Genomic DNA, 115343 nt, shown 5'->3' on the forward strand with positions numbered 1-115343 from the left:
CGGTCCAACCCATCAGCCGCTGCGCGATCAGCTTGCTGTCGACGGCGGCGATCGATGCCAGCGCCCGCGTCACCAGCAGTTTTGAGACGCCCACGCGAAAGCCGCCGCCGATCAGCTTGATCAACAGGAAGCGTTCGCGCGTTTCCAGCTCGTCCCAGTACCCCAGCAGGGCGGCGCGGATGGCGTCCGGCGGCGCGCCGCGCAACGGTGCGATGCGCTGCTCGACCCACTCGGCCAGGCCGATGTCGCTGTGGCGGGTGGGCGCGGGCAGGATCAGGGCGATGGTTTCAGCCAGGTCGCCGACGGCGTGATAGGCCTCGTCGAACAGCCAGGCGTCGAGGCCGGCCCGTTCGGTCGCATAGTCGCGCAGCGGCCTGGTGGGCACGGCCTGGCGCGGCTTGCCGCCGGCCAGGAAATACACGGCCCAGGCCGCATCGTGCGGCTTGGCGCGCTGGAAATACGCTTGCAGGGCCGCCAGCTTGCGGCTGGTGGCGGTGGTCTCGTCGAGTTCCGCGTACAGCCGGGCAAATTCACGCATGCGCAACGTCCTCCGCCGCCGTGGGAGCACCAGGCGCACCGTCATCGGCCTCGTCATCGCCATATTCCGTCTCGAAGCCGCCCGCCTGCCAGCCGTTCTGCCGCAGCCAGCGCACCATCACGGGGATGGCGCCGTGCGTGACGATGATGCGTCCGGCCTGCGTGGCCGTGATGGCCTGCATCAGGCCGGGCCAGTCGGCGTGGTCGGACAACACGAAACCCCGGTCCACGCCGCGCCGCCGGCGCGCGCCGCGCAGCAGCATCCAGCCGCTGGCGAACGCATCGCTGTAGTCGCCGAAACGCTTCATCCACGGCGAACCGGCTGCCGATGGGGGCGCGATCACCATGGCCGTCTTCAGGGCCGCCTTGTCCGTCACCTCGCCCACCATGACAGTGGCCGGCAAGGCCACGCCCGACTCGCGGTAGACCTGCGTCAATGCCTGCGCCGCGCCATGGCAGATAATGGGGCCGATGGTAGCGTCCAGGCCCGCCAGGATGCGCTGCGCCTTGCCGAAGGCATAGCAGAACAGCACGCTGGTGCGCCCCTCGGCTGCATTGCCGCGCCACCACTGGTTGATGTCGTCGTATATTTCCTGCGGCGCCTGCCAGCGGTAGATGGGTAGGCCGAAGGTCGATTCCGTGATGAAGGTATCGCAGCGCACGGGCTCGAACGGCGCGCAGGTGGGGTCCGGCTGCAGCTTGTAGTCGCCCGACGCCACCCATACCTTGCCGCCGTGCGCCATGCGCACCTGGGCCGAACCGAGCACGTGGCCGGCCGGGTGCAGCGACACCTGCACGCCGTGGTGTTCGATGGTCTCGCCATACGCGAGGCCCTGGATGGAAACGGTGCCCAGCTGCGCGCGCAGCACCTGCGCACCGTCGGCCGCGCACAGGTAATGCCGGTGGCCGGCCCGCGCATGGTCGGCATGCGCATGCGTGATGATGGCGCGCTCGACGGGACGCCACGGGTCGATATAAAACTGTCCCGGCACGCAATACAGGCCTTCCTTGCGCACCACTACCATGTCCGCCATGCCCAGCTCCTACGTTAACACGCGTTGGAATGGGCTGATTCTAGCGCTCTTGCGCCAGATCATCTGTCGGGCAGCGCACACTGGCTTCACGCGGGGGCGACGAATTCCGCCATGAAGGTGCGCGTGGTGTTTTCCGGAAACGCGATGGTGACCTGGTCGCCGGCCACCGACAGCACGGTGCCGATGTCGAAGCGGGGCACGCGCACCCGGCTGCCCACGGCGATCGACGGTGCCGATGGCGCGGCGGGCAGCGGCGGCACGGGGGCGTCGTCGAGCAGCATGGGCGTCGTCAGCGCCGGCGGCGACTGGCAATTGTCGCAGGTGCAGCAGCGCTCGAAATCCCCCGCATCGCCGAAATACTCGAGCAGCAGCTTCCAGCGGCAAAAACCGCTCTGCGCATACGCCACCATCTGCTCGAGCGCCTGCTTGTCGCGCTCCTGCTTGTCGACATAGACCTGCGCCAGCTGCGCGTACGTGGGCGAGCTGGCCGAGGGCGCTTTCAGGGTGTAGCCCAGCTGGCGGTCCTGGCGCAGCAGCTTGCCGTCTTTCAACAGTTTCAGGCACACCTTCAGGTGACCGTCGGAAAAATCGGGCAGGCTGGACGCCAGCGCAGCGAACGCGAACGTGGCCGGCAGTTCTTGCGCTGCCGCCACGATGGCGGCCAGCTCGTCAGCCGTTGGGTAGTGTTTCGCCAGGAAAAACTGCTGTACCCGCTTGTCTTCCTGGAAATACAGCAAGGTGCAGTCGGCGGGCATGCCGTCGCGCCCGGCCCGGCCCGATTCCTGGTAGTACGCTTCCAGGTTGGCCGGCACCTGCAGGTGGATGACGAAGCGCGTGTCGGGCTTGTCGATGCCCATGCCGAAGGCGTTGGTGGCCACCATGATGCGGCGTTCGCCGCCCATGAACAGGTCCTGGTTGTGCTTGCGCTCGCGCGCCGCCAGCTTGCCGTGGTAGCAGGTGACGCTTGCGCCCAGCTCCGCCAGCCGCGTCGCCAGCTCTTCGACGGTTTTCACCGTGGCCGCGTAGACGATGCCCGCGCCTCGCGTCTCGCGCAGCAGGCGCAGGACTGCATCGTGTTTTTCGCCGGCATTGGTGACCTGGACCACGCCATAGCGCAGGTTGGCGCGGTAAATGCCCGTATTGACGACGCGCAACTGCGGCGCGGCAAGCTGGGCGCGGATGTCGGCCACCACGTCTTCCGTGGCCGTGGCCGTCAAGGCCAGCACGGGCGGGCGGCCCAGGGCGCGCAGGGCGGCGGCGATGTCCAGGTAGGCGGGACGGAAATCGTGACCCCACTGGGAGATGCAATGGGCTTCGTCGATGACCACCAGCGCCGGCGGTGCGGCGGCCAGCAGGGCCAGGAATCCGGCCGTCGCCAGGCGTTCCGGCGTGCAAAAAATGATGCGCTTGCCACCCTGGGCGATGCGGGCGATGGCATCGTCTTCCTCGGCGCGCGACAGGCTGCTGTTGAGCTGCACGGCCGTGATGCCCAGTGCATGCAATTTTTCCAGCTGGTCGTGCATCAGCGAGATCAGCGGTGACACGACGAGCGTGGCGCCCGGCAACAGCGCGGCCGGCAGCTGGTAGCACAGCGACTTGCCGCTGCCCGTGGGCATGATGGCCAGGGTATCGCGCCCGGCCAGCACGCTGTCGATGACTTCCTGCTGGCCCGCGCGCAGGCGCGCGATGCCGAATACCGAGCGCAGCAGGCGCTGGATCTTGCGCTGGGGCACGCGGCCCAGGTCTTGCACTGCAGAAATAGTAGTCGCCATCGCGGTCTGGTTCCTCGCATGCCGGCGCCAGTCGCCAGCTCGCCGCTACTTTACGGCCGGGCCTGTCGACAGGCCATAGGACGGCCGCTACAGCCCGCGTAGGAATTCAGGAAGCGAACAGGATGGCCCAGTAAAGCATCAGCAGGCCGGCAACCGACACGCACCACACCAGCGTGCGCACGACGGGGATGCCGAACGCGTACAGGGGCAGGTAGAGCACGCGCGCGGCCAGGTACAGGGCCGCGCCGTACAGGGTCAGCGCGCTTTCCTGCGCCGTCACGTGGACGATCAGCACGGCGGTGGCGAACAGGGGCAGGGTTTCGAACAGGTTGGCCTGGGCCCGCTGCAAGCGGCCCGTGACCTTGCCCACGGGCGGCCCCGCGCTGTCGCGCGCCCCCATATTGTATTGAGGACCCGTTTCCAGCGTGCGCAACAGCGCAGGCAGGAGGATTTGCAGCAGGGCCAGCACGAGGGTACACGCGAGCATCGTCAGTTCAGGGGTCATGCTTGCCTCTGCAGGGTAAGACGGGCGGGCCGATGGCGCGCGCCCGTCAGGATTGGTCGAGTGCCGCTTGCAGCTCCATCAAATCATACGGTTTGCGCAGGACGCTGGCGGAAAAGCCCAGCTCATCCATCGATTCCTTGCCGTATCCGGTGGAAAAGATGATGCGCATGTCAGGTTTTTCGCGCAGCACCATGCGCGCCAGCGCGATGCCGGACATGCCGGGCAGGCTGACATCGGTAAACAGGATATCGAAGTCTTGTTCGCTTAGCAATTGCCACGCGGACTCGCCATCGGACACGCCGCTCACCGTATGCCCGAGCATGCCCACCAGCTCGCACACCATCAGCTGCGAATCGAGGTTGTCTTCCACCACGAGTATTTTCATCGATGTCGGCATGTCTCCCTGCGGCGCCGGCGCATGGCCCGTCAAATCCAGCCCCGGCGTGCCGGCGCCCAGTGCGCTGGCCGCCAGGCCGCCGGACACCGGTGCGCCGGACCGTTCAAACTGGCGCGCGCGCATTTGCTGCTGGCGGTTGGCCAGCACATGGCGCAGCTTGCGCGCCAGCTCTTCGCGCCGGTACGGCTTGCTGAGCAATTCTACTCCTGCGTCGAGCCGCCCTTCGTGCACGATGACGTCTTGCGCATAGCCGGACGTAAACAGCACGGCGATATCGGGCTGCAGCTCGCGCGCCTGGCGCGCCATGTCCGTGCTGCTGACGGGACCGGGCATGATCACGTCCGTAAACAACAGATCGATCTGCGCGCCGCTGTGCAGCACGGCCAGCGCGCTTTCGCCATCCTCGGCCTTGAGCACCGTATAGCCGAGCGCGCCCAGCATGTCGACCACCGTGGTGCGCACGCCCACGTCGTCTTCCACCACCAGCACGGTTTCCGTGCCGCCCGTGACGACGCCGCTCAATTCCACTTCCTCGTCCGCCTCGGCCATCAGGGAGCGGGGCAGATAGATTTTGACTCCCGTTCCCACGCCAGGTTCACTGTAGATGCGGATATGGCCGCGGCTCTGCGTGACGAAGCCGTAGGCCATCGACAGGCCCAGGCCCGTGCCCGCCCCTTCCGGCTTGGTGGTGAAGAACGGCTCGAACGCGCGCTGCAGCACGGGCCCGCTCATGCCGCGCCCCGTGTCCGTCACCGACAGCATCACGTACTGTCCGGCCGGCACGTCGACCAGGTTGTGCACATAATGCTCGTCGAGCACGACATTGCCCAGCTCGATGGTCAGCTTGCCCGCGCCATCCATGGCGTCGCGCGCATTGATGGCCAGGTTGAGGATGACGTTTTCGATCTGGCTGCGGTCGACCAGGGTGTTCCACAGGCCGCCGCCGCCCACCAGCACGATGTCGATGGCCTCGCCCAAGGCGCGCCGCAGCAGCGCATCCATATTGCGCACCACGCGGGCCAGGTCCGCCACCACGGGTTTGAGCGGTTGACGCCGCGCAAACGCCAGCAGGTGCGAGGACAGCTTGGCGCCCCGCTCGACGGCGGCAATGGCCGTGTCGAGCCGCTGGCGCATGAGGCCATCCGTGCCCGCCAGGTGCTGCAGCAGATGCAAATTGCCGGAAATAATCTGCAGCACATTGTTGAAGTCATGCGCGATGCCGCCTGTCAGCTGGCCCACGGCTTCCATTTTTTGCGCCTGGCGCAAGGCGTCTTCGGCCTTGGTGCGCTCGCTCACTTCCTGTTCGACCCGGTGCTCGAGCGTTTCGTTCAATTCATGCAGCGCTTTTTCCACGCGGCGCCGGTCCGTGATATCCGTCTTGACGGCGATCAAGGAACGCGTGTGTCCCTGTTCATCGACGAGGCGGCTGACATTGCTCGACACCCACACTTGCGAACCATCGGGTTTCAGGTAGCGCTTTTCCAGCGAAAACGACTCGCCCGTCTCCACCAGGCGGCGGAACAGCACATTGTTGCCCGGCACGTCGTCGGGATGCAGGATATCGTTCATGTTCAGGCTCAGCAGCTCTTCGGCCGACCGCCCCAGCATGCAGCACAGCGCGCCGTTGACTCGCTGGAAACGGCCATCGAGGCCCAGTTCGGACAAGCCGACGGATGCCTGGCCGAAAATGGCCGCCATGCGCTCCTGGCTGGCCATCAGTTCCTCCTCGATCTGGCGCCGTTCCGTGACGTCGAAGGACACGCCCACATAGCGGCGCTGGCCCGGCAAGCGGCCGGCAATGACCTCGCCCTGGCGCGCGATCCAGCGCACCGCGCCATCGGCGGGGCGGCGGATGCGGTATTCCACGTATTCGAGCGGATTGGGCGCCAGCTCAAGCTTGCTGGGCCCGACCTTTTGCTGGTCGCGCGCATCGACCAGGCTCACCAGCAGTTGCTGCGTGACTTCCTCATCATCGGCGATGCCCCACTGGCGGCGGAACGTGGGCGACACGAGCATCGCGCCCGTCTCGGGGAACCATTCGAAGGTGCCGATGCCGCCCGCCTGCTGCGCCAGGCGCAGGCGCTCCTCGCCTTCCATGCGCTCGGTGACGTCGATGCCTTCGACGAGGATGCCCGTCACCGCGCCGTCCGCATCCTTGATGGGCTGGTACACGAAATCGACATGGCGCTCGCCCGTCTGCCCGTCCGCCGTCTGCAAGTCCACCCTGACCTGGCGTCCCTCGTAGGCAACGCCGGAACGGTAGACCTGGTCGAGCAGGTCGATGAAGCCCTGCGCCTTGACTTCCGGCAAGGCCACTTCCACGGGCTGGCCCAGCAGGTCGTCGCGTCCCACGAGGCGCAGATAGTGTTCATTGGCCAGCTCGAACACATGCTGCGGCCCGCGCAGCAGGGCCATGAAGCTGGGCGCCTGCTGGAACAGGGCGCGCAGCAGGGCGCGGTCCTCGTCCAGGCGGCGGTTCGCGGCCCGTACCGCCTCGCTCTCGGCCTGCAAGGTGGCGTTCAGCTTGCCCAGCTCGGCCGTGGCCAGCTTCAGCTGGCGCCCTTCTTCCATGCGCGCCGTCAATTCCACGGCCGTGCACAGCACGCCGTCGACCTGGCCATCGGCGCCATGCACGGGGGTGTAGAACAGGTCGAAGCAGACGTCCGTCGGCTGCCCGTCGCGCAACAGCGGCAGGCAGCGCTCGCGGTGCACCTGCGTCTCGCCGCGCAAGCCCGCCTCCAGGATGCGCGCGTTCCAGTCCCAGATCTCGGGCCAGACGGCCGGCACCGTGCCGCCCAGCGCGGCCGGATGACGCGGGCCGGCGATATTGATGTACTCGTCGTTATAGACCATCACGTGCTGCGGCCCCCACATCAGCACCATCGCCATCGGCGAATGGAGCACGATGTCGACGCTGGTGCGCAAATGGGCGGGCCAGGCGTCGAGCGCGCCGAGGCTGCTCGCCGACCAGTCGAACTGGCGCACCAGCTCGCCCATGCTGCCGCCGCCGCGCGGCCAGGTAGGCTTGCTCATGGCGCCGCCACGTCGGGCTGCACGCACACATGGCAATGGCGCGGAATGCGCACCGTCGCCACCGTGCCCTGCGTCGCCGACGAGCTGAGCTCGACCGTGCCGCCATGGGCCTTGACGAACATGTTCACGGTGTACAGGCCCAGGCCCAGTCCCTGCCCCGTCCTGCGTTTCTCGCGCGCCTGCTGGAACGGCTCAAACAGGGTCGGCAGCAGGGCGGCAGGGATCACGCCGCGATTGATCACGCGCAACTCGATGCAGTCGGCAGCCCGCCCGTCGAGCGCCAGCTGCACGGGTGCGCCCGCCTCGCCATGCGTGATGGCGTTGCTTAAGAGATTAGAAATGACTTGCGACAGCAAGCCCGCATCGCACTGCCCATGCAGCTCGCCGACGCTGCTCAGTTCGATGGATGCGGCCTGTCCCGCCGTTTCGAATTCCTCGACGATGGCGCGCGCCAGCGCCAGGTAGTCGTGCATGCTGCTGCGCAACTCCATCGTGCCCGAGCGGATGCGCGCCAGGTCCAGCAACTGGTCGACCATGCGCGCCATGCGCTTGGCGCTGCTTTCGATGCGCTGCGCCGTGACGACCACTTTCGGGTGGTCGCTCATCATCGGCAGCAGCATGGCGCCGTTCATCACCACCGACAGCGGCGTGCGCAAGTCGTGGCCCAGCACGGCCGTAAATAATTCGTTGAGGTGCAGGGCGTGCTTGAGCTCGTCGAGCTGGGCAGACAGTTCGCGTTTCTGCTGGTACAACTGCACCAGCACCGCCACCTTGCTCTGCAAGGCTTTCACGTCGATGGGCTTGTACAGGAAATCGACGGCGCCCGCCTCGTAGCCACGGAAACTGTAGCTCGGTTCGCGCGAGGCGGCCGTGAGGAAAATCAAGGGAATGCTGCGCGTGCGTTCGCTGCCGCGTATCAGCTCGGCCAGCTCGAAGCCGTCCATCTGCGGCATCTGCACGTCGATCAGGGCCAGCGCGACCTCGTGCGTCAACAGCAATTCCAGCGCTTCCGCGCCCGATGATGCTTTCAGGACAACAATACCGGGCCGCGCCAGCACAGCTTCGGCGGCGATCAGGTTTTGCGCGATGTCGTCAACGACGAGGATATGAATAGGTGCAGTCACGGATCAGTCTTCAGGCGTCGCCATGGCGGCATGCCGGCATGTTGCGATATTTAAAATTAGTATTATTTCTGTATTCACATCAGTGGTCATATATTACACGCACTCCCCGCAGCGATCCATTTGTCCGTTCATGCACCGAGCAACGCCAGGCTGGCGGCCATTTGCGGCAAATCGAGCACGCGGTCGGCGCCGGCACGCTTGAGCGCAGCGGCCGGCATGACGGCGCAACTGGCCCGTGCCGGGTCCTGCACCCAGGCGCCGCCGCCCAGCTGCCGCACGCGCGCCAGCCCCGCCGCGCCGTCGGCCGAGGCGCCCGTCAGGATGATGGCCAGCATGGCGCGCCGGTAGGCATACGCCGCCGTTTCCAGCAGGACATCGATGGACGGGCGCGAAAAATTCACGGGTTCTTCCTGCGACAGCGAAAAACAGCCTTCGGGTTCGATTTGCAGGTGATAGTCGGGCGGCGCGAAATACACGACGCCGGCCTGCAGCGGCTCCTTGTCCTGCGCTTCGCGCAGGGGCAGCTGGCAGCGCTGCGCATACAGCTGCGGCAACTGGCTGGAGCGGCCCGGCGCCAGGTGCAGCACCACCACGACGGCCGCGCGGCAGCGGGCCGGCAAGGCGCGCAGCACGATGCCCAGCGCTTCCACGCCGCCGGCCGAAGCGCCGATGGCGATCAGGCGCAGGCCCGGTGGCGGCGGCGCCACGTCGCAGGTGGGCAGCATGTCAGGCCCGCTGGAAGATGCGCTCGGCCGGGCTCAGCTCGTTGAAGCTGTCCGCATGGCGGCTGAAATGCAGGCTTTCCTTCATGCCCAGGCCCAGGAAGCCCCGGTTCACCAGCGCTTCGTGGAACAGGCCCAGGCTGCGGTCCTGCAAATCTTTATTGAAATAAATCATCACGTTACGGCAGGAAACCATGTGCACCTCCGAAAACACGCTGTCCGTCGCCAGGCTGTGGTCGGCGAAGACGAACTGGCGCCGCAGACGCCGGTCGAAGATGGCGCCCTTGTAGGCCGCCGTGTAATAGTCGGACAGCGAGCGCTTGCCGCCCGCCAGCTGATAATTCTCGCTGAACTGGGCAATGCGCTCGACGGCGTATATGCCCGCTTCGGCGGCCGCCAGCGCCTCGACATTGATGTCCGTCGCATAAATCATGCTGCGTTCGAGCAAGCCTTCCTCGTCCAGCAGGATGGCCAGCGACCACACCTCTTCGCCGCTGCTGCAGCCGGCCACCCAGATCTTGATCGATGGATAAGTGTGCAGGATGGGCACGACTTTTTCGCGCAGGGCGCGGAAATACGCGGGATCGCGGAACATCTCGCTCACCTGCACGGTGAAAAACTGCAGCATCTGCGCGAACACGGCAGGTTCGTGCAGTATGCGGTCCTGCAACTGCGACAGGCTGGCGCAGCCGAAGCGCTCCATGGCCTGGCGCATGCGGCGGCGCAGCGACGCCACGGAATAATCGCGGAAATCGTGCTGATATCTCAACAAGATTCCCTCAAGCAATAATTTCAGTTCTATATCGAAAATATCGTCATCTAACAACATCCACCTCATCGGATACCTGACTGTTGAACACGGTGCAACGCGCACCGAGCAGTCACTGCCAAATGCTAGCAGATCGTCGGGGATTGTCCCGCAGGAAAAGCTTCAGTTAGGTACGCTGGCGTACACTCGCGCGCCTTTTTTCACGCATCCACGCCCTTCATGCCTTCGTCCGTGTAGCGCGCGCCCGCCGCCATGCCCAAAGGAAAGGCGGCGCTGATCGCCGCCAGTTCCGCGGCATCGAGCCGCACGTCCAGCGCGCCGAGATTGTCGTGCAGGTAGGCGATGCGCTTGGTGCCGGGGATGGGAATGATGTCGTCGCCCTGCGCCAGCAGCCAGGCCAGCGCCAGCTGGGCCGGCGTGCAGCCTTTGGCGCGCGCGAGGTCCTGGACCAGCGCCACGATGGCCTGGTTGCGCGCCAGGTTTCCGGCCGCGAAACGGGGATTGAAATGGCGGAAGTCGCCCGCGTCGAGACTGTCCGCGCCGACGATCGTTCCCGTCAGGAAACCGCGTCCCAGCGGGCTGTAGGCAAAGAAACTGGCGCCCACGTCGCGGCAGGCGGCCAGCACGCCCTGCTCCGGCTCGCGCGTCCACAGCGAGTATTCGCTCTGCACGGCCGCCACGGGGCAGAGCGCCGCCGCGCGCCGCAAAGTGGCGGCGCTCACTTCGCACAGGCCCACGGCGCGAATTTTTCCTTCTTGCATCAGCTGCGCCAGCGCCCCCATCGATTCTTCCAGCGGCGTGTCCAGGTTCAGGCGGTGCAGGTAGAACAGGTCGATGGTCTCCACGCCCAGGCGCGCCAGCGACGCCTCGCAGGCATGGCGGATGGTGGCGGGAGCATTGTCGACGCGGCGCGCATAGCTGCCCGCCTCGCGCGCCAGGCCGCACTTGGTGGCGACCAGCGCCTGCCCGCGATGCTTGCTCAGAAAACGGCCCAGCAATTGCTCGTTGTGGCCGAAACCGTAGGCGTCGGCCGTGTCGAACAGGGTCACGCCCGCCGCCAGGGCCGCTTCCAGCGTGGCCAAGGATTGCGCCTCGTCCGTGGCGCCATAGAATTCCGACATGCCCATGCAGCCCAGGCCCAGTGCCGAACTGGTCAAGCCGCTATGGCCGATGCGTCGTTGTTGCAGTTGCATGTTGATCTCCCTCAAGTGTCAATGCGGCCAGTCTAGACCGCGCCGGCTGGCGGGGGAATGCGCGATTTCGTGATACCTTTCTGGTATGAGAGCCCTTGACACCCATGCCCTGACCCTGTTTTGCGCCGTCGCCCGCTGCCTGAACTTCCGCCAGGCGGCCGAGCAATTGCATATGACCCAGCCGCCCCTGTCGCGCGCCATCAAGACGCTGGAAGACAAGCTGGGCGCCCGATTGTTCGAGCGCGACACGCAGGGCGTGGCCCTGACGCAGGCGGGCCGCACCCTGCTGCCGCAGGCGCTGCACATCCTCGACTTGCTGGATGCGGCGCAAACCTCGCTGCAGCGCGATGCGGCCCCGGCGCGCCTGCGCCTGGGCCTGACCAGTTCCGTGGAAGCGGGCCTGTTCCGTCCGCTGCTGGCGGTGCTGGAAGGGCAGCTGGAGGCGCAACTGGGCAATGTCCGGCTGGAGCTGACGGCGGCGCCGTCGCCGCGCCTGGTGGCCTCCGTGCGCAAGGGCCAGCTCGACGCCGCCCTGCTCGCCCTGCCCAGCGCCACGTTCGAGCTGGCCGTGCAGCCGCTGGCGCGCCAGCCCATGATGCTGGCCCTGCCCGCCGGGCACCGCCTGGCGAAGAAGCGCAAGCTGGGCCTGTCTGATATCGCGCAGGAATCGATCTACTGGTTCGAACGGGCGCGCCAGCCCGCCTTTTTCGACCATTGCCAGGCCATTTTCCGCCGCCACGGCTTCGCCCCCGCCTTCCTGCGCGAAGCGCCCGACCACCACGTGCTGCTCGGCGACGTCGCGGCCGGCAAGGGCATGGCGCTGCTGGCCGACTCGTTCCGCGCGCTGCGCCTCGCTGGCGTGGCCTACCGGCCATTGGCAGAGGGCGAGGAACTGGCGGCCGGCATCGGCCTGGCCTGGCGGGAAGAACACGGGCATGCTGCCCTGCCCCTGCTGCGCCGGCTGGCGCAAGAACATCTGCAAAAGTGAGGGCCGCGCGCGGACGCGCCAGACGCGCTACCATGGCGCCTTCCCCATTTTGCGCCCCGCCACGACCATGACGTTTACCCTCAGCGACACCGCCTACGCCACCGATACCCCCGAAGCCAAGCAAGCCATGTATGCGGATCTGCGTTCGCAGCTGCAAGGCTTGCTGTCGGGCGAAACCGACTTCATCGCCAATACGGCCAACTTCAGTTCGCTGGTCTTCCACGCCATGCCGGGCCTGAACTGGGCCGGTTTCTACTTTCTGAAAGGCGAGGAACTGGTGCTGGGGCCGTTCCAGGGCAAGCCGGCCTGCATCCGCATCAAGAAAGGACGCGGCGTGTGCGGCACCACGGTGGTCGAAGGCAAGTCCATCGTCGTGCAGGACGTGCATGCGTTTCCCGGCCACATCGCCTGCGACGTCAATTCGCGTTCGGAACTGGTGGTGCCCGTGTTTGCGCAAGGTCACATCATCGGCGTGTTCGACCTCGACAGCCCATTGACCGGCCGCTTCGACGAGGTCGACGCCCGAGGCGTCGAATCGCTGGTGCGCGTGCTGGAAGCGGCCATCGTCGCCGAGTAAGCGTTAGTTGCCCGCCTTGACGGCGATGAATTCGCCCTTGCCGACCGTGGCCAGGCACGTCGTGTAGCGGCTGTCGGCGCGGATGGCGTCAAGAAACTGCGCCATGTCCGCGTAGTGCGAGCTGGCGTTGTCGACCACCAGCACGCCGCCGGCCGCCAGCACGCGGTCCAGCTGCGGCCACCATTGTTCGTATTGCTGGCGCGCGGAATCGAGGAAGATGAAATCGTAGGCGCCGTCCGCCGCATCGCGCAGCACGTCGCCGGCGTCGGCCAGCAGCTGACCGATCACGCCTTGCAATTGCGCGCGCACAAAGTTGGCGTGCGCCATGTCGAACTTGTCCTGCGCCTTTTCCACCGTCACCACGCTGCCGCCCAGCGCCTGCACGGCGCGCGCCAGCCACAGCGTCGAGTAACCGTTCGAGGTGCCGATTTCCAGCACCCGGCGCGCGCCGCGCGCGTGCACGAGCACGGCCAGCAATTCGCCCGTGTCGCGCGTGATGTTGAGCATGCGGCTGGCGCGCTCCGCGTGCGCCGCATCGTTGCTGCTGCCGAAGGCTTCGAGTTCGCTCAACAGGGTATCAATGTCCGGCATGATGGCTCCTTGCGAAAAACATCAGCATAGCAAAAATACTACGCCTGTGCGCGCCTCAATGGACGTTTCAGGGTCTGCACCATCAGCACGCCCAGCAGGGTCACGCCGCCGCCGATCAGGTCGTAGCCATGCAAGGTTTCACCCAGGAACAGCATGGCGATGATCACCGTGAACACGGGAAGCAGATTCATCAATGTCGTGGCGCGGCTGGGCCCCAGCCTGGCCAGGCCGTGCATCCACAAGAACGGCGCGATGATGGAAGCGGGAATGCCGGCAAACAGTACCAGCGGCAAGCCGGCGCCGGTGACGGGCGGCGCGGACTGGCTCAGGTAATACACGAACAGCACGGGCACGGCGCACCAGACCTGGATCAGCAAGGAGTGCCAGTTATTCAGGGGAATCTTCCACCGCTTGAGCAGCACGCCGTAGCCCGCATACGACAGGCAGGCCAGCAGCATCAGGGCGTCGCCCACGGCCGCGCCATGAGCGACCAGCGCGGCCGGGTCGCCATGGCTGAGCAGGTAGCCGAGTCCCAGCAAGGACACGATGCCGCCGAACACGCCGCCCACGGTGGGCGCCTCTTTCAACACCAGCACGGACAGGCCCACGGCCAGCAGCGGCATCATCGACGCCAGTATGCCCATGTTGGTGGCCGTCGTCGTCTGCGCGGCGATATACGCGAGGCACTGGTACATGACCATGCCCAACATGCCCAGCACAAACAGTTTGCCCAGATACGGTTTCACCACGGAGCGCTGCTTCCACACGGGACGGGCAAACACGAGCGCCAGCAGCACGCCGGCCAGCAGCCAGCGGTAGAACGAGATGGCGGCCGGGTCGATCACGCCCACGGCCAGCTTGCTGACGATGGTATTGATGGCCCAGATCAGCACGGCGATCACGGGAAACAGATAATGCTTGGCTTGCATGCGGCGGACTCCAGATGTTAATACCGCCATTTTCGCATGGTCCGATTCCATGGATATAATGAAAACCGGACAAACGATGCGAAGAACAGGACAAAACAGGAGATACCATGGCCAGCAACCAGCATTTCCCCGCCGTTTCCGACGCCCTGCCCTACCCCGTGTACTTTCGCCTCGACGACTATCACGCGCACCAGCAATTCGATTACCAGAGCCATCCGTGGGGCCAGCTCACGTATTGCTCCACGGGCGTGATGGAAATCATGGTGGCGGGCCAGCGCTATCTGTCGCCGCCCCAGTACGCCGTGTGGATACCGCCCGAGACCTTGCACGACGGCTATATCCGCCAGGACGTCGTATTTCACTCGGCCTACATCGATACCGGCCTGTGCGCGCAGCTGCCGGCGCAGCCGTGCGCGCTGGTGCTCAGTCCCTTGCTCAAAGCCATACTCGGCGACTTCGCCGAAAGGGGCGTCACCACGCCCGCCACCGAAGCCGACCAGCGCCTGGCGCAGGTGCTGGTCGACCAGCTGCAGCTGGCGCCGTGCAGCCGCAACTATCTGCCCGGCAGCGACGAACCCGTCATCGCGGCGCTGCTGGCCGCCCTGCAGGCGGAGCCGGGAAGTAAGCACTCGCTGGCCGAGTGGGCCGCGCAATTGCACGTCACCGAGCGCACGCTGGCGCGCCGCTGTCAGCGCGAGCTGGGCATGCCCTTCGGCGAATGGCGCCAGCGCCAGCGCTTCCTGGCGGCCCTGCCGATGCTGGAACAGGGAGATACCGTGCAGGCGATCGCGCTGGAACTGGGCTACAGCACGGCCTCGGCCTTCATCGCCATGTTTCGCCGCCAGAGCGGCGGCACGCCCGACCAGTTCCGCCGCGGCCTGCGCTGAAAAACGTGGACTAAACTGCATGCTTTCCAGGCATGGATGCTAAAATTCAAACATCTTTCCAGAGAGCAAAAGGACGCGCATGAACTCCAGCACCGAGACGGCCCATGAAACCCCAGGCAGCGAGGTTGCGCCGCAGGTGACAGAGACGGCCGCGACGGCGCCAGCGCCCCTCAAGCTCGGCAAAGAGGACATCCCCACCGTATTGGGCAAGCTGCGCACCCTGGTGCAGGACAAGACGCGTTTCGAGCCGCAGGACATCACGCCGCTGGGCGAGGAAGACGTGCTGCAGGATTTTTCGCTGCAGGCGAATTACGCGCTCGAGGCGCGCTTCGAGCAGCGCGTCATCAATGGCTATTTTGCGCCGGCGGGAAATGACTGCCGCTGTGGCTCCCACGAGGTGGGAGCGCTCGCTCACGCGCAGGAGAAGGAAAGGCTGCGCCGCGCGGCAGGCAAGCTTGACGCCGCCCTGCGCCAGCCGGCCCAGGCCTACAACGGCATCGAGGCGGGCATCTACCTGCCGCACGCCGTCAAGTACTGGCACCTCGATACCTGCAGCGCCTGTTCCGGCAAAGGCCGCATCGGCTGCCATACCTGCCACGGCTTGACCACGGAAACGTGCTGGACCTGCCACGGCGGGCGCACCGTCAGCTGCGACGCCTACGGCTGCTACGGCAGCGGCAAGGTCTCGTGCTCGTATTGCAACGGCAACGGCACGGTGGCCGAACAAGTCACCGACTACGTGACGGTGCAAGTACCCACTACCACCTACAGCAACGGCAGCTCGCACACCAGCTACCACAGCGAAACGCGCACGCAGTACCGCACCGAGCACCGCAATTGCTACCATTGCAGCTTCGGCAAGGTCACGTGCAACACCTGCCACGGTTCCGGCAACATCAATTGCGCCACCTGCCGCGCCAGCGGCAAGGTCACCTGCCGCACCTGCAGCGGCGCGGGCGACCTGCGCTGCAACCCGTGCGACGGTTCCGGCAAGGTGGGCAAGGCGGCCTGGATCGACGTGCACGTGGCGCCCGGCTACAGCGTCAGCCTGCCCAAGCAGGCGCCAGACGACGCGCGCCGCATCCGCGACAAGGAGAGCGTGCACTCACTGGCAGCCATCGCCAGCAGCCTGGCCCTGGCGAAAGTGAGCATCTACAATGAAGACCAGCCGCAGGAAGTCGACGCCCTGTACGGGGGCAAGCTGCGCATCGTGCGCCTGGACGCCGCCTGCAACGGGGAAAAGCACCACCTGGTGGCGTACGGCACGGACTTGCGCTGGCTGACCCTGGACGACATCGTGGAAAAGCTGCTGCGCGGCGACCTCAAGGCGCTCAGCGACGCGCTGGCCGGCAGCGCCGACGACGGCCTGTTCTCGGCCCACGTCCAGGGCTTATTGACGCCGCTGCGCGACGTGGCCGCATCGGAATTGAATGCGGACGTGATCGAGTCTGTCCTCAGCGGCGACGCGGACCACGCCCACGTCGATGTCGTCTCCGCCGAGTATGCCAACAATGTGCGCACCTGCGTGCTCGGTGCCTTGCGCCAGGTCTACACGCGGCTGGCCAAGCAGTTCTGGTGGAAAAGCGCGCTGGCCGCCCTGGCCGCCGCCATCGCCGCCTGGTTCTTCGCAGGGCGCGGTGCGGCCGCCGCCGCCGGCCTGTTCGTCGCGGGCGCCGGCTACTGGCTGTTCAACCGCAAGGTCAAGAACGTGCTGAGCGAGGCGCTGGGCGGCCAGCAGCAGGCCGCACGGGCCATGGGCATCGCCGGCAAGGGCCGCCGCAACCAGCTGGCCCACGTGCTGATCCTGGCGCCCGCCAGCGTCGCCGTGCTGGCCGCCAGCTATGGCTTGCCCGCGCGCGTGCGTCCCGCTTCTGCGCCACCGCAAACGGCCATGGCCTCGGCGCCCGTCGCGCCCCATGCACCGGCCACCGTGCCGCCGGACGCAAGCAGCGCCAGGGCCGTCAAACTGTATGAAAATGGCGACAAGACGCAGGCGCTGGCCATGCTGGAAAGCCTGGTCGGCAAGGGCGACGCGGGCGCGTATGGCCTGTATGGCTGGATGCTGCTGATGGGCGAAGGCCAGAACGGCCCCGTCACGGCGCCGACGGCGCGCCAGCGCGAGGCGCGCCAGGTGGCCGCCAAGCCCCTGGTCGGCAAGGGCCTGGTGAAGAACGACAGCTACGCGCTGACGGCAAAGGGCGTGATGCTGGCCGAAGGCTGGCAGGAGCCGCGCAATATGGCGCGCGGCCTGGACCTGCTGAAGCAGGCGGCCAACAAGGGCAATGCGCAAGCCATGCATTTGCTGGGCCTGTACCACGTGCGCGGCTACCAGATTCCCGTCAACCACAAGGAAGCGCGCAAATGGTTCACCCTGGCCGCTGACAAGGGCAGCGCGGGCGACATCTACAACCTGGGCCTGATGGACTGGGAAGGCGCCGGCTTGAAGCGCCCGGACCGCGACAGCGCCATGCAGCGCTGGAAGATCGCTGCCGCCATGGGAGAGGAGCGCGCGATTAAGGCCGTCGCGCAAGGCAAACCTTAAGGAGCACCTGAGAAAAAGCCCATGGCGTTGTTGCCTTGCCTGGCCGTACGTTCGTACTGCCTGCGGCAACGCGCCTAGCCCTGAGCATTTTTCAGGCGCTCCAGCAGAGCGGCGACAAAAGACCTGAGAAAAAGCCCATGGCGTTGTTGCCTTGCCTGGCCGTACGTTCGTACTGCCTGCGGCAACGCGCCTAGCCCGGAGCATTTTTCAGGCGCTCCAGCAGAGCGGCGGCAAAAGTCGCCGCTTTTTGATTTTTACACCGCCGCCAGCGCCTGCAAGGCCATCGGATTCGGCGTCGGCTCGCCGATTTTCGTCAGCAGGTTGCGGTCCGTGTGGTGGAACGGTTCATCCTTGCCGCGAATGAGCATGACCGTGTCTTCGTCATAGCCCCAGCTGCCGTCGGCGTGGATGTCGACCTTGATGCGGTATTCGACGGTGGTAAACGCGTGTTCAAGGAAGGGATTCGAGCAGATGCCGTAGGCCGTCGAATCACGTTTGGCCACCAGTTCGAAACTGGTGGCGTCCGCCGTCGTCGTGCCCGACGCCATGGCGATCTGGCCGCGCGGGATGGCCAGGGTCTGGATCACGGCGCCCGTGGCCGGCTCCCACAGCCAGTAACCGACTTGCTCATGGTAGGTTTTGACCTGGTCCGGCTTGGTGATGTGGATGTAGTAGCGCAAGCCGTAGAACAGTTGCGGGCCGTTGGTGACGGGGTCGATAGGCTGCAGCTCGATGCGCTCGACGAAGGCCTGCTTGCGCGGGCCGTCGGCTTTCGGCTTGACGTCCAGGCCGCGCGTGCCCGTCCAGATGCCGGCCATGCCGGTCAATGGGCCCAGGTTGTTCAGCGTGTGCACGTCGACGGACGGCTCGGTGTAGATATCTTCGGGAAAATCGCTCATGTGGAGTCTTCAAAATGGGGCAACAGTGCTTGCCTCCATTGTAAGACCTGCCACGCCGGCGGCAAAGCGCCCGCCGTCAGGGAAACTGCGTCATGTGGCGTTCGATGTACGCCAGCGCGGCCTGCGCCAGTGCGGGGCGCTGCGCCTCGAACGCGCATTCGTCGCGCGCCTGCAGCAGGTTGGCCGCCACCCCGGGCAGGTCCAATTCGCCGTCGATGAACGCGGCCACCGCGTCGATATTCGCGTACAGCGCGCTGTCGAAGCCTTCCCATTCCACATAGGCCAGCCACTCGGCCAGCAGCACCACGCCGGCGACGGGCGGCGCCAGGGCCGCGATGCGTTCAGAACGCAGCACGCGGTCGTCGCGGATGCCTTCCTGCTGCAGCACGGCCAGCGCTACCTGCTGCAGCGCGTCTTGCGGGTCGCGCCGGTACTTGTTCAGCAGGCGCTGCGTCAGCGTGTAGCGCTCGGCGTCAATGCCGCGCAGGGCGGCGGCCACGTCGTCATCATGCTGCGCCAGGTGGCGCGCCGCGCAGGCCGCATCCACGCCGGCTTTCGCGGCGACGATCTCGGTAAGCTGCTGCCGGCGCGCGTCATCCATGCTTACGCCAGCGGATCGGACAAGCCGGTCAGGGTGAAGATTTCAAAACCCGTTTCCGTCACGGCCAGCGAATGCTCGAACTGCGCCGACAGCGAACGGTCTTTCGTCACCGTCGTCCATTTGTCGGGCAAGACCTTGACCTGGTAGCTGCCCACGTTGAGCATCGGCTCGATGGTAAAAATCATGCCCGGTTCCAGCACGATGCCCGTGCCGGCGCGGCCATAGTGCAGCACTTGCGGCGTGTCGTGGAAGACCTGGCCCACGCCATGGCCGCAGAAATCGCGCACGGAGGAAAAGCCCTGCGCCTTGGCCACCGCCTCGATGGCGGCGCCCACGTCGCCCAGGGTCGCGCCCGGGCGCACGGTGTGGATGCCGGCCATCATGGCTTCATACGCCGTGTTGACGAGGCGGTTGGCCAGGATGGACACGGCGCCCACCTTGAAGGTGCGGCTGGTGTCGCCGAACCAACCCTGGAACTTCGGCGTCACGTCGATGTTCAGGATATCGCCCACTTTCAGTATCTTCGTCTCGGACGGGATGCCGTGCGTGACCACGTGATTGACGGAGATGCAGCTGGCGTGCTTGTAGCCGTGGTAGTCGATGGTGCCGGGGATGGCGCCGGCGGCGCGCATGAATTCCTCGCACAGGGCGTCAAGCTTGGCCGTCGATACGCCCGGCTTCACGAAGGGCGTGATGTAGTCGAGCGTATCGGCGGCGATGCGGCCGGCCGCGCGCATGCCGATGAAACCTTCTTCGTCGTGCAGGGGGATTTTCTTGCCGTGTTCAAGCTGGGAGGAATAGCGCATGGAGATTCTTTTCTTTGTCAGTGTGTGATGGTTTGGGTCGCCCAGCCGCGCACGGCGTCGTGCGCGGCGCGCAGCATGGCATCGACGCTGGCCGGTATCGGCCGCTCCTGCGCCAGGTAAGGCTTGACGACGGCCACGGGGGCGTCGATCAGCACGAATTTGAGCAGCATGTGATCCAGATCAAGCTCCTTGCTGGCGGGCATGGCTTCGGCGCAGCGCTCAAAGCAGGCGTCGAGCGCCGCCTGCTCCTCTTCGACGGCGGCCAGCAATTCCTCGCTGAGACCACCGCTGAAATCGGGATTGTCCTCGCATTGCAGCAGGAAGCGCGCGTACACGGGCTTGCGCCGGCACCAGTCCAGCAAGCCGTGCACGCCGGCCCAGGTGTCGCCGCCGAGCCAGCGGCTGGCCACTTCCTCGCGGAAGTCGCTTTTCACGCGCAGCCAGGCGCGCGCCAGGATGGCGTTGCGCGAATCGAAGCGGTGATACACGGAGCCGATGGGCGCACCGGCCTTGACGGCGATGGCGGCCATCGAGACGGCGCCCACGCCGCACTGGGCGGCGACGGCGATCGCGCTGTCGATGAAGTTGTTTTCGTTGAATTTGGCTAGTCTGACCATTCAAATAGAATACCGATTCTATTTGAATCCGTCAAGCGCCCCAGACGGCCAGGCAACGCGGCCAACACGACTTGCCTTGCTGCCTTACAATGATATGCACGAACCGCCACAAGGAGAATCCGCTTGCTTACGCCCCCCTTCATCGCCTCCGCCCGCTTCGACGATCCACGCCAGGCGCTGGCGCAGGTGCAAGCCATTTACCGCAGCAGCATCGAACACTTGCGCGATGCGCTGCAGCGCTTTGTCGCTGGCGAAGACATGCACGAACGGGTGCGCGCCTGCTACCCCTTCGTACGCATCCAGACCGAGACCGTGGCGCGCGCCGACTCGCCGCTGGCCTACGGCTTTGTCGCCGGCCCCGGCGTGTTTGAAACCACGCTGACCCGCCCCGACCTGTTTGGCGACTATTACCTCGACCAGTTCACCCTGCTGCTGAAAAACCATAACGGTGGCCAGAAGGTGCTGCTGGAAGTGGGCGTCAGCGCCCAGCCCATCCCCGTGCACTTCTCGTTCGCCGAGCACGACCACATCGAAGGCAATATGGATGCGGGCCGCCGCATGGCCATGCGCGACCTGTTCGACTTGCCGGACCTGTCGGCCATGGACGACGGCATCGCCAACGGCACGCACGAGACGGCGCACGGCGAAGCGCAGCCGCTGTCGCTGTTTACGGGACCGCGCGTGGACTATTCGCTGCAGCGCCTGCGCCACTACAGCGGCACCTCGCCGCAGCACTTCCAGAACTTCGTCCTGTTTACCAATTACCAGTTCTACATCGATGAATTCATCCGCCTGGGACAAGCCTTGATGCAGCGCGCGCCCGACGCCGCCGCACCGTCGGACGACGATGGCTACATCGCCTTTGTCGAACCGGGCAACGTCGTCACGCGCCGCGTCGGCCATGCCGGCGAAAGCGACGACGCGCTGGGCGCGGCCCCGCCGCGTTTGCCGCAGATGCCCGCCTACCATTTGCTGCGCGCGGACGGCAGCGGCATCACCATGGTCAATATCGGCGTGGGGCCGGCCAACGCGAAGACCATCACCGACCATATCGCCGTGCTGCGCCCGCACGCCTGGCTGATGCTGGGCCACTGCGCGGGCCTGCGCACCACGCAAAGCCTGGGCGACTACGTGCTGGCGCATGCGTATGTGCGCGAAGACCACGTGCTCGACGAAGACTTGCCGCTGTGGGTGCCGATCCCGCCGCTGGCGGAAATCCAGCAGGCGCTGCAAACGGCGGTGGCAGAAATCACCCAGCTGACGGGGCATGATTTAAAGCACATCATGCGCACGGGCACAGTCGCCAGCACGGACAACCGCAACTGGGAACTGCTGCCGCAGCGCACGCCGGAGCGCCGCTTCAGCCAGAGCCGCGCCATCGCGCTGGACATGGAAAGCGCGACGATCGCCGCCAACGGCTTCCGCTTCCGCGTCCCGTACGGCACCCTGCTGTGCGTGAGCGACAAGCCGCTGCACGGCGAAATCAAGCTGCCCGGCATGGCCAACCACTTCTACCGCGAGCGCGTCGACCAGCACCTGCGCATCGGCATCCGCGCCGTGGAACTGCTGCGCCGCCAGGGCGTGGACCGCCTGCACAGCCGCAAATTGCGCAGTTTTGCCGAGGTGGCGTTTCAGTAATCGCGCTCCCCCGTCATGCCAGCCGCCCTCCACGGGCGGCTTTTTTTTGCCCGTAGCGCTGCCGCAATGCGGCGGGCAATCGTCGCAACGACGATATAAAACGTCACAAAAAAACAACAGATGTCTAGATTGGCATTGCAAAAAAACAAAACTATCCACGCTTTTTTTGCCAATTGGAAAATTAAATTTATTTAACAATTGAAATTTCATGATTTCCTGCCATACACAAATCAAATTCATCCAGCGTCATTCTTCGAATAAAGAATCCATACGCAAAAAGCAGAGGCGTCTTGACAGCCGAAGGCGAAAAATGGTCTGATGAATTGTAAATTTAAGCTGCTAAATTTATAAACATGGTAATTTTGAAAATACTTTCAAATAGCTAAATAAAAACCTAAGGAAACTTAAGTTTCCTAGTTGGAGGATGGACAATGATTGAAAAGAAATTAAGCAAATCCTTGCGCATGATGTTTGCCGGCACTTTGGTCATGAGCGCAGGCTTCATGCACCAGGCGGCTCAAGCGCAGGAAGCCAAGGCTGACGAGAAATTGCAGCGCGTGGTCGTGACGGGTTCCGCCATCAAACGCGTGGATGCCGAGACAGCCGCACCGGTGGAGATTTACAGCAAGAAAGATATCGAGCGCACTGGCGCCACCAGCGTCGCCGAACTGGTGCGCAACCTGGCCTCCATCGACATCAATGACCAGGGCGAACTGAGCGCCAGCTCCCCTTCCGGTTCCGGCACCACCAACATCAAGATGCGCGGCCTGAGCGAACGCAACGTGCTGATCCTGTTGAACGGCCGCCGCCTGCCGACCAATGCGCTGGCTGACGGTTCGGGGGCGGGCGCAGCGGTCGACGTCAACGCCATCCCGCTGAGCGCGCTGGAACGCATTGAAATCCTGAAAGACGGAGGCTCCGCCATTTATGGCGCCGATGCAGTCGCCGGCGTGATGAACTTCATCACCAAAAAGAACTACCAGGGCCTGGAAGCGAAAACCAGCTACGGCCAAAGCTCGCGCTCGGACGCCAAGGAAAAGACGGCCAACCTCGTGTACGGCTATGGCGACTATGACACCCAGGGCTTCAACGTGCTGGCCACAGTCGACATCTTCAAGCGCGACCCGATCTACCGCAAGGACCGCGACCTGACCAGTTCGGCAGACTTCCGCCGCTTTGGCGGCCCGGATGGCCGCAGCGGCTATCATCCTAGCGGCAATATCGTCGGCGGCGGCACCCTGGTGCCTTGCCCAGCGGGCGATGTAAGCCCCGAAGGCTGCCGTTTTGACGTCAACAAGACCTTGCTGACCTCCACCAACGGCGCCGACCGCGCCAGCGGCATGCTGATCGGCAGCCTGAAAATCAGCGACAGCATCCGCGCGTTTGCGGAATTTACCTATTCCGAAAGCAAGGACGACTTTTCGTCCCAGCCAGCGCCTGGCAACTTCAAGGTCGGCAACCAGACCGTCGCCGGCCGCTTCATGCAGATGGGTCCGCGCCAGACCAACCGCAAGGGCACGATGACCCAGTTCTCGACGGGTCTGGAAGGCACGACGCGCGGCATCGACTGGGATGTCGCCATCGGCAAGGGCGTGAGCAAGGCCACCAACCGCGATTCGAACTACGCACATTACGACCTGTTCAACGAAGCGATCGCCAATGGTACGATCAATCCGACCCGCACCGACAATCCGCAGGCAGCCGTCGACAAGATTCGCCTGACGCCTACGCGCGCCGGCAAGTCGGAACTGACCTTCTTCAACGCCAAGGCATCGGCGCCGATCATGGACCTGGCAGGCGGCGCGATGGCTTACGCCGTTGGCGTGTCGTACAACAAGGAAACGCTGAGCGACCAACCCGACCAGAACCAGATTGATGGCGTGGTCTTCGGCAGCATCCAGCAAGCGGCCGTCAAGGCGGACCGCAATTCCAAGGGCATCTTCGGCGAACTGTCGATTCCATTCCTGAAAAACGTCGAAGCGCAGGTCGCCCTGCGCTATGACGACATCTCGAATGTCGGCAGCAAGACCAGCCCGAAACTGGCCTTGCGCTACCAGCCCCTGAACAACCTGATGTTCCGCGGTTCGTATGCGGGCAGCTACCTGGCGCCATCGCTGAAACAGATGTACGGCGGCGTCGATGCGGGCGCCTACACGACCAGCGATGCGGATATCTGTAAAGCCTTCCCATCGATTGCCGGCAATTGCAAAAACTTTGCCTACTACCAGGTCTCCGGCTCCAACAAGGACTTGAAACCTGAAACGGGCAAGACCTACAACCTGGGCGTGGTGTTCTCGCCAGTGAACTCGTTCACAGCCAGCATCGACTTCTTCAAGATTAACAAAAAGAATGAGATCGGCACCCTGACGGAAACCAAGGCGATCGAGCTGGGCAACGTCGAAATCAAGAATGGCGATGCGCGCATCCTGCTGAACAACCAGAACCTGGCTACCACCGAAGTGCGCGGTTTCGATACGGACCTGCGTTACATCTCGCCGCAAACGATGTTCGGCAAATTCACGATCCGCAATGCGTCTACCATCTACACCCGCATGGACACCCAGGACACGGCGACGGATCCAGAACAAAGCACGATGAAGATGTTCATGAATCCGAAGTACCGCAACACGTTCACCGCCAGCCTGGAAAAGGACAATATGTCCGGCACCCTGGTCATCCGCACGACGGGCGACATGATCGACTCGCCCTTGCGACGCGACGAAGTCAAGCCGGGCACCCGCACGATTCCTTCGCACACGGAAGTGGATCTGACGGGCCAGTACGTGGCGATGCAAAACCTGACCTTCACGGCCGGCATCAAGAACCTGTTCGACAAGATGCCGCCGTTTAGCGCGACGGGTGCCACCAACCAGTACGGCACCCTGGGCTTTGCCCAGCTGTACAACGTGCGCGGCCGTTACTTCTACATCGGCGCAGGCTACAAATTCATGTAATGTAGCGCATTATCCGGCAGTCTGAAACGGTTGCCGGCGTTGCCCTCGAAAGCCGCACGCCTGTGCGGCTTTTTTCATGCCCGGCAGACGAAAAAAAACCGCTGCAGGCAGCGGTTTTCAGGTAACTCCAACGCTTACAGGAAGCGGTCGAGTATCTTGCGCGTCGTCTTGTCGATATTGAACATGTCGCGTATCAAAAAGTGGATGCCGTGGTTGTCGGCGATCAAGAGCGACGTGGCGCCGATGCGGCGGATGTCTTCCTCGCCTTTCAGCACGAATTGCGTCTCGCCCCGGTCCGTGTCGACGTACCAGGTGCACGGCGTGGCGAAACTGGAGACGCTTTTCACGCGCGCGATCTCGGGCATGAATTCGCGCCCTTCCAGCTCTTCCTGCAGCAGGCCGCGCGTCGGCTCCGGCAAGGCGTCGAGGCGGTCGATCCACGCCACTTCCTTGCCGTCGCCCAGCACCAGCGAAATGCCTTCATCCGGCGACTGGATGGGAAAGGCGCGCACGGGCGCCACGCCCTCAAAAACCTGGCCGTCCGCGTCCGTCATCACCAGCTTGCCGAAGGGGTCGCGGCTTAATGTAAAAGTTGTACTGGCCATGCTTATTCCTTGTCATCCAGGGCGAGCTCATTGTTGCGCGCCTGTGCTTCATAGAGGCGGAAATAGGCGCCCTCTTTCGCCATCAGTTCATCGTGGCTGCCCACTTCGACGACCTGGCCCCGGTCCAGCACCACCAGGCGGTCGGCCCGGTGCAATGTCGACAGGCGGTGGGCGATGGCGATCGTCGTGCGGCCCTGCACCAGGTTGTCCAGCGCCTTCTGGATTTCTTTTTCCGTTTCCGAGTCCACCGACGATGTCGCTTCATCCATGATGAGGATGCGCGGGTCGATCAGCAGGGCGCGGGCGATCGAGATGCGCTGGCGTTCGCCGCCGGACAGGCCCTGTCCGCGCTCGCCCACCATCGAATCGTAGCCCTGCGGCAGGCGCAGGATGAATTCGTGGGCATGCGCAGCGCGCGCGGCGGCGATGATCTCCTGGCGCGTCGCGTGCGGCTTGCCGTAGGCGATATTCTCCGCGATGGTGCCGAAGAACAGGAACGGCTCCTGCAGCACCAGGCCGATGTTGCGGCGGTAGTCAGAGACAGCGAACGAGCGGATGTCTACGCCGTCGAGCAAAATCGCCCCTTCCGACACGTCGTAGAAGCGGCAGATCAGGTTGACCAGCGTGCTCTTGCCCGAACCGCTGTGGCCCACCAGGCCGATCATCTCGCCCGCCTTGATGTTCAGGGTGATGCCGCGGTTGACGGCCCGGTTGCCATAGCGGAAACCGACTTCGCGCAGGTCGATGCGGCCTTCGATCTTGTCCAGTTTGACCGGTTGCGCCGGTTCCGGCACGCTCGACACATGGTCGAGGATGTCGAAGATGCGCTTGGCGGCGGACGCCGATTTCTGCGTCACGGAGACGATGCGGCTCATCGAGTCGAGGCGGCCATAGAAGCGCGTGCTGTAGGCGATGAAGGCGGTCAGCACGCCGACGGTGATTTCGCCGCGCGACAGTTGCCAGATGCCGAAGCACCAGATGACCAGCAAACCCATCTCCGTCAGGAAGGAGACCGTCGGCGAAAACAGCGACCAGACCTTGTTCAACTTGTCGTTGACGGCCAGGTTGTGCGCGTTGGCGTCGCGGAAGCGGGCCGCTTCGCGCTTTTCCTGCGCAAACGCCTTGACCACGCGGATGCCGGGAATGGTATCGGCCAGCACGTTGGTCACTTCGCTCCACACGCGGTCGATCTTTTCAAAGCCCGTGCGCAGACGGTCGCGCACCAGGTGGATCATCCAGGCGATGAAGGGCAGCGGCGCCAGGGTCATGATGGCCAGCCACGGGTTCATCGACCACAAAATGACGCCCGTCATGATAATCATCAACACGTCGGAGGCGAAATCGAGCAAGTGCAGCGAGAGGAAGACGCAGATGCGGTCGCTGCCGCTGCCGATGCGCGCCATCAGGTCGCCCGTGCGCTTGCCGCCGAAAAATTCCAGCGACAGCTTCATCAGGTGTTCATACGTGGCCGAGCGCAAATCGGCGCCCATGCGTTCGGACACCAGGGCCAGCACATAGGTCTTGCCCCAGCCCAGCAGCCAGGCCAGCAGGGCCGAACCGAGCAAGCCGCTCATGTAGTACACCACCAGCCACGGGTCGATATGCTTGCCGTTCTGATACGGGATCAGCACATTGTCCATCAGCGGCGCCGTCAGGTAGGGCGGAATCATGTGCGCAGCGGTGCTCAGCAGCATCAGCAGGAAGCCCAGCGCCAGCTGGCCACGGTAAGGGTGGGCAAAACGCCACAGGCGGAACAGGGTCCAGGTGGACGGCGGCGTGTGCAGCACCTTGGCGCAGATCGGGCATTCTTCCTGTTCCGGCTCCAGAGGCGCCTTGCAGCTGGGGCACACTTCCTGCTCTGCTTCCAGCACGGGCTGGCCCGTCAGGTGGCTGTCGAGGCGCTCGACGAACTGCTCCAGCACGCGGATCGCATGTAAATTCTGTCCCAGGGTAAAGCGCCACGAGGCCAGGCGGCCGTGGTCGTCGAACAGTTCCAGGTGGCCGACACCGGCATGGTCGTGGTGCGTCAGGCGCAGTCCGTGGCGGAAAGACCAACTTTTCCAGGCGGTATCGCCCGGTGAACGGGCCAGTAAACGCTTCTCGGTGACAACAATTATGCCTTTTGTGAAACGTAATCGCGTATCGAGGTCAACCTCAACGCTACTTAAAACGTTCTCCCCTGGAGAAAGCTTGCTTTCCACTTCCGCCAGCCAGTGTTCCGGCAGCGAGGTAAGAGGAATAGTTGTTGCAGGAACACTCAGTTCAGTTGTCATCGTAAAGCATACTCCGGCTCGAGGCCAAGCCCTTCAGGGCGGGATTTGGGGGATGGGGCAGACGCCCGATCAATGTTTGTGTACTGCGCGATGGCGAGGTGGAGGCACCAGTGGCAATTTCCTGTATTGTATCGAATGGATGCCTGCCGGTAAGGAATGGATGGCAAAACGGAGCAAAAAAATGCGCGGCCATCGCAGGAAGTGCCAGGCGGGCGCGGCGCTTTTGCAACGCGGTCCCAGTACATGGGCAAGTATACAACAGCTCGCTGTTGCGCAAATGCTCCAGCTTGGTCCGGAGTCGGTATCTTTATAACAAGTAAGGCAACAATTAGTAACAATTAGAATGACAACACCAGCAGAATACGAGAAGCAAACGCGACAAGAGACCGCTAAAAGTGGCACACTGCGCATACCCGGGATAAAGAACCAAGCACGAGCCTGAAAAGACTCTGTAGAGCCAACATAAAGTATCTGGCGCCCAGACGCCTGGCTTGTTATCAAGAAACCACTTACATGATCAAGAAGAAGAACATCGAATTTGTCCGCGTCACCCACTTGCGCGGCCCCAACATCTGGACTTACCGCCCGGTGATTGAAGCCTGGGTCGATATCGGCGAACTGGAAGACTATCCATCCAATACCCTGCCCGGCCTGTACGAGCGCCTGGTGGCGTGGCTGCCCGGCATGATCGAACACCGCTGCGGCGTGGGCGAACGGGGCGGCTTTTTCGAGCGCCTGCGCGAAGGCACGTGGTCGGCCCACATCCTCGAGCACGTGGTGCTGGAACTGCAAAACCTGGCCGGCATGCGCACGGGCTTCGGCCAGACGCGCTCGACCAGCCAGCGCGGCGTCTACAAGATGGCCTTCCGCACGCGCGAAGAGCACGTGGGCCGCGCCGCCCTGGCCGCCGCGCGCGAACTGCTGATGGCCGCCATCAACGACGAAGCCTACGACCTGGAAGCGGCGCTGGCGCCGCTGCGCGACATGGTCGACTCGCGCTGCCTGGGCCCGAGCACGGCCAGCATCGTCGATGCCGCCACCGAGCGCCGCATCCCTTCGCTGCGCCTGAACGACGGCAACCTGGTGCAGCTGGGCCATGGCGCCGCGCAGCGCCGCATCTGGACGGCCGAAACGGACCGCACCAGCGCGATCGCCGAAGGCATCGCCAGCGACAAGGATCTCACCAAATTCCTGCTCAAATCGTGCGGCGTGCGCGTGCCCGAAGGCAGCCTGGTGCGCAGCGCCGAAGCGGCCTGGGAAGAAGCGCAGGACATCGGCGTGCCCGTCGTCGTCAAGCCGTATGACGGCAACCACGGCCGCGGCGTGTCGCTGAACCTGATGACAGAAAGCGACGTCAAGGCAGCCTATGAACTGGCCGCGCGCAAGGGCGACAGTTCGGCCGTGCTGGTGGAAAGCTTCATCACGGGCGACGAGCACCGTCTGCTCGTCGTCGGCAACAAGCTGATCGCGGCCGCCAAGGGCGAATCCCTGTGGGTCGACGGCGACGGCGTGTCCACCGTGCTGGAACTGGTCAACACGCAGATCAATACCGATCCGCGCCGCGGCGAAGGCGAAGATTTCCCGCTGGGCACCGTCAAGCCGCACGAATCGGGCGAAATCGTGCTAGAACTGCAGCGCCAGGGCATGACCGCCCTGTCCGTGCCGCAATCGGGCCAGAAAGTGCTGATCCAGCCGAACGGCAACGTGGCTATCGACGTCACCGACGACGTGCACCCGTCCGTCGTGCATGCGGCCCTGCTGGCCGCCAGGGTCGTGGGCCTCGATATCGCCGGCATCGACCTGGTCACCACCGACATCACGCGTCCGCTGGAAGAACAGCGCGGCGCCATCATCGAAGTCAATGCCAGCCCCGGCCTGCTGGCGCACATCAAGCCGGGCGTGGGCCAGCCCCGCCCTGTCGGCGCGGCCATCGTCGACCACCTGTTCGCTGCCGAAGAAACGGGCCGCATTCCGCTGATCGGCGTGACGGGCACGCGCGGCGCCAGCCTGATCGTGCGCATGCTGTGCAAGCTGCTCAACCTGTCGGGCCTGCACACGGGCGCCGTCTGCAGCGAAGGCATGTACCTGGACCAGCGCCGCGTCGTCAGCAACGATTGCGTGAACTGGGACGCGGGCCAGCGCCTGCTGCTCAACCGCACCGTGCAGACGGCCCTGTTCGAGAGCAATCCGCGCATGATCCTGGCCGAAGGCCTGGCCTACGACAAGTGCCAGGTCGGCATCGTCACGGACATGGGCAGCCTCGATAGCGTCAAGGATTTCGACGTGCTGGACGAGGCGGGCCTGTACAAGGCCGTGCGCAGCCAGGTCGACGTGGTCGTGCCGACCGGCGTGGCCGTGCTCAACGCCGCCAACGCCCACGTGCTGGAACTGGCCGAACTGTGCGACGGCACGGTGACCCTGTATGCGCAGGATGGCAGCCTGCCGGCCCTCGCGGCACAGCTGGCCGCCGGCCAGCGCGCCGTGTTTGTGCGCGGCAACCACATCGTGCTGGCCGAAGGCGGCATCGAAACGGTCCTGCTGTGCCTGGACCTGCTGAAACCGGCCACGGCCGGCAATGTCGACAGCGTGCTGGCCGTCGCGGCCGCCGCTTGGGCCCTGAACCTGCCCGTCGACCTGATTTGCGCCGGCTTGCGCACCTTCGACGCGGCCCCCGGCTGCATCGGGAATTGAAAAACCAGAAACGTCAAACCAAACCGACTGCGCGTCGCGATTTGCGGCCTCCGATGCTCACTGTGCATCCGCACAGCTCCGCTTCTCGGGCCAACGGGGGCGCCGAGCCTCCCATCCGCTCGCTACGGTTTAATTTGACGTAGAAGCCCGGCTACGGCCGGGCCCACAAGAACACAACAGGATTACGGTTTAATTATGGAAGTATCTCGCGTACGGGCCTTGCGGGGCCCTAACCTCTGGAGCCACGACACCGCCGTGGAAGCCATCGTTTCCTGCACCACGCAGGAACTCGACATCGCCCAGCTGCCCGGCTTCGAAGCCCGCCTGCGCGCACTCTTTCCGCAACTGAGCCCGCTGCAACCGCTGGGCAATTACAACGCCGCGCCGATGGCGCAGGTGCTGGAACTGGCGGCGCTGGGCCTGCAGGCGCAAGCCGGCTGCCCCGTCACCTTCAGCCGCACCACGCCGACCCTGGAAACGGGCATCTTCCAGGTCGTCGTCGAATACTCGGAAGAAGCCGTAGGCCGCCTGGCCCTGGAACTGGCGCAGCAGCTGTGCCGCGCCGCGCTCGACGACGCGCCGTTCGACCTGGCCGGCGCCCTGCACCAGTTGCAGGAACTCGATGAGGACGTGCGCCTGGGCCCTTCGACGGGCGCCATCGTCAACGCCGCCGTGGCCCGCAACATCCCGTTCCGCCGCCTGACCGAAGGCAGCCTGGTGACGTTCGGCTGGGGCAGCAAGCAGCGCAAGATCCAGGCCGCCGAAATGGACGGCACCAGCGCCATCGCCGAAGCCATCGCGCAAGACAAGGAACTGACCAAGAAGTTGTTGGACTCGGCCGGCGTGCCCGTGCCGCAAGGCCGTGTCGCCATCGACGTGGACGATGCCTGGGCCGCCGCCTGCGAGATCGGCCTGCCCGTCGTCGTGAAACCAAAGGATGGCAACCAGGGCAAGGGCGTCACCGTCAATGTCACCACGCGCGAACAGCTGACGGCCGGCTTCATCGCGGCGCAGGAATTCCGCGACGACATCCTCGTCGAGCGCTATCTGCCGGGCCACGATTTCCGCTTGCTCGTCATCGGCAACAAGATGGTGGCGGCGGCCCGCCGCGACCCGCCGCAAGTGGTGGGCGACGGCCAGCACACGGTGCGCGAACTGGTCGACCAGGTCAACCTGGACCCGCGCCGCGGCAGCGGCCACGCCACCTCGCTGACGAAAATCCGCTTCGACGACATCGCCCTGGCCAGCCTGGCCAAGCAGGGCTATGTGGCCGAATCCGTGCCGCCCGTGGGCCAGCGCGTGATCTTGCGCAATAACGCCAACCTGTCGACGGGCGGCTCGGCCACCGACGTCACCGTCGACGTGCATCCGGAAGTGGCGGCGCGCGCCGTCGCGGCCGCGCACATGGTGGGCCTGGACATCTGCGGCGTGGACGTGGTGTCCGACAGCATCCTGAAACCGCTGGAAGAGCAGAACGCCGGCATCGTCGAAGTCAACGCCGCGCCGGGCCTGCGCATGCACCTGGCGCCCTCGTTCGGCAAGCCGCGCCCCGTGGGCGAAGCCATCATCGCCGCCATGTTCGCCGAAGGCGACGATGGCCGCATCCCCGTCGTCGCCGTCACGGGCACCAACGGCAAGACCACCACCGTGCGCCTGATCGCCCACCTGCTGACGGCTTCCGGCCTGCGCACGGGCATGACGAACACGGATGGCGTGTACATCGAAGGACGCCAGATCGACAGCGGCGACTGCAGCGGCCCGCGCAGCGCGCGCAACGTGCTGCTGCACCCGGACGTGGACGCGGCCGTGTTCGAAACGGCGCGCGGCGGCATGCTGCGCGAAGGCCTGGCCTTCGACCGCTGCCAGGTCGCCGTGGTGACGAATATCGGCGCGGGCGACCACCTGGGCCTGAACTACATCACCACCGTGGAAGACCTGGCGGTATTGAAGCGCGTGATCGTGCAGAACGTGGCCGACAGCGGCGTGGCCGTGCTGAACGCCACCGACCCGGCCGTGGCCCGCATGGCCAAGAATTGCAGCGGCACGGTGACCTTCTTCGCCGCCGACAAGACGCATCCCGTGATGGCCACGCACCGCGCGCAGGGCAACCGCGTGGTGTACGTGGAAGACGGCAAGCTGGTGGCGGCGCAGGGCAAGGAGCGCCACGAAATCGCCCTGTCGCAAGTGCCCATCACGCGCAACGGCGCCATCGGCTTCCAGGTCGACAACGTCATGGCCTCGCTGGCCGCCGCCTGGGCCGTGGGCCTGGACTGGAAAACCATTGCACTGGGCCTGAAAACCTTTGCCAATGAAGCCGACAATGCGCCGGGCCGCTTCAACGTCTTCGATTACAAGGGCGCCACGCTGATCGCCGACTACGGCCACAATCCGGACGCCATCCTGGCGCTGGTGCAGGCCGTCGAAAGCATGCCGGCCAAGCGCCGCTCGGTGGTCATCAGCGGCGCCGGCGACCGCCGTGACGAAGATATCCGCCAGCAGACGGAAATCCTCGGCGCCGCCTTCGACGACGTGCTGCTGTACCAGGACCAGTGCCAGCGCGGCCGCGCCGACGGTGAAGTCGTGGCCTTGCTGCGCCAGGGCCTGGACGGCGCCAAGCGCACCAGCCATATCGATGAAATCAACGGCGAATTCGTCGCCATCGACAAGGCCCTGGCGCGTTTGAACGAAGGCGATCTGTGCCTGATCCTGATCGACCAGGTGGAAGAAGCGCTGGCGCACATCGCCAAGCGCGTCGCCGAAGCATAAGCGCGCCAACTGCGCACAAGGGCGGCCTGCGGGCCGCCTTTTTTTTCGCCCCTGCATGGTCAGCGCAACGGCGCCCATTTCGGCAGCGAACAGCGGCACCGCCGCAAGACACAACGCAATTTGTCTCCACCTGTCGCCCCTTTTGCCACGCGTCCGCAGCGGCAAGGCTTGCCTGCGCCTGCCTCCAGCGCGCATGAATTCGGCAGGGATACCGGAATTGATATGGACAGCGCAAAAGAACTCATTTGTGGGGCAAAGTCATACCCCCTACCATATTTCTTGAGCAAGTTTCAGCTCCGGCGGCAACTGCCGCAGCGTTCTCAACATAACTAAAATACAGGTGGAGACAAGATGAAGCAATCGATGGCAACGGGCACCCGCACGTCCCGACACAATACACGGCTGACCTTGAAAGCCACGGCGGCCGCGCTGGCCGGCGCAGGGCTACTGAGCGGAGCTTCCGTCTGGGCGCAACAGGCGCCCGCCGCGAAAACACCGGTGGAAGAAACGGCGCCGGCAGCAACTCCGGCCGACAGCGGCATCGCCGTCGTCGCCGTCACGGGCGTGCGCCGCGCCGCGCAAAGCGCGCAGACGATCAAGAAAAACAGCGACCAGGTGGTCGACTCCATCGTCGCCGATGAAATCGGCAAATTCCCCGACAAGAACGTGGCCGAAATCCTCGGCCGCGTGACGGGCGTGCAGGTCCGCCGCGAAGGCGGCGAAGCGGGCACCGTCATCATCCGCGGCTTGCCCGGCGTGGTGACCCTGCTCAACGGCCGCGAGATGTTCACCTCGGTGGGCCGCAGCCTGTACCTGGCCGACATTCCGACGGCCATGCTGCAGCGCGTGGACGTGTACAAATCGCAGGGCGCCGACATGGTCGAAGGCGGCACGGCCGGCGTGGTCGACGTGCGTACCAACCGCCCGTTCGACTTCAAGGGCTTTACGGCATCGGGCAATGTGCGCGCCGAACACCGCGACAAGGCCGGCTCGACGGACCCGAACGTCAGCGGCATGGTCTCGAACCGCTGGAAGACCCCATACGGCGAATTCGGCGCCCTGCTCGGCCTGTCCTACCAGCGCGGCAGATACTATGACGAGACGATCTGGAACGCCGAACCCGTCAAGCGCCCCGAAGCGGGCAACATCACGGGCCCCGATTCCGTCGGCATGATCCCGACCGTGGGCGACCGCAAGCGCTACGCGGCGAATGCCGCCTTCCAGTGGCGTCCGAACTCGCAGGTGGAAGTGTATGCGGAAGGCATGTCGACCCTGATCAAGCATGCGTTCGACAGTCAGTTCTTCGTCGGTTCGCTGCCCTGGGGGCAAAATCCCGACATCACCCTGATCCCCGGCACCAGCCAGGCGGCCACGGTGGGCAAGATCGACGGCCCGTGGTCGCCGTTCACCCTCGGCTCGACCCAGGCGCGGCGCGACCGCTCGATCGGCTCGCAAGGCGCCATCGGCGCGCGCTGGGACATCACGCCGCAGCTGCGCGCGACGACGGAACTGGCGCGCACGGTGAGCAACTTCGAGCGCGAATTTCCCATCCTCGACTTTCTCGCCCACCCGACCAGCGTGATCGGCAGCACGAACGTCAACGGCGGCGCGCAGATCAGCTACCCCGGCTACAACATGCTGGACCCGAAGAACTACACGCTGCTCGGCTTCTACGATAACCACAGCCACGACGAAGGCAGCTCCACCGACTGGCGCGGCGACGTCAGCTACGACATGGACAGCACGGGCTTTTTCCGCGAATTTTCGGGCGGCGTGCGCCTGGCCAGGCGCAAGGCGGAAGCCATACGCGAAAAGAACGTGCAAGGCGGCCTGGCGTCGCCCATGACTGCGGACGCGATTCCCGGCCTGGCCTGCGCCTCGCACAAGAACACGGGCAACTTCGGCCTGCAAAGCTGGCTCACGCCCTGCCGCGACTTCATGCTCAACAACACAGCCGTGCTGCGCCAGCTGTTTACGGGCAGCAGCGAGCGCAGCCCGGACGATCCGATGACCCACTACAAGGACGTGGAGAAAACCAATGCCGTCTACGGCAAGGCGCGCATCGGCTTTGATCTGGCGCAAGTGCCGGTCGACGGCACCTTGGGCGTGCGCGTGGTGCAGACCAAGCAGGACTTGCAAGGCAATTCCGCGCAAGACGGCATCGTCACGCCGGTGCGCGTGAAGACGTCGGATACGGACGTGCTGCCCAGCCTGACCCTGAAAGCCATGCTGCGCCAGGACCTGATCGCCCGCCTGACGGCCGGCAAGGCCGTGCAGCGCCCGAACTTCGCCGACTTTAACCCCGGCGTGACCCTGGGCCAGAGCCTGGAAATGGTGCGCCCGACTGGCAGCGGCGGCAATCCCGACCTCAAACCCGTGGAAGGCAAGAACCTGGACGTGGCGCTGGAATGGTATTTCGCCCAGACGGGTTCCGTCACGGCCACCGTCTTCCGCCACAATTTCAAAAACTACATCCTGTCCGGTTCGGCCAAGGAAACGTACGGCGGCATCGAGTACGACATTACCCGCCCGCGCAACACCTCGAAGGGCCACCTGCAAGGTCTGGAAATGGCTTACCAGCAGTTCTACGACAAGCTGCCCGGCTGGATGAGCGGCCTGGGCTTGCAGGCCAACGCCACCTACATGACGGGCGAACTGGAAGAACTCAATGGCAGCGCGCACCCGTTCACGGGCATGTCGAAGTGGTCGGCCAATATCGTCGGCCTGTACGAACAGGGACCGTGGTCGGCGCGCCTGGCCTACAGCTGGCGCGACAAGTACGTCGACGACTACAACTACCGCGGCAAGGGCATCCACCTGACCGTTGCGCCGACGAAAACCCTGGACGCGTCGGTCTCGTACAAGCTCAACCCGAACACCACGGTAACGCTGGACGCGAACAACCTGCTCGACTCGACCTACCGCGACTACCACGACACGCCCGAGTATGTGCGCGATGTGCGGCGCTATGACAAGGTTGTCGGCCTGTCCGTCCGCTGGAGCTACTAAAAACGTCCAGCACGTTGTTGCCGCGCCTCGCCGTACTGTACGTACTGTCTTCGGCGCGGCGCCTAGCCCTCGACGTTCTTAGCACCGGCAGTAACACCTGAGCAAACCGGCTGCGCGGCGCGCTTTACGGCCGGCGATGATTTTGTCAGGTGTCGCAGCATCGTTGAAAAACATATTTTCTTCCTTCGGGGGTTTGCAGCGCCAGCCGGCCACGGTTAGCGTTTTTTTGCCTTGTGGAATCTATCCGACATAGGAATTGATGTGGCGCAAAGTGGTGCTACCGGGGCGCTTTTATGCTGGCAGCTTGACTAGCGAACCCGGCGGGGACAGCATGCGCGATGCACGGCACGTCGATATACAGTTATTTCAACCCGACATCCCGGTACGGCTCGACATGCGCACGGCGGCGCTGGTCGAACATGCGCTGGCCTTGCAGGAAATGGCCGGCACGGGCGCCGCCGCCCTGTTTCTGCACTGCCACGACGTGCCGCTGCCCGTCGCCCTGCGCGTGCTGACGACGGGACCGCGCCGCAAGCCGGCCGGGCCGCACCTGTTTGCCCGCCTGCGTCCACGCACGGCCGCCCGGGTGCAAGGCGCGCCGCTACCGGCGCGCTGACGAATCCTGTACCATCGCCGCAACGACACTCACGATGCAAGGCAGGCGATGCAGGCAGCAAGCACCAACGACAATTATGCGGCACTGATGGACCTGATCAAGGCCCGCTATGCGGGGCTGAGTCCGCAATTCCAGGCCGGCGCCCGCTACCTGGCCGACCATCCGGACGACGTGGCCGTTTCCTCGATGCGCAGCATCGCCGCGCGGGCCCAGGTGCAATCGGCCGCCCTCGTGCGCCTGGCGCAGCAGCTGGGCTTTGCCGGCTGGCCGGAACTGAAAGCCATCTTTGTCGAACGCCTGCGCGCGGGCCCGGCCGGCTATGCGGCAAAGGCGGGTGCGCTGGCCGGCAAGGATAATGACCTGGTCAGCGAAGTGTTCACGGCGCAGCAGCGCAACCTGGCCGCCACGGAAAGCACCAACCACGCCGCCCTGGACGCGGCCGCCAGCCTGCTGCAGGCGGCGCCCCGCGTCCACGTGGCGGGCTTTCGCGCCGCCCACCCCATTGCCTACACCCTGCACTACCTGTACCGGCTGCTGCGCCCCAGCGTCCAGCTGCTGAGCGGCCAGGGCGGCACCCTGGAAATGGACTTGCGCGCCCTGCAGGCAGGCGAAGCCGTCGTCGTCGTCAGCTTCGCCCCGTATTCGAGCGAAGCGCTGCTGGTGGCGCAGGCGGCGCGCCAGGCCGGCTGCCAGGTCGTCGCCATCAGCGACAGCGCCATGTCGCCGCTGGCCCTGCAGGCCGACGCCAGCATCGTCATCGCCATCGACAGCCCCTCGTTCTTCCCTTCCATCGTGGCCGGCGTCGCGGCCGTGGAGAGCCTGGTGGAATTGCTGGTGGCGCGCGCGGGACCGGATGCCGTCACGGCCATCGGCGCGGCGGAAAGCCAGCTGCGGGCGCTGGGCGCCTACGCAAAAACATCAAATGATGCAAATTAAAAACAGATACATCAAACGTTGCAATGCGGCGCAACGCATCCTATAATCGGCCATTCCCACTTGCCGACAAGAAAGCGATGCCATGAGCCATGTCTTCCACCGCAGCCTGACCGCCACCTACCCTGTCGCCACGGGCGGCGACGGTCCCTACCTGATCGATGCCGATGGCAAGCGCTACCTGGACGCCTGCGGCGGCGCCGCCGTCTCCTGCCTCGGCCATTCGGATGCGGCCGTGATCGCCGCCGTGCAGCGGCAGATTGCCACGATGGCATACGCGCACAGCTCGTTTTTCACCAGCGAGCCGATGGAGCAGCTGGCCGATTTCCTCGTCGAGCGGGCGCCAGACGGCATCGACAGCGTGTATTTCGTCTCCGGCGGCTCGGAAGCGGTGGAGAGCGCGCTCAAGCTGGCGCGCCAGTATTTCGTCGAGCGGGGCCAGCCCCAGCGCCGCCACGTCATCGCCCGCCGCCAGAGCTATCACGGCAACACCCTGGGCGCGCTGGCCACGGGCGGCAACGCCTGGCGCCGCCAGCAGTTCGAGCCGCTTCTCATCGGCGTGACCCATGTGTCGCCCTGCTACGCCTGGCGCGACCAGCAGGCGCACGAAACGGATGCCGACTACGTGGCGCGCCTGGGCCAGGAACTGGAAGACAATATCGCCGAACTGGGCGCGGAGAACGTCATGGCCTTCATCGTCGAGCCCGTCGTCGGCGCGACGGCCGGCGCCCTGCCCGCCGTCGCCGGCTATTTTGCGCGCATGCGCGCCATCTGCCAGCGCCACGGCATCCTGCTGATCCTCGACGAAGTCATGTGCGGCATGGGGCGCACGGGCAGCCTGTTCGCCTGCGAGCAGGAAGGCGTCACGGCCGACCTGATCTGCATCGCCAAGGGGCTGGGCGCCGGCTACCAGCCCATCGGCGCGGTGATGGTGTCCAGGGACATCCGCGAGACCATCCGCGCCGGCACGGGCTTCTTCCAGCACGGCCACACGTACATCGGCCACGCCACGGCCTGCGCCGCCGCCCTGGCCGTGCAGCGGCAGATCGAGGAGCGCGATTTGCTGGCCAACGTGCGCGCCATGGGCGGCTTGCTGCAGGAGCGGCTGCGCCAGCGCTTCGGCGAGCACCCGCACGTGGGCGACATCCGCGGCCGCGGCCTGTTCCTGGGCCTGGAACTGGTGCAGGAGCGCGCCACCAAGCAGCCGTTCGACCCGGCCCGCCGCCTGCACGCGCGCATCAAGGCGCAAGCCATGCAGAATGGACTGATGTGCTACCCCATGGGCGGCACCATCGACGGCCTGCACGGCGACCACATCCTGCTGGCGCCGCCCTACATCATCGACGCCAGCCACGTCGAGGAAATCGTCGACAAGCTGGGCACGGCCATCGACGCCTGCCTGCGCTAACCGCGCCCGCTGTTGCCCACGGTGGACATCAGGCTGGCGCCGCAGCTGGTCTTGTGCCCATCGAAGGCCACGGGCACGCCATCGATCAGCACCTGCGGATCGCCCTCGGCGATCACGCAGCGCACATGGCCCTTGATCGGACACACGCAAGGATCGCCCTTGCGCGCCACGGCCACGCCCAGCACCGTGCTGTTCGGCGCCGCGCCCGCCACCTTGCCGCCGTGGCTGGTGGGGTCGTTCAAGCGGATTACGCCACGCATAATGCCTCCCTGTCCTTGTCCGGCACACAACGCGGCACCGGTCCATGCGGTGCCTCTCCCGTTGGCATTATCGGGTGCTACGAAACATTCGTCATTGCGTTCGCGCACATTGACGGCATGCCGGGCGCAAAAATAGCAATCGCCATCCGGCAGCAACTTTTGTTCACTCCTTGCCAATATTAATTGACTTATTCTAAACAATCGTTTTAAATCAGGATGTTACTCAAAATCAATCATCTTGGGCATTCAAACATCGCATTGACCCTCTCGATGCTGGACGCCCACGCTGATGCACTCTGAAGCCAAGGTATATGGAACTGCTCGACTCCCTGCGTCAGACCCCGCCGCAAGACGACACGATCAGCGGGCACTACGAAGTGCGCCGCTTGCTGGGCGAAGGCGGTTTCGGCCATGTATTCGAAGCGTGGGATGCCAAGCTGTGCCGTAGCGTGGCGCTGAAGCGCCTGAAACCGCAAGCCGACGTGCTGCATCCCGAAAAACTCATCAATGAAGCGCGCCTGGCCGCCTCGCTCAAGCATGCGGCCTTCGTGCGCATCTTCGCCATCGAGGGCCAGGGCACGGGCCAGTCCATCGTCATGGAACTGGTCGAAGGCCAGACCCTGGGCCAGTTCATGCACAGCGGCAAGGCGGATTTGCAGGCGGCGCTCGACATCGCCTACCAGATCGCCGACGCGATGGACGAAGCGCACGCGATGGACCTCGTGCACGGCGACCTGAAACCGTCGAACCTGATGCTGGAAGCGGATGGCAAGGTGCGCATCCTCGACTTCGGCCTGGCCCGCCACATCGACCCGCAAGCGACGCAAACGACTACCCTGTGCGACTTGCAGGGCACCATCGCCTACATGGCGCCCGAGCGCCTGATGGGCCGCCTGCCCGACACGCGCGGCGACGTGTATGCCTTGGGCGCCATGCTGTACGAAATGCTGGCCGGCCAGCGCCACTTCGCCCACCTGAACGGCCTGGCCCTGGCCGCCGCCCACATGCAGGCGACGCAGCCGTGGCCCGACCTGCCCGACTCCGTGCCGCCCGCCATCAACGCCCTCGTGCGCGCGATGACGGCGCACGACCCGGCCGAGCGGCCGCGCACCATGCGCGACGTGCGCGAGGCGCTAGGGGCACCAAGTAATGAGCAGCCGGCTCACGCTATGCCGAGCAAACCGGCGCCAAGTCCACAGAAAGCCATTTCGATCCGTTTTCACTTGCCAAGCCAACGCACCATGCTCGCCTGTGCGGCGGCCGTGATGCTGGCACTGGCCGCCTGGAAAGCACCAGAACTGATCGCCACCCGGCGCAGCGACAACGCCACAGCCGCCTATTCCGAGATAGCCTCCATGCGTTCCGGCATGGAGGCGCTGCGTACCTTCGATCGCGATACCAGCCAGACCCTTGCCATTGAAGAATTCAGCAAAGTGCTGGCGCATAATCCAGCCAACGCCGCCGCCGCGGCTGGCTTATCGCTGGCTTCGAGCTTGCGCTATATCGGCAATGGCCGCGACGACACCTGGCTGCAGCGGGCCGACGTGAGCGCCAGGCAGGCGCTGGAAGCCGACAACCAGCTTGCCCTGTCGCACGTGGCACAGGCGTGGGTACGGGAATTTCAGGGAAAGCGTGCAGAAGCCATGCAGGAAGCCACCGCTGCACTGAACCTGGAACCGAACAACTTGCTGGGCTTGTACGGCAAGACACGCATGCTGATTTATGCCAAAAATTACGACTTGGCCAAGGCTACTCTGGCCGTCGCCATGGCAGCCTATCCGCAAGAACACCTTTTTCACGCATTGCAGGGACGCATGTATTTTGAGCAAGGAGAGCTTGCCGCATCAGAACAGGCAATGCGCAACAGTATCAAGATGGATCCGCTGTCATCCGGTTCCTACGCAGGCTTGAGCTTGGTATTGCAAAGCATGAACCGCAACGAGGAAGCCGCGCAAGTGTTACAGCAAGGCTTGCAAATCCGCCCCCACTGGGAACTGTACAACAATCTTGGGACGTTGCTATTTACCAAGACCGACTACCTGGGTGCAGTGCGCGCCTTTGAGGATAGTGTCTCCGCCAGCAAAGGCAATCCGCGCGCCTATCTGCAATGGGCCAACTTGGCCGATGCGCAACGTTGGGTACCATCGCTGGCGGCCGCATCCATCCAATCCTACCAGCGCGCCATCGCCCTGCTAGCGCCCGTGCTTGAACGCACGCCAGGCGATACGACCGCCCTGTCGCGCATGGCGCTTTACCAGGCCCGTGTCATGCACAAGCAACAGGCGTTGGAGTTACTAAAAAAAACACTGGCGCAGGCCGAAACCAGCGCCATCGCATTTCGGGCGGCACTCACCTTCGAACTGATCGGCATGCGTACTGAAGCGATTGTTTCTTTAGAAAAAGCGGCAAAACTCGGCTATCCCTTGCACCTGATCGAATCGGAACCCGATTTCCTTCCATTGCGAAGGGATACTCGTTATCAACAATTTCTTATCAAATTAGAAAGTGACAGCAAAAAATGATGTATGAAAAGCCGTGGATGAAATTGTCGGTACATTTTGACGCCGACCAAACCAGCAACCAGCTCGACTATACCTTCACTTCCTGCGATGGCACAGCCGACCCGCGCCACGGCCCTTATATGGGCAGTGTTCACTTTCAAGCGGGCCAGCATGTCTACTTGGAAGTCAATTGCTGCGGCTCGGAAAAAAGCGGCTTCACCTCATTTCAGATCCTCGATTGCTGCATCATCAGCGTACCGCAGCTGACACAGATAGGCACCGGTATTCCGACCGTCTATTCCCCCCCATCCCCCTTCCTGCAAGCCGTAGGCGCCACCTATCCCCTGCAACTCGATTTTGTTTCCGAGCTGCTACCGCCAGATCCACTCCTGCCCGACCTGCGCCGCATACGCCAGGAATGGAAGCACACGCTTGATGTGGGCCACACGAAGGGACGCTGGGAAATATCATTCGTGCTGACCGTCCGCATCTTGCGGGGCGATAGTCGGCAACCAGAACTACGCGTCTTTTCTTTCGACCCGGAAGGCTCCATCGGCGGCGATACTGGACCAAATTAATTCCGCTCATCTATAAACAGGGGGATCAATGCAGATCCACGCTGCGACAGGACGTTGTACTCTCTATCAATCATGTGCCGCAGCGTCAAAGGCAGAAATTAGTCAGATCCAAGTGGAAGATCTGTACTTTTTCCCCGAAGAGACTGATATCGTGGAGATCAATGCCCATGCCTGTGACCATGACGGAATGACTGCCCTTGTTATCGTTTGACATTGCGATTCCTGCCCTTCGCTTCAAACAGATATATTCACGCCGCGCCGCCTGTCGGCGCGGCAGCCCCCCCATCCGCACGCAATACGCCGCCCCGCCCGCCGAAAGCGGTAAAATGACGGCCTTAACCCGAGCTGCGCCCACTGGCGCGGCCTGGCACGCACACAGCACCACCCACAGCCCGGCAGGCATGCGTTTCCCTGCCGCCGGACCAACGACAAAGAACACATGACCACCGCCCCAAAAGAAATCAACGCCGCCGCGGCAAAGAAAAATTCGGCTGAAAAGCTCACGCCCATGATGCAACAATATCTGGGCATCAAGGAAAACCACCCGACGATGCTGGTCTTCTACCGCATGGGCGATTTCTACGAGCTGTTTTTCGAGGATGCGGAAAAAGCCTCGCGCCTGCTGGGCATTACCCTGACGGCGCGCGGCGTGGCCAGCGGCAACCCCATCAAGATGTGCGGCGTGCCGTTTCATTCGCTCGACGGCTACCTGGCCAAGCTGGTCAAGCTGGGCGAGTCGGTGGCCATTTGCGAACAGATCGGCGATCCGGCCACCAGCAAGGGTCCCGTCGAGCGCAAGGTCATGCGCGTGGTCACGCCCGGCACCCTGACGGATGCGGACTTGCTGCCCGAAAAGGCCGAGCGCCCGCTGCTGGCCATGTGCAGCATCTCGCAGCGCAAGACGGTGACGACGGGTCTCGCCTGGCTGTCGCTGGCCAGCGGCGCCTTGAAGCTGATGGAGTTTTCCGGCGACAGCGCCACCGTGGCGGCGCGATTGCAGCAAGAGCTGGAGCGCATCGTGCCGGCGGAAATCTTGAGCGGCGACAACGGCAACCTGTTCGACGACTACGCGGGCACGCACATCAACCGCGTGCCGGACTGGCATTTCGACGTGGTGGGCGGCCACAAGGCCCTGCTCGATCAATTGGGCGTGGCGACCCTGACGGGCTTTGGCGCCGACGGCCTCGGCGCCGCGTTCGGCGCGGCCGGCGCGCTGCTGCGCTATGCGCAATCGACGCAGGGCCGCGGTCTGCAGCACGTGCGCTCCTTGACGACGGAAACGGAAAGCGAATTCATCGGCCTGGATGCGGCCACGCGCCGCAACCTGGAATTGACGGAAACCATCCGCGGCCAGGAATCGCCGACGCTATTTTCCCTGCTGGATCATTGCCGCACGGCCATGGGTTCGCGCATGCTGCGCCACTGGCTGCACCATGCGCGGCGCGACCAGAACGTGGCCCGCGCGCGCCATGAAGCCATTGCCGCGCTGGCGCAAAGCGAAGCGGCCGGTCCGCTCGCCGCCACCCTGGCGCAAGTGCCCGATATCGAACGCATCACCACCCGCATCGCCCTGCTGTCGGCCCGTCCGCGCGACTTGGCCGCCTTGCGCGATGGTTTATTACAACTGCCGGCCCTGCGCGGCGACGTGGTCCGTTGTTATGGCCCTGGCCAGGGCGGCGAAAGCGGTTTGCTGGCCGCCATCCACGCGGCCCTGGCCACGCCGACGGCCTGCCTGGACTTGCTGGTGCGCGCCGTGGCGCAGGAACCGGCCGCCATGGTGCGCGACGGCGGCGTGTTTGCCACGGGCTTCGATGCGGAACTCGATGAACTGCGCGCGCTGTCGGAAAACGCGGGCCAGTTCCTGCTCGACCTGGAAACGCGCGAACGCGCACGCACGGGCATCGCCAACCTGCGCGTCGAATACAACAAGGTGCACGGCTTCTATATTGAAGTCACGCACGGCCAGACGGACAAGGTGCCGGACGACTATCGCCGCCGCCAGACCCTGAAGAACGCCGAACGCTACATCACGCCGGAACTCAAGGTGTTCGAAGACAAGGCCCTGTCGGCGCAAGACAAGGCCCTCGTGCGCGAAAAGATGCTGTACGACCTGCTGCTCGCCGAGCTGGCGCCGCACATCGGCACCTTGCAGACCATTTCGCAGGGCCTGGCCCAGCTCGACACCCTGAATGCGCTGACGGAACATGCGCAGCAGCACAACTGGGCCGCGCCGCAACTGGTCGACGAGCCGTGCATCAATATCGTCGAAGGCCGCCACCCCGTGGTGGAAAAGCAGATCGAACGCTTCATCGCCAACGATTGCCGCCTCGTCAACGAACGCCGCCTGCTGCTGATTACCGGCCCGAACATGGGCGGTAAATCGACGTTCATGCGCCAGGTGGCATTGATCACCCTGCTGGCCTACGTGGGCAGCTACGTGCCGGCCGCGTCCGCCACCATCGGCCCCATCGACCGCATCTTCACGCGCATCGGCGCCACCGACGACCTGGCGGGCGGACGCTCGACCTTCATGGTCGAAATGACGGAATCGGCCGCGATTTTGAACGGCGCCACCGAGCACTCGCTGGTGCTGATGGATGAAGTGGGCCGCGGCACCTCGACCTTCGACGGCCTCGCCCTGGCCTGGGCCATCGCGCGCCATCTGATCGACACCAGCCGTAGTTTCACCCTGTTTGCCACACACTACTTTGAGCTGACGCAACTGCCGGACAGTCATCCGAGCGCCGCCAACGTGCATTTGTCCGCCGTCGAACACAAGGACAGCATCGTCTTCCTGCACGCCGTGCAAGCCGGTCCCGCCTCGCAAAGCTACGGCTTGCAGGTGGCGCAGCTGGCCGGCGTGCCGCAACCGGTGATCAAGGCCGCGCGCAAGCACCTGGCGCGCCTGGAAGCGCAGGCGCTGGACGCCACGCCGCAGCGCGACCTGTTCGCCGCACCGGCAGCCGATCCGTATGCGCAAGAGGAAGACGAGGCAGCGGCGGCGCCGCTGGCCGCGCTCAATGAAGCGCAGCAAGCCTTGCTCGACGCCATCGCAGACCTCGATCCCGATGCGCTCACGCCGCGCGACGCGCTGGAGCAGCTGTACCAGTTGAAACGGCTGGCCGCCGCATGACCATCGGGCGCCGCTTCGTTCGCCTGCCCCTGCTGGCGGCCGGCCTGCTGGCCGCTTGCCTGCAGGGACAGCCGGCGCTGGCAGCCCCGGGCGACCAGGCCGGCTTCGAGTTTGCCGTGCTGGGCCACTCCTTCAAGGCGGGGCCCGACGATGGCCCGCTGAAAAAAGCCATCGCCGACACCAGCGCCTTCAATGCCTCCTTCGTGGTGGCGACCGGCATCAAGGCGGCCAGCGAATCGTGCAGCGACAAGCTGTACAGCCAGCGCAAGGACTTGCTCGACGCCAGCGGGCCGCCGCTGATCGTTTCGCTGTCGGCCAGCGACTGGGCCAACTGCCGCAATTCGCGCGGCCGCATCAACGCCATCGAACGCCTGAACCGCCTGCGCGACGTGTATTTCGCGGACGACCAGAGCCTGGGCCAGCGCAAGCTGACCCTGTCGCGGCTGTCATCGACGGCAAAGTTCCGCAGCTATGCGGAAAACGCGCACTGGGAATACGGCGGCGTGCTGTTTGCCACCGTCAACTTGCCCGCAAATAACAACCATTTCCTGCCGGAAGCGGGCCGCAACAGCGAGTTCGAAGACCGCCTGGTGGCCAACCGTTCCTGGCTGCAGCGGTTGTTCGCCATGGCGCAGCGCAAGCAGCTCGACGGCATCGTGCTGTTTTCCGACGGCGACGTGGGCGTGCTCGATGAAGACGACAATTCGCTGCTGCCCAGTTTCAGTTCGAAACAGGATGGCTTTGCGGGGCCGCGCAAGCAGATCCGCACCCTGGCGAAGAAGTTCAGCGGCAAGGTGTTACTGGTCGATACACAGCGCGATGGCGACGCGGACGGCAAAGAGGGAAAAAACAAGAAGGCCACGGCCAGGACGGGTGCGCCGGCAATCCGCTGGAAAGGCAACCTGGGCCACGTCAGCATCGACAACGACTGGTCCGCCATCGCCGTGCGGCCCGGCAAGACGCCATACTTTGAGGTGCGTCAACGGGCCGTCAGGCCATCGGCGCAGGCCCGCGCCAGGGCGTCGACACTGCGCCGATAAAAGTGCGCCGCAATAAATAAAGGCCGGCACGCAGCCAGCCTTCATCTATCCAACAACAGACGTCACGACCAACAAACGTCACGACGCCTGACAAAACCGTCGCGAGCAGCGGCGCGGCGTGGCCGAGAAGCGCAACCGTACGTAAGTACGGGGGCGCCGAGCCGGTGAGCATCGCCGGCCGCGCCCCGCCGCGCGCAGCAGGTTTGGTCAGGTGTTAGTGGATTGGGTGGGTGCGGAAGTGATCGCCCTCTTCGCCTTCATCTTCATCATCGCCATGGTCGTGGCCATGCGCGCCATGCACGTGGCCATGGGCGATTTCTTCGTCGGTGGCTGCGCGCACGTCAGCGACGGTCAGCGAGAAGCGCAGCGCGATGCCGGCCAGTGGATGGTTGCCGTCCAGCACGACCTTGTCGTCGGCGATATCGGTGACGGTGAAGATCATCGCTTCTTCGTCCGGCGAATCGCTTTCCGGCATGCCTTCGAACTGCATGCCCACTTCCAGCGGCTCAGGCAGGCGATTGCGCGGCTCTACCTTGACCAGGGCTGGGTCGTATTCACCGAAAGCATCATCCGGTTCGATCTGGATCGTGTTGGAGTAGCCAACTTCCTTGCCGTCGAGCTCTTCTTCGATCTTCGGCAGGGTGTTTTCATAATCACCATGCAGGTAGACCATAGGCTGGCGGCCATCTTCGATCAGATTGTCTTGCGCGTCTGACAGTTTGTAGTTGACAGTCACGACCGTATTCTTGGCAATCTTCATTATGCTTCCTTTCATTGTATAAGCTGGCAAATTATACCTTTACGCCGCCAACGACAGGCGCATTCCTGCATTTCCGGTTGTTATAATGGGCGCATGAATAAATTAACTCTCCTCAGCGATATCACGCCGGCGCAATTTTTGCGCGACTACTGGCATAAAAAGCCCCTGCTGATCCGCCAGGCCGTGCCCGGCTTCAAGGCGTTGTTCGATTTCAAGGCTCTGGCCGAGCTGGCCACGCTGGACCACGTCGAATCGCGCCTGGTCAGCCACGCGGATGGCCACTGGAACATGCAGCAGGGTCCATTGACCAGCCTGCCTTCGCTGAAACAGAAGGAATGGACCTTGCTGGTGCAGGGCGCCAACCTGCACAGCGCCAAGGCCGACGCCCTGCTGCGCCAGTTCCGTTTCCTGCCGGACGCGCGCCTAGACGACCTGATGGTCAGCTTCGCCACCGACGGCGGCGGCGTGGGCCCGCATTTCGATTCCTACGACGTGTTCCTGCTGCAAGGCCAGGGCAAGCGCCACTGGCGCATCGGCGCGCAGAAGGACCTGAGCCTGATCGACGGCCTGCCGCTGAAAATCCTCAGCAATTTCACGCCCGACGAAGAATTCACGCTGGAACCGGGCGACATGCTGTACCTGCCGCCCCACTACGCGCACGACGGCGTGGCCATCGGCGACTGCCAGACGTATTCGATCGGTTTCCGCTCGCCCACGTTCCAGGAACTGGGTGAAGCCTTTTTGCAATTCATGGCCGACTCGATCGACTTGCCGGGCATTTACAGCGATCCGGACCTGAAAGCCTCGGGCAAACCGGCGGAAATTCCCCGTGAAATGCTCAGCACCATCGCAGAAGAACTGAACAAGGTGCGCTTCACGGAAGAAGATGTCACCATCTTCCTGGGCGAACACCTGTCGGAACCGAAGCACAATGTGTTTTTCACGCCGCTGTCGAAGCCATTGACGGTGGGCCGCTTCGCGGATGCCGCGCAAAAGAAGGGTGTTGTGTTGTCACGCAAGACCCTGATGCTGTATCGTGGCAAGAATGTCTTTATCAATGGCGAGTCATTTGCCATTGGCAAGGCCGACAAGGCGGCTCTGGAAACCCTGGCCAACGAACGAGCCCTCGATGGCGCCGCCGTGGCCCAGGCTTCCGATGACGTCATGGATGCGTTATATACCTGGTATCAGGATGGCTGGATCGAACTGGCTTGAATGACGGTAGCGTAGCAAAGTGGTATTACAAGGGCAAATAGTGCGAGTTCTGCGCTAGCGCAACAAAGCATATTATTTTTATATCGTTTTGTCGCGCTTTCGCAAAACATTTACACTTGCTTGCAATTTGCCCCGGCAAATATTGCGATATCACAAAATAGTTGCGAATTTGCCTCTTGCTCCTATTGCGACGCACCAAAAATCGCTATAATATTCGGTTAGGAAGTTTCCGTTGTCTGGCAGGCACCACCTGGTACGAAAAGCCTTCGAAGACGACCTAACGAGCGATAATTACCGGTAATTATTCATCGCAACAATGTTGATTTATTTTTTGAAATAATTAAGGAAAACAAATGAAAAAATCCCTGCTGATCGCCTCCCTGATGGTTGTTGCTCTGGCTGCTTGCAGCAAAAAAGAAGAAGCTCCTGCACCAGCACCAGTAGTTGAAACCCCAGCACCAGCACCAGCAGTTGAAGCTGCTCCAGCTGCTGCTGACGCTGCTGCTTCGGCCGCTACCGACGCTGCTGCTGCTGCTTCGGCTGCCGCTTCGGCCGCTACCGACGCTGCTTCGGCTGCTTCGGCTGCTGCATCGGCTGCTAAGTAATTTAGCACCCTGCACTAAAGAAAGCCGGCCTTCGGGCCGGCTTTTTTGCGTCCGGCATTTTATCCGCAGGATATATATGCCGGACGCAGGCAATAAAAAAGGCTGGCCCGGTTTCCCGGGCCAGCCTTTTTAAGGTGCGGCAGGTTCTGATGCCTGCCGCGAATGTAGCGCTTATTTCAACTGGTCGTTCAGCAGACCCAGGATCTTCTCGGCCACTGGCGAGGTGGCCGGCTGGCCTTCGTTGCTGAGGATGCTGACCAGGCTGGTCGAACCATTGCCGGCCTTGACGAGCACGCGGTAACGCTGCGCCTCCTTGTCCTTGTCGGAGGACGAACCCCAGCTGAACAGTTTCGAGAAGAAACCATCTTTCTTGACCGCGTCCGGATCGACGTAACGCACGAAATACGTGCCCTGCGTGCGGTCGCGGTCTTCCACGGTGAAACCAACCCTGTCCAGCGCCAGGCCGACACGGCGCCAGGCGCGGTCGAACGCTTCATCGACTTCGATGGCGCGCGCCGGCGTGGCGGCGTCGCCCACCAGCTTGGCGTGCTGCGGCTGCACGATGGCGGCGTCGACGGCCGTCTTCGCTTGCGCTTCGTCGCTGGCCGCGCCCAGGCGCGTCATCAGCTTGGCCAGGAATTGCGCCTCCAGGCCCGGATCGTTGGGACGCGCCGTCCAGGTGGTGGTTTCCTTGTCGCGGCCCGTAACGACCTCTTCCACGCCGCGGTGGCTGATGTAGATCTCGGTCGAGCCGTCGGCCAGGCGCTCCATGCGGGTGCGGAACTTGTCTTTCTCGCCGGTCGAATACAGCGAATCGAAAGCCTTGCCGATGGTATTGCGGATAAAATCCTGCGGCAGCTTGGCTCGGTTCTCGTTCCACTCGGTTTCCATGATGCCGGCCGTCGGCTGGTCGATGGCGATGCTGAAGCCGGAATCTTCCCAGAACTGCTTGAGTTGCGGCCACAGCACTTCAGGCGACTGCTTGACCACCAGCCAGCGCTGGTTGCCCGCGCGCTCAACCTTGACGCCGCCCGCCGTGACCGGCACGACACCCACCACGCCGTCGGCGCCCACGACGACAGGCGTACCTGCCGTGGCGTTGCGCTGCGCGTTGTAGCCGGAAGCCGTGGCCACGCCGTTTTTCGAGTCTGGCAGCGAGTAGCGGTTGTCCTGCTGCAATTGCGTCAGGTCAGGCGGCACGTCCAGGGTGCTGGCTTTCTTGACCGACTTGTAGTCGACCTTGTCGCCACCAACCACCGAACTGATCATGCCGCAGCCCGCGAGGCTGGCTGCGACGGCGCCGATGACGATGCCGCGGACGGCGATGGTGGCAGGCGCCGGTTTGGTTTTCTTGCAATTAGTCATGTCGTAACTGGATAAGAAGCTAAGTAGCAGCTGAAATCAGGGAAGGTCCGGACTGTACGAGTCCGGGCTTAAAGTCCGGGCTTAAGACAGGACGCCCGCGTCGCGCAAGGCGTCACGCACGGTGTCGTGGCAATTTTCAGCCAGCGGCACCAGCGGCAAGCGTATGCCGGCAGGCATCATGCCCATTTCGGCCAGCGCCCATTTGACGGGCACCGGGTTGGGCTCGACAAACAATTTCTGGTGCAATGGGAAAACTTTGTTATTGATGGCAATGGCCGTGGCGCGTTCGCCCGCCATCGCGGCCACGCACAGCTCGTGCATGGCGCGCGGCGCGACGTTGGCCGTCACGGAGATATTGCCGTGGCCGCCGCAGAACATCAGCGCCATGGCCGTCGGATCGTCGCCCGAGTACACGGCGAAGCCGGCTGGCACCAGGCGCAGCAGGTCGACGCCGCGGCCGATATTGCCCGTTGCATCTTTCACGCCGACAATATTCGGGATGGCCGACAGGCGCACGATGGTCTCGTTGCTCATGTCGGCAACGGTGCGGCCAGGGACGTTGTACAGGATGACGGGGATGTCGACGGCTTCGGCGATGGCCTTGAAGTGCTGGTACATGCCTTCCTGGGTAGGACGGTTGTAGTACGGCACCACTTGCAGGACAGCGTCCGCGCCCGCTTCTTTCGCATAGCGCGTCAGCTTGATGGCCTCGGCCGTGGAGTTGCCACCGGCGCCGGCGATGATAGGAATGCGTCCCTTGGCGTGCTCGACGGTCAGCTGTATCAGTTCGCAGTGCTCTTCCACGCTCACAGTTGCCGATTCGCCCGTGGTGCCCACGATGACGATGCCGTCCGTACCCTCGGCGATATGCCAGTCGATCAGCTTGCGCAGACCTGGAAAGTCCAGACTGCCGTCCGCGTGCATCGGGGTGACGATTGCTACAATGCTGCCCTTGATCATAGTAAGTTTATAGCGCCGATAAATAAAACAACGATTGTAGCGGATAGCCCGCGCCTGTGGTGCATTCTGAAGTATAAACTGCCGCTCAAAAGGTCGGCAGCAGGGCTGCCAACCGTGGAAAATCTGGCCGGACGGCACAAATTCGTTGCACCAGAGCAGCTTTTGGCTGTTCCACGCGCCCGTCCTCGTACGCTACCACACGCAAGCCGTGCTCTACCGCCCAGGCCAGCATCTCGCCTTCCTTCAGCAGGAATGCGGGATTCGACGGCTTGCCGAACTGCTCATTGCCCTCGGCAAAGGTTTCATACACGAGCACGCCATCGGGCGCCAGGCTGGCGATCATCGCCTCGAGCAGCGGCCGGTGCAAATAATTGGTGACGACGATGCCGGCAAAGCGGCAGGGAGCGAACGGCCAGGCGGCGTCGGGGCCTTCCAGGTCCACCAGCGAGGTGGTGATGCCCGTGCCGGCCGCCTTTTCCAGCATTTCCGGATCATGGTCGAGCGCGATCACGGGGTGGCCCAGGCTCACCAGGTGGCGCGCATGACGGCCGGCGCCGCACGCCAGGTCCAGCACTTCGCCACCGGGAATCAGGGGCGCCCAGCGGCGCACCCAGCCAGAAATCGTTTCAGTGTCTACTACTTGTTCAGTTGCTTGCATCGGTACTTCCATCAGTTAATTGCTCTTTGGCACACATCAGCCCAGCAGCATACGCAGCGGCAAGGTCATCGCGTACAGGAGCTCCACCGCCTTCTGGAGCACGCCGCTCAACGCCAGGCCCAGGTAGCCTTTATAGCTCAGAAAAATCAGCAGAGCGAAGACAAACGGCGTATAGCGGTCAATGCTGGCGTACTTCCTCGACAGGCTGTCGGGCAGCATGCCGGCGACGATGCGCCCGCCATCGAGGGGCGGCACGGGTATCAGGTTAAAACAGAACATGACCACGTTGACCGCCACGCCAGCCAGGCTCACCTCGTCAAGGTAGCCGCGCATGGCAAAACCGGGCGATACCGTGCCCAGCAGGACATGCGCAATCATCCAGCCAAACGCCATGGCCAGGTTGGCCATCGGCCCTGCCAGCGCCACCCAGGCCATCTGCCGCTTCGGATTGCGCAGGCGGCTGAAATCGACAGGCACCGGCTTGGCATAGCCGAACGGCACGCCGATCGCCCAATACAGGGTCAAGGGCAGCAGGATCGTGCCGAAAAGATCGATGTGCCGGATGGGATTGAGGCTCAGCCGGCCCTCGTTCGAGGCCGTCGGATCGCCAAAATACCTGGCCGTGTAGCCGTGCGCCGCTTCATGCAGGGAGATGGCAAACAGCACCGGCACCAGATACACCGCGACCGTCTGTACCGTCACATTGATATCATTCATGACGCCGATTTTAACAGAGGCGTCCACCGTCCTTGCTTATGTTGTCATTAAGAATAGGTGAAGAGCGGCGCCGGAACGGGTGCGCGATGCCTCGCTACAAACCCAGCACGGCCGGGTCGCCGCGTCCCACGCGCACCACTTCCGCCTCCGGCCCCGTCAGGTCGATCACGGTGCTGGGGCCGTGTGCGCAGACGCCGCCGTCGATGATCAGGTCGACCAGCTTTTCCAGCCGTGCGCGGATGGTGTCGGCGTCCGTCAGGCTGTCTTCATCGCCGGGCAGGGTCAACGTGGCGCCCAGCAGGGGCTGGCCCAGCTCTTCCAGCAGGCATTGCACGATGCGGTGCTGCGGCACGCGCAGGCCGATGGTCTTGCGCGAAGGATGGCTGAGGCGGCGCGGCACTTCCCGCGTCGCCTCCAGGATGAAGGTGTAGGCGCCCGGCGTGGCCGCCTTGAGCAGGCGGAACTGGCGGTTGTCGACGCGCGCGTACACGCCCAGCTCGCTCAAGTCGCGGCACAGCAAGGTCAGATGGTGCTTTTCATCGACGCCGCGGATGCGGCGCAGGCGCTCGACGGCGCCCTTGTCATCGAGCTGGCATACCAGCGCGTAGCAGGAATCCGTGGGCAAGGCCACGACGCCGCCGGACTGGATGATCTGCGCCGCCTGCTTGATCAGGCGCAATTGTGGATTGTCGGGGTGAATCTGGAAAAATTGACTCATGTGTCAGCGTTCTGGCGAACCAGCTTGTTAAGTTAGCATTATTGTACGCCGCGCAGCGCGGCAATGCGCTGCTCGATCGGCGGATGCGTGGCGAACAGCGCGCCCCAGCCGCCATCGCCGCCGCTGATGCCCAGCGCCTGCATCGATTGCGGCAACTCGCCCGGCGGCACGCCGCCCAGGCGGGCCAGCGCATGCATCATCGGCGTGGGGCTGCCCAGCAGCTTGGCCGAGCCGGCGTCGGCGCGGAATTCGCGCTGGCGCGAGAACCAGGCGACGATGATGGAAGCGAGCAAGCCGAAGATCACTTCGCACACCATCACGGTCACGAAGTAACCGATGCCGCGCCCGCCGCCTTCGCGGTTGTTATTTTTCAGCAACACATTATCGACAAAGAAGCCCACCACGCGGGCCATGAAGACGACGAAAGTGTTCACCACGCCCTGGATCAGGGTCAAGGTGACCATGTCGCCATTGGCGACGTGGGCGATTTCATGGCCCAGCACGGCTTCAACTTCATCGCGGTTCATGCTTTGCAGCAAGCCGGTCGAGACGGCCACCAGCGCCGAATTCTTGAAAGCACCCGTGGCAAACGCATTCGCGTCGCCTTCATAGACGGCCACTTCCGGCATGGCGATGCCGGCCCGCTCGGACAGCGCGCTCACGGTATTGACCAGCCACAATTCCGTCGACGAGGTCGGATTGTCGATCACGCGCGCGCCCGTGCTCCACTTGGCCATGGGCTTGCTGATCAACAGGGAAAAGATGGACCCGGTGAAGCCTACCACCAGCGAAAACACCATCAGGCTGCCCAGGTTCAGGGTGCTGCCCCGCGCCGGATTGCCCACGCCCAACAAGCTGAGGACGATGGACAGCACCAGCATCACGGCCAGGTTGGTAACGATAAAGAGGACGATGCGTTTCATGGGCGATGGCTCCAGATGACTATGTATGACAAGAATAACGAAAAGATAAGTACGGAAAGGCGCATTTTCAAGCAGCTATGGCAATACGCCAGCGCATCGGCAGCCAGGAAAATCGTCGCGAGCGGCAGTGATTTGTGGCCGAGAAGCGCAACCGTACTGGGTACGGTGAGCATCGACGGCCGCAAAGCGCGCCGCGCAGCAGATTTGCCTGGCTGTCAGCTAGAACCAGTCGTGCCAGATGGGCGTGACATTCGACGGCAGCGGCGGCAGCATGGCAAAATCCACGCGCGACTCGCCCGGCGCGTGGAAATCCGTGCCGCGCGAAGCGAGGAAGCCGTAGGCGTTGGCCAGTTGCGCATATTCCGGATACTGGTCCGGACTGTGGCTGCCTGTGACGACTTCGATGGCCACGCCGCCCAATTGCTTGAACTCATCGAACAGCACGCCTTGCGCCATGTCGCTGAAGCGGTAGCGGCCCGGATGGGCAATGACGGCCACGCCGCCCGCGCCGCGTATCCAGCCGACCGCTTCGGCCAGGGTGGCCCAGCGGTGCTCGACATAGCCAGGCTTGCCTTCGGACAAGTATTTCTTGAACACGTCGGGGATGTTCGCGCACTTGCCCGTTTCCACGATGTAGCGGGCGAAATGCGTGCGCGACATCAGGTCCGGGTTGCCGACGAATTTCAAGGCCCCTTCATAGGCGTCGGGGATGCCGGCCAGGTCCAGCTGGCGGGCAATCTCGCGGCCGCGCGCGTCGCGTCCCGAACGAGTCTGGTGCAAGCCCTGCACCAGGCCGGGATTGTTTTCATCGACTTGCAAGCCGACGATGTGCACGGTTTCGCCGGCCCAGGTAATGGAAATTTCCACGCCGGCCACGAAGCGCATGCCCAGGTCCAGCGCGGCCGCGCGCGCGGCGGCGACGCCCGATACTTCATCGTGGTCCGTCAGCGCCCACACGTCGACGCCCGCCTTGCGGGCGTGCGCAGCCACGGCGGCCGGTGACAGCACGCCGTCGGAGATATTCGAATGACAATGCAGGTCGACTTTAAGCATACGAAAACAATACCCTGCACGGGCTCTACATGAAAGAAGTTTTTATTGTACGCTGCTTGTCAAAAGCGCATAGCATTCCCGTCATGCTCGGGCGAGGAAGATTTCCACCAGGCGCGCCAGTTCCGCCGGCTGGTCATGGTGCAGCATATGGCCCGCATCCGCCATCATCTCGCAGCGCACATCCTTGATACAACGCAAACGCCTGTCGATTTCGATACGCGCCTCCGCTTTCGGCCCCATCCATTGCCACATATTCGTATCGGCGGCCTCCACCCACAGCACGGGCGCCGTGATGCGGCGCCAGCAAGCCATCACCTCTTCCACCCGATACAGGATGGGGTTGACCCGCTTGTGCTGCGGGTCGCCGAGGATGTCCCACTCGCCCGCCTCATTCTGCGCCGACCAGTGCTCGGCCAGGAAGGCCGCGCGGTCGTCCGGCAGGCGCGGATTGGTCTTTTGCAGGCGCTCGGCCACGGCCTGCCGACTGGGATAGCTGCGCATGGCGGGCGGCTCGCGCAATTCGGCTAGCCACTTGGCGTAGCGGCCCGGCGCCTGCTCCGGCCGCGTTGCCATCATGCCGAAGCCTTCCAGGTTGATGAAGCGGCTGATGCGTTCCGGCCGCACGCCCGCGTACAGGCCGGCCACGTTGGCGCCCATGCTGTGGCCGAGCAGCTTGACGGGAGCGTCGGGCGAATAGTACAGCAGCATGGCGTCCAGGTCGGCCAGGTAGTCGGGGAACCAGTAGGTGTCGGACTGCGTGTAGTCGCTCAGGCCAAAGCCGCGCCAGTCGGGCGCGATCACGTGCCAGTCGCCCTGCAACTCGTCGACGACGAACTGGAACGAGGCGGCCACGTCCATCCAGCCGTGCACCATGAACAGCATGGGCGCGCCTTCGCGGCCCCAGTGGCGCACATGCGTGCGGGCGCCGCGGATGTTGATGAATTCGGAACGGGAAAGTTTCATGGGTTTCATCGGATGCCTGCCTTGAAAGTGGCGCGAATGGCGCCACATGCTGTGTCTGTAGATAATGCGCATATAAAAGTACGACCGTTCGATAATTATACCGGATTGGCGGTCGGCGGCAGGACTTGTCCTGCAACAGCGTAAAATAGCGTACGCAGCGCAGTAACTTCCGCGTCCGGCCCTGCCCGGCGCTTCCACCACCGCCACGGGCTAACGATGACACTCTACCAATTGGGCGACTATGCGCCGCAGATTGATGCTTCCGCTTTTGTGGCCGACACGGCCAACGTGACCGGCAAGGTCACCCTGGGCGCGAACAGCTCCGTATGGTTCGGCGCCACCATCCGCGGCGACAATGAACGCATCAGCGTGGGCGCCAACAGCAATGTGCAGGAAGGCGCCGTGCTGCACACGGACCCCGGCTACCCGCTGGACATCGGCGAGAACGTCACCATCGGCCACCAGGCAATGTTGCATGGATGCACGATCGGCGACGGCGCCCTGATCGGCATCCAGGCCGTGGTCCTGAACGGCGCGAAGATCGGCAAGGGCTGTCTGGTCGGCGCGGGCGCCCTGGTCACGGAAGGCAAGGAATTTCCCGACAATATGCTGATCCTCGGCTCACCGGCGAAAGCCGTGCGGGCCCTGACGGCAGACGATATCACCAGGCTACAAGGCAACGCCGTGAACTATGTGCAGCGCGGCCAGCTATTTAATACGCAACTCAAGAAGATTGGATAAGAGAATGACGATTGAAACGACGGGCGCCGTCAGCGCCGCCGCCACCGGCCAGGATACCCTGCAAAAATTTATTTTCGACAACGCCGCCGTGCGCGGCCAGTTCATCGACGTCTCGACCACCTGGCAGGAAGTGGTGTCGCGCCACGCCTACCCGACGGCCGTGAAAAAAGTCCTGGGCGAAATGGTGGCGGCCGCCGCCCTGCTGTCGGCCAACCTGAAATTCAACGGCTCCATCATCATGCAGATCCACGGTGACGGTCCCGTGCGCCTGATGGTGGTCGAATGCGATTCGAACCTGCGCCTGCGCGCCACGGCCAAGCTGGACCCGGACGCCGCCATTGCCGACGGCGCCACCGTGCCGCAATTGCTCAACGCCACGGGCAAGGGCCGCTTCATCATCACCCTGGACCCGGCCGACAAGGTGCCGGGCCAGCAGCCGTACCAGGGCATCGTGCCGCTGGACGGCGACGACATGGCCACCGTCATCGAAAATTACATGCTGCGCTCGGAACAGCTGGACACGCGCCTGTGGCTGGCCACGGACGACACCGTCTCGCGCGGCCTGCTGCTGCAAAAGCTGCCCCACCACGGCGGCAAGGCCGAAGCGACGCCCGTGTCGGAAGAAGACGCACTCGACACCTGGAACCGCGCCGTGATGCTGGCCTCGACCCTGAAAGAGGCGGAAATCCTGTCAACCGATATCGACACCCTGATGCAGCGCCTGTTCTGGGAAGAGACGATCCGCGTCTTCGACCCGCTGCACCCGAGCTTCCACTGTACCTGCACGCGCGAAAAAGTGGGCAATATGCTCAAGATGCTGGGCGAGGAAGAGGTCAACAGCACCCTGGAAGAGATCGGCCATGTGGGCGTGAACTGCGATTTCTGCGGCCAGCACTACGATTTCGACAAGGTTGACTGTGCGCAATTGTTCATCACGGATGCGCCGGCTGAGGTGTTGATTCCGCCAGCGGCCAGCATCAATTGATCATTACACTTTCGCAATGAATCTACCGCGCCGCCCTTGAGGCGGCGCAATTGTTTCCGCTGTCATCGTCCCGTCATCAGTTCGTCATCAGCCCGTCACGCGCCGCCGTTACGCTGCGCAGCTTGTATTGCTTCCAATATTTTCCACAGGCTGATGATGACACCCCACTTGACGCTGGCCCTGCGCCGCCATTCCTTTCATGTTTTGCTGGGCGCCTGCGCCGCAGGCCTGTCCTTGCCGGCCCTGGCGCAAACGGCCGTGGCCGCCGCCGTGGCGTCCGCCACTACCGACATGGCAGCCTCTGCTGCCCCGGCGGCCGAGGACAATGCGCCCATGGCCACCGTGGAGATTTCCTCGCGCAAGACGCGTTCTTCGGTCGCCCTGAGCAAGAATGAAATCCAGAAAATCCTGTCCGGCACGAACCCGCTGAAAGCCCTGCAAACCCTGCCCGGCGTCAGCTTCCAGACGGCCGATCCATGGGGCAACAACGAGCAGAACCTGTCGCTGTTCGTGCACGGCTTTTCCGGCCAGCAACTCGGCTACACCATGGATGGCGTGCCGCTGGGCGACCAGCAGTACGGCAACTACAACGGCCTGTCGCCGCAGCGCGCCGTCATCAGCGAGAACGTGCGCAGCGTCGTGCTGTCCTCGGGCGCGGGCGACCTGGCCACGGCCTCGACGAGCAACCTGGGCGGCACCATCGAGACGTATTCCAGCGACCCGCTGGCCACGCGGGGCGCCAGCGTGCAGCAGACGGTGGGCAGCCACCGCACCTCGCGCACGTTTGCCCGCTACGACACGGGCGCCTTCGGCGACGGCAGCAGCGCCTATGTTTCCATCCTGCACCATGAGGCGCGGGCCTGGGACTTCGATGCGCGCCAGGGCGGCGACCAGGTCAACGCCAAATACGTCAACCGCAGCGAGGCGGGCAAGCTGACCCTGTTCTTCAACTATTCGGACAAGATCGAGCCGAACGAAGACAGCACCGTGCACGTGGCGGGCGAGACGAGCGCGCCGTACACGCGCCCCTTCCTGTACCCGGACTTCAAGACGGCCCTCAATTACCTGTCGCCCACGGGCGCCACGCCCGCCGCCGACGGCAATAATTACCGCAATTACTACAGCGATGCGCAGCGCACCGATTACCTGGCGTATGCCAAGTTCGACGCCAACTTGTCCGATGGCATGACCTGGTCCAACCAGGTGTATTACCACAAGGATGACGGCGCCGGCGTGGTGGCCGGCCCCATCGGCGTGGCCGGCTTGCCGGGCCTGTTCAGCGTGTACTACCCGAAACAGAACCTGAAGGAAGTCTTCGGCAATTCCGGCTACGCCGTGCGCACGACGGAATACGACATCAAGCGCGGCGGCTTCCTTTCCACCGTGCGCAAGGAGCTCGGCAATCACCAGCTCGAAGCGGGCCTGTGGCTGGAGCAGAACCGCTCGTCCGCCTACCGCCGCTGGTATGCGCTCGACGTCAACCAGCCCACTTCGCCGTATGACCGCCCCAGCAATCCTTTGATCACGCAGTACGGCAGCGAGATCGACAACAAGGTGGTGCAGCTGCACCTGCAGGATGAATGGCGCATCCGCCCCGATATCGCCCTGCAGGCCGGCTTCAAGTCCAGCCTGCAGTTTGCCGATGGCCAATTCCCCGTGCAGCCGGCCAAGGGCGCCATCGCCGGCGGCTCGACGGCCTTGCCGGTCGGCACCATCAACACGAAAAAATGGTTTCTGCCGCAAGTGGGCGCGCGCTGGGATGTCACGCCGCAAGACCAGCTGTACTTCAATATCCAGAAAAACATGCGCCAGTTCGTCACCTACGGCGGCGGCGGCGCCTCGCCCTGGAGCTTGTCGAGCCAGGCGGCGTTTGATCTGTTCAAGCGCGACGCCAAGCCGGAAACGGCCCTCACCTATGAAGCGGGCGTGCGCGGCAGCCACGCCATGAGCCTGGGCGCCATCACGGCCATCGATGGCCAGGTCAACGTCTACCACGTCGATTTCAGCAACCGTTTGCTGCAGATCAGCCCGACGCCCGTGATTTCCTCCATCATCGGCGGCAACCCCGTGCTGGCCAACGTGGGCAGCGTGCGCACGGACGGCATCGATATCGCGGGCACTGTTCACTTCGGCAACAATTTTTCGTTCTACAATGCCCTGTCATACAACCGTTCACGCTATTCGGACAATTACTACAACGGCGCCGCACTCGTGCCGACGGCGGGCAAGAACGTGCCGGGCTCGCCGGAATGGCTGAACAAGTTCGTGGCTTCCGCTACGTTTGGCGATATCGAAGTGCAGCTGACGGGAGACTATGTGGGCAAGCGCTACGCGACATACACCAACGATTTGTCGGTCCCCAGCTATTTCCTGATGGGCCTGGGCGTGTCGGGCAAGCTGCCGGCCCTGGCCGGCTGGCTGAGAAACCCGCGCTGGCGCGTGAATGTGAGCAACCTGGCCAACCGCGAAGGCGCGCTGAACGTGGTGGTGGGCGCGGCCGACAAGACGTACAACACCTTCCCGATCGCCCCGCGCCAGGGCTTCCTGACCCTGACGGCGGATTTCTGATGCGCTCACCCATCCTCCCGCAACGGCACTTTTCGCGCCGCAGCTTCGTCCAGGCGGCCGTGGGCGGCCTGGCCCTGGCGGCGGCGCCGGGCTTTGCCGCCGGCCTGCTGGCCACGCCCCCGGCCCGGCCGCTGGTGTTCGCCCACCGGGGCGCCAGCGCCCTGCGCCCGGAACACACCTTGGCCTCGTATGCCAAGGCCATCCTCGACGGCGCCGACTACGTGGAACCGGACCTGGTGGCCACGCGCGACGGCATCCTCGTGGCCCGGCATGAAAGCAATCTGATCGACACCACCGACGTGGCGCGCCGGTCCGAGTTCGCCAGCCGGCGCGGCAAGAAGCTGGTCGACGGCGAATGGCACGAAGGCTGGTTCGTCGACGACTTTACGCTGGCCGAACTGAAGACCCTGCGCGCCGTCGAACGGCTGCCGAAAGTGCGTACCGGCAACACCTTATACGATGGACAATTCCAGATCCCCACGTGGGAAGAAATCATCGATTTTGTTGCAGCGCAATCTGCCGCCAGCGGCCGCGTCATCGGCCTCGTGCCGGAGCTGAAAAGCTCGACGTATTTCCGCGATGGGGGCCTGGCGCTGGAAGACCGTTTCCTGTCGACCATGCTGGCGCACGAATACACGCGCCGCGCGCCGATCGAAATCCAGTCCTTCGAAGTGGCGAATCTGAAATACCTGCGCGAGAAGCTGGGACGGCGCGCCAACGTGCGCCTGATGCAGCTGGTGGTGGGCGGCGACGTGCGTCCGATGGATGTCGTCAAGGCGGGAGGAAAGTTGACGTTTGGACAAATGACCTCGCCGGCCGGCCTGCGCGACATCGCCGCCTACGCGGACGTGGTGGCGCCGCCCACGCGGGGCGTCATCGCGCTGGGCGCCGACCAGCGCCTGGCAAAGCCCTCGTCCATCGTCGACGATGCGCACCAGGCGGGCTTGCTGCTGCACACGTGGACCTTCCGCCCGGAAAACCGTTTCCTGGCGGCCGACTTCCGCGATGGCAATGGAGAAAATGCGCGCAACGAAGCCGGTTCCGTGGCCGAAATGCGGCGCTACATCGAGACGGGACTGGACGGCTTTTTCAGCGATGATCCCGGCTTGGGGCGCATCGCCGCCGGATAAACATTTCGTAACAAATTCTTTTTCAGGGCGTGGCCGGCGGCTACGCCCTTATTATTCGTTTCTTGAATTTCTGAAATTGGAATTTGGAATTAGACATATATCGCCAACTCCATTATTGTGCAATGCAACAACAGACCATACATGGAGGGCATATGTCCACTTTTACCAACACCTACAGCAACGACGATAACTATTTCAGCAACCTGGGCCGCGCCACGCGCGCCTTCCTGGGCGCCCTGCTCGCTTCCAAGCCATACAGCGAACTGGCGCAGAAGGAAGTCATCGCCACGAGCACTGTCCGCAGCGCCGAAGACCAGCGCTATGTGCGTCCAAGCATGCGCGATATCGCCCTGCTGAACTCGGAAGCGGCCCGTTACGAGCACCTGATGCCGAACTTGGCCTCCGAACTGCGCTTCCTGGCCTCGCGCGGCTAAAAAAACGCCCAGGGCGGCGTTGCCTGCGCCTCGCCGTAGTGCGTACTGTCTTCGGCTGGGCGCCTGGCCCTGGACGTTTTTTAAGCTAACTATTTACTCACAAGGATTTTTATGATGTTTCTCGAAACCGCACTGATCGCCGTAGCCGTCGTCGTTACCGGCATCCATTTCTACCTGATCTCGACCGGCAAGGCCCGTTTCTGATCAACAAGCAGCAAGGCAGTCGCACCACGCCGCGCCATGCGGCCAGTCGCGTGCAGCAGTACAAAGTAGTCAGTACAAGGTAACAAGGCAGTCATTGACATGTCAGCCTGGCAATCGGTCCAGGCTGGCAAGCGGGAAGTCTTACTTCTTAGTGTGGCGCAGCAGCGTCCACCGGCGTTTCCAGCAGTGGCGGGGTCTGGCCCTTGCGCACGATCTGCACGAAAATCTCATTCTGCTTGACCATGCCCAGCTCATAGCGGGCACGCTCCTCGACGGCGCCCGTGCCGTCCTTCAGGTCGCGCACTTCGGACTCGAGCTTGGCGTTGCGCGCCTTCAATTCCATATTCTTTTTATTCGCCACCGCCACCTGGGCTTCCATGTCGGCAACGCGCAGCCAGCCGCCTTTACCCAGCCAGAGGGGAAATTGGATCAGCAGCAGCAGGGCTGCCAGAGCGAGCGTAATGAGGCGCATGGGGCATTCAGTTAAAAAACCGGCCGGAACATCTCCGGCCGGCCAGTGGGTTTTACAGCAGCTTACTTCAGATTATAGAACGCATCGCGGCCAGGGTAGGTGGCGATGTCGCCCAGGTCTTCCTCGATACGCAGCAGCTGGTTGTACTTGGCCATGCGGTCCGAACGCGACATCGAGCCGGTCTTGATCTGCAGGGCGTTCGTGGCCACGGCGATATCGGCGATGGTCGAATCTTCCGTTTCGCCCGAGCGGTGCGAAATGACGGCCGTGTAGCCGGCGCGCTTGGCCATTTCGATGGCGGCGAAAGTTTCCGTCAGCGTGCCGATCTGATTGATCTTGATCAGGATCGAGTTGGCGATGCCTTTCGCGATGCCTTCTTTCAGGATCTTGGTGTTGGTGACATACAGGTCGTCGCCGACCAGTTGCACTTTCTTGCCCAGTTCCTGGGTGAGGATCGCCCAGCCGTCCCAGTCGCCTTCGTGCATCGCGTCTTCGATCGAGATGATCGGGTACTTGTCGCACCAGGTCGCCAGCAGGTTGGTGAACTCGGTGGCCGTCAGGCTCAGGCCTTCGCCTTCCATTTCGTACTTGCCGTTCTTGTAGAACTCGGACGCGGCGCAATCGAGGCCGATGGCGATCTGCGTGCCTGGCTCGTAGCCCGCTTCTTCGATGGCCTGGATGATCAGCTTGATGGCTTCTTCATGGTTGGCCAAGGATGGCGCGAAACCGCCTTCGTCGCCCACGTTGGTGTTCAGGCCCTTCTTGTGCAGGATCTTTTTCAGCGTGTGGAACACTTCCGCGCCGTAGCGGACGGCTTCCTTGAACGACGGGGCGCCCACGGGAATGATCATGAATTCCTGGATGTCCAGGTTGTTGTCGGCGTGCGCGCCGCCGTTGATGACGTTCATCATCGGCACCGGCATCTGCATGGCGCCCGAACCGCCGAAATAGCGGTACAGCGGCAAGCCCGCTTCTTCGGCGGCAGCCTTGGCCACGGCCATGGAGACGGCCAGGATGGCGTTGGCGCCCAGGCGCGATTTGTTTTCCGTGCCGTCCAGGTCGATCAGGGTACGGTCCAGGAACGCCTGTTCATTGGCGTCCAGGCCCATGATGGCTTCGGAGATTTCGGTATTGATGTTTTCGCATGCTTGCAGCACGCCCTTGCCGAAGTAGCGCTTGGCGTCGCCATCGCGCAATTCCACGGCTTCGCGCGAACCGGTCGAGGCGCCCGACGGCACGGCCGCACGGCCCATCACGCCCGATTCCAGCAACACGTCGCATTCGACGGTCGGGTTGCCGCGCGAGTCCAGGATTTCGCGACCGATAATATCAACAATAGCACTCATGTCATTCTCCAAAGTTAAGCGTAACAGGGGCTGCACACTGCGTTCTGATGCGCAATTGCACAAAGGGGGCAAAGAAACTCCCGGCGGGAACGATCTGGCCGGGAGCTGTCTTACGGGTAATACTGTCGCAAGCGACCCGCGTTATTCTGCGGCGGCGTTGGCTTCCTTGTGCGCCAGCGCTGCCTTGATGAACGAGGTAAACAGCGGATGACCGGTGCGTGGCGTCGACTTGAACTCGGGATGGTATTGCACGCCCATATACCATGGGTGGGCATTTTCACCCGTGCGCGGCAATTCCATGATTTCGCACAAATCTTCGCTCGGCGTGCGGGCCGAGACGATCAGGCCAGCCGCTTCGACACGGGCCAGGTAGTGATTATTGGCTTCGTAGCGATGGCGGTGACGCTCGGTCACCACGCTGCCGTAGATCTCGGAAGCGAGGGTGCCCGGATTGACGGCGCAGGTCTGCGCGCCCAGGCGCATGGTACCGCCCAGGTCCGAGTTTTCATCGCGCAACTCGACTTTACCATCGTGGTTTTGCCACTCATTGATCAGTGCAACGACAGGTTGATCCGTATCAAGGTCGAACTCGGTCGAATTCGCGTTCGGCATGCCAGCCTTGTTGCGCGCGTATTCGATCAGGGCCACCTGCATGCCCAGGCAGATGCCCAGGTAAGGGATCTTGTTTTCACGGGCAAACTGGGCCGCCTTGATCTTGCCTTCCACGCCGCGCTTGCCGAAGCCGCCCGGCACCAGGATGGCATCGTACTTGGCCAGGTTGTCGCAACCGGTCGTTTCGATTTCTTCCGAATCGATGTACTCGATGTTGACGCGGCTTTCCGTGTGGATGCCGGCGTGGCGCAGCGCTTCGATCAGCGACTTGTACGATTCCGTCAGTTCGACGTACTTGCCGACCATGCCGACGGTCACTTCCGCCTTCGGGTGCTCCATCGTGTAGATCAGCTTGCTCCAGATCGACAGGTCGGCCGGCGCCGGGTCGAGGTCCAGCGCGTCGCAGATGATCTTGTCGAGGCCCTGGTCGTGCAGCATCTGCGGCACCTTGTAGATGGTGTCGACGTCCCACACGGAAATGACGGCGTCTTCCTCGATGTTCGAGAACAGCGAGATTTTCGCGCGCTCGTCTTCCGGGATGGCGCGGTCGGCGCGGCACAGCAAGGCGTTGGGCAAGATGCCGATTTCGCGCAGCTTTTGCACCGAGTGCTGGGTCGGCTTGGTCTTCAGTTCGCCGGCCGAGGCGATGTAAGGCACCAGGGTCAGGTGGACGAAGGCCGTATTCTTGCGGCCGGCGCGCAGGCTCAGCTGGCGTGCCGCTTCTAGGAAGGGCAAGGATTCGATATCGCCGACGGTGCCGCCGATTTCGCACAGGGCCACGTCGTAGCCTTCGGCGCCACGGCGGATGTAATCCTGGATTTCATTGGTGATATGCGGAATCACCTGCACGGTCTTGCCCAGATATTCGCCCCGGCGTTCCTTGCGGATCACCGATTCATAGATCTGGCCGGTGGTGAAGTTATTCACCTTTTTCATGCGGGTGGAGATGAAGCGCTCGTAGTGACCGAGGTCGAGGTCGGTTTCGGCCCCGTCGTCGGTGACGAATACTTCACCGTGTTGCATAGGGCTCATCGTGCCAGGATCGACGTTGATATACGGGTCGAGCTTGAGCATGGTGACTTTAAGGCCGCGCGATTCGAGGATCGCGGCGAGGGAGGCGGCGGCAATCCCTTTTCCAAGGGAGGACACAACGCCACCAGTGACGAAGACAAATTTGGTCATTGCAGATGGTGCCGAACGGCACGTGCGGGAAATTGAAATTATACACTAAAGCCCGCCTGCGTCGCCCCCCGCACGCGGAAATTTGCGCCAAATACCGACTATCCCCCGCCCTCCTGCTGTCTACGCACAACAAAATTACCCGATAGCAATAATTGAAATCTTTCCAATTCCATACTTTGTGTGGGCGAGCGAACAGACCCTGCCGCTCCCAGGCCGCAGACTGGCATTTTCAACAGGAGGTCCATCATGAGCTACGAAGAACGCGACGCCTACGGCATGTATGTCAACCGCGGCCACAAAGGCCCCGGCCCTGAACTGATGGGTGCCGACACCCTGATCGGCGACCATGTGCACAACGCCAGGGATGAACACCTGGGCGAAATCAAGGAAATCATGATCGACATGCGCAGCGGCAAGATCGCCTACGCCGTCATGTCGCACGGCGGCGTCTTCACCATCGGCGAAAAGCTGTTCGCCGTGCCCTGGGAAGCGCTGCTGCTCGACACCGTCAACAAGCGCTTCACCCTGAACGTCGACAAGGAGCGCATCGAAAACGCCCCCGGCTTCGATACGGATAACTGGCCGAACATGGCCGATACCACGTGGGCCAATTCCATCCATAGTTACTACGGAACGACACCACGCGAGTATTAATTCAGCCAAAGCGCGGGGCTGGGGTCTGGTTTAAAAGCGGTACTCCAGCCCCGCCACATACGTCCTGCCCCGCGCCGTGCTCAGCGGCGTGTTGTCCTGCGACTGCGACGGCATCGAGTTCAGCCGGTTCAGCGCTTCCGAGAAATCCTTGTTCATGGCGTTCTGCACGGACAGGCGCAGGAACAGGTTTTTCGACACCTGCCAGCTCGCATACAGGTCGATCACGGCCGGGATCTTCGGATTCTCGGCCTTCAGCACCTCGCCCGTCGCTTCGTCGGCTTCATTGTCGGGCGACAGGCGGCGGTTCGAGCCCGTGTGCTTGAGGATGGCGCCCACTTCCAGCTTGTTATCGAGCAAGCGCGTGCCCACGTCGAGGTTGTAATACACGCTGGGCAGCTCGCTGATGTCGGACGCGCCGAACCAGGCGCTGGCAATCGACGTCGGCTGGCGTGTCGTTTCGCGCGTGTACGACAGGCGCGCATACGCCGGGCCCAGCTGGTATTGCGCTTCCAGTTCCCATCCCCGCGAATACACGGGCGTGGCCGAGTTGATGTAGATATACATGTTGGTCATGTAGTCATCCACGTTCTGCCAGTCATTAGCCAGCACTTCCGCGATATTGCACTTGCGGCCGCGGTCGCACACGAGGAAGGACTGGCTGGTGATATAGCCGTCGATCTTGCTCTTGAAGTACAGGGCCTTGAAGTTCAGCACGTCGTTCTTGCTCAGCAAGCCATGCAGGCTGGAATTGAAACCCAGCTGGTAGGTCGTCGCTTTCTCCCCCTTCAGGAAGGGATTCATCGACGCCCCGCCGTCATTCGAGAAAAACACTTCCTGCGGATTCGGCCCGCGCATGGTGCGCTCGGCGCTGGCAAACGGCTGGAACCACGGCGTCAGCTGCGCGGAAACGAGCAGCGAGGGGTTGATGCCATGTTCCTTCAACGCAATATTGCTCGCCCCCTGCGGAAAGCATTGCACGCGCGGATCGCAGGCCGGCTTGTAGCCGGTCAAATCAAAGTGCGTGGTGTTGAGGCCCGCGCTGATCTGGTAGATGCTCCGGTTGTATTGCAGGCCCGCATACAGGCTGCTGATCTTTTGCACGCCCTCGGGGCCGAAGGTATTGTTTTCAATCGATTGCTGGTTCGCATCGGGGTTGTCCGGATCGTCGACCAGACTTTCCACGTGCTTGCTGTACTTGTTGCGCATCAGTTTGCCGCCGATGGTCACCAGCGCATCGCCGCCGGCCAGCCGGAAGCTGCTCGTGTTGTTGATGTCGACGGCGTCGGCGCGGTTGGCCGCGTGGGTGTTGATGAAATTGGTGAGCGCCGCGGGCATGTATTTCTGCTTGCCGCGACTGCTGCTGGCCACCACATTGAGGTTGATCAACTCGGAAAACGGCGTGTAGTGATATTTTACGTAGTAGTCATCGCTCTGGATATCGCGGCGCGTGAACGTATTGCGGTAATCGCGCGCCGACAGTTCCAGCGCGTGGAAATCGCTCAATGTGAGGTCCAGCTTGAGCAGCTGCGACTTGGGCTTTTGCTTGTAATAGCGGTTGTAGCCGAAACCGAATTCCTCGCTGTTGACGCCTTTCGCATTCGTGTAATTATTGCCGATCACGCTGGCGCTGGTGGCGGCCATGAAGCCCACGCTGCCGCCGTCGAAGGCGGGGTTTTTCATCGCCACGGCCAGCATGGCGCTGCGGCCCACGCCGTTATTTCCGGTCGACATCTTCGTGCGCGCTCCCACCTTTTCACCGGCGAAGACCACGTCATCGACGCCGATGGTGCGGAAGTTGGCGCTGCCGGCCAGCGCATTGACGCCGTCGCCGCCGACGACATTACCGCGCGACACGTCCACGCCGATGATGAAATTCGGGTCGATCAGGGCGCCGAACTGGCTGCTGGGCACGCCGCCGTGCGACACGGACGAGGGCGCGCTGCCATAGTAATTCTGGCTCACGCCATCGACCATCATGTTCACGCGTCCCAGGCCCGACAGGCCACGGATGTTGACGCTGACGGCGCCCTGCGCCGGATCGATCTGGGTAAACGTGCCCGGCATGCTGCGCACGATCTGATCGACCGGCTGCAAGCGCGTGTCCGCGCCGCGCGCGCTGACGGCGCCCGGCTTTTCCAGTGCCTGCTGTTCCACGGACACAGTTTCACCCGATACATTCAGCGGCGAAAATTCCACCTTGCCGCTTTCCTGCGACTGCGCCCCGGCCTGCTGTACCAGCAAGGCCATGCAGATGCCCACGGCCTGCGTCATTGTCTTGATATGCATACACCCTCGATTTGTTATGTGATTGAAAAAATGCGATAAATCAGCCGGCACCGTGGCCGCCTTCGGCGTCGAGCTTGAACGACACGGGCAAGGTCACCGTCACCGTGCCCTGGCGCAAGACGCTGGCGGGCGGCGCCGGCAGCGGCTGCGCGCGCTGCAGCACTTGCAGCGCCTCGCGGTCGAGCAGCACCGTGCCCGACGACGTGAGCAGCTCGCTGGCCAGCAGCTTGCCGTCGCCATCCACCTGGAAGCGCACCCAGGCGGCGCCGGCCCGCTTGCGCTGGCGCGCGTCGCCCGGATAGCGCTTGAAATGGGCCAGGTGGCCGAGTACCCGGCTTTGCCAGCTGGCCGGCGCCGCGCTGGCGGGCGGCATGTCGCTGTCGAACGGCGCCGCCTGCGGACCGCGCACGGAGCTTGGTGCCGGCGTGGCGCTGCTGCTGGCCTGCGCGGGCACGGACGCTTCCTTCGCGGCATCCTTGCCGGGATCAGGCGACGCACTGGCTTCTGCCTTCGCCTCTTTTTCCGCGGCGACGATCTGCGGTGCGGCGGCGCGCGCCAGCACGGGCAACGCTTGCTGCCTGGTCGTACTCTTTTTCGGTTGGGCGGCGCTGGACGCGGCCGACTGGCGTGCCCCTGCCGCTGCCGCCTGTTGAGTCTCCGGCGACATGGCCTGTGCCGCAAAGACCACCATCACGCTGGCCGCCGGGTTGGCGGGCACGACGGTGACGGGCTGCCAGCCGGCCCACAGCAGCAGCGCCAGTGCGCCCGTCACCACCAGCGAGGTGGCGATGCCCCAGTTCAATACCGGACGCGGCGCCGGCGTGGACGGCGCACTCACCCGCCCTCCCGGCCCACCAGGCCCACTTTCAGATAGCCGGCCCGGCGCAGGGCATCCATGACGCCCAGCACGTCTTCATACGCGGCCTGCTTGTCGGCCTGGAAGAACAGGGTGCGCTGGCGGTCGCCGCCCGTCTGCGCGTCGAGCCGGCTGCCCAGCTGCTCGCGCGCCACGGGCGCTTCGCCCAGATACAGGCTGCGGTCGGCCTTCAGGGAAACGAACAGGGGCTTGTCGGGACGGGGTTCGGGCTGGGCCGTGGCGGCCGGCAAGTCGATCTTCAGGTCGACGGTAGCCAGCGGCGAGACCACCATGAAGATGATCAAGAGCACCAGCATCACGTCGATGAAGGGCGTGACATTGATCTCGCTCAATTCCGGCATGTCGGCCGCGTCGTCGTCCGGCGAAGGGAAAAGGGACGCCATGGCTCAGGCCTGCTGGCGCGTGTCGAGGTCGCGGCTCAGCATCAGCAGCACTTGCGCCGAGGCGGCCCGCAGCAGCGCCTTGTACTGGTTGATGCCGCGGCTCAGGACGTTGTAGATGACGACGGCGGGTATCGCCGCCACCAGGCCCAGCGCGGTAGCCAGCAAAGCTTCCGCGATGCCGGGCGCGACGGTCGCCAGATTCGTGCTCTGGCTGACGGCGATGCCGATGAAACTGTTCATGATGCCCCACACGGTGCCGAACAGGCCGACGAAGGGCGCCACGGCACCTATGCTGGCCAGCAAACCGATGCCTTGCGTCATGCTGCGCACCTGCTGCGCAATGAACTGTTCCTGGCGAAAGCCGGCCCGCTCCTTCAGGGCCGCCGCAGGTGCATTGGCGTGCGACAGGTTCAGTTCCTGCTGCACCTCGTCGAGCAACCGTTGCGCCAGGCCAGACGCCCCGCTCTTTACTGCCGCGTCCGGCAAGGAGGCCGCCGACTTCAGCATGGCGACGGCTTGCGCCGCCGCGCGCCGCGCCTGCAGCAAGCTGGCGCCCTTCACCAGCAAGACTACCCAGGTGGCCAGCGCGGCGATCAACAAACCGATGAGCACGCTTTTCACCACCTGGTCGGCGGCGAAAAACATGCCCAGCGGCGACATGTCGTGCGGCAAGGCGGACGCTTGCGCCGTGGCATGGAACAGGAAAAGAAATACGCCGCCGGCAGCGGCTTTGACATACAACAAGGGGGTACGCATGGTAGCTTCTACAGTTAACAGGCATGGCTGCGCCAACGGCGCGCACGCGCATGCAAAAAAATCGGACGGACTACCTGGCTGCTGCGAAGAGGCTTGCTGGGGAGGAGTGCCGGGCTGAATGCCCGGCGGAGTTGCAACGGCTTACTTGGCGCTGGCGACGGCGGGCGCCGCCACCGGCGTGTACCACACAAAATCCGCCTGCGGCGCCTGCACCGTGGCGCCCTGCTGCGCCAGCACCAGCACCAGCGGCGCGGGGCCGCCCGTCAAGTCCTGCACGTGCAGCGGCACGCCCAGGTCCTTGTGCGCATGGTAGGCGCCGGCGATCAGCACGGCGGGCGCGGGCGCGGCCAGCAGGCGCTCGGCCATGCGGCGGTCGCGCTGCTGCTGCACCGACAGCATGGCGGCCAGGCGCGGCGCGTCGATCTGGTTGTCATGCATGACGCGGATGATGTCCTTCAATTTGTCATGCACTTTGCCGTCGTTGGCCAGGTTCGAGTGCTTGCCCTGCACGGCAGGCTGGTCGACAAACAGCTGCTTGATTTCGCTGCGGTCCAGATTGGCCGACCAGACGGGATACGGCGCGCGCATCACGGTCATCACCAGGTCGCCATATTGCGCCCACTTCCAGCTCGGTTGCCAGGCCAGCAGCTCGGCGACGTGTTCGGGGCGCACGACGGGGTCCGTCTGCAGCCACGGCTTGACCTTGTCCACCTTGGCTTGCTGGTCCGGGTTCAGCATTTCCAGCAGCACGCTGCCTTGCGGACGCTGGCCCTGCAACTGCTGCAGCAGCCACTGCTCGATCCGGTGATGGCTGAGCTGGTCATGCTGCTCGCCGACGATGACGCGCGGCGCGGCGGCCAGCCGGTCCAGCAATTGTTCGGCAGTCACGCGCTGGCCGCTGCGCAGGTCGACGATCTCGCCCAGCTGGCGCACGTCTGGCGAAGCGGCGGCAGTCGCGGTGGCAGCGTCAGTGACTGGAGCGACGCTGCTGCAGGCGCTCAGCGCCAGCACGCAGGCGGGCAGGACAGCGGCGAAGGACAGGGGGAATCTCATGGGCATGGCCTTTCGGGTGGAAGCGCGCATTGCAAAATAACTACTGGCGGGCATTCTAATGGAAATGATTCTCATTTACAACCAATGCACGGCCCGCGATGCGGATTTTTTTACAACCGGCAAAAATGGCGCCTCGGTGAAATCCCCGCACGCGGAGTAGAATAAAAAAAACGGAGGACTTGCGTGAATCAAACTGACCAGTTGGCGGTACTGAAAAAACCGCTGCCCCCATCCCTTGCTGCCGTACTTTCCCTGATCTTCGCCGACCGCTTTTCCATGACGCAAGCCATGCGCGCACACCATGGCCGCGACGAGTCGAGCTATCCCCCCATGCTGCCCGACGCCGTCATCTTCGCCCATTCCACCGAAGAAGTGGCGGCCGCCGTCAAGCTGTGCAGTGCGCACGACGTGCCTGTCATCGCCTACGGCAGCGGCACCTCGCTCGAAGGCCATGTGCTGGCCCTGCATGGCGGCGTGACGATTGATCTGTCGCAAATGAATCACATGGTAGCCGTGCACAATGAAGACCTGACGGCCACCGTGCAGGCGGGCGTCACGCGCAAGCAGCTCAACGACGACGTCCGCGACACGGGCCTGTTCTTCCCCATCGACCCGGGCGCCAATGCCTCGCTGGGCGGCATGGCCGCCACGCGCGCCTCGGGCACGAACGCCGTGCGTTACGGCACCATGCGCGAAAACGTGCTGGCCCTGACTGTGGTGACGGCCGACGGGCGCATCATCAGGACAGGGACCAGGGCGAAAAAATCGTCGGCCGGCTACGACCTGACGCGTTTGTTCGTCGGCAGCGAGGGGACCCTGGGCATCATCACGGAAGTGACCGTAAAGCTGTATCCGCTGCCCGAGGCGATCTCGGCGGCAGTCTGTTCGTTTCCCGGCACGGGCGAGGCCGTCAGCGCCGTGATCCAGACCATCCAGATGGGTATTCCCGTGGCGCGGGTCGAGTTTCTCGATGAAAATGGCGTCAAGGCCATCAATGCCTACGACAAGATGGCGCTGCCGCAAAAACCATTATTGCTGTTTGAATTCCACGGCACGCCGGCCAGCGTGGCCGAGCAGGCGCAGCTGGTGCAAGCCATCACGGCGGAACATGGCGCCAGCGATTTCGAATGGGCCAGCCGCCCCGAAGACCGCTCGCGCCTGTGGGCCGCGCGCCACAATGCGTATTTCGCCCTGCTGCAGATGCGCCCCGGCAGCCGCGCCATTTCCACCGATTGCTGCGTGCCGATTTCGCGCCTGGCCGAATGCATTCTCGCCACCCAGGCTGACTGCGAGGCGCAGGGCCTCGTCTACGCCATCATCGGCCACGTCGGCGACGGCAATTTCCACGTGCAGATGCTGGTCGATCCGGACGACCCAAACGACATCGCCCGCGCGGAAAAGGTCAACAGCGACATGGTCACGCGCGCCATCGGCATGGACGGCACCTGCACGGGAGAACACGGCGTGGGCATGCACAAGATGGCCTTCCTCGTGGAAGAACATGGCGAAGGCGGCATCGACACCATGCGCGCCCTCAAGCACGCGCTCGATCCGAAGAACATCATGAATCCGGGCAAAATTGTCAGGTGGTAGGTCGCTCTTTCGGGATCGGCATTTTTCCCACTGGGAAAAATGCCCCCGCCGGGTCTGCCCCGGCCCTTGCCGTTGGGTGATTTTTATAAATCCATGCGCATCGGCACGAAAGCGATGCCGCCCGTCTCCACCTTGGGCCCGGTGGCAACAAAGCCCAGGCTTTCGTACAGGGGCAAGGCGTAGGCCGAGGAATTGACGGTAAACGCCGTCACATCGCCCCTGGCCAGCGAGGCATCGCGGGCGGCCTGCCACAGGCGGCGCGCCATGCCGCGCCGGTGCAGCGCGCGCGGCACGAACATGTGGAACAGATGCGTGTTGTCGCGCATGGCCACCACGCCGGCCAGCTCGCCGTCGATATGCGCGAGCTGGTAGGCATAGCGCAGATCGGACAGATAGCCTTCGATGGCCGGCTGGCGGCAGTGCTCGATGAATTTTTCCGCCCCCGCGCCGTCCGGGTGCAGGGTCAGAAAGGGCATCAGGTCGTCGATCAGGGCGACAATGGCGGGCGCGTCGGCTACCAGGGCGGGACGCATGATCGGTTCGGGTAATGTTGTCATCTTCAAATAATGCCATGCCCTCTGCCCCACCGGCAACTCTCAGCAGAAATCGCGGCTGCTCGTGCGCAGCCGCCCCAGCAAATGCGACATGTCGACCAGGCGCCTGGCCACCAGGTTGCACACCATGCCCTCCCTTTGCCACACGCCGTACACGCCCAGCAGCGGCGCGCTCAGCACCTCGCGCCGCTGGCTTTCCACCAGGTCGGGCCAGACGATGACGTTGACCGTGCCCGTCTCGTCTTCCAGGGTCATGAAGACGACGCCCTTGGCCGTGCCCGGACGCTGGCGCACGGTGACGATGCCGCAGGCGCGCGCCACTTGCCCGCTCGTGTACGTCATCAGGGTGGATGCGGGCAGGAAGCGCTGTGCCAGCAATGACTTGCGCAGCAGCGCCAGCGGGTGGCGGCCCAGGGTCAGGCCTTGCGCGCGGTAATCGCTGACGATGCCCTCGCCTTCCGTCGGTGCGGCCAGCACGGGCAAGTCTTCCTCCGGCGTGGTGGAACGCAGTAAATCCCTGTCGGGCACGGCGCCGGCCGCCTGCCACAGGGCTACGCGCCGGTGGCCGGCCAGCGCGTGCAGGGCGTTGCCGGCAGCGAGCACCTGCAAGTCATGGCGGTCCAGGCCGCCGCGCCGCGCCAGGTCGGCCACGTCGGCGAAGGCGGCGATGGCGCGCGCATCCTCGATGCGCCCGGCCGCCTGCGCGCGCATGCCGAACAGGCTGTTCAAGCCCAGGCGCACGGCCGGCGCCCTCCCCTCGCCTTCCAGCGCCGCCTCCCAGCCGCTGACGGCCACGTCGACGGGCAGCACCTGCACGCCATGGCGGCGGGCATCCTGCACCAGTTGCGAGGGGCTGTAGAACCCCATGGGCTGGCTGTTGAGCAAGGCGCACAGGAAGGCGGCCGGTTCATGGCATTTCAGCCAGGAACTGGCGTAGGTCAGCAGGGCGAAGCTGGCCGCGTGCGACTCGGGAAAACCGTATTCGCCGAAACCCTCGATCTGGCTGAAGATGGCGTCGGCAAACTCTTTTTCATAGCCATTCTTCACCATGGCATTGACGATGCGCTCCTGGTAATTGTTCATGCCGCCCTTGCGTTTCCACGCCGCCATGGCGCGCCGCAACTGGTCCGCTTCGCCGGGACTGAAATCGGCGGCGATGACGGCCACCTGCATCACCTGTTCCTGGAAAATCGGGATGCCGAGGGTGCGCCCCAGCGCCTTTTCCAGTCCCTTCGGATACACGACGGCTTCCTTCTGCTGGCGCCGCTGCAGATACGGATGCACCATGCCGCCCTGGATGGGCCCGGGGCGCACCAGCGCCACTTCGATGACGAGGTCGTAGAATTTGCGCGGGCGCAAGCGCGGCAGCATGCTCATCTGCGCGCGCGACTCGATCTGGAACACGCCGATGGTATCGGCCTCGCACATCATGTCGTAGGTGGCGCGGTCTTCGGCGGGAATATCCTGCAGCCGGAATTGCTCGCCGCGCCGCGCGCCCACCAGCTCCAGGGCGCGGCGCAGGGCCGACAGCATGCCCAGCGCCAGCACGTCCACCTTCATCAGGCCCAGCTCTTCCAGGTCATCCTTGTCCCACTCGATGACGCTGCGCCCGGCCATGGCGGCGTTTTCTATCGGCACCAGGCGCGACAGCTTGCCTTGCGCAATCACAAAGCCGCCCGGATGCTGCGACAAATGGCGGGGAAAGCCCAGCAGCTGCTGCGCCAGCGAGGCCCACTGCTGCGACAGTTCCGCCTGCGGGTCGAGACCGCATTCGGCCAGGCGGTTCAACAGATCGTGCTTGCCGTCGAACCAGCGGTGCGCCTTGGCCACTTTTTCCACGATGGCCAGGTCGATCCCCAGCGCCCGGCCGCTGTCGCGCAAGGCGCTTTTCGGCCGGTAGCTGATCACCACGGCCGCCAGCGCGGCCCGCTCGCGGCCATATTTGTCGTAGATATATTGGATGACTTCTTCGCGCCGCTGGTGCTCGAAATCGACGTCGATGTCGGGCGGCTCGTTGCGTTCGCGCGACATGAAGCGCTCGACCAGCGAATTGCCGCGCGCCGGGTCCACTTCCGTGATGTGCAGGCAATAGCAGACGGCCGAATTGGCGGCCGAGCCCCGGCCCTGGCACAGGATGTTTTGCGCACGCGCAAAACGCACGATGTCGTAGACGGTCAGGAAATACGCTTCGTAGGAAAGATCCCGGATCAGTTCCAGCTCATGCTCGATCTGCTGCTGCACGTTGGCCGGAATACCGAGCGGAAAGCGCACGCGCGCGCCCGCATATGTTTCCTCGCGCAAATAGGTCGCCGGCGTGTGGCCGTGCGGCACCAGTTCGCCGGGATAGTCATAGCGCAGGCTGTCCAGCGAAAATGTGCACAGGCTGGCGAGGCGCACGGTTTCCGCCAGCGCTTGCGGCGGATACACATTGGCCAGGCGCAAACGGGCGCGCAGATGCTGCTCCGCGTTTTGCGCCAGCGCATAGCCGCACTCGCCCACGGGTTTACCCACGCGTATCGCGCACAGGGTGTCGAGCAGGGGCTTGCGCGAGCGCACGTGCATGCACACGTGGCCGACGGCCACCACGGGCAAGCCCAGCGCCTGCCCCGCCTCCTGCACGGCGCCGCGGTGGGCGTCATCCTGCGCCCGCTGCAGCAGGTTCAGGCCCACCCAGCTGCGCTCGCCGCCAAAGGTGGCCGCCATCCACGCGCCGTGCGCGCGCAGCGCCTCGGGCCGGGCCGGATAGCCGGGCAGCAAGACCATCAGGCAGCCGGGCAGCCCCCGCAAATGGGCGAACTGCGCCGACGGCGCGGCGAAATCGTCGGGCGTCAGCAAGTAGCGCCCCTTGGCCGCCCGCGTGCGCGCCATGGTGATCAGTTCCGACAGGTTGCCATAACCGTCGGCATCGCGCACCAGCGCCAGCAGCGACGGGCCCGCGCTGCCGTCGGCCTGCGTCAGGTGAAAATGCGCGCCTATGATCAGGGGAAAACCGGCCCGCTTGGCCACCGCATGGGCGCGCACGACGCCGGCCAGCGAACACTCGTCCGTGATGGCCAGCGCCTTGTAACCGAGCTGGACTGCGCGCGCCACCAGTTCCTGCGCATGCGAGGCGCCATGCAAAAAGCTGAAATTGCTCAGGCAGTACAACTCAGCATACTCGGGTAAGACTGCGCCCCACATGATCCACCTCAATACTGTATGCAAACACAGTATATTATACTCATCTGGAATCGCCCTTATCGTTTATGCTGGTGTTTTACCCTTTGCCTCGAGCGCCATGATCGTCCACTTATTAAAATGTTTCGGCGCCGCGCCCGGCGGCGGCAATGCGGCGCTGGTCGTGGAAAACGACGGCGGCAGCGAAGCCGAGCGCCAGGCCTTCGCCCGCGAGCGGCAAGTGAGCGCCTGCGTCTTCCTCGACCGCCAGGCGGACGGCGGCATCGTGCTCGACTATTTTTATCCGCACACGCGCAGCCCCCTGTGCCTGCACGCCACGCTGGCGGCCGCGCACGTGCTGCTGACGGCGCCCGGCGCCCCGGCAAACTTGACGGTAACCACCGCCATGCGCGGGCAAGCACTGCGGCTGCTGCGCCGCGCGGAAGGGATATTCATTGGCCTGATTTCGCAGCCGGCGCCGGCCGTCACGGTGGAAACATATGTGCCGTCGGAACTCATGGGCCAGCACATGCACTTGCTGTCGCCGCCCGTGATCGCCTCCGTCGGCAGCCCGAAGCTGCTGCTGGAAGTGGCCGACCGCACCACCCTGCGCGCGCTGCGGCCCAATCTGGAACTGATCGCCGACTGGAGCGCCCTGCACCAGGTCAGCGGCTGCTACGCGTATTGCCGCACGGGCGAGAACGAATACGAGGGGCGCAACTTCAATCACCGCGATCCGGCGCGCGAAGACAGCGCCACGGGCGTGGCGGCGGGCGCCCTGTCAGCGCATCTGCAACAGTCGCTGCGCCTGCATCAGGGTCACGTGATGCAGCAGCCGTGCCTGATCGAGGTGCACTACGGCGCAGACGCAATCTGGGTGGGCGGCATGGTGCAACGCAGCACCTGAACGGGGCAGCGCGCACCGGTACAAGGCAAGCGGGGCAGCGGCCAAAAGATAATCAACCAGGAAACAACAGTTACAGTAAATTTGTAATAACAAAACAAAGTATCGCTGGTGAATGCTGAAATGAAGGCACTAGAATCAAGTCACGAATCTAGCCCATCAGCCACTTGGAGACACCGCGTGCCCACCCTCACCACCTTGCGTCAAGCCATCCTCATCAGCCTGTACGGCAGCGCCGCGCTGGCCGCGTTCAGTCCCGCCGCCATGGCCCAGAGCAGCGCAGCGGCTGCCGCGGAAGGTCCCGTGCAAACGGTCAGCGTGGTCGGCTCGCGCCGCGTCGCCAGTTCCGCCACCGACACCATGGTGCCGGTCGATATCATTCCGATTTCCAGGGTGGCCGAGCAAGGCGGGCAGTTTGACCTGGCGCAATCGCTGCAATACATTTCGCCCTCGTTCAACTCCACGCGCCAGACGGGCGCCGATGGCGCCGACCTCGTCGATTCAGCCGCCCTGCGCGGCCTCGGTTCCGACCAGACCCTCGTGCTGGTGAACGGCAAGCGGCGCCACACGACGGCCCTCGTCAACCTGTTTGGCGCGCGCAACCGCGGCAACACGGGCACGGACATGAATGCGATTCCTTTGCTGGCGATCAAGAACGTGCAAGTGCTGCGCGACGGCGCCGCGGCCCAGTACGGATCGGACGCCATCGCCGGCGTGATCGACATCGAACTGAAGAAAAGCCTGGGCTGCGAAGCGGTGGCCGGCTACAGCCAGTACTCGGCCGGCGACGGCAAGAATTACATGACCTCCGCCTACTGCGGCATCGCGCTGGGCGACCAGGGCACGCTCGCCATCACGGGCGAATACCTGGACCGGGGCCGTTCGAACCGGGCCGACGCGGACAGCATGCGCATCATCGGCGACACCAAGGCCAGGAACAAGACCCTGTACGTGAACGGCGACTATGCCACCAGCGGCACGGGCAAGCTGTACTTCACGGCCGGCGCGCAGACGCGCGACGCATCGAGCGCCGCCTTCGGCCGCGGCGGCATCGGCAGCGACGACATCCCTGCGCGCAATTCGGCCGCCATGTACCCGGACGGTTTCGTGCCATTTATTAACGGCAAGATCGACGACCAGTACGCCACCATCGGCCACCGCAGCCAGATCGGCGAATGGCATGCTGACTTTTCGCAAACCTATGGCTATAACAAGATGCGCTACGACATCAGCCATACCCTGAACGCCTCGATCGCCAACCTCGACCTGCTGAACGGCGGCAAGGGCGTCAGCGCCAGCAGCTTCGACGCGGGCGGCTTCTCGTTCCAGCAGCTGACCAGCAACGCCGATTTCAGCCGCTACTACGACACGGTAATGCGCGGCATGAACGTGGCCTTCGGCGCCGAATACCGCAGCGAGGAATACAAGATCATGGCCGGCGAACCGGGCTCCTACATCGACGCCGACGGCGTGGGCGTGGGCGGCAACGGCCGCAGCCAGGGCTTTCCCGGCTTCCAGCCCGGCGACGTGACCAAGGCCAGGCGCCACAGCATCGCCGCCTACACGGACGTGGAACTGGACTGGACGGAACGCCTGAAAACCCAGGCCGCCCTGCGCTATGAAAAATTCAGCGATTTCGGCTCCACCGTGACGGGCAAGCTGGCCGCCAGCTATAAAGTGGCGCCGAATGTGCTGCTGCGCGGCTCGGCCAGCACGGGCTTCCGTGCGCCGTCGCTGCAGCAGGTGTATTTCTCGTCCACCTTCACCGACTTCGTCAGCGGCGTCGCCACCGACGTGGTGCTGGCGCCGAACGGCGGCGCCGTCGCCAACGCGGCCGGCATCCCCAAGCTGAAGGAAGAAAAATCCACCAGTTTTACGTTCGGCACCACCTGGACGCCGACGCAGGCCATCTCCGTCACGGCCGACCTGTACAACATCAAGATCAAGGACCGCATCGTGCTGTCGGGCCGCTTCAATGCGGGCAACTATCCTGACCTGGCCGCGCGCCTGGCCCTGCTGGGCGTGACGGAAGCGCAATTTTTCGTCAATTCCGTCGACACGCGCACGCGCGGCCTGGACCTGACGGCCTCGCACAAGGGCGAGCTGGCCGGCAACCGCCTGAACACCTTCCTGGCCTTAAATTTAAGCAAGACGGAAGTGACGAAGGTCAAGACGCCCGATTCGCTGGCGGGCTATGCTGACGTACTGCTGTCCGAACGCGAGCGCCTGTTCATCGAACAGGGCGGCCCCCGGTCGAAAGCCACGCTGGGCTTCGACTACGTCACGGGCAAGCTGGAGTCCGACCTGCGCATCATCTACTTCGGTCCGCAAACCCTGGGCACCTTCAGCGGCACGGCCAACGGCGTGCCCAACGCCCACTACGCGGCCAAGACCTCGGCCGACCTGAGCTTCACCTACAGCATCAACAAGAACACCAAGCTGACCTTCGGCGGCAATAACATCTTCAACGTCAAGCCGACCACGCAAAACGCGGACGAGACGGACAACGGCTTCAAGTACGACAGCGTGCAGTTCGGCCTGAACGGCGCCTCGTATTTCGGCCGGCTGTGGGTGAAGTTCTGACCACCGTGTCCGCATAAGAAAACAGCGGCTGCGCCGGCATGGGCAGCCGCTGTTGTTTCCAATTGTCTCGACGCGCCGGATCTGGCGCACAGCTTATTTCTGCGGCAGATCCATGCTGAACGATTTTGTGTACTTGCCCATGATCTGCCTGATCTCGCCACTGCTGGTGAGTTTTTGTAGCGCCTCTTTTAATGCCAACTGGGTTTCCGGGCGTGCGTTTTTCCTGGAAAAAAACAGGATGAAATCGTTGCTGCCCAGGACGAGCGGCGCACCCAGGTCTGCCGCTTTGATGCCGGCCATATAGGCGCCGTAATACAAGCCCACGCTGGAGCCTATTCCCGCATCCAGACGTCGCATTGACAACATTTTTGCCATTGCCACGTAGTCATTGACAGAATACTTCTGGATTGCATTGTCCGTGTCAAATTGCTCCACATATTTGCTGGTGCGGACGATGCCTACGGTCTTGCCGCGCAATTCATCCAGATGACGGTAGTGCTTCCCCGACGGGCCGACCACGATGACAGGCATCGACACGACAACGCCGACCGGCACGGCGCCGCGCGTCATCTGCTCATTGCCGAAACGTATGGTAAAGTCGGCGCTCCCGTTTTCAATATCGGCGGCGGTTCTGGGATAGGGGATCAGGGAATTGGTGTAGGCGAAGCCCGCCACTTCTGCGATGCGATTGCCGATTTCGTACATCATGCCGGTGGGCCGGCCATCGCTGCCAACGAATCCCCACGGCGGGCCGTGGATGGTTTCAATCCTGAGCGGCGCGCTCATGGCGCACCAGGGCTGCACCAGCAACATCAAGGCAATTGCAAGCCGCCTGAAAATTGTCACGTTCATCACTTTGCCACATTCGTGTATTCAACTCGGACATTATATTGCATGCCCGAACTGGCGCCATGCATCGCCGCGGCTCCCCGGGCCACGCTTGAGCCATCCCTGCAGGCCAAAGCGAGCGGCGTGGCTGCGGCCAACTTTCTTTGCCCTGCGGCGGAAAGCACGGATAATAGCGGCTAACTCATAAGCACAGTATTGGATTACCTCATGGAAATTAAAGTCAACTTTCTCGACAAGCTGCGTCTCGAAGCCAAGTTCGACGATTTTACGGTCATCGCCGACCAGCCCATCCGCTACAAGGGCGATGGCTCGGCGCCTGGCCCGTTCGACTATTTTTTGGCATCATCGGCACTGTGTGCCGCGTACTTCGTGAAGTTGTATTGCAATACGCGCAATATTTCCACCGAAAACATCCGTCTGTCGCAGAACAACATCGTCGATCCGGAAAACCGCTACCAGCAGATTTTCAAGATCCAGGTCGAGTTGCCGGAAGATATCTCCGCCAAGGACCGCCAGGGCATCCTGCGCTCGATCGAGCGTTGCACGGTGAAAAAAGTGGTGCAGGAGGGACCCGAGTTCGTCATCGAAGAAGTCGCGAATCTGGATGCCGATGCGCAGTCCTTGCTGATGCTCAATCCGGCCGGCGCAGCGAACACCTATATTGTGGGCAAGGATCTGCCGCTGGAGCAGACCATTGCCAATATGTCGGGCGTGCTGGCGAACCTGGGCATCAAGATTGAAATCGCCTCGTGGCGCAATATCGTGCCCAATGTGTGGTCGCTGCATGTCCGCGACGCGCACTCGCCCATGTGCTTTACCAACGGCAAGGGCGCGAGCAAGGAAAGCGCGCTGGCGTCGGCCCTGGGCGAGTATATCGAACGCCTCAATAACAACCATTTCTACGCGGGCGCGTTCTGGGGCGAAGACATCGCCAACGCGCCATTCGTGCATTATCCGAACGAGCGCTGGTTCAAGCCTGGCCGCAAGGATGCGCTGCCCAAGGAAATCCTCGATGCGTACAGCCTGGGCATCTACGACCCTGATGGCGAGCTGCGCGGCTCGCACCTGGTCGACACCAATTCCGGCAATGCGGAGCGCGGCATCTGCTCGCTGCCATACGTGCGCCAGTCCGACGGCGAGACCGTGTATTTCCCGTCCAACCTGATTGAAAACCTGTATGTCAGCAATGGCATGAGCGCCGGCAATACCCTGGCCGAAGCACAGGTGCAATGCCTGTCAGAAATTTTCGAGCGGGCCGTCAAGCGCGAAATCATCGAAGGCGAGATCGCCCTGCCCGACGTGCCGCAGGAAGTGCTGGCGAAATACCCGGGCATCGTGGCCGGCATCGCCGGCCTGGAAGAACAGGGCTTCCCCGTGCTGGTCAAGGATGCGTCGCTGGGCGGCGTGTATCCGCTGATGTGCGTCACCCTGATGAACCCGCGCACGGGCGGCGTGTTCGCCTCGTTCGGCGCGCACCCGAGCTTTGAGGTGGCGCTCGAGCGCAGCCTGACGGAATTGCTGCAGGGCCGCAGCTTCGAAGGCTTGAACGACTTGCCGCAGCCGACGTTTGCCAGCGAAGCCGTCACCGAGCCGAACAACTTCGTCGAGCACTTCATCGATTCGAGCGGCATCGTCTCGTGGCGCTTCTTCAGCGCCAAGGCCGATTACGCTTTCGTCGAGTGGGATTTCTCCGGCCATGGCGAGAACTCGAATGCCGAGGAAGCGGCGACCCTGTTCGGCATCCTCGCCGGCATGGGCAAAGAGGCGTACACGGCCGTGTATGACCAGCTGGGCGCCGTCGCCTGCCGTATCCTCGTGCCCGGTTATTCCGAGGTGTATCCGATCGAAGATTTGATCTGGGACAATACCAACAAGGCGCTGCTGTTCCGCGCCGATGTCCTGAACCTGCACCGCCTGGACGACGCCAGCCTGGAAGCGCTGCTCGACCGCCTGGAAAACAGCGAACTCGATGATTACGGCGACATCGCCACCCTGATCGGCATCGAATTTGACGAAAATACGGACTGGGGCCAGCTCACGGTGCTGGAACTGAAACTGCTGATCAACCTTGCCCTGCAGCAATTCGAGGAAGCGCACGAGCTGGTGGGCGCCTTCCTGCAGTACAACGACAACACGGTCGAGCGCAAGCTGTTCTATCAAGCCTTGAACGTGGTGCTGGAAGTGGAACTCGATGACGAGCTGGAACTGGACGATTACGTCGTCAATTTCCGCCGCATGTATGGCGACGCCCGCATGGACGCGGCGCTGGGCTCGGTGGACGGCAGCGTGCGCTTCTTCGGCCTGACGCCGACCAGCATGCAGCTGGAAGGCCTGGACCGGCACGAACGCCTGATCGACAGCTTCAAGAAGCTGCACGCGGCGCGCGCCAGGGCGGCGGCCCGCTAGGGCGGCAAGCCAGCGATGATTTGCGACAGCTCATCCCTGGCAGCAAGCGACTGACGATGCTCAGCCCGCCAGGGCCGCGATCTCTTTCTGCATGTTCTCGATGGCCCGCTCGTTGTACTGGTCGGCGAAATACGCGTCGCCAAACAGCTGGCCCGCCTGCGCCTTGCCGCACAGATGCTGCAGGGCCAGGCCCCGCTGCTGCTTGAAGCGCACGGGATCGACATGCGCGTATTCGCGGCCGATCGCTTGCGTGTAGGCCTGGTACACCTCGTCGTCCTGCCCCAGGATGGCCAGGTCGGCGCTGAGCATGGCGTCCTTCAGCGCATGGCTGATGCCGGGCCCCTGGAAATGGTCGGTGACGCGTATCAATTGCGCTACATCAAGGTTGTCGTCCGCATCGAGGCCGCTGGCCAGCCACAGCTGGGCGCTCGCCTCCTCGCTCGAATACAGGGCGTCTTCGTCGTGGCTGTAGACGGCATCGTGGAACCAGAACGCCTTCTTCACCAGCGCGCTGTCGCGTTTCGAGGCATACGTGTTGTCGGCCCACACGCGGATTTCGGACAGGCCGTGCACCAGGTGGTCGAGGTTGTGGTAGTGGCGATCAGGGCCGCCATACGCCTGCGGCCCCGTCAGGTGCGCGAACCAGTGATCACACAGCGCGATGCCGGCCTGCGACGCGGCGGCGTAGTTCCACAGCGCTTCCCACTCCTTGCGCAGGCAGTCGAGTATCCACGCGTGGTAGGCGGGGCCGGGGACGAATTTCTTCATGGTCCAGTTCCAGCCGACCGGCCCTTCCAGCGCCTTGACAAAGCTGGAGCTGACGGAGCCGAGGTCGCGCGGCGGCATGACGAAGATGGTCTTGGCGCCCTGCAACACGTCCACATTCGTTTGCTGGATCAGGTTTTCATAGTCAAAATCGGCCGTCGTGCGGATGCCGCGGATCAGGTAGTCGCAGCCGTGCTTTTTCGCCGCGCGCGCCGTGTAGTCGCCCTTGACGATGACCACCTGCACGTTCTCCCAGCCGCACTCGCGCGCGCTCTGCTCGATGATGCGCTTGCGGTCCTCGGCGGGGAATTGCGGTTTCTTGGCGGGGTTTTGCGACAGGAAGACGATCACCTCGTCGGCAAGCGAACGCGCCTCGCCGATCACCCACATGTGGCCGTTGGTGATGGGGTCGAGGGTTCCTGAAAATCCGATTCTCTGCATGCTGCGCTCCGTGGTCTGGTTCTGCTTGTTTCGCAGACAATATAGGGCCACGGCGCGCGCGTCAATGCGCCAGATTAAAGATACGCCTCACGCCAGGGCAAAGCTGAGGGAAATCTGCCTCATTTTTTCACCGACAAGGGGAATTCCACGCGCACGCACAGGCCGCCCAGGCGCTCGGACTTGTCCAGCACCAGGCGCGCGCCATGGCGTTCGGCGATGGCCTTGATGATGGCCAGCCCCAGGCCGCTGCCGTTGGCGTCCGTGCCGGGCACGCGGTAGAAGCGGCTGAAGACGCGCTCGCGCTCCTCGGGCGGGATGCCGGGGCCGCTGTCCTCCACGGACAAGGTCACGCCGACGGGGCTGGCGCGCAGGTCGATGTCGACCGTGCCGCCCTGCGGCGTGTACTTGATGGCGTTGTCGACCAGGTTGCGCAGCATGATGTTGAGTGCGTCGGCCTGGCCGGCGACGCTGGCCGCATCCATGTGATGCAGGCCCAGGTCGATCTTGCGCGCCTGCGCGATGCCGGCCATGTCGCCCAGCGCGCGCTTGACGACGTCGTTCAAGTCCACCGCCTGCAGCTGGTCGCCGCTGGCGGCGCTGGCCTCCTGGCGGGCCAGCACCAGCAGCTGCTCGACCAGGCGCGTGGCCCGCTCGATGCCGGCGCTGACGCGGGAAATCGCCAGGCTGCGCTTTTCCTGCGATTCGGCCCGCTCCAGGCTCAGCACCTGCAGTTTCAGGGCCGCCAGCGGCGTGCGCAATTCATGCGCGGCGTCGGCGACGAAATGCTGCTGCGCGTCGAACGCCGTTTTGACACGTCCGAACAGCAAATTGAGTTCATGCACCAGGGGCCGCACTTCGTCGGGCAAGCCCGCTTCCGAGACGGGCGACAAATCGTCCGCCTGGCGCGCCGCCACCTGCTTGCGCACGCGCGAGACGGGCGCCAGCGAACCGCTGACGACCCACCAGACGACGAGCATCAGGATCGGCGCCATCAGGGCGATGGGACCGACCGTGCGCAGCGCCAGGCTGCCGGCCATGCGCTTGCGAACGGCCATGTCCTGGGCGATCTGCACGGTCTGGGAACTGGTTTGCACGGAAAAGATGCGGTAGGTGGTGCCGTTGGCCTTCACATTGGAAAAGCCCAGCACGGCGCGCTGCGGCAATTCCGCGCGCGTGATCGAGCGGAAGACCTGCACGCCGTCCGGGGTCCACACCTGCACCACCATGTCATTGTTGACGGGATCGGCCGGCAAGGCTTCCGCATGGTTGGCCAGCGGCGCGCCCGAGCGCAGCGACAGGGCCATCTGCTGCATGTGATAGTCAAAGATCTGGTCGGCGTCGTACAGGGCGCTGCGGTAGGCGATCGAGGCCTGCGCCAGCGCCGCCATGATGATGGCCGCCAGCAGAAACCACAGCAGGCGGCCGCGCAGCGAATGCGTCACCGTGACCTTCATCCTCATGCCTTCGGCACCATGTAGCCGAGGCCGCGCACGTTCTGGATCAAGTCGCTGCCGAGCTTCTTGCGCAAGCCGTGGATATACACTTCCACGGCGTTGCTGTTGACTTCATCCTTCCAGCTGTACAGCTTTTCTTCCAGCTGCGCGCGCGACAGCACGATGCCGGGACGCGCGATCAGCGCTTCGAGCACGGCCCATTCGCGCGCCGACAGGTTCACGGGATGGCCATCGGCGATCACTTCGCGCGTCAGCGGATTGATGGACACGCCCTGGTGCTCGAAGATGGGCTCCGGACGGCCCGAGGCGCGCCGCAGCAGGGCGCGGATGCGCGCCAGCAGCTCGTCGAGGTCATACGGTTTTAATACGTAATCGTCGGCGCCCGCGTCCAGGCCCGCGATGCGCTGCTCGACGGCGTCGCGCGCCGTGGCCACCAGCACGGGCGTGTCGAGCTTGCGCAAGCGCATCGAGCGCAGCACGTCGAGGCCATCCTTGCGCGGCAAGCCCAGGTCCAGCAGCACCAGGTCATAGGTCTGCGTCTGCAGGGCCGTGTCGGCCATGTCGCCATCCTTGACCCAGTCTACCGCGTAATGCTCGGCGCGCAGCAGGTCGAGCACCACCTCGCCGATCATCGTGTCGTCTTCTACCAGCAATAAGCGCATGCCTGATCCTTGTTCAATTTTTCACCCCAACGGCGAAAGGCCGGGGGGAATGTGTCCCAATGGGACACATTCCGATCACGAAGTGAGCGACCCCGGCACTAATTAGTTAAATTACCCCAGCCGCACGGGAATGAAGATCTTATCGGGGCCGCGCTGTATCAGCAAGGCCACCGACTTGGCGGATTTTTCCACCACGTCGCGCACCTGCTCGACGGTGTTGACGGGACGGCCATTGACCGACAATAGCACGTCGCCCGGCTGCACCCCGGCATTGGCGGCGGCGCCGCCCGCGTCTTCCACCAGCAGGCCGGCGCTGATGCCCGCCTCGCGTTTTTCATCCGATTGTAACGGACGCAGGGCCAGGCCCAGCTTTACCTTGCCGGCGGCGCTGTCGTTTTTCGCCACTTCGGCCACCTTGTCGGCCGCATTGCCCAGCGTGGCCGTCAGGCTGATGATCTTGCCGTCACGCCAGACATCCATGCTGATCTTGTCGCCTGGCAAGGACGTGCCCACCAGCGCCGGCAAGTCGGCCGAGCCGATGATGCGCTGGCCATTCACCTTGCGCACCACGTCGCCCGATTTCAGGCCCGCCTTGTCGGCCGGGCTGCCCCGCTCCACGTTGGCCACCAGCGCGCCTTCCGGCGTGGCCAGCTTGAACGAGTCGGCAAAGCCCTGGTTGACTTCCTGCACCGTCACGCCCAGCTTGGCGTGGCTGGCCTTGCCCGTGGCGACGATCTGGTCCTTGATGCGGCCGGCCAGGTCGATCGGGATAGCGAACGACAGGCCCTGGAAGCCGCCCGTCTGGCTGTAGATCTGCGAATTGATGCCGACCACTTCGCCGCGCGTGTTGAACAGGGGACCGCCCGAGTTGCCGGGATTGACCGCCACGTCCGTCTGGATGAAGGGCACGTTGCTGTCGTCGGGCAGGGAGCGGCCCTTGGCGCTGACGACGCCCGCCGTCACCGTGCTGTCGAAGCCATAAGGCGAACCGATGGCCAGCACCCACTCGCCCACTTTCAAGTCGCTCGAATGGCCGAGCGGCACGACGGGCAGGTTGTTGGCGTCGATTTTCAATACGGCAATATCGGTCTTCGGATCCGTGCCCAGCACCTTGGCGCGGAATTCGCGGCGGTCATTGAGCTTGACGGTCACTTCGCGCGCATCGCGCACCACGTGGGCGTTGGTCATGATGACGCCGTCCGGGCTGACGATGAAGCCGGAACCGAGGCCGTGCGTCGGCACGTCGCGCCCGCCCCGCTGGCCGCCCTGCGGCCCCTGGAAGCGGCGGAAGAATTCAAAGAAGGGGTCGTTGCCAAAGTCGTCATTGCCAGCCTGGGCCGAGGGGTCGTAGGCCACCTTGGTGCTGCCCGTCACGCTGATATTGACGACGGCCGGGCTGTTGCGCGCGGCGATCTGGCTAAAGTCGGGCAAGGCCACCAGCGGCGCGCCAGCGGCGGCAGGCGCCACGGCAGCGGCCACGGGGGCGGCAGAAGCAACGGCGGCGGCATTCGCGCCGGCATTGTTCTGATGCACCACCATGGCGCCGCCGGCGCCCAGGACACCGATCGCGGCCAGCGCGGCTACGGTGCGTTTGATGTTCAGGGATGCGGTATTCGTTTGCTTTTCCATGAATTGCTCCTCATTCAATGAGATTTTGATGTATGCAATAGTGGGCCACGAGTCTTAGGCAGTGCTTAACATTTTTCCATTTGGAAACAGGCGTTTGCGCCTTTAAGCATCGCTTAATCTTGCGTTCCGCACGCGCATCGCATGGCGGGCTATGGAAGGGCATACCGGCCTGACGTGACACTGGCCGGATAAACCGGCCAGTATTTTACTGCATGCAAGGAGGCTGCCCGGGCGCCCCGCGGGCGCCGCGATCAGATCAGGCCGCCTGGCGCTGTTCCAGCGTGCTGACGGTGGCGCCGGGAATGGTGTCGCTGCCGGTGCCGATCTCGATCTTGCGCGGTTTCAGCGCTTCCGGCACTTCCCGCACCAGGTCGATGGTCAGCATGCCGTTTTCAAACGTGGCGCCCGTGACCTTCACGTGGTTGGCCAGCTGGAAACGCTGTTCGAAATCGCGGGCAGCGATGCCGCGGTGCAAGAACGTGCGCTCGACGCCATCTTTCTGCTTGCGGCCCGTGACGTGCAGCGAGTCGCGTTCGGTGATGATGTCGATCTCTTCGCGCGAGAAGCCGGCCAATGCCATCACGATCCGGTATTTGTCTTCCGACACCAGTTCGATGTTGTATGGCGGATAGCTGGGCTGTGCATCGGCGCGCTGTTCGTTGAGCAGCTGTGCCAGGCGGTCGAAGCCGATGGCGGAACGATACAGGGGGGCAAGGTCAAAAGTACGCATGATAAATATCCTTTTCAAATGAAGCGATAAGAGGGGCGGACCTCACCGTGAGCATCCGCCTGCTACCAATCTAAGGACGATCAAGCGGCCTTCAAGGCCTTGAAATTGGCGCAAAACGCCCCAGACGCCGCCAAATTTGTAAGAATTTTTTACAGAATGCTAGACTCGCTCTTTGCCTCCCCGAAGCCGCCCCGCCCCATGCCCCGCCCCATGCCCTATTCCCGCGCCGTCCTGTCCTGGTCCTTCTCCCTTCTCGTTTCCACTGCGGCCCAGGCCGCCTCGTCCACGGCTCCCCCCATCGTGCTGCACGTGGACGCCAGCAACGTGGCGCAGCAACTGTTCAGCATCCGCGCAAGCATCCCCGCCGCGCCCGGCAAGCTGACCTTGCTGTATCCACAATGGGTGCCCGGCAACCACGGGCCCAGCGGCCCCCTGAACCAGCTGGCCGGCCTGCGCCTGTCCGCCAACGGCCAGCCCCTGGAATGGCGGCGCGATCCCGTCAACATGTTCGCCTTTCACGTAGACGTGCCGGCCGGCGCCGGCAGCGTGGAGGCGCAATACCAGTTCCTCTCGCCCGTCGACGCCAGCCAGGGCCGCATCACCATGACGGGCGCCATGCTGGACGTGCAATGGCATGCGATGACACTGTATCCGGCCGGGCGCGCCGCGCGCGACATCCTCGTGCAGCCGAGCCTGACCCTGCCGGCCGGCTGGGAATTTGCCAGCGCCCTGGAAGTGCGCGCGCGGGCGGCCACGCCGGCCAGCCAGCTAGTCGATTTCGAGCCGCTGGACCTCGACACCCTGGTCGATTCGCCCGTCTTTGCGGGACGCCATGTCGAGCGCATCGACCTCGACCCTGGCGCCAGGGTGCCCGTGCTGCTGAACGTGATGGCCGACAGCCCCGACAGCCTGGAAGCGTCGCCGCAGCAAGTCGAACAACACCGGGCCATGCTGCAGCAAGCCTATAAACTGTTCGGCGCGCGCCATTACCGTCATTACGACTTCCTGCTGGCCCTGAGCGACGAGTTCGGCGGCATCGGCCGCGAACACCTGCAGTCGAGCGAAAATGGCGTCAAGCCCGGCTATTTCAGCGAGTGGGACAAGAACGAGGCGGGCCGCGTGCTGCTGCCGCACGAATTCGTGCATTCGTGGAACGGCAAGTTCCGCCGCCCCGCCGGCCAGGACACGCCGGACTTCAACACGCCGCTGCAGAACAGCCTGCTGTGGGTCTACGAAGGCCAGACGCAGTACTGGGGCAATGTGCTGGCGGCCCGCTCCGGCCTGGTGGCCCCGGCCCACATGCGCGACCTGTTTGCCGCGACGGCCGCGCATTACGACGTCATGCCCGGGCGCAGCTGGCGCGCCATGCAGGACACGACGAACGATCCCATCATCAACGGCCGGCGTCCCATGGCCTGGAGCAGCTGGCAGCGCGACGAGGATTACTATATGGAAGGCGCGCTGGTCTGGCTCGACGTCGACACCACCATCCGGCAACTGTCGGGCGAGCGCCGCTCGCTGGACGACTTCGCCCGCAGTTTCTTTGGCGTGCAGGACGGCAGCACCACGCCCCTGCCCTACACCTTCGAGGACGTCGTCGCCGCCCTGGACGCCGTGCAGCCGCACGACTGGGCCACCTTTTTGCGCACGCGCCTGGACGGCCACGGCCCCGGCGCGCCGCTCGACGGCCTGGCCCGCGCCGGCTGGAAACTCGTCTACCGCGACGCGCCCACGCCGTTCATGAAAACCAATGAAGAGCGCAGCAAGGGCACGGACCTGACGTACTCGCTGGGCTTGACGATCGACAAGGACGGCAAGCTTGGCAAGCTGCTGTGGGACGGCCCCGCCTTCAAGGCGGGTTTATCGGGCAACACGACCTTGCTCGCCGTCAATGGCACGGCTTACACGCCCAAGCTGCTGAAGGCGGCCATCCAGGCGGCCAAGGCCAGCCCGCAGCCGATCAACTTGCTGGTCAGAAAGGGCAAGCAATTCCAGACGGTGGCGCTCGACTACCACGGCGGCTTGCGCTACCCGCAGCTCGAGCGCATCGCCGGCACGCGCGACCGCCTGTCGGCCATCCTGCAGGCGCGCTGAGGCGGGGATAAGCACGGTGATTTTGCGCCGCGCCCCCCATGCGGGGCCGGCTTTTGGTGTATGCTGGCGGCATGAACAATGACACCGACATCCAGCTCAGCGGCCCCTTCAAGGCCACCGACGGCTCCGGCCGTGCCCACGACATCAAGGCCATCCACATCTTCGACGAAGGCTACGGCATCATCGACGTCTACGTCGATTTCGCCGCCCCCCTCGAAGCGGGCGCGTACAAGGACAAGACCCTGGTCGGCCACATCCTGGCCCGCTTGCGCAGCCTCGGCTACGTAGGCCCCGACTTCGGCCACGGCGACCTGGGCTTGCAAGACAAGAAACTGATCGTCCTGGAAGCACCCGAGGAATTTTCCGCCTTTGCAGTGAGTAAAGGCTGGAAGGATCTTTCGGCCGAGTTTGACGAAGACTGAGCCTTCGCCACCGGAACGCCATCATGCGCCGCGCCTGCCCCTGCAGGGGCGGCGTTTTTCATCGTCCCCTTGCTTCCTTCACCCATGCTCCTGCTCTTTCTGCGCACCTGCGCTCTGCCCTTCCTGCTCTGCATGCTGGCCGGATGCCAGCAATCCGACCTGATCAAGGACTTTGAACAGAAAGTCCCGCTGCAAGACCAGCAATTGGCGCGGCATTACAGCGATCTGCTGCGTGAAAAACAGCTGGACTATGTACGCATGGCAACCGAGCCGGGCAACAACGGCGATCAGATCCGCCAGGCGCTGCCCACCTTGAGCGCCACCTTCCCCGCAGGCGAGCCCCAGTCCGTCAGGGTGGTGGGCTACCAGCGCATCGAACAGCGCGATATGCCGCAATTGCTGAGTATCAGCTTCGAATATGCCTATCCTGAAAAATGGATCGTCAGCACCATCGTGCTGAGAAAATATGGCACTGAAGCCACCATCATGGGCTTGCGCGTGGCGCCACAAACCACATCGCTGGAACAGCAGGCGACCTTCACGCTGGGCGGCAATTCGCTGCTCCACTATGTGGTGCTCGGCGCTGCCATCCTCTCCCCCTTGCTGATCCTGTTTGCTTTGGGGTTATGCCTGCGCAGCAAGCTGACCGTCAGGAAATGGCCCTGGTTGCTGTTCATCAGCATCGGCTTCGGCCAGCTGTCGTTCAACTGGGCAACGGGACAGTACCTGTTCCTGCCCATCGCCATCCAGCTGTTTGGCGTTGCCGCCGGCACCAGCGCCTACCAGCCCTGGACATTCATCATCTCCTTGCCGCTGGGCGCCATCGTGTTTCTGCTTGTCAGGAAAAAACTGGCCGCGCCTGCAGGCCTCATGGCGTAGGCACGGCCTGCAGATAACGCGCGCTCCAGGCGGCGATGACGTTGGCCACATAGGCCGCATCATTGCGCCCAGTCAATAAGTGGTCGGCATCGTCGAGCGAGACGAAACTTTTCGGGTGTTTCGCGGCCGTGAAAATATCCATCGCGTTCGACAGGCTCACCGTCGTGTCGTTCGGCGCGTGCATCACCAGCAGGGCGCGGCGCAGGCCGGCGATGTGGGCCTTGAGACTGTGGCTGCCCGCGTCGTCGACGAATTGCTGGCGGATGCGGAAGGGCCGCCCTTCCAGCTGCACCAGCGCCTCGCCCTCGGCGGCGATCTGCTCCAGGTGCGCGCTGAACATGCGCGTCACGTAGGCGGGCGTGCTCGGCGCGGCCAGGGTGGCAATGGCGGTGGCTTCCGGCACGTGCGCGGCGGCGGCCAGCACGGCGGCGCCGCCCAGGCTGTGGCCGATCAGCAATTGCGGCGCGGCATGTTTTGCCCGCAGGAAATCGGCGGCAGCGAGCAGATCGTCCACGTTCGACGAGAAATTCGTGGCGGCAAACTCGCCTTCGCTGGCGCCCAGCCCCGTGAAGTCGAAGCGCAGCACGGCGATGCCGTGTTCCGTCAAGCCTTGCGCGATGCGCCGCGCGGCCAGCACGTCCTTGCCGCAGGTAAAACAGTGGGCGAACAGCGCGTAGGCGCGGATGGCGCCGTCGGGCGCGTCGAGGCGCGCCGCCAGCACATGGCCGTGCGCACCGGGAAAGTCTTGCCGGGTGGATTTCATTGTCTCAGATCAAAGCTGCCGCGCAGTGCGGCCGATCGCGCATTGTAGCGCCGCCCGGCCGCCGCCTGCTTTAACCACGCTTGGGAATATCCACGCCCCTGGCAACGGCTGGCCTGGCCAGGAACGCATCGAGCACGCGCTGCACGTTGGGAAAATTGTTAAAACCGACCAGCTCGCCGGCGCCATAGAAGCCCACGAGGCAGCGCACCCACGGGAAGATGGCGATGTCGGCAATCGTGTACTGGCTGCCCATGATCCAGTCGCGGCCATGCAGGCGCTGCTCGAGCACGCCCAGCAAACGCTTCGCTTCGCCCAGATAGCGCTCGAGCGGACGCTTGTCTTCGTACTCCTTGCCGGCGAATTTGTGGAAGAAGCCCACCTGGCCGAACATGGGGCCGATGCCGCCCATCTGGAACATCAGCCACTGGATGGTTTCATAGCGCAAGCCCGCGTCCTGCGGCAGGAACTCGCCCGTCTTTTCCGCCAGGTACAGCAGGATGGCGCCCGACTCGAACAGGGCCAGCGGCTTGCCGCCGGGACCATCCGGGTCGAGGATGGCGGGAATCTTGTTGTTCGGATTGAGGGACAGGAAGGCGGGCGACAGCTGGTCGTTCTGCTCGAAGCTGACCAGGTGCGGCTCGTACGCCAGGCCCAGCTCTTCCAGCAGGATGGACACCTTGATGCCGTTCGGCGTGGGCAGCGAGTACAGCTGCAGGCGCTCGGGATGCAGGGCAGGCCATTTACGGGTGATGGGGAAGTCGGAAAGTTGGGACATGAAAATCCTTATTGAGTGTATGACGTGGCGCAAGAAAGCCAGTATAGCCAAGCATGGCAGTTTCAGCAGGACAACGCCTTCAGCCAAACAAGCCGTGCAAAAACCAGCGCGGCGCGGCGTCTTCTCCGCTGCCGGCGATGCGTTCGCGGTAGACCCAGTAATGGGCGTGGTCGAGGCCTTCCGCAATAAAATAATCGCGCGCCTGCGACTGCCCCCACCAGCCCGCCTCGATGCGCTCGGCAACGGACACCATTTTCAGGGGCGAGCCATAGAAGGGCCGGTGCTCGCGCATCAGGAGGGCGATGGGCTGGGCCAGCAGCCAGGCGGGACGGGGCATGCCGGGCAAGCCGGGCGGCAAGTCGGGCGCCGCGCTTTTCCCGCCGCCCCTGGCGGGCAGCGGCAGCCACCGGTTGGCCGCCTCGGGGCGGTAATCGGCGCGCGGCGCGGCCTGCAGGACATTGTCCATGCCCAGGCGCGCCACCAGCAATTCCAGCAGGCGCTGGCGCTCCTGCGGCGTGCCGCCCGGCTCCGGGAACAGGCTGTCGCTGGGCGGCGCCATCGGCTGCACCTGCAGCGCTTCCAGGGTGAGGCCGATCACGGGCGCGTCCAGCGCCAGCTGCGCCAGGCGCTCCTTGAGCAAACGCAACAGATGCTCGTCGCGCCAGACCGCCTCGCCCAGGACCAGCTCGATGACGGTGGGCGGACGCGCCACCCTGCCCCGCTCGTGCGCCAGCAGCAGCTGTATGCGCTCGACGGCGAATTGCCGCGCGCACAGCCAGCCCGTCATCTGCTGCAGCAGGCGGCGCGCGCCGAACAGCAGCGCGTCGGCGTGCTCGACGCGGTCGAACAGTTCCAGGCTGGCGCGGAACGTGGGCGGCGCCTCGAGCCACACGAACAGTTCCGCGCCGTGGCCATGCGCGTCGTCGAGCATGTCGAGCAAGGCTGTGCCGCAACGGCGCTGCAAGCCGGGCCGGGGCAAGTGGCGCAGCTGCCCCAGAGTGCGGCAGCCGATGCCGTCCAGCCAGTCCAGCCAGGGGCGCGCGGGCGGCAGCAGGGCGCACGGCAGGCCGTCGAGACGGCGCACCAGGCTGTCCATGCTCAATGTCCGGCCCCGGCGCGTGGCGGCGCGCGCCAGCAGCCAGGCGCCGCGCGCCGTGGGGGCGCACGACAGCTGGGCCGTGTAGCCGAGCGCGCGCAAGCTGGCTGCGATGTGCCGGCACAGGGCGCGCACGCCGCCGAACAGGCGCAGGCTGGCGCCCGCGTCGACGAGCAGGGTCGCTTCCTCGCCCTGCGCCACCAGCGGCGAATATTGCAGCAGCGCCAGCGCCACCGCCTGCAGGGCCTGCGCTTCCAGCTCGGGCGAGCGTTCGTGCAGGCGCGCCTGCGGCGCCAGCATCAGCGCGCCCGCGCGGCGCATGCCGGGCCGGATGCCGGCCGCCCGCGCCAGCGGCGACAGGGCCATCACTTGCTCCTGCTCCAGCACCACGCCGAGGCTGTCAGCCGACCAGCGCGGGCAAAACACTTCGAGCGGGAGCCGGGGCAGGTACAGGCCGATCCAGAGTCGCATGGCGCAGCAATAATGAAGGAGGTTGCAGGGGCAGGAACAGGGGCGCGTCGCGCTGCGGTCCCCGGCGCTTGATGAAGCCGATCTCGATGCCGCCGGCGGCCGGGCGCACGGACAGGCGCAAGGGCGCGGGCGACGCATCCTGCGCGCCGTGCAAGGGGCGCAGCATGCAGAACAGGGTGTTGCCCGACTGCGCCGCCAGGTGCAGCCGGCGCAGGCTGTCGGCGCGCACGTGCGATTGCCAGAACAGCAGGGCGCCGCATGTGCCGCTGCGCAAGATGTTTTCCGCCGCCCACAAGGCATCGTTGCTGCCGGCGCTCTTGAGCCACAGCAATTGCGACGGCGCCAGGCCCTGCGCGGCCAGGGCCAGCGCCTGCGGCGGATGGGGCGGCTGCAGCAGCACGATGGGCAAGCCCGGCAGCTGCGCCAGCGCGGGCGCCAGCAGCCGCAATTCGCCGCTGCCCGGCTGCTGCACCAGCAGATCGATGAGGCTGCCGCTGGGCCAGCCGCCGCCGGGCAGCTGCGCCGACAGGGCGGCAAAGCCCGTGTCCAGGCAGCGCGCGGCGCCCTGGCCCAGCTGCGATGCGCGCCATAAAGACGGGTGCAAGGCTTCCGGCGACGCCATCAATTGGGAATGTTGCATAATTGAATATGAAGATGAATACTGTATGCATATACAGTACTATCCAGCCCTGCTTTTGGCAAGGCTTATCTGCCAGAGAGCGTGCCCGGGGCCGCTCCGCCACGTCCGAAAAACCCCGTTTCCCGCATCGATTGCTGTACCATAAGCACTCTCCTTACCGCTCGGCAATGCACCGGGCGGCTTCCTCCGTCCATAAGGAAACGCATTTGACCACCATCCAACTCATCAGCGCCATCGTCTTCGGCCTTGCGCTCATCCACACCTTCGCCGCCAAGTCGTTTGAAACATTATCGCGGCGCCACCCCCGCCATGCGGGCCTGCTGCACCTGCTGGGCGAAGTGGAAGTCGTGTTCGGCTTCTGGGCCTTCATCCTGATCATCATCATGGCCTTTGTCTCGGGCAGCGATGCGGCCATCGAATATGCGGAGTCGCGCCATTACACGGAGCCGCTGTTCGTCTTCGTCGTCATGGTCGTGGCCGCCTCGCGCCCCGTGCTCGACGCCGTGCAGCGCCTGCTGAAAGGCGTGGCGCGCGTGATGCCGCTGCGCACGGAACTGGCCCTCGTCTGGCTGGGCCTGGCGCTCGTGCCCCTGACGGGCTCCCTGATCACGGAACCGGCCGCCATGACCCTGGCCGCGCTGATGCTGGCGCCGCAAATCTTCCGTCCGGGCATCCCTGAATGGCTGAAATACGGCGCCTTGGGCGTGCTGTTTGTCAACGTTTCCATCGGCGGCACCCTCACCTCATATGCGGCGCCGCCCGTGCTGATGGTGGCCACCACATGGAACTGGGACAGCGCCTACATGGCCAGCCATTTCGGCTGGAAGGCCGCCATCGCCGTGCTGGTCAATGCCACGGGCGTGAGCATATTGCTGCGCAAATACCTGCACAGCAACACCTCCGACATCAAGCCGAAGGCCGGTGAAGTGGAAGCGCCGAAAGTGCCGCTGGCCGTCAGCCTCGTGCACATGATCGTGCTGGCCGGCGTCGTGACCCTGGCGCATCATCCCGTGCTGTTCATCGGCCTGTTCCTGTTCTTCCTCGGCTTCGTGCAGGCGTATGAGCGTTATCAAAGCCCGCTGATCCTCAAGGAAGGTTTGCTGGTCGGCTTCTTCCTCGGCGGCCTGGTGGTACTGGGCGGCATGCAGCAATGGTGGCTGCAGCCCATCGTCTCGAGCCTGAAGCCGCTGGCCCTGTTCTTCGGCGCCCTGGGCTTGACGGCGATCACGGACAATGCGGCCCTCACCTACCTCGGTTCGCTGATCGTCGGCATGACGGACGAAGCGAAATACATGCTGATGGCCGGCGCCGTGGCCGGCGGCGGCCTGACCGTCATCGCCAATGCGCCGAACCCGGCCGGCGTGGCCCTGCTGCGTCGCGGCTTCAAGGATGAATCGATCGGCGCCGTCGGCCTGCTGGCGGGCGCCCTGCTGCCGACGGCCGTGGCGGGCCTGGCCTTCCTGGCCCTGTAAGCACCCTCGCGGGGCGGCTGCCTGCCGCCCCGGCTCTCCCTCAGTTCCCCTCTCAGTTACCCTCATACACGAGGAAATGCAGCCGGTCATAGAACAGGCTGTAGGCATAGTCGAATGTGCCCACGCTGCGAAAGCCCTTGTGCAGATACACTTGCAGCGCCTCGCTCTTTTCCCACACCGTCAGGGTGATGCGCGCACAGCCCTTGCGGCCGGCCAGGTCGCGGATTTCATGGAACATTTGCCGGAACAAGCCCTGGCCCCGGTATTTTTCGTCGATGGCCAGGCTGCTGACGAAACAGTCGTCGGCGCGCGCATGCGCGAGCACGAAGGCGTCATACGCATCGTCGAGCGCCTTCATGTCGTCGCGGTAATAGGACACGGCGCCGCAAGCCTGGAATTCGGCCATCGTCGCAGCCGTGAAGAAGCCGACGAAGCGCCCGTCCTCGTCATGCAGGCCGTGGATGTGCGCCAGGTAGGGATCGATATTCTGCCGCCGCTGCAATTCGACGAACTGCAGATTGAGTTTATTGCCAAACGAGCAGTATTCGAGATAACTGGTGGCAAACAGCAGTTTCGCCATGCGGTTCTTCGTCTCGTCACCCAGCAGTTCGCCCGCCACCAGCTTGAGCGGCGCATGCGACAGCAGGCCCGCCTGCGCCTCGTCACCTGGCGGGGCAGCCTCGCTGGCGGCCGGCATGCGGCTGCCGTGGCGGCCCACGGTGGGGCGCCAGAAATTGCCGGCGGCAATGTGCTGCGAACGGCGGGCCAGCAGGTAGCGGCAAAAGACGTCGTTCACGCGGTCCAGCAGCGGGTCGTCCGACAGCACCGAGTAATAGTGAAAGTGGTCGATATCCGCCCGCAGCTGGGCCGCATACGCCATGCGCGGCACTTCCTCGATGTCGAACACGTCGACGATATTGGGCAAGATCAAAGGCTCGTCGAGCTGCCAGCCGATGTCATCGAGCCGGGCCACGCAGCGCGCATACGCGCGGCGCTCCTCGTCGCTCAAGGGGATGTGCATGCCGGTGATGATATCGTCCAGCAAGCGCATGCCGCGGATGCCGCCCGCCACCGCTTCGCGCGCGCCGTCATACAGCACGCAGTAGCGCTGGTAGAACTCGGCGTGGCTGAGCACGGTCACGCCCAGGTTTTTCTTCCATTCGGCATAGAACTGGCCGAACAGCTGCGCCTCGAACTGCGGGCAGGCACGGGGAATCTGCGCAGCGATGCCCGCATAGGCGAGATTCACATTGCGCTGGATCACACGCAGCGCCGCATCGTTCTTCTTGGCGATCAGCATGCCCGTTTCATCGAGAAACAGATTCATCCAGCTGACGTGCCGGCGCTCTTCGCTGTCATCATCCCGGTGCTGGAAATAGTCGGGCACTTCCGGCTTCATCAGGAAAATCGTCGCCGGATTGTGGGGGATGGTATCGACATCCATGTAGATGCCGCCGTATTCGCACATGATGAGGATGCGGAAATAATCGGACAGGGTGGCGAAGTAGCGCTGCGCATGCAGGGTATCGAGGATGTCGAAGCGGGCCGGCGCGAAGTCCAGCGCCAGCGCGCGCAGCGAGTTGATGTGCAGGGTGGTGCCGCCGATGGCGTAGCGGCCTATCGTGTAGCGCCCGGCGCCGCCCGTGGGGCTGAAGCGTTCGTCATTGCGCAGCTGCTGCGCATCCCAGGCCCACAGGATGGAGACATACGGCGCGCCGCCGTTGTGCCGCACCTCGTCGAGCGCCGCGCCCCACTGCTGTATTGCCTCGGCGGCGATGGCCGGCAGCGGCCCGCCCATCCAGATGCGGTGCAGGTAGCGCTCGTCGTCACCCAGGGCGCGCGTGGGGATGCAGCTGAGCGAGGAACAGCTTGCCGCATTGAAATGATTGAAGTTCAGGGCGACGAAGCTGCGCAGGGCGGCGATGCCCTCCCGGTGTTCCGCAGCCAATTGTTCCAGATCAATGCCGGGGGGGCGGACGTCGGCCAGCGTGATGTAATCGAGTTTCAGCCGGTGGATGCGGAACTCGTATTCCAGGTTGAAAATCTTTGCTTGATCGTGTTTTGAGGCCAGGTCATCTATTTTCATGGGCGCACCATTTTCCGCAGGAGAGTGTCAATAAACGTCGCAGGAGGTAAAACAAGGTCGGGAACACGCGCATCGTTGCGCCATCAGTGCCGGGCCAGCCGCACCCCGCTTTCCCGGCGCCCCGCCATGCCCCGCGTAAACAACAGCAGGCAGGCGGCGATGACCACGATGACGGGGATATTGAGCAGCGCATAGGTTTCCAGCGCATAGCCGAAGCGCTGGCACAGCACGTTGTACAGCTGCAGCCAGGCGGACAGATAAATGCAGTACAGCAAGCTCATGGCGGCCGTCGTCAGTGTCATCGATTCCTTGCTGGCCGTGATCGCGCTGCGTATCAGGGCGCCGTTGAACAGGCCGAAGCCGATGGAATAGACAAACATGCAAGCGGCAAACACATCGACGTGATGGCGGCCCGCGCCCGCCCCCAGCATGCCGGCGGCCGCGACCAGCCCGCCCAGGCGCAGCAGATGCACGAGCGGAAAATCCTGGCGCAGGCGCTGGATGGCGATGCTGCTGAGGACGAAGCCCGATAAAATCACGCATTGCAGCGCGATATAGGTGGCGTAGGAGGCGCCCATTTCCTGCAGCACGAAGATGGGCGAGAAGCCGATCCAGGCCGTCAGGGGCACGGTGGCCAGCCCGGCCGTGAACATGCCGAACATGAAGCGCCCGTTGCTGAAAATGGCGGCATAGCTGCGCACGATGGCGGCAAGGTCCAGGCGCGTGAGCGTGGGCGCCGTGCGCGGCATGGTCTTGGACAGGCCCAGCAGGGACAGCAGCGCCAGCAGGCCCGAGAGGAAAAACACGAAGCGCCAGTCCAGCCGGCTGATGATGGCGCTGCCGAGGATGGGGCCGGCCAGGGGCGCGAGGATGGTGGTGCTCGACAGAATGCTGCTGAGCTTGACGGCGGCCATGTCGTCGAACAGTTCATGGATCATGGCATAGCCGACGAAGATGAAGCAGCAGCCCATGCCCTGGATGAAGCGCACGGCGAGAAATTGCTCGATGGAAGCGGCAAACGGCACGGCCAAGGTGGCCAGCAGGAACAAGGTATTGCCGGTAAGCACGAGCTTGCGCTTGCCGATGGTATCGGCCAAAGGCCCGAGGAAAATCTGCAGCGAACTGCCGCCCAGCAGATACAGGCTCAGGGACAGGGGGACGAACTTTTCCTCCGCCTGGAACTCCTCGACGATGCCCAGCATCGCCGGCATGATCATGTCATTGGACAGATAGATATTCAGTTCGAACACGAGAAAAAACGCAAAAAACCACAGCAACTGCTTGGACTTGATGGACATGGCGCGTTCCGTAACGTGGGTGGCTGCCGTCAGTGCGTGCCAGCCGTCGGGGCATGGGACGGCGGACACGGCTTCACACTGAAAACGTGTACCAATTGTATACCAGTTAGGGTTTTTATCGCCTGTTTTTGTGATTTTTAAATACCGCAACAATACCACTTATGCGAAATCACCGGCATGGCGATATGCGCCTGCGGGGCTGAAAAAGGTGCGCCAGGCGCGCCGGCGCGGCCCTGCGGCGGGCGGACGGGCCCTGTGGGGAATCGAAGAACGATGCGTACCAGTGCCTGCCGCGCCGTTGCGGCGCGCCGGCCTAGCGGCGGCGGTGGCCGGCGAAGAAGTCGAGCAGCAGCTTGCTGGCGTCGGGCCTGGCCTTGTCGTTGAACGGCAGGCTGGCATCGCCGCCGCTCCACGCATGCGCGAGGTGCTCGACCTGCGCCACGCGCAGCAGCACCTCCTTACCCACCTGATAATCGTGCAGCGCATACGCATGGGCCGGATTGCGCCCGCCCGCCGCGCCGCCGGGCAGGCGCTGCGCCGTCACCAGGGTGTCGGCGGGCATGCGGTTCACGCGCACGCTCTGGCGCACCAGCTGCGTCTGGTTGACGGGCCGCACCACCTTGTCGGCCAGTCCCTGCAGCAGGATGGTGGGCAGGCGGGGGAACGCGGGCTGGCGCGCCAGCACTTCATCGATGGCCGCGTCGGCGCGGGCGGCGGCGCCATGCTGCATCACCTGCAGGGCGCCGATCAGATTATGCCCGGCGCCAAACACGGGGCCCGAATGCAGGCCCAGCGCGGCGAACAGATGGGGATGGTTCAGGGCCACGATATGCGCCATGCCGGCGCCGGCGGAAATGCCGCAGATGTAGATGCGCGCGCGGTCGATCGCATAACGGGCCGCCACCTGCTCGATGGCGCCGACGATCAGGCGCACGTCGCCGCCGCCCTCCTGCGTCAGCTTGTCGTACCACTTCCAGCAGCGACGCGCATGCGCGCGCAGCGATTGCTGCGGATACAGCACGGCATAGCCCTTGCGCTCGGCCAGGCGGTTCATGCGCGTGCCTTCGGCAAACTGCGTGGCGCTCTGCTCGCAGCCGTGCAGCATCACCAGCAGCGGCCGGCCCCGGCTGCGCATGGCGGCGCTGGGCGCCTTTTCGGGCAGGTATAAAAAATACGGCAGGCGACGGCCCGGCAACTGTCCCAGTTCCGGCAGGGGCGCATAGTGGGCGGCGAGCCACTTGCCCGGCGGGGGCGCCGTTCGCTTGCGCACGCGCGGCGGCGACAGGGGCGTGGCAAACGGCGCCAGCGCGGGCACGGCCTCGCCGACGGGCCTGACGCGCGGCGCAGTCCTGGTCTTGGCCTTGGTGTTGACCACGGTCTTGGCCACGGGCTTGCTGCGGACTTTGGCCCTGGGCTTGGCCGGCACGGGGCCGAACAGCACCTTGGCCAGCCGGGTCGCCGTGCGCTGCTGCGCTTTGCCGGCGCGCAGCAGCCCGCGCAGCCACTTGGTGGCGGGCTTCACCATGGTGCGTGGCGCGCGTGTCGTGGTGGAGCGTACCGCAACTTCTTCCCATTGCATCGTTGCATCGTCAGCATGCGCGGCCTCCTCCGTAGAATGCATAGAGTACCGCAATTGGGCCACGGCACCGTACGTTTGCGCACGGATAAAAGTGCCCCTGGCACCATTGAGGCAGATCAAACGTGACCCTGGGCGTATGCTTACGCTAGGTGTTCGACCAGCACTTCACCAGAGGAGAGAACACCATGAGCTACCTGGACCGCGACATCCTGGGCATGTACCGCAACCACGACGGCCCCGGGCCAGCCCTGATGGGGGCCGATACCCTGATCGGGGACGAAGTCTACAATCACAACGACGAGGAATTGGGCGATATCAAGGAAATCATGCTTGACATGCGCACGGGCCAGATCGCCTACGCCGTGCTGTCCTTCGGCGGCATCCTGGGCATGGGCGACAAGCTGTTTGCCGTGCCCTGGGAACGCCTGACCCTGGACACCGTCAACAAGCGCTTCCTGCTGAACGTGGACAAAAGCCAGCTGAAAGACGCGCCCGGCTTCGACAAGAACAACTGGCCCGACATGGGCAGCGACGCCTGGAACCAGCAGATGGAAGCCTTCTATGGCAGCGGCACGCGCTACGGCAGCATGGCGGGCAGCCGCATGCAGTCCGGCAGCGAGCTGCGCGGCGGCGCCAGCCTGCAATCGGGCAGCGAAGGCAACCTGTCCGGCTCCTCCATGAGCGGCAGCCGCGCCGGCACCAGCAGCCAGAGCGGCTCGCGCTCATCGCTCAGCGATGATGGGCGCGACGAGCGTAGTTGATGGAGCAGTAAGGCAAACCCGACAGACAAGGGCCGGGGTCGTACCCTGAAGGTACGACCCCAGTATTTGCTTGGGACTTAGCAAGCTAGCGCTGCATCGATTCCCATACCTTCTGCAAACGCTTGGCAGAAACGGGCATCGGCGTGCGCAATTCCTGTGCGAACAAGGACACGCGCAGTTCCTCCAGCATCCAGCGGAAATCGACCAGTTTCGGGTCCGTGTTCTTGCCGGCCTGGCGGTCCTTGGCCTGGCGCAAGTACGGCGCGGCGGCCGATTGCCATTCGGCCATCAACTTGGTGTCGCGGGCGGGATCGGCGCGCAGTTTTTCCAGCCGTACATTGATCGCCTTCAAATAGCGGGGGAAATGCGCGAGCTGCGTGTACTCATTTTCCGTCAGGAAGCGCTTATGCACGAGTCCCTGCAGCTGCGCCTGGATATCCGTGGCCGCCGCTGCGGGAATGTTTTGCAGCCGCTTCGGCAAGCCGTGGAATTCCGTCAGCACTTGCGACAGCAACCGGGCGATTTCATTGACCAGCAGGACCAGGCGCGACTTGCCTTCCGCCTGGCGCTTGGCAAACGAGGCGGCGTCCAGCGGCAGCGGATCTTGCAAGCAAGCAATATCGAGCGCCTTGTTGATGATTTGCTCGCGCAGCTCTTCCTGCGAGCCCAGGGCCATGAATTGCATGCCCATCTGCTGCAGGCCAGGGATGCTTTTCTCGACGTACTTGATCTGCTCCTTCATCTGCAGCGCAAATAAACGGCGCAAGCCGACCTTGTGCGTGCGGGCGGCCACGGTCGGGTCGTCAAACACTTCCAGGTCGCAATGCGTGCCCTTGTCGACAAGGGCCGGGAAACCGATCAAGGTCAGCTTGCCCTGCACGATTTCGAGCAGCTCCGGCAATTCGCCGAAGGTCCAGGCCGTCAAACCCATGTGCTGCGAGACGGTGGCATTGCCTGACGCCGTCGCAGCAGCGGCTGTTCCCTTGGCCGGCGCGCCGCCCCTGGCGTTGGCGGCGGTGTTCTGCGCTTGCGCCTGCAGCCGCGACGCCACTTGCGCGCCCGCCACCTTGGCACCGGGCGTGCCCGCACCGGAGACGCCCGACACTTCGGCCAGCTTCTGGAAGCTCTGGCGCGCCTGGCCGCCGAATTCCGCCTGCAGGGTGGCCAGGTTGCGGCCCATGTCCAGCTGGCGGCCATGCTCGTCGATCACCTTGAAATTCATGAAGTGATGGGCCGGCAGGGTTTCCGGCTTGAAATCCGTCGTCAGCACGTTGATCGTGATCTGCGTGCGGATGTCGAGGATGATGGCGTCGACCAGGTCGCCGCGGCCGAACACGCCCGCTTCATGCACGCGCTCGCAGAATTTCGCCGCGTAATCGGGCAGCGGCACGCAGTGGCGGCGCAGCTTTTGCGGCAAGGATTTCAATAGCAGATGCACTTTTTCCTTCAGCATGCCCGGCACCAGCCATTCGCAGCGCTCGCGCGGCAGCTGGTTCAAGGCATACAGGGGCACGCTCAAGGTCACGCCATCGCGCACGCTGCCCGGCTCGAAGTGATACGTCAAGCCCATTTCCAGGCCCGTCATGGACATGGTTTTCGGGAACAGGTCCGTCGTCACGCCGGCCGCCTCGTGGCGCATCAGCTCTTCGCGGTTCAGGTACAGCAGCTTCGGATTCTCGCGCGTGGCTTCCTTGTGCCATTTCTCGAAGCCGGCGCCATTGCACACGTCCGCCGGCAGCAGCTGGTCGTAGAAGGCGGCGATCAGTTCATCGTCGACCAGCACGTCCAGTCGGCGCGATTTATGTTCAAGGTTTTCGATATCCTTGATCAGCTTATGATTGTGCGCAAAGAACGGCGCGCGCGTGTCGAAGTCGCCGCCGACGAGGGCGTCGCGGATGAATATCTCTCGCGCTTCCGGCAAGTTGAAATTGCCGTAGTTGATGCGCCGCTGGCTGTACACCACCAGCCCATATAAAGTCGCCCGTTCGGACGCCGTCACCTGCGCCGAACGTTTTTCCCAGCGCGGCTCGCCCCACGATTTCTTCAGCAGGTGCTCGCCCACCTTTTCCAGCCACTCGGGCTGGATCTGCGCCACGCAGCGCGCGTACAGGCGCGTCGTGTCGACCAGCTCGGCCGCCATGATCCACTTGCCCGGCTTTTTCAGCAGCGAGGAACCGGGCCAGATGTGGAACTTGATGCCGCGCGCGCCCAGATAGCCCGCGCCCGGCTCGTCCTCGCCCTTGAAGCCGATATTGCCCAGCAAGCCGGTCAGCAGGGCCATGTGCAGATTATCATAGGTGGCGGGCGCTTCGTTCAGGCGCCAGCCCTGTTCCTTGACGATGGTCAACAACTGCGAGTGCACGTCGCGCCATTCGCGCAAACGCATCTGCGACAGGAAATTCGTGCGGCAATTATCCTGCAGCTGGCGGTTGGTTTTCTTGTGCTCGATGGCGGACTCGAACCAGCGCCAGATTTTCAGATAGCTCAAGAATTCCGACTTTTCATCGGCAAATTTCTTGTGCGCCTCGTCGGCCGCCTGCTGGTGTTCCATCGGGCGGTCGCGCGGGTCCTGCACGGACAACGCGGAGGCGACGATCAGCACTTCCGTCAGACACGCGTTATCGAGCGCGGCCAAAATCATGCGGCCCACGCGCGGGTCCAGCGGCAGCTTGGCCAGCTTGTTGCCCAGCGGCGTGAGTTTATTGACTTCATCGACGGCGCCGAGTTCCTGCAGCAATTGATAACCGTCGGCGATGGCGCGCGCCAGCGGCGGCTCGATGAAGGGGAAGGTTTCCACGTCCGTCAGGTGCAGCGACTTCATGCGCAGGATGACGGCGGCCAAGGAGGAGCGCAGGATTTCCGGCTCCGTGAATTTCGGCCGCAGCAAATAATCCTGCTCTTCATACAGGCGGATGCAGACGCCGTCGGCCACGCGGCCGCAACGGCCGGCGCGCTGGTTGGCGGCCGACTGGGCGATCGGCTCGACCTGCAGCTGCTCGACCTTGTTGCGGTAGCTGTAGCGTTTCACGCGCGCCAGGCCCGCATCGACCACGTAGCGGATGCCGGGCACGGTCAGCGAGGTTTCCGCCACGTTGGTGGCCAGCACGATGCGGCGCGCATTGCTGGTCTTGAAGACGCGTTCCTGCTCCTCGGCCGACAGGCGGGCGAACAGGGGCAGGATTTCCACGTGCGGCGGGTGGTGCTTGCGCAGCGCTTCGGCGCAGTCGCGGATTTCGCGCTCGCCCGGCAGGAACACCAGCACGTCGCCCGAGCCGATGCGGCACAGCTCTTCCACGCCATCGACGACGGCGTCCATCAGGTCGCGCTTTTCACGGGCGGCGGCCGTGCGCTGGCCGGGCTTGTCGGCATTGCTGCCTGCACCCGGCATGGCCACCTGCTCGCGTTCCACGGGGCGGTAGCGCACTTCCACCTGGTACAAACGGCCCGACACTTCGATCACGGGCGCCGGCTTTTCCGGCGTGCCGAAATGGCGCGCGAAGCGCTCGGCGTCGATGGTGGCCGAGGTGATGATGATTTTCAGGTCGGGCCGGCGCGGCAGCAGCTGCTTCAGATAGCCAAGCAGGAAATCGATGTTCAGGCTGCGTTCGTGCGCTTCATCGATGATGATGGTGTCGTAGTTTTTCAACAAGGGGTCGGTCTGCGTCTCGGCCAGCAGGATGCCGTCCGTCATCAGCTTGACGGAGGCGCCCTTCGTCAGCGTGTCGGCAAAGCGGACCTTGAAGCCCACGGTCTCGCCCAGCGGCGTGCCCAGTTCCTGCGCGATGCGCTTGGCCGTCGACGAGGCGGCGATGCGGCGCGGCTGCGTGTGGCCGATCAGGCCCTTCTGTCCCCGTCCCAGTTCCAGGCAAATCTTCGGCAGCTGCGTCGTCTTGCCCGATCCCGTCTCGCCCGAGACGATGATGACCTGGTTTTCCGTCAGGGCCCTGGCGATTTCTTCGCGCCGGCCCGAGACGGGCAAGTCCTCCGGATAGGTAATCGGCGGCAGCGGATTGCGGAAGGCCTTTTCCGCCTCGCGCGCGGCACGGGCAGCGTCGCGGCTTTCGCGGCTGGCCTGGTCATTGCGCGGCGCCTGCCCCTCGCGCGGCGGACGCGCGGCCTGGGGCTTGCCCTCTCCCGCGCGCTGCTGCTGTTGCTGTTTCTGCTGTTCCGCGCGCGGCGGCTGCGGCCTTTGCTGGCTCACGGGCGGGCGCTGGCGGCCCGGCGCAGGCGCGGCGGCAGGCGTGGCAACACCGCCGCTGGCGGGCACAATTGCAACGGTGGACGGAGGGGAAGACTTATTGCTGGCTGAAGACATTGTTTTTTTACAGGTATTTTAAGCGCGCACATCGCGCAGCGAATTATAATGCGCTTAATGGAAAACCCTACCCAATTCGTCCAATGGCTGCGCTCAGTCGCGCCCTACATCCACGCCTTTCGCGGCAAGACCTTCGTGGTCGCCTTCCCCGGTGAACTCGTCAGCGCCGGGGCGCTGCAGGTGCTGGCCCATGATTTGTCCCTGCTGCATGCGCTGGACATCAATGTCACCGTCGTCTACGGCTCGCGTCCGCAGGTGGCGGAACAACTGGCCCTGCGCAATGTCGAAGGCCGCTTCCACAACGGCGTGCGCATCACGGATATTGCCGCGCTGGAATGCGCAAAGGAAGCGGCCGGCGAGCTGCGCCTCGATATCGAGGCCGCGTTCAGCCAGGGCTTGCCGAACACGCCCATGTCGCATGCGGCCATCCGTATCATTTCAGGCAACTTCATCACGGCGCGCCCGCTGGGCGTGATCGATGGCGTGGACCTGGAACTGACGGGCATCACGCGCAAGGTCGATGCTGAAACCATCCACTCCATCCTCGGTTCGGACGGCCTGGTGCTGCTCTCGCCGCTGGGCTTCTCGCCCACGGGCGAAGCGTTCAACCTGACGATGGAAGACGTGGCGTGCAGCGCCGCCATCGCCCTGCACGCCGATAAATTGATCTTCATCACGGAAACACCGATGATGGAAGACGCCACGGGCGTGGAAATCCGCGAACTGTCGTCGCACCAGGCCGAAGCCGTGCTGATGGCCGGCTTCCTGCCGGACGCCACGGCGTTCTACCTGAAACATTGCGTCAAGGCTTGCCACAACGGCGTCGAGCGCTCGCACATCGTGCCGTTCTCGATGGACGGTTCGGCCCTGCTGGAATTGTTTACCCATGATGGCGTGGGCACCATGATCAGCCATGAAAACCTGGAAAGCCTGCGCCAGGCCACCATCGAGGACGTGGGCGGCATCATCAAACTGATCGAACCGCTGGAAGCGGACGGCACTTTGGTGAAGCGGGGCCGCGAGCTGATCGAGCGCGAAATCGATTATTTCTCCGTCATCGAGCATGACGGCGTGATCTTCGGCTGCGCCGCCCTGTACCCCTTCCCCGCGCAAAAGATGGCGGAAATGGCATGCTTGACCGTCAACCCGGAAGTGCAGGCCCAGGGCGACGGCGAGCGCATCCTGAAACACATGGAAAACCGCGCGCGCGCCGCCGGCCTGAACAAACTGTTCGTGCTGACCACGCGCACCTCGCACTGGTTCAAGAAGCGGGGCTTCGTGCCGGCCACGGTCGACGATCTGCCGAAAGACCGCCAGCACATGTATAACTGGCAACGCAAGTCGCAGGTGCTGATCAAGACCCTGTAATCGGCATCGCTGAAAACGCAAAAAGCCTGGCATTGCCAGGCTTTTTGCATTGCAGACAAGGGCAGCCGATGGCTTACCTTACCCAGCCTGCCTGGAACAGCAGGCGCGTGCGCGATGCCGATTCGCTGCTCGGCACGCCGCCCGCCGTGCGGTGCACCAGTTGCAGGTTGAGCAGGATGCCGCCAGCCATGGCGCTCAAGCCCAGGCCGATATCGCCCAGCTTGCGCGAGGCGGCGACGCCGGCCGGCGCGGCGACCGACCTGGCCCAGCCATAGTCGCTAAAGATGCTGCCGCTCAGCTGCGCCGTGCCGCCGCCCGCCAGCGGCCGGGCCAGTTCGGCGCGCAGCAGCGCCGCATGGTCGCCACTGAGTTCGCCGATCGGATACGCGGCCACGCCACCGTCGCCGGAAATGCTCATGCGCTCGACGCCATCGAGGCTTTTATTGTTCAGCGACGCCTGCGCCTTGACGCTGGTGGTCAGCAGGAATTGCGACGGCAGCATGCTGACGCGCGACGCCGCCAGATTCAGCCTGGCATAGCCGCCCTGCGTATCGGCACCGGCCGCATCGAGCGCTTCGGCAGCCGCTTCCTTGAAGTGCAGGCGCCCCACCGTCAGGCTGGCGCTGCTCTGGCTCAAGCCATCCCAGCCCAGCAGGGCATGCATACGCCGGTCCGCGATGCTGGCGCTGATGCTGCTCAACTGCTTGCCCACCGAGGTGCGGGTGGCACCGATTTCATCCTTTAAATCCTTGTACGCCACGCCCAGGCCCGCTTCCACCGTGTGCTCGCGGGTACGCTTGAGCGGCTTACTCAGGAGCAAGTCCACGCCGTTGGCGTTGCCGGAGGCGTCAAGCGCGGCATACACGTCGCTGAGTTCATAGGTAGTGCGGCTGAGCGCCCCTTCGAGGCGGGCGCCATCCGTGCCCAGCAACATCGAATAGCCAAGACGGCCATTCAGCAAGCCACTGTTGCGCGTGGCCATGCTGCTGGCCGACAGGCGGTCGCCGCGGCCGCTGGGCGAATTCCAGTCGGCATTGAAACGCAGGCGCTGCTTGCCCGTGTACGTAGAGCCATAGTTATCCAGCAACACGTAGCCGCCCCAGGCGGGCGTGGCCTCGGTGCGGATGGCGAAATCCGAGGTGCCGACCTGCTCGCCCGGCATCACGTCAGCCTGCACCACCTTGACGCCAGGCGTGTCATTGATGATCAACATTGCCCGTTCCAGGGTATCGAGCGACACGACATCGTGCCGCTTGGCCTGGTCCAGCAAACCTTGCACGACGCTATCGTGCACGCGCGAAGTATTGCTGAGGATAAATTTTCCGTATTGCCCCTCCACCACGCGAATGATCAACTTGCCATCAGTCAATTCCTGCGCCGGAATATAGGCGCGCGCCACAAAGTAGCCGCTGGCGCGGTAATGGCGCGTGATACGGGTGGCCATCTCTTCGAGCTGGGCCAGGGTCAGCATCTGGCCCAGCTGCGGCTGCAGCAGCGCCAGCAGGGTGGCGCTGTCGATGGCGTGGTTGCCCTCCAGCACGAACTGCGTCACCCTGACCTTGCTGGCGGCATCGCCGCTCAAGGCCTGCAGCGGTGGCGCGGCCGGCACGCCGCCCAGCGCAGGCAGGGACGGCGGCGGCGTCACCGGCGGCGGCACCGGCTGGCTCTGGCGCACGACGTCGCCGATGGTCGGTACCTGCTGGGCCTGCGCCATGGCGGTCGCGCCCAGGGCCAGGCCCAGCGCCAGCGACATGGCCGTGCGTTGGCCTGCCGCCCGGCGGGCGGTGGAGACGATGGCGGTACGGATAAGCATGCTCATTATTGGGCCTTCACGACAAACAGCAACTGCTCCACGCCATCGGGCAGCTTGACGCCGCCATTGACGATCTCCATCAGGGAATTGCGGCTGACGGGCAAGCGCAATGGCTGCGATCCGCCATTGCCTTGGGCGCCGGCTGGCTGCAGCAGGCGCTGGGTTTGCGCCAGGGTAAGACTTTCGCTCGTCTCGTTCGCGCCGGGGCTGTACAGCACGCTCAGCGGCGCATTCGCGCCAAAGGCGGCGCCCAGCGGCACGGCGCTGCTATTCACGGTGGGCGCAACGGCTACGAACGGGATCAACTCACTTTGCAACGACAGGCCGGCATCGCGCAAGACCTCGCGCTTGCCGGGGACGCTGGTGCGGGAGACCTCGCCTATGGTGCTGGCCAGGCTCGCCCTGGACGCTTCCGGCGTTTCCGGCTCCAGCGGGAGGATCTCCACGGTGCCGCTGGCATTCGCGCCGGCCAGCGTGTAATTGCTGTTGGACACAGTCAAGCCCGACAAGCCGACGATGGATTGCTTGCCCGCCTCCTTGGAAGACAGCGTCGCCTTGCCGCCCAGGACGGCGCTGTCGCCGGCCAGCACGCCGTTCAAGGCCAGCAAATTGGCGGCCGCATCCGCGGTATCGTCAAACGCCCGGCTTGCGCCTGTGACTGCCGCCACATTGATGGGCAGGGCCGTGATGGCCACGCTGCCGGCAGGCAGCGCACCGTCCAGCATGTAGTTGCCATTGTCCAGGCTCAAGGTACCCAGGCCGGTAATGGCTTGCGCACCGACATCCTTGCCTGCCAGCACCGCGTTGCCGCGCAGGCTGGCAGTATCGCCCGCCAGCACGCCGCCCAGGTTCAGCAGGCCGGCGCCCGCATTCACGCTGCCGTCGTAGCGGCGCGTGGCGCCGCCAGCCGCATTCACGCTGAGCGCGCGCGGCGTCACCAGCACGCTGGCGCCCAGACTGGCAGACGAGAATGTGTAATTGCTATTGTCCAGGATCAAGTCCGCATAGCCGGCCAGCGCCTGCGTGCCGGCGTTGCGCGACGCCAGGGTCGCCGTGCCGCTCAGGTTGACGGCGTCGCCAGCGAGCACATTCGTGATCTGCAGCAAACTGGCGTTGAGCTTGCTGGTCGCATCGTATTCCTTGCTGCCCAGGCCGGCAAGATGCACTTCCAGCGCATGGATGGTCGCCGCCAAATTGACGGTCGGCGTGGACAACATGTAATTGCTGGCCAGGCCCGCGTTGGCGCCGCTGCCGTCACCCACCAGCAAGCTGGCCGCCACCGTGCGGGCGCCGGCGTTGGCGCTGTCGAAGGTGCCGCTGGCCGACAGCGACAGGTTTTCGCCATTGACCAGGCCCACCAGGGTGCCGGCGTTGATGCTGGCCGCGTTCGTGCGGTCATACGTCTTGTTGGCGGCGCCGATGCCGGCAATGGTCAGCACGGCCGGCGTGATCGACAGGGCGCCCATGCTGTAGGTGATGTCATAATCGCTCAGCTTGCCATAGCCGGCGCCCAGGGTCGGCGTGAACAGGCTGGCGCCGTAATTGAGCGTGCCGACGGAGGTCGTGGGCAGCAAGGCCGCACTCCAGTCGACGCCGCTCACGCACGCCAGGTTGTTGTCGCAGCCGCTCACCGTCCAGCCGCCTGCCAGGACCGGATTGGCCCCGCCATAGGTTTTCGACAGGGCCGGGTTATTCAGCGTGATGGTGATCGGGTCGACGTAGCCAAACGTGCGCAAGACGGGATAGCCGTCATTGAGCGTTGCCTTGCGTCCCCATACCCCGCTGTGGAAGGTGAAATCCCAGTTGCTGGTGATAAATGTATTGCTATCTTTCATTTGCGCCGTGGTCTTGCCCGTGCCGTCGCCACTGCTGTTCTGCCCGCTGGTTTGCGTGTCCCAGAAACTGTTGCTGACGCCGCCGATGCTGACGCCCATCAAACCGCCCACGCCCGCGCCCGGGCTGCTCACGAGGCCGGTCGAGTAGCTCTTGTCGACGGTGCCCAGGTTGTTGCCGATCAAACCGCCCACATAATTGCCGCTGGTACTGACGGCGCTGCGGGAATAGGTATTGACGACGTTGTTGCCATAATTTAAGCCAATCAGGCCGCCCACATTGTCGCCGCTGGCGTTGACGGTACCGCTCGCATAACTGGTATTGACTTCATTATCCGGCGTGGCGGTGCCGCCGGCGGCGTTACTGAGGCCGATCAAGCCGCCCACCGTGCTCGTGCCGGTGACGGCGCCGCTGGCGTAGCTGCCGCTGACCTTGCCGTTATCGTTTTTGCCGACCAGGCCGCCCGTATTGGCGGTGCCGGTCACGGTGGCGGTGGCGTAGCTGCCGGTGACTCTGCCGCTATTGTTATTGCCGACCAGGCCGCCCGTGTCGCCCTTGCCATTGACGATGCCGCCGGCATGGCTGTTGACGATGTAGCCGTAATCGTTTTGCCCGACCAGGCCGCCAGTCCAGATGCCGGCCGTATTCGTCACCGTGGCGTTGGCATAGCTGTTGGCCAGGGTGATGTGGTACGCCAGGTAACCGGCCAGCCCGCCGACGTTATTGCCCTGCGAATTGACCGTGCCGTCGAAATGCAGGCGGGTGAGCGTGCCATCGAAGATCGCACCGATCAGGCCGCCCACATAACCGCCCGGCCCCGTCACGCTGCCCGCGGCATAGCTATTGTAGACGCTCCCCATGTTCAATCCGATCAACGCCCCCACGCCCTGATTGGCGCTGACCACCGCATTCGACATCGCCACGTTGCGCACCCGCCCGTTGTTGCTGCCAAACAGGCCAACATACGTGCCGGACGGCTGGGTGATGCGCAAGCCGCTGACGGTATGACCCAGGCCGTCGAACACGCCGGAGAGGGATAAGGGAGCGAAGCCGGCGCCGCCGTTCCAGCCGCTGGTGGCGCTGGCGTCGATATTGCCGGCCAGTGCATAGTGGCCGCCGGCGCCGCCGTTGATGCCCTGCAAATCGAGGCTGCTGGTGCTGCCGGCGCTGCCCAGCGCATTGATCAGGGTATAGCCGATGTTATTGATCGTCAGCAACCCCGTACCGGCGCGGTCGACATCGATGCGGCCCTTGAAGACGCCGGCGTCATCGATACCCACCAGCACATTCTTGCTCGTATTAAACGTCGGGCTGCCGGGATTGAAGTTGTAGCCTGTCTTCAGGTTCAAGGTCGAACTGCCAGTGGCGCTCATGACGGCGTTGACATTGATGTCGCCATGCGCT

Annotated in this window: 88 protein-coding genes (2 of these 88 running past the window's edge); 34 read left to right on the top strand and 54 right to left on the bottom strand. The window is 64.0% G+C overall.

Features of this window, described 5'->3' with window-relative positions:
* From AC07VI_RS00815 to AC07VI_RS00855, 9 genes are all read right to left on the bottom strand, one after another.
* On the bottom strand, window positions 1-538 hold the start of the coding sequence (locus AC07VI_RS00815) for an ATP-dependent DNA ligase (RefSeq protein ID WP_492995348.1). It extends 1094 nt beyond the left edge of the window; the window shows 538 of its 1632 coding nt (coding positions 1-538); it begins with the start codon at window positions 536-538; its stop codon lies off the left edge, out of view.
* Window positions 531-1571, bottom strand: coding sequence for a ligase-associated DNA damage response exonuclease (locus AC07VI_RS00820; protein ID WP_099375049.1), 1041 nt, complete (start codon window positions 1569-1571; stop codon window positions 531-533). Before AC07VI_RS00820 ends, AC07VI_RS00815 begins: the two co-directional genes overlap by 8 nt.
* 86 nt (window positions 1572-1657) lie before the next feature.
* Window positions 1658-3343, bottom strand: a complete 1686-nt coding sequence (locus tag AC07VI_RS00825) for a RecQ family ATP-dependent DNA helicase (RefSeq protein ID WP_492995350.1) — start codon at window positions 3341-3343, stop codon at window positions 1658-1660.
* A gap of 106 nt (window positions 3344-3449) precedes the next feature.
* Window positions 3450-3848 carry an MAPEG family protein gene (locus tag AC07VI_RS00830; protein ID WP_099420808.1) on the bottom strand — a complete coding sequence of 133 codons (399 nt, stop codon included), beginning with the start codon at window positions 3846-3848 and terminating at the stop codon, window positions 3450-3452.
* 46 nt (window positions 3849-3894) lie between these two features.
* Window positions 3895-7278, bottom strand: a complete 3384-nt coding sequence (locus AC07VI_RS00835) for a hybrid sensor histidine kinase/response regulator (RefSeq protein WP_086144082.1) — start codon at window positions 7276-7278, stop codon at window positions 3895-3897.
* Window positions 7275-8402, bottom strand: coding sequence for a hybrid sensor histidine kinase/response regulator (locus AC07VI_RS00840; protein WP_086144081.1), 1128 nt, complete (start codon window positions 8400-8402; stop codon window positions 7275-7277). Before AC07VI_RS00840 ends, AC07VI_RS00835 begins: the two co-directional genes overlap by 4 nt.
* A 128-nt stretch (window positions 8403-8530) precedes the next feature.
* Entirely contained in the window at window positions 8531-9127 is a 597-nt protein-coding gene (locus AC07VI_RS00845) for a chemotaxis protein CheB (protein ID WP_492995354.1), read from the bottom strand.
* 1 nt (window position 9128) lies between these two features.
* Window positions 9129-9962 carry a CheR family methyltransferase gene (locus tag AC07VI_RS00850; RefSeq protein ID WP_172404655.1) on the bottom strand — a complete coding sequence of 278 codons (834 nt, stop codon included), beginning with the start codon at window positions 9960-9962 and terminating at the stop codon, window positions 9129-9131.
* A 131-nt stretch (window positions 9963-10093) separates the two neighbouring features.
* Entirely contained in the window at window positions 10094-11086 is a 993-nt protein-coding gene (locus tag AC07VI_RS00855; RefSeq protein WP_216356304.1) for an aldo/keto reductase, read from the bottom strand.
* A gap of 85 nt (window positions 11087-11171) precedes the next feature.
* Between AC07VI_RS00855 and AC07VI_RS00860 the strand changes: the two genes are divergently transcribed.
* Window positions 11172-12074: a LysR family transcriptional regulator gene (locus AC07VI_RS00860; protein ID WP_492995357.1), complete on the top strand. Its 903-nt coding sequence runs from the start codon at window positions 11172-11174 to the stop codon at window positions 12072-12074.
* A 67-nt stretch (window positions 12075-12141) separates the two neighbouring features.
* Entirely contained in the window at window positions 12142-12651 is a 510-nt protein-coding gene (locus tag AC07VI_RS00865; protein ID WP_086144218.1) for a GAF domain-containing protein, read from the top strand.
* Window positions 12652-12654: 3 nt separating this feature from the next.
* On the opposite strand, the gene AC07VI_RS00870 is transcribed toward AC07VI_RS00865, so the two are convergent.
* Together AC07VI_RS00870 and AC07VI_RS00875 are read right to left on the bottom strand one after the other, a co-directional pair.
* Window positions 12655-13242 (bottom strand): O-methyltransferase, encoded by a 588-nt coding sequence (locus AC07VI_RS00870; RefSeq protein WP_086144079.1) that lies wholly within the window; start codon window positions 13240-13242, stop codon window positions 12655-12657.
* Between the two features lie 38 nt (window positions 13243-13280).
* A complete protein-coding gene (locus tag AC07VI_RS00875; RefSeq protein ID WP_492995359.1) occupies window positions 13281-14171 on the bottom strand; it encodes a DMT family transporter in 891 nt (296 codons plus the stop codon).
* 107 nt (window positions 14172-14278) lie between these two features.
* Between AC07VI_RS00875 and AC07VI_RS00880 the strand changes: the two genes are divergently transcribed.
* On the top strand, window positions 14279-15058 hold the full coding sequence (locus AC07VI_RS00880; RefSeq protein WP_492995361.1) for an AraC family transcriptional regulator: 780 nt from the start codon (window positions 14279-14281) through the stop codon (window positions 15056-15058).
* Between the two features lie 79 nt (window positions 15059-15137).
* Entirely contained in the window at window positions 15138-17600 is a 2463-nt protein-coding gene (locus AC07VI_RS00885) for a tetratricopeptide repeat protein (RefSeq protein WP_492995363.1), read from the top strand.
* Between the two features lie 254 nt (window positions 17601-17854).
* Here AC07VI_RS00885 and AC07VI_RS00890 read toward each other — a convergent pair whose 3' ends face one another.
* The 4 genes from AC07VI_RS00890 to AC07VI_RS00905 all read right to left on the bottom strand — a co-directional run bounded on the left by AC07VI_RS00890 (window position 17855) and on the right by AC07VI_RS00905 (window position 20523).
* Entirely contained in the window at window positions 17855-18499 is a 645-nt protein-coding gene (locus AC07VI_RS00890; RefSeq protein ID WP_086144075.1) for an FABP family protein, read from the bottom strand.
* A 76-nt stretch (window positions 18500-18575) separates the two neighbouring features.
* Window positions 18576-19100, bottom strand: a complete 525-nt coding sequence (locus tag AC07VI_RS00895) for a hypothetical protein (RefSeq protein WP_099420575.1) — start codon at window positions 19098-19100, stop codon at window positions 18576-18578.
* A 2-nt stretch (window positions 19101-19102) separates the two neighbouring features.
* Complete coding sequence (gene map, locus AC07VI_RS00900) at window positions 19103-19906, bottom strand: type I methionyl aminopeptidase (RefSeq protein WP_492995366.1); 804 nt, start codon at window positions 19904-19906, stop codon at window positions 19103-19105.
* A gap of 17 nt (window positions 19907-19923) precedes the next feature.
* Complete coding sequence (locus tag AC07VI_RS00905) at window positions 19924-20523, bottom strand: TetR/AcrR family transcriptional regulator (RefSeq protein WP_086144072.1); 600 nt, start codon at window positions 20521-20523, stop codon at window positions 19924-19926.
* Between the two features lie 123 nt (window positions 20524-20646).
* Between AC07VI_RS00905 and AC07VI_RS00910 the strand changes: the two genes are divergently transcribed.
* Entirely contained in the window at window positions 20647-22161 is a 1515-nt protein-coding gene (locus AC07VI_RS00910; protein WP_086144071.1) for an AMP nucleosidase, read from the top strand.
* Between the two features lie 431 nt (window positions 22162-22592).
* A complete protein-coding gene (locus AC07VI_RS00915; RefSeq protein WP_086144070.1) occupies window positions 22593-25115 on the top strand; it encodes a TonB-dependent receptor in 2523 nt (840 codons plus the stop codon).
* 134 nt (window positions 25116-25249) lie between these two features.
* Here the strand turns inward: AC07VI_RS00915 and AC07VI_RS00920 are convergent, their stop codons facing one another.
* Window positions 25250-25720, bottom strand: coding sequence for a cyanophycin metabolism-associated DUF1854 family protein (locus AC07VI_RS00920; RefSeq protein WP_086144069.1), 471 nt, complete (start codon window positions 25718-25720; stop codon window positions 25250-25252).
* A 2-nt stretch (window positions 25721-25722) separates the two neighbouring features.
* Window positions 25723-27993 (bottom strand): cyanophycin metabolism-associated ABC transporter, encoded by a 2271-nt coding sequence (locus tag AC07VI_RS00925; RefSeq protein WP_099375043.1) that lies wholly within the window; start codon window positions 27991-27993, stop codon window positions 25723-25725.
* Window positions 27994-28506: 513 nt separating this feature from the next.
* Between AC07VI_RS00925 and AC07VI_RS00930 the strand changes: the two genes are divergently transcribed.
* The 6 genes from AC07VI_RS00930 to AC07VI_RS00955 all read left to right on the top strand — a co-directional run bounded on the left by AC07VI_RS00930 (window position 28507) and on the right by AC07VI_RS00955 (window position 39416).
* Window positions 28507-30684 carry a cyanophycin synthetase gene (locus AC07VI_RS00930; protein ID WP_099420576.1) on the top strand — a complete coding sequence of 726 codons (2178 nt, stop codon included), beginning with the start codon at window positions 28507-28509 and terminating at the stop codon, window positions 30682-30684.
* Window positions 30685-30879: 195 nt separating this feature from the next.
* Window positions 30880-33450, top strand: a complete 2571-nt coding sequence (gene cphA, locus AC07VI_RS00935) for a cyanophycin synthetase (protein ID WP_492995370.1) — start codon at window positions 30880-30882, stop codon at window positions 33448-33450.
* Window positions 33451-33801: 351 nt separating this feature from the next.
* Window positions 33802-36459 carry a TonB-dependent receptor gene (locus AC07VI_RS00940; RefSeq protein ID WP_492995372.1) on the top strand — a complete coding sequence of 886 codons (2658 nt, stop codon included), beginning with the start codon at window positions 33802-33804 and terminating at the stop codon, window positions 36457-36459.
* A gap of 304 nt (window positions 36460-36763) precedes the next feature.
* Window positions 36764-37075 carry a hypothetical protein gene (locus AC07VI_RS00945; protein ID WP_139842381.1) on the top strand — a complete coding sequence of 104 codons (312 nt, stop codon included), beginning with the start codon at window positions 36764-36766 and terminating at the stop codon, window positions 37073-37075.
* 48 nt (window positions 37076-37123) lie between these two features.
* Window positions 37124-38011: a MurR/RpiR family transcriptional regulator gene (locus tag AC07VI_RS00950; protein WP_492995374.1), complete on the top strand. Its 888-nt coding sequence runs from the start codon at window positions 37124-37126 to the stop codon at window positions 38009-38011.
* An 82-nt stretch (window positions 38012-38093) separates the two neighbouring features.
* Window positions 38094-39416, top strand: a complete 1323-nt coding sequence (locus AC07VI_RS00955) for an aspartate aminotransferase family protein (protein WP_492995376.1) — start codon at window positions 38094-38096, stop codon at window positions 39414-39416.
* Here the strand turns inward: AC07VI_RS00955 and AC07VI_RS00960 are convergent.
* The gene (locus AC07VI_RS00960) at window positions 39413-39676 is read right to left on the bottom strand and encodes a PAAR domain-containing protein (protein ID WP_492995378.1); all 264 of its coding nucleotides are present in this window, start codon (window positions 39674-39676) and stop codon (window positions 39413-39415) included. The two genes, AC07VI_RS00955 and AC07VI_RS00960, sit on opposite strands and share 4 nt — an antisense overlap.
* A gap of 311 nt (window positions 39677-39987) precedes the next feature.
* Here AC07VI_RS00960 and AC07VI_RS00965 point away from each other — a divergent pair, with 311 nt between their 5' ends.
* Entirely contained in the window at window positions 39988-42198 is a 2211-nt protein-coding gene (locus AC07VI_RS00965) for a protein kinase domain-containing protein (protein WP_492995380.1), read from the top strand.
* Window positions 42195-42755: a hypothetical protein gene (locus AC07VI_RS00970; protein ID WP_139842380.1), complete on the top strand. Its 561-nt coding sequence runs from the start codon at window positions 42195-42197 to the stop codon at window positions 42753-42755. The genes AC07VI_RS00965 and AC07VI_RS00970 overlap by 4 nt, the downstream gene beginning before the upstream one ends.
* Window positions 42756-42840: 85 nt before the next feature.
* On the opposite strand, the gene AC07VI_RS00975 is transcribed toward AC07VI_RS00970, so the two are convergent.
* A complete protein-coding gene (locus AC07VI_RS00975; RefSeq protein WP_492995382.1) occupies window positions 42841-43158 on the bottom strand; it encodes a hypothetical protein in 318 nt (105 codons plus the stop codon).
* 36 nt (window positions 43159-43194) lie between these two features.
* Here AC07VI_RS00975 and mutS point away from each other — a divergent pair, with 36 nt between their 5' ends.
* Both mutS and AC07VI_RS00985 read left to right on the top strand, forming a co-directional pair.
* A complete protein-coding gene (gene mutS / locus AC07VI_RS00980; RefSeq protein ID WP_492995384.1) occupies window positions 43195-45888 on the top strand; it encodes a DNA mismatch repair protein MutS in 2694 nt (897 codons plus the stop codon).
* Window positions 45885-46928, top strand: coding sequence for a hypothetical protein (locus AC07VI_RS00985; protein WP_086144058.1), 1044 nt, complete (start codon window positions 45885-45887; stop codon window positions 46926-46928). Before mutS ends, AC07VI_RS00985 begins: the two co-directional genes overlap by 4 nt.
* Window positions 46929-47142: 214 nt before the next feature.
* On the opposite strand, the gene AC07VI_RS00990 is transcribed toward AC07VI_RS00985, so the two are convergent.
* Window positions 47143-47688 (bottom strand): FKBP-type peptidyl-prolyl cis-trans isomerase, encoded by a 546-nt coding sequence (locus AC07VI_RS00990; RefSeq protein WP_086136197.1) that lies wholly within the window; start codon window positions 47686-47688, stop codon window positions 47143-47145.
* Window positions 47689-47781: 93 nt separating this feature from the next.
* On the opposite strand from AC07VI_RS00990, the gene AC07VI_RS00995 reads away from it, so the two are divergent.
* Together AC07VI_RS00995 and AC07VI_RS01000 are read left to right on the top strand one after the other, a co-directional pair.
* Window positions 47782-48903 carry a JmjC domain-containing protein gene (locus tag AC07VI_RS00995; protein ID WP_492995387.1) on the top strand — a complete coding sequence of 374 codons (1122 nt, stop codon included), beginning with the start codon at window positions 47782-47784 and terminating at the stop codon, window positions 48901-48903.
* 353 nt (window positions 48904-49256) lie between these two features.
* Window positions 49257-49508: a hypothetical protein gene (locus AC07VI_RS01000; protein WP_492995389.1), complete on the top strand. Its 252-nt coding sequence runs from the start codon at window positions 49257-49259 to the stop codon at window positions 49506-49508.
* Window positions 49509-49679: 171 nt separating this feature from the next.
* Here the strand turns inward: AC07VI_RS01000 and bamC are convergent, their stop codons facing one another.
* From bamC to AC07VI_RS01040, 8 genes are all read right to left on the bottom strand, one after another.
* The gene (gene bamC, locus AC07VI_RS01005) at window positions 49680-50873 is read right to left on the bottom strand and encodes an NlpB/DapX family lipoprotein (RefSeq protein ID WP_086144056.1); all 1194 of its coding nucleotides are present in this window, start codon (window positions 50871-50873) and stop codon (window positions 49680-49682) included.
* Between the two features lie 81 nt (window positions 50874-50954).
* A complete protein-coding gene (gene dapA / locus AC07VI_RS01010; RefSeq protein ID WP_086144055.1) occupies window positions 50955-51833 on the bottom strand; it encodes a 4-hydroxy-tetrahydrodipicolinate synthase in 879 nt (292 codons plus the stop codon).
* Window positions 51834-51918: 85 nt separating this feature from the next.
* Window positions 51919-52491 (bottom strand): class I SAM-dependent methyltransferase, encoded by a 573-nt coding sequence (locus tag AC07VI_RS01015; protein WP_086144054.1) that lies wholly within the window; start codon window positions 52489-52491, stop codon window positions 51919-51921.
* 36 nt (window positions 52492-52527) lie between these two features.
* Window positions 52528-53208, bottom strand: coding sequence for a site-2 protease family protein (locus tag AC07VI_RS01020; RefSeq protein WP_086144053.1), 681 nt, complete (start codon window positions 53206-53208; stop codon window positions 52528-52530).
* 94 nt (window positions 53209-53302) lie between these two features.
* On the bottom strand, window positions 53303-53926 hold the full coding sequence (locus AC07VI_RS01025) for an L-threonylcarbamoyladenylate synthase (protein ID WP_086144052.1): 624 nt from the start codon (window positions 53924-53926) through the stop codon (window positions 53303-53305).
* A 38-nt stretch (window positions 53927-53964) separates the two neighbouring features.
* Window positions 53965-54849, bottom strand: coding sequence for a protease HtpX (htpX, locus tag AC07VI_RS01030; RefSeq protein WP_492995393.1), 885 nt, complete (start codon window positions 54847-54849; stop codon window positions 53965-53967).
* Window positions 54850-55068: 219 nt separating this feature from the next.
* A complete protein-coding gene (locus tag AC07VI_RS01035) occupies window positions 55069-55902 on the bottom strand; it encodes a 3',5'-nucleoside bisphosphate phosphatase (RefSeq protein ID WP_086144050.1) in 834 nt (277 codons plus the stop codon).
* An 81-nt stretch (window positions 55903-55983) separates the two neighbouring features.
* Window positions 55984-56865, bottom strand: a complete 882-nt coding sequence (locus tag AC07VI_RS01040; RefSeq protein WP_492995395.1) for an alpha/beta fold hydrolase — start codon at window positions 56863-56865, stop codon at window positions 55984-55986.
* Between the two features lie 216 nt (window positions 56866-57081).
* Here AC07VI_RS01040 and AC07VI_RS01045 point away from each other — a divergent pair, with 216 nt between their 5' ends.
* From AC07VI_RS01045 to AC07VI_RS01065, 5 genes are all read left to right on the top strand, one after another.
* A complete protein-coding gene (locus tag AC07VI_RS01045) occupies window positions 57082-57606 on the top strand; it encodes a gamma carbonic anhydrase family protein (protein ID WP_492995397.1) in 525 nt (174 codons plus the stop codon).
* A gap of 4 nt (window positions 57607-57610) precedes the next feature.
* Window positions 57611-58591 (top strand): Hsp33 family molecular chaperone HslO, encoded by a 981-nt coding sequence (hslO, locus tag AC07VI_RS01050; protein WP_492995399.1) that lies wholly within the window; start codon window positions 57611-57613, stop codon window positions 58589-58591.
* A gap of 153 nt (window positions 58592-58744) precedes the next feature.
* Complete coding sequence (locus AC07VI_RS01055; RefSeq protein WP_492995401.1) at window positions 58745-61159, top strand: TonB-dependent receptor; 2415 nt, start codon at window positions 58745-58747, stop codon at window positions 61157-61159.
* A complete protein-coding gene (locus tag AC07VI_RS01060) occupies window positions 61159-62289 on the top strand; it encodes a glycerophosphodiester phosphodiesterase (protein WP_492995403.1) in 1131 nt (376 codons plus the stop codon). Before AC07VI_RS01055 ends, AC07VI_RS01060 begins: the two co-directional genes overlap by 1 nt.
* Window positions 62290-62441: 152 nt before the next feature.
* The gene (locus AC07VI_RS01065) at window positions 62442-62723 is read left to right on the top strand and encodes a hypothetical protein (protein ID WP_086144046.1); all 282 of its coding nucleotides are present in this window, start codon (window positions 62442-62444) and stop codon (window positions 62721-62723) included.
* Window positions 62724-63075: 352 nt separating this feature from the next.
* Here the strand turns inward: AC07VI_RS01065 and ftsB are convergent, their stop codons facing one another.
* The 3 genes from ftsB to pyrG form a co-directional block, all read right to left on the bottom strand.
* On the bottom strand, window positions 63076-63399 hold the full coding sequence (gene ftsB, locus AC07VI_RS01070) for a cell division protein FtsB (protein ID WP_035821182.1): 324 nt from the start codon (window positions 63397-63399) through the stop codon (window positions 63076-63078).
* Between the two features lie 62 nt (window positions 63400-63461).
* Complete coding sequence (gene eno / locus AC07VI_RS01075) at window positions 63462-64745, bottom strand: phosphopyruvate hydratase (protein WP_086144045.1); 1284 nt, start codon at window positions 64743-64745, stop codon at window positions 63462-63464.
* A gap of 141 nt (window positions 64746-64886) precedes the next feature.
* A complete protein-coding gene (gene pyrG, locus AC07VI_RS01080) occupies window positions 64887-66539 on the bottom strand; it encodes a CTP synthase (protein WP_086144044.1) in 1653 nt (550 codons plus the stop codon).
* A gap of 246 nt (window positions 66540-66785) precedes the next feature.
* On the opposite strand from pyrG, the gene AC07VI_RS01085 reads away from it, so the two are divergent.
* Window positions 66786-67193 (top strand): PRC-barrel domain-containing protein, encoded by a 408-nt coding sequence (locus AC07VI_RS01085; protein ID WP_086144043.1) that lies wholly within the window; start codon window positions 66786-66788, stop codon window positions 67191-67193.
* 30 nt (window positions 67194-67223) lie between these two features.
* Here the strand turns inward: AC07VI_RS01085 and AC07VI_RS01090 are convergent, their stop codons facing one another.
* From AC07VI_RS01090 to AC07VI_RS01110, 5 genes are all read right to left on the bottom strand, one after another.
* Entirely contained in the window at window positions 67224-69479 is a 2256-nt protein-coding gene (locus AC07VI_RS01090) for a TonB-dependent receptor domain-containing protein (protein ID WP_086144042.1), read from the bottom strand.
* A 40-nt stretch (window positions 69480-69519) separates the two neighbouring features.
* Window positions 69520-70317, bottom strand: a complete 798-nt coding sequence (locus AC07VI_RS01095; protein ID WP_086144041.1) for an energy transducer TonB family protein — start codon at window positions 70315-70317, stop codon at window positions 69520-69522.
* Window positions 70314-70739 carry a TonB system transport protein ExbD gene (gene exbD, locus AC07VI_RS01100; protein ID WP_086144040.1) on the bottom strand — a complete coding sequence of 142 codons (426 nt, stop codon included), beginning with the start codon at window positions 70737-70739 and terminating at the stop codon, window positions 70314-70316. The genes AC07VI_RS01095 and exbD overlap by 4 nt, the downstream gene beginning before the upstream one ends.
* Before the next feature lie 3 nt (window positions 70740-70742).
* Entirely contained in the window at window positions 70743-71495 is a 753-nt protein-coding gene (gene exbB, locus AC07VI_RS01105; protein WP_492995408.1) for a tonB-system energizer ExbB, read from the bottom strand.
* A gap of 141 nt (window positions 71496-71636) precedes the next feature.
* Window positions 71637-72554 (bottom strand): ChaN family lipoprotein, encoded by a 918-nt coding sequence (locus AC07VI_RS01110; RefSeq protein ID WP_494808766.1) that lies wholly within the window; start codon window positions 72552-72554, stop codon window positions 71637-71639.
* Between the two features lie 177 nt (window positions 72555-72731).
* Between AC07VI_RS01110 and AC07VI_RS01115 the strand changes: the two genes are divergently transcribed.
* Window positions 72732-74141, top strand: coding sequence for an FAD-binding oxidoreductase (locus AC07VI_RS01115; RefSeq protein ID WP_413465868.1), 1410 nt, complete (start codon window positions 72732-72734; stop codon window positions 74139-74141).
* A gap of 83 nt (window positions 74142-74224) precedes the next feature.
* On the opposite strand, the gene AC07VI_RS01120 is transcribed toward AC07VI_RS01115, so the two are convergent.
* Both AC07VI_RS01120 and AC07VI_RS01125 read right to left on the bottom strand, forming a co-directional pair.
* The gene (locus AC07VI_RS01120) at window positions 74225-74698 is read right to left on the bottom strand and encodes a GNAT family N-acetyltransferase (RefSeq protein WP_492995412.1); all 474 of its coding nucleotides are present in this window, start codon (window positions 74696-74698) and stop codon (window positions 74225-74227) included.
* 39 nt (window positions 74699-74737) lie between these two features.
* Window positions 74738-77875, bottom strand: a complete 3138-nt coding sequence (locus AC07VI_RS01125) for an error-prone DNA polymerase (protein ID WP_086144037.1) — start codon at window positions 77873-77875, stop codon at window positions 74738-74740.
* A gap of 97 nt (window positions 77876-77972) precedes the next feature.
* Here AC07VI_RS01125 and AC07VI_RS01130 point away from each other — a divergent pair, with 97 nt between their 5' ends.
* Entirely contained in the window at window positions 77973-78758 is a 786-nt protein-coding gene (locus AC07VI_RS01130) for a PhzF family phenazine biosynthesis protein (RefSeq protein WP_492995415.1), read from the top strand.
* Between the two features lie 177 nt (window positions 78759-78935).
* The gene (locus AC07VI_RS01135) at window positions 78936-81338 is read left to right on the top strand and encodes a TonB-dependent receptor plug domain-containing protein (protein ID WP_099375032.1); all 2403 of its coding nucleotides are present in this window, start codon (window positions 78936-78938) and stop codon (window positions 81336-81338) included.
* A 93-nt stretch (window positions 81339-81431) separates the two neighbouring features.
* On the opposite strand, the gene AC07VI_RS01140 is transcribed toward AC07VI_RS01135, so the two are convergent.
* The gene (locus AC07VI_RS01140; RefSeq protein WP_099375031.1) at window positions 81432-82190 is read right to left on the bottom strand and encodes a substrate-binding periplasmic protein; all 759 of its coding nucleotides are present in this window, start codon (window positions 82188-82190) and stop codon (window positions 81432-81434) included.
* Between the two features lie 204 nt (window positions 82191-82394).
* Here AC07VI_RS01140 and AC07VI_RS01145 point away from each other — a divergent pair, with 204 nt between their 5' ends.
* On the top strand, window positions 82395-84593 hold the full coding sequence (locus AC07VI_RS01145; RefSeq protein ID WP_086144033.1) for an OsmC domain/YcaO domain-containing protein: 2199 nt from the start codon (window positions 82395-82397) through the stop codon (window positions 84591-84593).
* A 60-nt stretch (window positions 84594-84653) separates the two neighbouring features.
* Here the strand turns inward: AC07VI_RS01145 and coaD are convergent, their stop codons facing one another.
* The 5 genes from coaD to AC07VI_RS01170 form a co-directional block, all read right to left on the bottom strand.
* A complete protein-coding gene (coaD, locus tag AC07VI_RS01150; protein ID WP_099375030.1) occupies window positions 84654-85799 on the bottom strand; it encodes a pantetheine-phosphate adenylyltransferase in 1146 nt (381 codons plus the stop codon).
* A gap of 119 nt (window positions 85800-85918) precedes the next feature.
* Window positions 85919-87253 carry an ATP-binding protein gene (locus AC07VI_RS01155; RefSeq protein ID WP_086144031.1) on the bottom strand — a complete coding sequence of 445 codons (1335 nt, stop codon included), beginning with the start codon at window positions 87251-87253 and terminating at the stop codon, window positions 85919-85921.
* Between the two features lie 2 nt (window positions 87254-87255).
* Entirely contained in the window at window positions 87256-87915 is a 660-nt protein-coding gene (locus tag AC07VI_RS01160; protein WP_071322464.1) for a response regulator, read from the bottom strand.
* A 111-nt stretch (window positions 87916-88026) separates the two neighbouring features.
* The gene (locus AC07VI_RS01165; protein ID WP_086144212.1) at window positions 88027-89544 is read right to left on the bottom strand and encodes a Do family serine endopeptidase; all 1518 of its coding nucleotides are present in this window, start codon (window positions 89542-89544) and stop codon (window positions 88027-88029) included.
* Between the two features lie 256 nt (window positions 89545-89800).
* Window positions 89801-90274 carry an Hsp20 family protein gene (locus AC07VI_RS01170; RefSeq protein ID WP_086144030.1) on the bottom strand — a complete coding sequence of 158 codons (474 nt, stop codon included), beginning with the start codon at window positions 90272-90274 and terminating at the stop codon, window positions 89801-89803.
* Window positions 90275-90484: 210 nt separating this feature from the next.
* Here AC07VI_RS01170 and AC07VI_RS01175 point away from each other — a divergent pair, with 210 nt between their 5' ends.
* The 3 genes from AC07VI_RS01175 to AC07VI_RS01185 all read left to right on the top strand — a co-directional run bounded on the left by AC07VI_RS01175 (window position 90485) and on the right by AC07VI_RS01185 (window position 93669).
* Entirely contained in the window at window positions 90485-92368 is a 1884-nt protein-coding gene (locus AC07VI_RS01175) for a M61 family metallopeptidase (RefSeq protein WP_492995419.1), read from the top strand.
* A 71-nt stretch (window positions 92369-92439) separates the two neighbouring features.
* Entirely contained in the window at window positions 92440-92790 is a 351-nt protein-coding gene (locus AC07VI_RS01180; RefSeq protein ID WP_492995421.1) for a hypothetical protein, read from the top strand.
* 84 nt (window positions 92791-92874) lie between these two features.
* On the top strand, window positions 92875-93669 hold the full coding sequence (locus AC07VI_RS01185; protein ID WP_086144028.1) for a hypothetical protein: 795 nt from the start codon (window positions 92875-92877) through the stop codon (window positions 93667-93669).
* On the opposite strand, the gene AC07VI_RS01190 is transcribed toward AC07VI_RS01185, so the two are convergent.
* From AC07VI_RS01190 to imuA, 4 genes are all read right to left on the bottom strand, one after another.
* On the bottom strand, window positions 93659-94432 hold the full coding sequence (locus AC07VI_RS01190; protein WP_099375029.1) for an alpha/beta hydrolase family protein: 774 nt from the start codon (window positions 94430-94432) through the stop codon (window positions 93659-93661). The genes AC07VI_RS01185 and AC07VI_RS01190 overlap by 11 nt on opposite strands.
* Window positions 94433-94502: 70 nt before the next feature.
* Window positions 94503-95207, bottom strand: coding sequence for a glutathione S-transferase N-terminal domain-containing protein (locus tag AC07VI_RS01195; protein ID WP_099420890.1), 705 nt, complete (start codon window positions 95205-95207; stop codon window positions 94503-94505).
* 79 nt (window positions 95208-95286) lie between these two features.
* Window positions 95287-96774 carry a Y-family DNA polymerase gene (locus tag AC07VI_RS01200; RefSeq protein ID WP_086144025.1) on the bottom strand — a complete coding sequence of 496 codons (1488 nt, stop codon included), beginning with the start codon at window positions 96772-96774 and terminating at the stop codon, window positions 95287-95289.
* Window positions 96704-97414, bottom strand: a complete 711-nt coding sequence (gene imuA, locus AC07VI_RS01205) for a translesion DNA synthesis-associated protein ImuA (protein ID WP_086144024.1) — start codon at window positions 97412-97414, stop codon at window positions 96704-96706. The genes AC07VI_RS01200 and imuA overlap by 71 nt, the downstream gene beginning before the upstream one ends.
* A gap of 206 nt (window positions 97415-97620) precedes the next feature.
* Between imuA and AC07VI_RS01210 the strand changes: the two genes are divergently transcribed.
* Entirely contained in the window at window positions 97621-98886 is a 1266-nt protein-coding gene (locus AC07VI_RS01210) for a putative Na+/H+ antiporter (RefSeq protein WP_076568055.1), read from the top strand.
* Window positions 98887-98938: 52 nt separating this feature from the next.
* On the opposite strand, the gene AC07VI_RS01215 is transcribed toward AC07VI_RS01210, so the two are convergent.
* From AC07VI_RS01215 to AC07VI_RS01225, 3 genes are all read right to left on the bottom strand, one after another.
* Complete coding sequence (locus AC07VI_RS01215; protein WP_099375028.1) at window positions 98939-100972, bottom strand: GNAT family N-acetyltransferase; 2034 nt, start codon at window positions 100970-100972, stop codon at window positions 98939-98941.
* Between the two features lie 83 nt (window positions 100973-101055).
* The gene (locus tag AC07VI_RS01220) at window positions 101056-102270 is read right to left on the bottom strand and encodes an MFS transporter (protein ID WP_086144022.1); all 1215 of its coding nucleotides are present in this window, start codon (window positions 102268-102270) and stop codon (window positions 101056-101058) included.
* 313 nt (window positions 102271-102583) lie between these two features.
* Window positions 102584-103849 (bottom strand): extracellular catalytic domain type 1 short-chain-length polyhydroxyalkanoate depolymerase, encoded by a 1266-nt coding sequence (locus AC07VI_RS01225; protein WP_492995426.1) that lies wholly within the window; start codon window positions 103847-103849, stop codon window positions 102584-102586.
* Between the two features lie 185 nt (window positions 103850-104034).
* Here AC07VI_RS01225 and AC07VI_RS01230 point away from each other — a divergent pair, with 185 nt between their 5' ends.
* Window positions 104035-104610, top strand: a complete 576-nt coding sequence (locus AC07VI_RS01230) for a PRC-barrel domain-containing protein (RefSeq protein WP_099375026.1) — start codon at window positions 104035-104037, stop codon at window positions 104608-104610.
* 85 nt (window positions 104611-104695) lie between these two features.
* Here the strand turns inward: AC07VI_RS01230 and hrpA are convergent, their stop codons facing one another.
* Window positions 104696-108925 carry an ATP-dependent RNA helicase HrpA gene (gene hrpA, locus AC07VI_RS01235; RefSeq protein WP_492995429.1) on the bottom strand — a complete coding sequence of 1410 codons (4230 nt, stop codon included), beginning with the start codon at window positions 108923-108925 and terminating at the stop codon, window positions 104696-104698.
* A 57-nt stretch (window positions 108926-108982) separates the two neighbouring features.
* Between hrpA and argA the strand changes: the two genes are divergently transcribed.
* A complete protein-coding gene (gene argA, locus AC07VI_RS01240) occupies window positions 108983-110293 on the top strand; it encodes an amino-acid N-acetyltransferase (RefSeq protein WP_046685875.1) in 1311 nt (436 codons plus the stop codon).
* 73 nt (window positions 110294-110366) lie between these two features.
* On the opposite strand, the gene AC07VI_RS01245 is transcribed toward argA, so the two are convergent.
* Window positions 110367-112112 carry a ShlB/FhaC/HecB family hemolysin secretion/activation protein gene (locus AC07VI_RS01245; RefSeq protein WP_492995431.1) on the bottom strand — a complete coding sequence of 582 codons (1746 nt, stop codon included), beginning with the start codon at window positions 112110-112112 and terminating at the stop codon, window positions 110367-110369.
* Window positions 112112-115343, bottom strand: the 3' portion of a protein-coding gene (locus AC07VI_RS01250; RefSeq protein ID WP_492995433.1) for a two-partner secretion domain-containing protein. It continues 1244 nt past the right edge of the window; the window shows 3232 of its 4476 coding nt (coding positions 1245-4476); the start codon falls outside the window, past its right edge; it ends in the stop codon at window positions 112112-112114. Before AC07VI_RS01250 ends, AC07VI_RS01245 begins: the two co-directional genes overlap by 1 nt.

The organism is Janthinobacterium sp. GW821-FHT03A03, from assembly GCF_059421435.1.

What these genes read in the sequence shown, in the direction of transcription:
- AC07VI_RS00820 (WP_099375049.1), bottom strand. Translation starts at nt 1,571, where the DNA reads ATGGCGGACATGGTAGTGGTGCGCAAGGAAGGCCTGTATTGCGTGCCG.
- AC07VI_RS00825 (WP_492995350.1), bottom strand. Translation starts at nt 3,343, where the DNA reads ATGGCGACTACTATTTCTGCAGTGCAAGACCTGGGCCGCGTGCCCCAG.
- AC07VI_RS00830 (WP_099420808.1), bottom strand. Translation starts at nt 3,848, where the DNA reads ATGACCCCTGAACTGACGATGCTCGCGTGTACCCTCGTGCTGGCCCTG.
- AC07VI_RS00835 (WP_086144082.1), bottom strand. Translation starts at nt 7,278, where the DNA reads ATGAGCAAGCCTACCTGGCCGCGCGGCGGCGGCAGCATGGGCGAGCTG.
- AC07VI_RS00845 (WP_492995354.1), bottom strand. Translation starts at nt 9,127, where the DNA reads ATGCTGCCCACCTGCGACGTGGCGCCGCCGCCACCGGGCCTGCGCCTG.
- AC07VI_RS00850 (WP_172404655.1), bottom strand. Translation starts at nt 9,962, where the DNA reads ATGAGGTGGATGTTGTTAGATGACGATATTTTCGATATAGAACTGAAA.
- AC07VI_RS00855 (WP_216356304.1), bottom strand. Translation starts at nt 11,086, where the DNA reads ATGCAACTGCAACAACGACGCATCGGCCATAGCGGCTTGACCAGTTCG.
- AC07VI_RS00860 (WP_492995357.1), top strand. Translation starts at nt 11,172, where the DNA reads ATGAGAGCCCTTGACACCCATGCCCTGACCCTGTTTTGCGCCGTCGCC.
- AC07VI_RS00865 (WP_086144218.1), top strand. Translation starts at nt 12,142, where the DNA reads ATGACGTTTACCCTCAGCGACACCGCCTACGCCACCGATACCCCCGAA.
- AC07VI_RS00870 (WP_086144079.1), bottom strand. Translation starts at nt 13,242, where the DNA reads ATGCCGGACATTGATACCCTGTTGAGCGAACTCGAAGCCTTCGGCAGC.
- AC07VI_RS00875 (WP_492995359.1), bottom strand. Translation starts at nt 14,171, where the DNA reads ATGCAAGCCAAGCATTATCTGTTTCCCGTGATCGCCGTGCTGATCTGG.
- AC07VI_RS00880 (WP_492995361.1), top strand. Translation starts at nt 14,279, where the DNA reads ATGGCCAGCAACCAGCATTTCCCCGCCGTTTCCGACGCCCTGCCCTAC.
- AC07VI_RS00885 (WP_492995363.1), top strand. Translation starts at nt 15,138, where the DNA reads ATGAACTCCAGCACCGAGACGGCCCATGAAACCCCAGGCAGCGAGGTT.
- AC07VI_RS00890 (WP_086144075.1), bottom strand. Translation starts at nt 18,499, where the DNA reads ATGAGCGATTTTCCCGAAGATATCTACACCGAGCCGTCCGTCGACGTG.
- AC07VI_RS00895 (WP_099420575.1), bottom strand. Translation starts at nt 19,100, where the DNA reads ATGGATGACGCGCGCCGGCAGCAGCTTACCGAGATCGTCGCCGCGAAA.
- map (WP_492995366.1), bottom strand. Translation starts at nt 19,906, where the DNA reads ATGCGCTATTCCTCCCAGCTTGAACACGGCAAGAAAATCCCCCTGCAC.
- AC07VI_RS00905 (WP_086144072.1), bottom strand. Translation starts at nt 20,523, where the DNA reads ATGGTCAGACTAGCCAAATTCAACGAAAACAACTTCATCGACAGCGCG.
- AC07VI_RS00915 (WP_086144070.1), top strand. Translation starts at nt 22,593, where the DNA reads ATGATTGAAAAGAAATTAAGCAAATCCTTGCGCATGATGTTTGCCGGC.
- AC07VI_RS00920 (WP_086144069.1), bottom strand. Translation starts at nt 25,720, where the DNA reads ATGGCCAGTACAACTTTTACATTAAGCCGCGACCCCTTCGGCAAGCTG.
- AC07VI_RS00925 (WP_099375043.1), bottom strand. Translation starts at nt 27,993, where the DNA reads ATGACAACTGAACTGAGTGTTCCTGCAACAACTATTCCTCTTACCTCG.
- AC07VI_RS00930 (WP_099420576.1), top strand. Translation starts at nt 28,507, where the DNA reads ATGATCAAGAAGAAGAACATCGAATTTGTCCGCGTCACCCACTTGCGC.
- cphA (WP_492995370.1), top strand. Translation starts at nt 30,880, where the DNA reads ATGGAAGTATCTCGCGTACGGGCCTTGCGGGGCCCTAACCTCTGGAGC.
- AC07VI_RS00940 (WP_492995372.1), top strand. Translation starts at nt 33,802, where the DNA reads ATGAAGCAATCGATGGCAACGGGCACCCGCACGTCCCGACACAATACA.
- AC07VI_RS00950 (WP_492995374.1), top strand. Translation starts at nt 37,124, where the DNA reads ATGCAGGCAGCAAGCACCAACGACAATTATGCGGCACTGATGGACCTG.
- AC07VI_RS00955 (WP_492995376.1), top strand. Translation starts at nt 38,094, where the DNA reads ATGAGCCATGTCTTCCACCGCAGCCTGACCGCCACCTACCCTGTCGCC.
- AC07VI_RS00960 (WP_492995378.1), bottom strand. Translation starts at nt 39,676, where the DNA reads ATGCGTGGCGTAATCCGCTTGAACGACCCCACCAGCCACGGCGGCAAG.
- AC07VI_RS00965 (WP_492995380.1), top strand. Translation starts at nt 39,988, where the DNA reads ATGGAACTGCTCGACTCCCTGCGTCAGACCCCGCCGCAAGACGACACG.
- AC07VI_RS00970 (WP_139842380.1), top strand. Translation starts at nt 42,195, where the DNA reads ATGATGTATGAAAAGCCGTGGATGAAATTGTCGGTACATTTTGACGCC.
- AC07VI_RS00975 (WP_492995382.1), bottom strand. Translation starts at nt 43,158, where the DNA reads ATGCCTGCCGGGCTGTGGGTGGTGCTGTGTGCGTGCCAGGCCGCGCCA.
- mutS (WP_492995384.1), top strand. Translation starts at nt 43,195, where the DNA reads ATGACCACCGCCCCAAAAGAAATCAACGCCGCCGCGGCAAAGAAAAAT.
- AC07VI_RS00985 (WP_086144058.1), top strand. Translation starts at nt 45,885, where the DNA reads ATGACCATCGGGCGCCGCTTCGTTCGCCTGCCCCTGCTGGCGGCCGGC.
- AC07VI_RS00990 (WP_086136197.1), bottom strand. Translation starts at nt 47,688, where the DNA reads ATGAAGATTGCCAAGAATACGGTCGTGACTGTCAACTACAAACTGTCA.
- AC07VI_RS00995 (WP_492995387.1), top strand. Translation starts at nt 47,782, where the DNA reads ATGAATAAATTAACTCTCCTCAGCGATATCACGCCGGCGCAATTTTTG.
- AC07VI_RS01000 (WP_492995389.1), top strand. Translation starts at nt 49,257, where the DNA reads ATGAAAAAATCCCTGCTGATCGCCTCCCTGATGGTTGTTGCTCTGGCT.
- bamC (WP_086144056.1), bottom strand. Translation starts at nt 50,873, where the DNA reads ATGACTAATTGCAAGAAAACCAAACCGGCGCCTGCCACCATCGCCGTC.
- dapA (WP_086144055.1), bottom strand. Translation starts at nt 51,833, where the DNA reads ATGATCAAGGGCAGCATTGTAGCAATCGTCACCCCGATGCACGCGGAC.
- AC07VI_RS01015 (WP_086144054.1), bottom strand. Translation starts at nt 52,491, where the DNA reads ATGCAAGCAACTGAACAAGTAGTAGACACTGAAACGATTTCTGGCTGG.
- AC07VI_RS01020 (WP_086144053.1), bottom strand. Translation starts at nt 53,208, where the DNA reads ATGAATGATATCAATGTGACGGTACAGACGGTCGCGGTGTATCTGGTG.
- AC07VI_RS01025 (WP_086144052.1), bottom strand. Translation starts at nt 53,926, where the DNA reads ATGAGTCAATTTTTCCAGATTCACCCCGACAATCCACAATTGCGCCTG.
- htpX (WP_492995393.1), bottom strand. Translation starts at nt 54,849, where the DNA reads ATGAAACGCATCGTCCTCTTTATCGTTACCAACCTGGCCGTGATGCTG.
- AC07VI_RS01035 (WP_086144050.1), bottom strand. Translation starts at nt 55,902, where the DNA reads ATGCTTAAAGTCGACCTGCATTGTCATTCGAATATCTCCGACGGCGTG.
- AC07VI_RS01040 (WP_492995395.1), bottom strand. Translation starts at nt 56,865, where the DNA reads ATGAAACTTTCCCGTTCCGAATTCATCAACATCCGCGGCGCCCGCACG.
- AC07VI_RS01045 (WP_492995397.1), top strand. Translation starts at nt 57,082, where the DNA reads ATGACACTCTACCAATTGGGCGACTATGCGCCGCAGATTGATGCTTCC.
- hslO (WP_492995399.1), top strand. Translation starts at nt 57,611, where the DNA reads ATGACGATTGAAACGACGGGCGCCGTCAGCGCCGCCGCCACCGGCCAG.
- AC07VI_RS01055 (WP_492995401.1), top strand. Translation starts at nt 58,745, where the DNA reads ATGATGACACCCCACTTGACGCTGGCCCTGCGCCGCCATTCCTTTCAT.
- AC07VI_RS01060 (WP_492995403.1), top strand. Translation starts at nt 61,159, where the DNA reads ATGCGCTCACCCATCCTCCCGCAACGGCACTTTTCGCGCCGCAGCTTC.
- AC07VI_RS01065 (WP_086144046.1), top strand. Translation starts at nt 62,442, where the DNA reads ATGTCCACTTTTACCAACACCTACAGCAACGACGATAACTATTTCAGC.
- ftsB (WP_035821182.1), bottom strand. Translation starts at nt 63,399, where the DNA reads ATGCGCCTCATTACGCTCGCTCTGGCAGCCCTGCTGCTGCTGATCCAA.
- eno (WP_086144045.1), bottom strand. Translation starts at nt 64,745, where the DNA reads ATGAGTGCTATTGTTGATATTATCGGTCGCGAAATCCTGGACTCGCGC.
- pyrG (WP_086144044.1), bottom strand. Translation starts at nt 66,539, where the DNA reads ATGACCAAATTTGTCTTCGTCACTGGTGGCGTTGTGTCCTCCCTTGGA.
- AC07VI_RS01085 (WP_086144043.1), top strand. Translation starts at nt 66,786, where the DNA reads ATGAGCTACGAAGAACGCGACGCCTACGGCATGTATGTCAACCGCGGC.
- AC07VI_RS01090 (WP_086144042.1), bottom strand. Translation starts at nt 69,479, where the DNA reads ATGCATATCAAGACAATGACGCAGGCCGTGGGCATCTGCATGGCCTTG.
- exbD (WP_086144040.1), bottom strand. Translation starts at nt 70,739, where the DNA reads ATGGCGTCCCTTTTCCCTTCGCCGGACGACGACGCGGCCGACATGCCG.
- exbB (WP_492995408.1), bottom strand. Translation starts at nt 71,495, where the DNA reads ATGCGTACCCCCTTGTTGTATGTCAAAGCCGCTGCCGGCGGCGTATTT.
- AC07VI_RS01110 (WP_494808766.1), bottom strand. Translation starts at nt 72,554, where the DNA reads ATGCCCATGAGATTCCCCCTGTCCTTCGCCGCTGTCCTGCCCGCCTGC.
- AC07VI_RS01120 (WP_492995412.1), bottom strand. Translation starts at nt 74,698, where the DNA reads ATGACAACATTACCCGAACCGATCATGCGTCCCGCCCTGGTAGCCGAC.
- AC07VI_RS01125 (WP_086144037.1), bottom strand. Translation starts at nt 77,875, where the DNA reads ATGTGGGGCGCAGTCTTACCCGAGTATGCTGAGTTGTACTGCCTGAGC.
- AC07VI_RS01130 (WP_492995415.1), top strand. Translation starts at nt 77,973, where the DNA reads ATGATCGTCCACTTATTAAAATGTTTCGGCGCCGCGCCCGGCGGCGGC.
- AC07VI_RS01140 (WP_099375031.1), bottom strand. Translation starts at nt 82,190, where the DNA reads ATGAACGTGACAATTTTCAGGCGGCTTGCAATTGCCTTGATGTTGCTG.
- AC07VI_RS01145 (WP_086144033.1), top strand. Translation starts at nt 82,395, where the DNA reads ATGGAAATTAAAGTCAACTTTCTCGACAAGCTGCGTCTCGAAGCCAAG.
- coaD (WP_099375030.1), bottom strand. Translation starts at nt 85,799, where the DNA reads ATGCAGAGAATCGGATTTTCAGGAACCCTCGACCCCATCACCAACGGC.
- AC07VI_RS01155 (WP_086144031.1), bottom strand. Translation starts at nt 87,253, where the DNA reads ATGAAGGTCACGGTGACGCATTCGCTGCGCGGCCGCCTGCTGTGGTTT.
- AC07VI_RS01160 (WP_071322464.1), bottom strand. Translation starts at nt 87,915, where the DNA reads ATGCGCTTATTGCTGGTAGAAGACGACACGATGATCGGCGAGGTGGTG.
- AC07VI_RS01165 (WP_086144212.1), bottom strand. Translation starts at nt 89,544, where the DNA reads ATGGAAAAGCAAACGAATACCGCATCCCTGAACATCAAACGCACCGTA.
- AC07VI_RS01170 (WP_086144030.1), bottom strand. Translation starts at nt 90,274, where the DNA reads ATGCGTACTTTTGACCTTGCCCCCCTGTATCGTTCCGCCATCGGCTTC.
- AC07VI_RS01175 (WP_492995419.1), top strand. Translation starts at nt 90,485, where the DNA reads ATGCCCTATTCCCGCGCCGTCCTGTCCTGGTCCTTCTCCCTTCTCGTT.
- AC07VI_RS01180 (WP_492995421.1), top strand. Translation starts at nt 92,440, where the DNA reads ATGAACAATGACACCGACATCCAGCTCAGCGGCCCCTTCAAGGCCACC.
- AC07VI_RS01185 (WP_086144028.1), top strand. Translation starts at nt 92,875, where the DNA reads ATGCTCCTGCTCTTTCTGCGCACCTGCGCTCTGCCCTTCCTGCTCTGC.
- AC07VI_RS01190 (WP_099375029.1), bottom strand. Translation starts at nt 94,432, where the DNA reads ATGAAATCCACCCGGCAAGACTTTCCCGGTGCGCACGGCCATGTGCTG.
- AC07VI_RS01195 (WP_099420890.1), bottom strand. Translation starts at nt 95,207, where the DNA reads ATGTCCCAACTTTCCGACTTCCCCATCACCCGTAAATGGCCTGCCCTG.
- AC07VI_RS01200 (WP_086144025.1), bottom strand. Translation starts at nt 96,774, where the DNA reads ATGCGACTCTGGATCGGCCTGTACCTGCCCCGGCTCCCGCTCGAAGTG.
- imuA (WP_086144024.1), bottom strand. Translation starts at nt 97,414, where the DNA reads ATGCAACATTCCCAATTGATGGCGTCGCCGGAAGCCTTGCACCCGTCT.
- AC07VI_RS01215 (WP_099375028.1), bottom strand. Translation starts at nt 100,972, where the DNA reads ATGAAAATAGATGACCTGGCCTCAAAACACGATCAAGCAAAGATTTTC.
- AC07VI_RS01220 (WP_086144022.1), bottom strand. Translation starts at nt 102,270, where the DNA reads ATGTCCATCAAGTCCAAGCAGTTGCTGTGGTTTTTTGCGTTTTTTCTC.
- AC07VI_RS01225 (WP_492995426.1), bottom strand. Translation starts at nt 103,849, where the DNA reads ATGCAATGGGAAGAAGTTGCGGTACGCTCCACCACGACACGCGCGCCA.
- AC07VI_RS01230 (WP_099375026.1), top strand. Translation starts at nt 104,035, where the DNA reads ATGAGCTACCTGGACCGCGACATCCTGGGCATGTACCGCAACCACGAC.
- hrpA (WP_492995429.1), bottom strand. Translation starts at nt 108,925, where the DNA reads ATGTCTTCAGCCAGCAATAAGTCTTCCCCTCCGTCCACCGTTGCAATT.
- argA (WP_046685875.1), top strand. Translation starts at nt 108,983, where the DNA reads ATGGAAAACCCTACCCAATTCGTCCAATGGCTGCGCTCAGTCGCGCCC.
- AC07VI_RS01245 (WP_492995431.1), bottom strand. Translation starts at nt 112,112, where the DNA reads ATGAGCATGCTTATCCGTACCGCCATCGTCTCCACCGCCCGCCGGGCG.